This is a genomic window from Lentibacter sp. (assembly GCF_965658795.1).
Classification (GTDB): Bacteria; Pseudomonadota; Alphaproteobacteria; order Rhodobacterales; family Rhodobacteraceae; genus Lentibacter.
The window spans coordinates 1-89,764 of the sequence record NZ_CBFHTG010000011.1 but is presented as its reverse complement, the minus strand read 5'-3'; the positions used below and the strand labels follow the sequence as shown (position 1 = coordinate 89,764).

Annotated in this window: 86 protein-coding genes; 41 read left to right on the top strand and 45 right to left on the bottom strand. The window is 58.6% G+C overall.

Translation table 11 applies throughout. The features are described from left to right. The first annotated feature begins 332 nt into the window (after positions 1-332). Positions 333-1,250, top strand: a complete 918-nt coding sequence (locus ACTG3X_RS09700; RefSeq protein ID WP_439111062.1) for a DMT family transporter — start codon at positions 333-335, stop codon at positions 1,248-1,250. A 325-nt stretch (positions 1,251-1,575) separates the two neighbouring features. Here ACTG3X_RS09700 and ACTG3X_RS09695 read toward each other — a convergent pair whose 3' ends face one another. Next, complete coding sequence (locus ACTG3X_RS09695; RefSeq protein ID WP_439111061.1) at positions 1,576-2,463, bottom strand: lysophospholipid acyltransferase family protein; 888 nt, start codon at positions 2,461-2,463, stop codon at positions 1,576-1,578. A gap of 168 nt (positions 2,464-2,631) precedes the next feature. Between ACTG3X_RS09695 and ACTG3X_RS09690 the strand changes: the two genes are divergently transcribed. Then, positions 2,632-3,675 carry a succinylglutamate desuccinylase/aspartoacylase family protein gene (locus ACTG3X_RS09690; RefSeq protein ID WP_439111060.1) on the top strand — a complete coding sequence of 348 codons (1,044 nt, stop codon included), beginning with the start codon at positions 2,632-2,634 and terminating at the stop codon, positions 3,673-3,675. 4 nt (positions 3,676-3,679) lie between these two features. Here the strand turns inward: ACTG3X_RS09690 and ACTG3X_RS09685 are convergent, their stop codons facing one another. The 3 genes from ACTG3X_RS09685 to hslV form a co-directional block, all read right to left on the bottom strand. Further along, positions 3,680-5,302, bottom strand: coding sequence for a thiamine pyrophosphate-binding protein (locus ACTG3X_RS09685; RefSeq protein ID WP_439111059.1), 1,623 nt, complete (start codon positions 5,300-5,302; stop codon positions 3,680-3,682). 137 nt (positions 5,303-5,439) lie between these two features. Next, positions 5,440-6,750: an ATP-dependent protease ATPase subunit HslU gene (hslU, locus tag ACTG3X_RS09680; RefSeq protein ID WP_439111058.1), complete on the bottom strand. Its 1,311-nt coding sequence runs from the start codon at positions 6,748-6,750 to the stop codon at positions 5,440-5,442. A gap of 117 nt (positions 6,751-6,867) precedes the next feature. After that, on the bottom strand, positions 6,868-7,425 hold the full coding sequence (hslV, locus tag ACTG3X_RS09675) for an ATP-dependent protease subunit HslV (RefSeq protein ID WP_439111057.1): 558 nt from the start codon (positions 7,423-7,425) through the stop codon (positions 6,868-6,870). Positions 7,426-7,522: 97 nt separating this feature from the next. Between hslV and ACTG3X_RS09670 the strand changes: the two genes are divergently transcribed. Then, positions 7,523-8,416 carry a hypothetical protein gene (locus ACTG3X_RS09670; protein ID WP_439111056.1) on the top strand — a complete coding sequence of 298 codons (894 nt, stop codon included), beginning with the start codon at positions 7,523-7,525 and terminating at the stop codon, positions 8,414-8,416. Between the two features lie 56 nt (positions 8,417-8,472). Here ACTG3X_RS09670 and trxA read toward each other — a convergent pair whose 3' ends face one another. From trxA to regB, 8 genes are all read right to left on the bottom strand, one after another. Further along, positions 8,473-8,793: a thioredoxin gene (trxA, locus tag ACTG3X_RS09665; protein WP_439111055.1), complete on the bottom strand. Its 321-nt coding sequence runs from the start codon at positions 8,791-8,793 to the stop codon at positions 8,473-8,475. Between the two features lie 40 nt (positions 8,794-8,833). Continuing rightward, on the bottom strand, positions 8,834-12,220 hold the full coding sequence (gene addA / locus ACTG3X_RS09660; protein ID WP_439111054.1) for a double-strand break repair helicase AddA: 3,387 nt from the start codon (positions 12,218-12,220) through the stop codon (positions 8,834-8,836). Next, on the bottom strand, positions 12,217-15,183 hold the full coding sequence (gene addB / locus ACTG3X_RS09655; protein ID WP_439111053.1) for a double-strand break repair protein AddB: 2,967 nt from the start codon (positions 15,181-15,183) through the stop codon (positions 12,217-12,219). The genes addA and addB overlap by 4 nt, the downstream gene beginning before the upstream one ends. Next, positions 15,167-15,856 (bottom strand): nucleotidyltransferase family protein, encoded by a 690-nt coding sequence (locus tag ACTG3X_RS09650; RefSeq protein ID WP_439111052.1) that lies wholly within the window; start codon positions 15,854-15,856, stop codon positions 15,167-15,169. The genes addB and ACTG3X_RS09650 overlap by 17 nt, the downstream gene beginning before the upstream one ends. Continuing rightward, on the bottom strand, positions 15,832-16,851 hold the full coding sequence (locus tag ACTG3X_RS09645) for an aminoglycoside phosphotransferase family protein (protein ID WP_439111051.1): 1,020 nt from the start codon (positions 16,849-16,851) through the stop codon (positions 15,832-15,834). Before ACTG3X_RS09645 ends, ACTG3X_RS09650 begins: the two co-directional genes overlap by 25 nt. After that, on the bottom strand, positions 16,848-17,318 hold the full coding sequence (gene tsaE, locus ACTG3X_RS09640) for a tRNA (adenosine(37)-N6)-threonylcarbamoyltransferase complex ATPase subunit type 1 TsaE (protein WP_439111050.1): 471 nt from the start codon (positions 17,316-17,318) through the stop codon (positions 16,848-16,850). Before tsaE ends, ACTG3X_RS09645 begins: the two co-directional genes overlap by 4 nt. A gap of 42 nt (positions 17,319-17,360) precedes the next feature. After that, complete coding sequence (locus ACTG3X_RS09635) at positions 17,361-18,908, bottom strand: PAS-domain containing protein (protein ID WP_439111049.1); 1,548 nt, start codon at positions 18,906-18,908, stop codon at positions 17,361-17,363. 89 nt (positions 18,909-18,997) lie between these two features. Continuing rightward, a complete protein-coding gene (regB, locus tag ACTG3X_RS09630; protein WP_439111048.1) occupies positions 18,998-20,410 on the bottom strand; it encodes a sensor histidine kinase RegB in 1,413 nt (470 codons plus the stop codon). A 71-nt stretch (positions 20,411-20,481) separates the two neighbouring features. On the opposite strand from regB, the gene ACTG3X_RS09625 reads away from it, so the two are divergent. From ACTG3X_RS09625 to ACTG3X_RS09615, 3 genes are all read left to right on the top strand, one after another. Next, on the top strand, positions 20,482-21,114 hold the full coding sequence (locus tag ACTG3X_RS09625; protein WP_439111047.1) for an SCO family protein: 633 nt from the start codon (positions 20,482-20,484) through the stop codon (positions 21,112-21,114). Positions 21,115-21,185: 71 nt separating this feature from the next. Beyond that, positions 21,186-21,737: an ActR/PrrA/RegA family redox response regulator transcription factor gene (locus ACTG3X_RS09620; protein WP_439111046.1), complete on the top strand. Its 552-nt coding sequence runs from the start codon at positions 21,186-21,188 to the stop codon at positions 21,735-21,737. A gap of 1 nt (position 21,738) precedes the next feature. Next, positions 21,739-22,797 carry a glycosyltransferase 61 family protein gene (locus tag ACTG3X_RS09615; RefSeq protein ID WP_439111045.1) on the top strand — a complete coding sequence of 353 codons (1,059 nt, stop codon included), beginning with the start codon at positions 21,739-21,741 and terminating at the stop codon, positions 22,795-22,797. On the opposite strand, the gene ACTG3X_RS09610 is transcribed toward ACTG3X_RS09615, so the two are convergent. Both ACTG3X_RS09610 and ACTG3X_RS09605 read right to left on the bottom strand, forming a co-directional pair. Further along, the gene (locus tag ACTG3X_RS09610; RefSeq protein ID WP_439111044.1) at positions 22,775-23,230 is read right to left on the bottom strand and encodes a GNAT family N-acetyltransferase; all 456 of its coding nucleotides are present in this window, start codon (positions 23,228-23,230) and stop codon (positions 22,775-22,777) included. The two genes, ACTG3X_RS09615 and ACTG3X_RS09610, sit on opposite strands and share 23 nt — an antisense overlap. Further along, positions 23,230-23,838, bottom strand: coding sequence for an HD domain-containing protein (locus ACTG3X_RS09605; protein ID WP_439111043.1), 609 nt, complete (start codon positions 23,836-23,838; stop codon positions 23,230-23,232). Before ACTG3X_RS09605 ends, ACTG3X_RS09610 begins: the two co-directional genes overlap by 1 nt. Positions 23,839-23,992: 154 nt before the next feature. Here ACTG3X_RS09605 and ACTG3X_RS09600 point away from each other — a divergent pair, with 154 nt between their 5' ends. Both ACTG3X_RS09600 and ahcY read left to right on the top strand, forming a co-directional pair. Beyond that, entirely contained in the window at positions 23,993-24,313 is a 321-nt protein-coding gene (locus ACTG3X_RS09600) for a hypothetical protein (protein WP_439111042.1), read from the top strand. Between the two features lie 73 nt (positions 24,314-24,386). After that, positions 24,387-25,775 (top strand): adenosylhomocysteinase, encoded by a 1,389-nt coding sequence (gene ahcY / locus ACTG3X_RS09595; RefSeq protein WP_439111041.1) that lies wholly within the window; start codon positions 24,387-24,389, stop codon positions 25,773-25,775. Positions 25,776-25,852: 77 nt separating this feature from the next. Here ahcY and ACTG3X_RS09590 read toward each other — a convergent pair whose 3' ends face one another. Beyond that, on the bottom strand, positions 25,853-26,608 hold the full coding sequence (locus tag ACTG3X_RS09590; RefSeq protein WP_439111040.1) for a GNAT family N-acetyltransferase: 756 nt from the start codon (positions 26,606-26,608) through the stop codon (positions 25,853-25,855). A 262-nt stretch (positions 26,609-26,870) separates the two neighbouring features. Between ACTG3X_RS09590 and ACTG3X_RS09585 the strand changes: the two genes are divergently transcribed. After that, positions 26,871-27,212 carry a DUF2853 family protein gene (locus ACTG3X_RS09585; protein ID WP_439111039.1) on the top strand — a complete coding sequence of 114 codons (342 nt, stop codon included), beginning with the start codon at positions 26,871-26,873 and terminating at the stop codon, positions 27,210-27,212. Positions 27,213-27,448: 236 nt separating this feature from the next. Here ACTG3X_RS09585 and ACTG3X_RS09580 read toward each other — a convergent pair whose 3' ends face one another. The 4 genes from ACTG3X_RS09580 to tsaD are packed head-to-tail and all read right to left on the bottom strand — an operon-like array spanning position 27,449 to position 30,189. After that, positions 27,449-27,868 carry an EVE domain-containing protein gene (locus tag ACTG3X_RS09580; RefSeq protein ID WP_439111038.1) on the bottom strand — a complete coding sequence of 140 codons (420 nt, stop codon included), beginning with the start codon at positions 27,866-27,868 and terminating at the stop codon, positions 27,449-27,451. After that, positions 27,868-28,140, bottom strand: a complete 273-nt coding sequence (locus tag ACTG3X_RS09575; protein WP_439111037.1) for a YciI family protein — start codon at positions 28,138-28,140, stop codon at positions 27,868-27,870. The genes ACTG3X_RS09580 and ACTG3X_RS09575 overlap by 1 nt, the downstream gene beginning before the upstream one ends. Position 28,141: 1 nt before the next feature. Further along, on the bottom strand, positions 28,142-29,098 hold the full coding sequence (locus ACTG3X_RS09570; RefSeq protein WP_439111036.1) for an NAD(P)H-dependent glycerol-3-phosphate dehydrogenase: 957 nt from the start codon (positions 29,096-29,098) through the stop codon (positions 28,142-28,144). After that, positions 29,095-30,189: a tRNA (adenosine(37)-N6)-threonylcarbamoyltransferase complex transferase subunit TsaD gene (gene tsaD / locus ACTG3X_RS09565; protein WP_439111035.1), complete on the bottom strand. Its 1,095-nt coding sequence runs from the start codon at positions 30,187-30,189 to the stop codon at positions 29,095-29,097. The genes ACTG3X_RS09570 and tsaD overlap by 4 nt, the downstream gene beginning before the upstream one ends. 47 nt (positions 30,190-30,236) lie before the next feature. On the opposite strand from tsaD, the gene ACTG3X_RS09560 reads away from it, so the two are divergent. The 5 genes from ACTG3X_RS09560 (at position 30,237) to ACTG3X_RS09540 (ending at position 34,774) form a co-directional block, all read left to right on the top strand. Then, the gene (locus tag ACTG3X_RS09560) at positions 30,237-30,923 is read left to right on the top strand and encodes a uroporphyrinogen-III synthase (RefSeq protein ID WP_439111034.1); all 687 of its coding nucleotides are present in this window, start codon (positions 30,237-30,239) and stop codon (positions 30,921-30,923) included. 79 nt (positions 30,924-31,002) lie between these two features. Then, positions 31,003-32,220, top strand: a complete 1,218-nt coding sequence (locus ACTG3X_RS09555; RefSeq protein ID WP_439111033.1) for a hypothetical protein — start codon at positions 31,003-31,005, stop codon at positions 32,218-32,220. A 10-nt stretch (positions 32,221-32,230) separates the two neighbouring features. Beyond that, positions 32,231-33,694, top strand: a complete 1,464-nt coding sequence (locus ACTG3X_RS09550; RefSeq protein ID WP_439111032.1) for a heme biosynthesis protein HemY — start codon at positions 32,231-32,233, stop codon at positions 33,692-33,694. Positions 33,695-33,872: 178 nt separating this feature from the next. Further along, entirely contained in the window at positions 33,873-34,355 is a 483-nt protein-coding gene (smpB, locus tag ACTG3X_RS09545; RefSeq protein ID WP_439111031.1) for an SsrA-binding protein SmpB, read from the top strand. Positions 34,356-34,483: 128 nt separating this feature from the next. After that, entirely contained in the window at positions 34,484-34,774 is a 291-nt protein-coding gene (locus tag ACTG3X_RS09540) for a hypothetical protein (protein ID WP_439111030.1), read from the top strand. 58 nt (positions 34,775-34,832) lie between these two features. On the opposite strand, the gene ACTG3X_RS09535 is transcribed toward ACTG3X_RS09540, so the two are convergent. After that, positions 34,833-35,549, bottom strand: coding sequence for a hypothetical protein (locus ACTG3X_RS09535; protein WP_439111029.1), 717 nt, complete (start codon positions 35,547-35,549; stop codon positions 34,833-34,835). Between the two features lie 174 nt (positions 35,550-35,723). Here ACTG3X_RS09535 and sseA point away from each other — a divergent pair, with 174 nt between their 5' ends. Both sseA and ACTG3X_RS09525 read left to right on the top strand, forming a co-directional pair. Continuing rightward, on the top strand, positions 35,724-36,581 hold the full coding sequence (gene sseA, locus ACTG3X_RS09530; protein WP_439111028.1) for a 3-mercaptopyruvate sulfurtransferase: 858 nt from the start codon (positions 35,724-35,726) through the stop codon (positions 36,579-36,581). After that, positions 36,581-37,765: an aromatic amino acid transaminase gene (locus tag ACTG3X_RS09525; RefSeq protein ID WP_439111027.1), complete on the top strand. Its 1,185-nt coding sequence runs from the start codon at positions 36,581-36,583 to the stop codon at positions 37,763-37,765. Before sseA ends, ACTG3X_RS09525 begins: the two co-directional genes overlap by 1 nt. Before the next feature lie 104 nt (positions 37,766-37,869). Here ACTG3X_RS09525 and ACTG3X_RS09520 read toward each other — a convergent pair whose 3' ends face one another. The 4 genes from ACTG3X_RS09520 to ACTG3X_RS09505 all read right to left on the bottom strand — a co-directional run bounded on the left by ACTG3X_RS09520 (position 37,870) and on the right by ACTG3X_RS09505 (position 42,425). Further along, on the bottom strand, positions 37,870-38,643 hold the full coding sequence (locus tag ACTG3X_RS09520) for a 3'(2'),5'-bisphosphate nucleotidase CysQ (protein ID WP_439111026.1): 774 nt from the start codon (positions 38,641-38,643) through the stop codon (positions 37,870-37,872). Further along, positions 38,630-39,976, bottom strand: coding sequence for a TldD/PmbA family protein (locus ACTG3X_RS09515; protein ID WP_439111025.1), 1,347 nt, complete (start codon positions 39,974-39,976; stop codon positions 38,630-38,632). The genes ACTG3X_RS09520 and ACTG3X_RS09515 overlap by 14 nt, the downstream gene beginning before the upstream one ends. A gap of 31 nt (positions 39,977-40,007) precedes the next feature. After that, positions 40,008-40,724: a hypothetical protein gene (locus ACTG3X_RS09510; protein WP_439111024.1), complete on the bottom strand. Its 717-nt coding sequence runs from the start codon at positions 40,722-40,724 to the stop codon at positions 40,008-40,010. 171 nt (positions 40,725-40,895) lie between these two features. Continuing rightward, the gene (locus ACTG3X_RS09505; RefSeq protein WP_439111023.1) at positions 40,896-42,425 is read right to left on the bottom strand and encodes a DUF2125 domain-containing protein; all 1,530 of its coding nucleotides are present in this window, start codon (positions 42,423-42,425) and stop codon (positions 40,896-40,898) included. Between the two features lie 136 nt (positions 42,426-42,561). Here ACTG3X_RS09505 and ACTG3X_RS09500 point away from each other — a divergent pair, with 136 nt between their 5' ends. Together ACTG3X_RS09500 and ACTG3X_RS09495 are read left to right on the top strand one after the other, a co-directional pair. Beyond that, positions 42,562-43,314 (top strand): SDR family oxidoreductase, encoded by a 753-nt coding sequence (locus ACTG3X_RS09500; protein WP_439111022.1) that lies wholly within the window; start codon positions 42,562-42,564, stop codon positions 43,312-43,314. Further along, entirely contained in the window at positions 43,311-43,916 is a 606-nt protein-coding gene (locus tag ACTG3X_RS09495) for an enoyl-CoA hydratase/isomerase family protein (protein WP_439111021.1), read from the top strand. The genes ACTG3X_RS09500 and ACTG3X_RS09495 overlap by 4 nt, the downstream gene beginning before the upstream one ends. Here ACTG3X_RS09495 and ACTG3X_RS09490 read toward each other — a convergent pair. Continuing rightward, positions 43,900-44,265 (bottom strand): STAS/SEC14 domain-containing protein, encoded by a 366-nt coding sequence (locus ACTG3X_RS09490; protein WP_439111020.1) that lies wholly within the window; start codon positions 44,263-44,265, stop codon positions 43,900-43,902. The two genes, ACTG3X_RS09495 and ACTG3X_RS09490, sit on opposite strands and share 17 nt — an antisense overlap. Positions 44,266-44,432: 167 nt before the next feature. Between ACTG3X_RS09490 and ACTG3X_RS09485 the strand changes: the two genes are divergently transcribed. Together ACTG3X_RS09485 and ACTG3X_RS09480 are read left to right on the top strand one after the other, a co-directional pair. After that, positions 44,433-45,746 carry a mechanosensitive ion channel family protein gene (locus ACTG3X_RS09485; protein WP_439111019.1) on the top strand — a complete coding sequence of 438 codons (1,314 nt, stop codon included), beginning with the start codon at positions 44,433-44,435 and terminating at the stop codon, positions 45,744-45,746. Then, on the top strand, positions 45,743-46,873 hold the full coding sequence (locus ACTG3X_RS09480; protein ID WP_439111018.1) for a TIGR03862 family flavoprotein: 1,131 nt from the start codon (positions 45,743-45,745) through the stop codon (positions 46,871-46,873). Before ACTG3X_RS09485 ends, ACTG3X_RS09480 begins: the two co-directional genes overlap by 4 nt. Before the next feature lie 144 nt (positions 46,874-47,017). Here ACTG3X_RS09480 and polA read toward each other — a convergent pair whose 3' ends face one another. The 3 genes from polA to ACTG3X_RS09465 all read right to left on the bottom strand — a co-directional run bounded on the left by polA (position 47,018) and on the right by ACTG3X_RS09465 (position 51,794). Continuing rightward, a complete protein-coding gene (polA, locus tag ACTG3X_RS09475; protein WP_439111017.1) occupies positions 47,018-49,816 on the bottom strand; it encodes a DNA polymerase I in 2,799 nt (932 codons plus the stop codon). A gap of 159 nt (positions 49,817-49,975) precedes the next feature. After that, a complete protein-coding gene (locus ACTG3X_RS09470) occupies positions 49,976-50,149 on the bottom strand; it encodes a zinc-finger domain-containing protein (protein WP_439111016.1) in 174 nt (57 codons plus the stop codon). Between the two features lie 67 nt (positions 50,150-50,216). Then, a complete protein-coding gene (locus ACTG3X_RS09465; RefSeq protein ID WP_439111015.1) occupies positions 50,217-51,794 on the bottom strand; it encodes a DUF5928 domain-containing protein in 1,578 nt (525 codons plus the stop codon). Between the two features lie 139 nt (positions 51,795-51,933). On the opposite strand from ACTG3X_RS09465, the gene ACTG3X_RS09460 reads away from it, so the two are divergent. Beyond that, positions 51,934-52,752: a sulfotransferase family protein gene (locus ACTG3X_RS09460; RefSeq protein WP_439111014.1), complete on the top strand. Its 819-nt coding sequence runs from the start codon at positions 51,934-51,936 to the stop codon at positions 52,750-52,752. A gap of 71 nt (positions 52,753-52,823) precedes the next feature. Continuing rightward, entirely contained in the window at positions 52,824-54,182 is a 1,359-nt protein-coding gene (locus ACTG3X_RS09455; protein WP_439111013.1) for an MmgE/PrpD family protein, read from the top strand. Here the strand turns inward: ACTG3X_RS09455 and ACTG3X_RS09450 are convergent. The 3 genes from ACTG3X_RS09450 to ACTG3X_RS09440 all read right to left on the bottom strand — a co-directional run bounded on the left by ACTG3X_RS09450 (position 54,179) and on the right by ACTG3X_RS09440 (position 56,314). Then, complete coding sequence (locus ACTG3X_RS09450) at positions 54,179-55,168, bottom strand: adenosine kinase (protein WP_439111012.1); 990 nt, start codon at positions 55,166-55,168, stop codon at positions 54,179-54,181. The two genes, ACTG3X_RS09455 and ACTG3X_RS09450, sit on opposite strands and share 4 nt — an antisense overlap. After that, a complete protein-coding gene (gene nth, locus ACTG3X_RS09445) occupies positions 55,165-55,809 on the bottom strand; it encodes an endonuclease III (protein ID WP_439111011.1) in 645 nt (214 codons plus the stop codon). Before nth ends, ACTG3X_RS09450 begins: the two co-directional genes overlap by 4 nt. Before the next feature lie 70 nt (positions 55,810-55,879). After that, entirely contained in the window at positions 55,880-56,314 is a 435-nt protein-coding gene (locus tag ACTG3X_RS09440; protein WP_439111010.1) for a hypothetical protein, read from the bottom strand. 172 nt (positions 56,315-56,486) lie between these two features. Between ACTG3X_RS09440 and ACTG3X_RS09435 the strand changes: the two genes are divergently transcribed. From ACTG3X_RS09435 to ACTG3X_RS09425, 3 genes are all read left to right on the top strand, one after another. After that, on the top strand, positions 56,487-57,326 hold the full coding sequence (locus ACTG3X_RS09435) for a methylated-DNA--[protein]-cysteine S-methyltransferase (protein ID WP_439111009.1): 840 nt from the start codon (positions 56,487-56,489) through the stop codon (positions 57,324-57,326). A 115-nt stretch (positions 57,327-57,441) separates the two neighbouring features. After that, a complete protein-coding gene (locus ACTG3X_RS09430; RefSeq protein ID WP_439111008.1) occupies positions 57,442-58,101 on the top strand; it encodes an OmpA family protein in 660 nt (219 codons plus the stop codon). Positions 58,102-58,255: 154 nt separating this feature from the next. Then, positions 58,256-58,792 carry an NADPH-dependent FMN reductase gene (locus tag ACTG3X_RS09425; protein ID WP_439111007.1) on the top strand — a complete coding sequence of 179 codons (537 nt, stop codon included), beginning with the start codon at positions 58,256-58,258 and terminating at the stop codon, positions 58,790-58,792. 95 nt (positions 58,793-58,887) lie between these two features. On the opposite strand, the gene ACTG3X_RS09420 is transcribed toward ACTG3X_RS09425, so the two are convergent. Continuing rightward, positions 58,888-59,592: a winged helix-turn-helix domain-containing protein gene (locus tag ACTG3X_RS09420; protein ID WP_439111006.1), complete on the bottom strand. Its 705-nt coding sequence runs from the start codon at positions 59,590-59,592 to the stop codon at positions 58,888-58,890. Further along, positions 59,564-59,848 (bottom strand): hypothetical protein, encoded by a 285-nt coding sequence (locus ACTG3X_RS09415; protein ID WP_439111005.1) that lies wholly within the window; start codon positions 59,846-59,848, stop codon positions 59,564-59,566. Before ACTG3X_RS09415 ends, ACTG3X_RS09420 begins: the two co-directional genes overlap by 29 nt. A 172-nt stretch (positions 59,849-60,020) precedes the next feature. Here ACTG3X_RS09415 and ACTG3X_RS09410 point away from each other — a divergent pair, with 172 nt between their 5' ends. The 4 genes from ACTG3X_RS09410 (at position 60,021) to ACTG3X_RS09395 (ending at position 63,224) form a co-directional block, all read left to right on the top strand. Continuing rightward, positions 60,021-60,464: a hypothetical protein gene (locus tag ACTG3X_RS09410; protein ID WP_439111004.1), complete on the top strand. Its 444-nt coding sequence runs from the start codon at positions 60,021-60,023 to the stop codon at positions 60,462-60,464. A 48-nt stretch (positions 60,465-60,512) separates the two neighbouring features. After that, entirely contained in the window at positions 60,513-61,145 is a 633-nt protein-coding gene (locus tag ACTG3X_RS09405; protein ID WP_439111003.1) for a ribonuclease HII, read from the top strand. Between the two features lie 89 nt (positions 61,146-61,234). Continuing rightward, positions 61,235-62,341, top strand: coding sequence for a site-specific DNA-methyltransferase (locus tag ACTG3X_RS09400; protein ID WP_439111002.1), 1,107 nt, complete (start codon positions 61,235-61,237; stop codon positions 62,339-62,341). A 217-nt stretch (positions 62,342-62,558) separates the two neighbouring features. After that, complete coding sequence (locus ACTG3X_RS09395; protein ID WP_439111001.1) at positions 62,559-63,224, top strand: cupin domain-containing protein; 666 nt, start codon at positions 62,559-62,561, stop codon at positions 63,222-63,224. Here the strand turns inward: ACTG3X_RS09395 and ACTG3X_RS09390 are convergent. Then, a complete protein-coding gene (locus ACTG3X_RS09390; RefSeq protein WP_439111000.1) occupies positions 63,221-64,354 on the bottom strand; it encodes an alkane 1-monooxygenase in 1,134 nt (377 codons plus the stop codon). The two genes, ACTG3X_RS09395 and ACTG3X_RS09390, sit on opposite strands and share 4 nt — an antisense overlap. Before the next feature lie 31 nt (positions 64,355-64,385). Continuing rightward, positions 64,386-65,444 (bottom strand): A/G-specific adenine glycosylase, encoded by a 1,059-nt coding sequence (gene mutY, locus ACTG3X_RS09385; RefSeq protein ID WP_439110999.1) that lies wholly within the window; start codon positions 65,442-65,444, stop codon positions 64,386-64,388. 54 nt (positions 65,445-65,498) lie between these two features. Here mutY and ACTG3X_RS09380 point away from each other — a divergent pair, with 54 nt between their 5' ends. Genes ACTG3X_RS09380 through ACTG3X_RS09370 form a run of 3 tightly spaced genes read left to right on the top strand, consistent with a single transcriptional unit; the run spans position 65,499 to position 67,842 of the window. After that, positions 65,499-66,026, top strand: a complete 528-nt coding sequence (locus ACTG3X_RS09380; protein ID WP_439110998.1) for a DUF721 domain-containing protein — start codon at positions 65,499-65,501, stop codon at positions 66,024-66,026. A gap of 13 nt (positions 66,027-66,039) precedes the next feature. After that, a complete protein-coding gene (locus ACTG3X_RS09375; RefSeq protein WP_439110997.1) occupies positions 66,040-66,726 on the top strand; it encodes a DsbA family protein in 687 nt (228 codons plus the stop codon). A 3-nt stretch (positions 66,727-66,729) separates the two neighbouring features. Next, complete coding sequence (locus ACTG3X_RS09370) at positions 66,730-67,842, top strand: CaiB/BaiF CoA transferase family protein (protein ID WP_439110996.1); 1,113 nt, start codon at positions 66,730-66,732, stop codon at positions 67,840-67,842. A 20-nt stretch (positions 67,843-67,862) separates the two neighbouring features. On the opposite strand, the gene lpxK is transcribed toward ACTG3X_RS09370, so the two are convergent. Beyond that, positions 67,863-68,834 carry a tetraacyldisaccharide 4'-kinase gene (lpxK, locus tag ACTG3X_RS09365; protein WP_439110995.1) on the bottom strand — a complete coding sequence of 324 codons (972 nt, stop codon included), beginning with the start codon at positions 68,832-68,834 and terminating at the stop codon, positions 67,863-67,865. Next, entirely contained in the window at positions 68,834-70,039 is a 1,206-nt protein-coding gene (locus tag ACTG3X_RS09360; protein ID WP_439110994.1) for a 3-deoxy-D-manno-octulosonic acid transferase, read from the bottom strand. Before ACTG3X_RS09360 ends, lpxK begins: the two co-directional genes overlap by 1 nt. Positions 70,040-70,179: 140 nt before the next feature. Here ACTG3X_RS09360 and ACTG3X_RS09355 point away from each other — a divergent pair, with 140 nt between their 5' ends. Then, the gene (locus ACTG3X_RS09355; RefSeq protein ID WP_439110993.1) at positions 70,180-70,917 is read left to right on the top strand and encodes a glutamine amidotransferase; all 738 of its coding nucleotides are present in this window, start codon (positions 70,180-70,182) and stop codon (positions 70,915-70,917) included. A gap of 69 nt (positions 70,918-70,986) precedes the next feature. After that, positions 70,987-72,339 carry an aminotransferase class III-fold pyridoxal phosphate-dependent enzyme gene (locus ACTG3X_RS09350; protein ID WP_439110992.1) on the top strand — a complete coding sequence of 451 codons (1,353 nt, stop codon included), beginning with the start codon at positions 70,987-70,989 and terminating at the stop codon, positions 72,337-72,339. Positions 72,340-72,425: 86 nt separating this feature from the next. Here the strand turns inward: ACTG3X_RS09350 and ACTG3X_RS09345 are convergent, their stop codons facing one another. Genes ACTG3X_RS09345 through ACTG3X_RS09325 form a run of 5 tightly spaced genes read right to left on the bottom strand, consistent with a single transcriptional unit; the run spans position 72,426 to position 77,728 of the window. Next, positions 72,426-73,745, bottom strand: coding sequence for an NAD(P)/FAD-dependent oxidoreductase (locus ACTG3X_RS09345; RefSeq protein ID WP_439110991.1), 1,320 nt, complete (start codon positions 73,743-73,745; stop codon positions 72,426-72,428). Next, the gene (locus tag ACTG3X_RS09340; protein ID WP_439110990.1) at positions 73,745-74,566 is read right to left on the bottom strand and encodes an ABC transporter permease; all 822 of its coding nucleotides are present in this window, start codon (positions 74,564-74,566) and stop codon (positions 73,745-73,747) included. Before ACTG3X_RS09340 ends, ACTG3X_RS09345 begins: the two co-directional genes overlap by 1 nt. Next, positions 74,563-75,456 carry an ABC transporter permease subunit gene (locus ACTG3X_RS09335; protein ID WP_439110989.1) on the bottom strand — a complete coding sequence of 298 codons (894 nt, stop codon included), beginning with the start codon at positions 75,454-75,456 and terminating at the stop codon, positions 74,563-74,565. Before ACTG3X_RS09335 ends, ACTG3X_RS09340 begins: the two co-directional genes overlap by 4 nt. Positions 75,457-75,459: 3 nt before the next feature. Beyond that, positions 75,460-76,584, bottom strand: a complete 1,125-nt coding sequence (locus ACTG3X_RS09330) for an ABC transporter ATP-binding protein (protein ID WP_439110988.1) — start codon at positions 76,582-76,584, stop codon at positions 75,460-75,462. 58 nt (positions 76,585-76,642) lie between these two features. Then, the gene (locus ACTG3X_RS09325; protein ID WP_439110987.1) at positions 76,643-77,728 is read right to left on the bottom strand and encodes a polyamine ABC transporter substrate-binding protein; all 1,086 of its coding nucleotides are present in this window, start codon (positions 77,726-77,728) and stop codon (positions 76,643-76,645) included. Positions 77,729-77,865: 137 nt separating this feature from the next. Here ACTG3X_RS09325 and ACTG3X_RS09320 point away from each other — a divergent pair, with 137 nt between their 5' ends. After that, positions 77,866-78,579: a GntR family transcriptional regulator gene (locus ACTG3X_RS09320; protein ID WP_439110986.1), complete on the top strand. Its 714-nt coding sequence runs from the start codon at positions 77,866-77,868 to the stop codon at positions 78,577-78,579. A gap of 76 nt (positions 78,580-78,655) precedes the next feature. Beyond that, positions 78,656-80,050, top strand: a complete 1,395-nt coding sequence (locus ACTG3X_RS09315; protein ID WP_439110985.1) for an aspartate aminotransferase family protein — start codon at positions 78,656-78,658, stop codon at positions 80,048-80,050. Positions 80,051-80,426: 376 nt separating this feature from the next. Here ACTG3X_RS09315 and argE read toward each other — a convergent pair whose 3' ends face one another. Continuing rightward, on the bottom strand, positions 80,427-81,587 hold the full coding sequence (gene argE / locus ACTG3X_RS09310; RefSeq protein WP_439110984.1) for an acetylornithine deacetylase: 1,161 nt from the start codon (positions 81,585-81,587) through the stop codon (positions 80,427-80,429). Beyond that, positions 81,584-82,768 (bottom strand): M24 family metallopeptidase, encoded by a 1,185-nt coding sequence (locus tag ACTG3X_RS09305; protein ID WP_439110983.1) that lies wholly within the window; start codon positions 82,766-82,768, stop codon positions 81,584-81,586. The genes argE and ACTG3X_RS09305 overlap by 4 nt, the downstream gene beginning before the upstream one ends. A gap of 360 nt (positions 82,769-83,128) precedes the next feature. Here ACTG3X_RS09305 and ACTG3X_RS09300 point away from each other — a divergent pair, with 360 nt between their 5' ends. The 5 genes from ACTG3X_RS09300 (at position 83,129) to ACTG3X_RS09280 (ending at position 89,292) form a co-directional block, all read left to right on the top strand. Then, positions 83,129-84,229, top strand: a complete 1,101-nt coding sequence (locus ACTG3X_RS09300) for an ABC transporter ATP-binding protein (RefSeq protein WP_439110982.1) — start codon at positions 83,129-83,131, stop codon at positions 84,227-84,229. Between the two features lie 118 nt (positions 84,230-84,347). Then, the gene (locus ACTG3X_RS09295) at positions 84,348-85,451 is read left to right on the top strand and encodes an extracellular solute-binding protein (protein WP_439110981.1); all 1,104 of its coding nucleotides are present in this window, start codon (positions 84,348-84,350) and stop codon (positions 85,449-85,451) included. A 141-nt stretch (positions 85,452-85,592) separates the two neighbouring features. Further along, positions 85,593-87,293: an ABC transporter permease gene (locus ACTG3X_RS09290; RefSeq protein ID WP_439110980.1), complete on the top strand. Its 1,701-nt coding sequence runs from the start codon at positions 85,593-85,595 to the stop codon at positions 87,291-87,293. A 5-nt stretch (positions 87,294-87,298) separates the two neighbouring features. Further along, positions 87,299-88,510 carry an ABC transporter permease gene (locus ACTG3X_RS09285; RefSeq protein ID WP_439110979.1) on the top strand — a complete coding sequence of 404 codons (1,212 nt, stop codon included), beginning with the start codon at positions 87,299-87,301 and terminating at the stop codon, positions 88,508-88,510. After that, positions 88,510-89,292: an SDR family NAD(P)-dependent oxidoreductase gene (locus ACTG3X_RS09280; protein WP_439110978.1), complete on the top strand. Its 783-nt coding sequence runs from the start codon at positions 88,510-88,512 to the stop codon at positions 89,290-89,292. The genes ACTG3X_RS09285 and ACTG3X_RS09280 overlap by 1 nt, the downstream gene beginning before the upstream one ends. Here ACTG3X_RS09280 and ACTG3X_RS09275 read toward each other — a convergent pair. Beyond that, positions 89,273-89,455 (bottom strand): hypothetical protein, encoded by a 183-nt coding sequence (locus ACTG3X_RS09275; RefSeq protein WP_439110977.1) that lies wholly within the window; start codon positions 89,453-89,455, stop codon positions 89,273-89,275. The two genes, ACTG3X_RS09280 and ACTG3X_RS09275, sit on opposite strands and share 20 nt — an antisense overlap. Positions 89,456-89,764 lie beyond the last annotated feature (309 nt).

The window sequence follows — 89,764 nt, the reverse complement described above, 5'->3', positions numbered from 1 at the left end:
ATGCCCGCCAAGCCCCCCGAAACAGGGGGGTGAAACCCGTGCACCACGCGTGCACCCCCCGTGCACCGCCTGTTGGACAGAGATTTTAACAGAAAATTAGGTAACGGGGCGTTCGGTGGGGGGGATGGGTGTCTGGTGTCGGCCCAAAGCCGCCGCTGGCCGATGTGTTAAATGCTGCGCAGCAGCGTCACCAGACCGGCCATTCGCGCACCACGCAGCATTCTTGGTTAGGCAAACCGCGCTCAGCATTCTGCGCCAATGTCGCATATGAGTAATCCAAATTCCGGCTGAGAAGCTAACTTGCTTGGAGAGACCTCTTTGATTGGCCCGAAATGACATCTATCTCACCTTCCTCTTCCAATGCAGATGCTCACAAGTACGGCGTGCTCTTCGTCTTTGCGGCGGGGGTTCTTTGGTCAACGGTCGGTCTTGGCATTCGCCTGATCGAAGATGCCGTCGTGTGGCAAATTCTGCTCTATCGGTCGATCAGCATGTCGCTTTTTTTATACGTGCTCATTCGGGTGCGCTCCGGCGAAAGCCCCTTCGTTCAGATCCGCCGCGTCGGCGCACCGGCCATCATCGCGGGGCTTTCACTGGTTGCGGCCTATTCCGGGGGCATCTACGCGATCCAGAACACCTCGGTTGCGAATGCCATGCTGCTGTTTGCGACAGCGCCGTTCATGGCCGCGGTACTTGGTTGGATCGTTTTGCAAGAGCCTGTCCGTGGCGCAACTTGGGTGGCGATCGCGGTCGCAATTGGCGGAATCGCGATCATGGTCGCCGACAAGTCCGGAGGCGTCGCCCTCAAGGGCAGCCTTGCCGCGCTTGGATCGGCCTTCGGCTTCGCGGTCTTCACCGTGGCGCTGCGGTGGGGACGAACAGGTGAGATGCTGCCAGCGGTCTTCCTTTCGGGCCTCTTCGCGATCGCCATCACCTTGGCGATCTGCTTTGGCCTCGGGCTCTCCGTAGTTTTGAGCCCCAGCGATGGCGGCATCGCGATGGGCATGGGTGTGTTCCAGGTTGGCGCCGGTCTTATCCTCTACACGCTGGGATCGCGCAGCCTCCCCGCAGCAGAGCTCGCCTTGCTGTCTCTGGCCGAGGTCCTGCTCGGCCCACTATGGGTCTGGCTGTTTCTGGGAGAAACCACGACCGTAAATACCCTGATCGGCGGCGCAGTTCTGCTCGCGGCGATTGCAGGTAATGCGCTATCAGGCAAGCGAAGAAAACCACCGCCCATCATGGCACCTTAAATAGCACTTCCCGGCCCATAGCTGACCTTCGACCGGCCCGCAGAGAACGGCAGGTCTGAGCCCAGAGAGAACCTTCGATTAGGAACACCAAGCCGGTTAACAGCCGCGTAGCGGCCCGGCTATCGTCAGCCCCTCCCTTGGGCTGGCGATTTGGCAGATGCAGGCGCGCCATTCGTTCTGAGGATGTGCTTGGCGGGCATGAAGCGCCTTTCCAAAACCGTTAGGTCGCCACCCCAGGGGCTGACGTTCGCCTGCGTCGCGAACGGCCGCTTCGTCCGCTCAGCAGACCTCTGTACAAACTGCAGAGAATGTCCGGTTCCCGCCCTCACCCCCCAGTTCCACCTTTCCAGCGGTTGTGGATCCAGAACCATTGTTCGGGGTTTTCGCGGACGCGGGCTTCGAGCGAGGTGTTGAGGGCGCGGGTCATTGTTTCGGGGTCGGTGAGGGGGATGGCCGTGTCGAGGTAGGTTGTGAAGTGCTCTGCGTCGGCGCTGCGGATGCCGTAGACGGGCACCAGTGTTGCCTCGTAGCGCAGGGCCAGTTCGGCCATGGATGTGGCGGTGAGTGCCGGTTGGCCGAGGAAGGGCAGCGGGACGCCGTTGTTGACGCGCACGTCGATGAGCGCGGCGAGGGTGCCGCCTTCTTTCAGGTGGCGCAGCATCGCGCCGAGGCCCGGGCGGCCCCGCTCGAACAGGGGTGTGCCGATGGTGGAGATGTTGTTGAGGTAGAACTTGTGGATGAGCGTGTTGTTCATGCGGCGGTAGAGGCCGCCGACGTGAAAGCCCTCGTTTATGAGCGCGGCGCGGACGATGTCGTAGTTGCCGAAGTGGCCCGATATGACGATGGCGGGTTTGCCTGCTTTTTGCGCCTCTTGCAGTGCGGCGAGGCCCGGGCCTGTGAGCGGCGTTTCTTTTGCCATGCGGGTCAGGTCTTTTGGGGAGAAGAGCTCGCAGATGGTGCGGCCTGTGTGGCGGGTGACGCTGGTGACGAGGGCGTTGTGCTCTGCGCGCGGCATGTCGGGCCAGATCAGGTCGAGGTTTTGGTGAACGCGTTTGGTATAGCCCGCCAAGGGGGCGATGACGCGTGACATGATCCAAGCCATCAGGGCGCTGCGCTGGCGGAAGGGCAGCACGCGCAGAAGCGACACGAGTGTCACGAAGATCGCGTATTCGAGCCTGTCTTTGGCTGTGGCGGTTGGCTTGGGCGCTGGCATGAGGCTTCGCAACTTTGGGGGCTCGGGCAAGCCGATTACATTGTTTGCCCTTGTAGCAAGGGGGGTGCGGTATGCTCAAGCGCCTTTATGGGGCGCGATTGTGCGGAAGAAATTGACTTCGCGCGCAAACCTGCGACAGGGTTTGCTGCCAGAGATAAGGGGTGGGATATGACCAAGCGGCAGGCCTTTGAGATAGCGGGAGATGTGGTGCTTGCGGGCACGCGGCGGACGGTGAACATCCCTGTGAGCACCTTGTCGGACCACACGCCTGTGACGCTGTCGGCGCATGTGGTGCATGGCAAGAAGGACGGGCCTGTGGTGTTTGTCAGCGCGGGCATCCATGGCGACGAGGTGATCGGGGTCGAGATTGTGCGGCGGCTGTTGCGGGCGAAGAACCTTGCGAAGCTGAGCGGCACGCTGATTGTTGTGCCGATTGTGAACACCTTCGGCTTTCTCAACCACTCGCGCTATTTGCCTGACAGGCGCGATTTGAACCGCTGTTTCCCCGGCTCGCCGCACGGCTCGCTAGCGTCGCGGCTGGCGGATATTTTCATGACCGAGATTGTGGAGCGCTCGACGCTGGGGATTGATCTGCATTCGGCGGCTGTTCATCGGGTGAACCTGCCGCAGGTGCGTGTTTCGGCCAGCAACAGGGCCACGCTCGGGCTGGCCGAGGTGTTTGGTGCGCCGGTGATTTTGACCAGCGCGCTGCGCGAGGGCAGCCTGCGCCAAGAGGCCAAGAAGAAGGGTGTCGACGTGCTGCTGTACGAGGCGGGCGAGGGCATGCGCTTTGACGAGATGTCAGTGCGCGCGGGGCTTGCGGGGATATTGCGGGTGCTGAACTCGGTGGGCCTGTTGCCCTCAGCCGGGATTGCGAAGCCGAAGGCCAAATCGCTGCTCTGCTCTGACAGCCACTGGCTGCGCGCGCCTGCGGGGGGTTTGCTGCGAGCCTTCAAGGCCGAGGGCGATGTGGTGAGCGAGGGCGATGTTGTCGCGGCAATCTCTGATCCGTTCGGAGAGCGGGAGATAGAGGTGACGACAAAATACGGCGGGATTATTGTGGGCCGTGCTGTCATGCCTGTGGTGCATGAGGGCGACGCGCTCTTTCATATTGCTGACGTGAAATCAAACGACGTGGCCGAAGCGGCGGTGGATGATCTGAATACCCAGCTGGAAGAAGCGTCGCTGTTTGATGAAGACGAGATTATCTGACGCCTCAGATGCGCATGCGCGGCACATCGTGGGGGTCGAGCTTAAGCTCGATCAGCATGGGGCCTTTGCGACTTGGGATTGCGGCAAGGGCCACCTCCAGCTCGTATTCATTGCGCACCATGTACCCTTGCCCGCCAAGAGACGTGCCGATCTCGGCAAAAGAGGGCCAGTGGAACTCTGTCAGGGAAGGGTCCATCTTGCGGTCGATAAACTGGATATGTTCGGCGCCGTAGGCGCTGTCATTGGCGACAATCACGATCAGGTCGAGGCCAAGACGCACGGCTGTGTTAAACTCGTTGATGCCCCCCATCATGAAGCCACCATCGCCTGTGAAGAGCGCAACAGGCCTGTCTGGCGCGGCCACACCTGCGCCGATGGCTTCTTGCAGGCCAATGCCGATGGAGCCGAAGTTGGTTGTGGCGACAAAGCTCTCCGGCCCCTGCACAGAGACGCGCACCCAGACCTCTGTCATGAAGCGGCCCCCGTCTGTCACAAGGAGGCGGTCTTTGGGCAACGCATCTTCCAGACGCTCCAGCGCATGAATGTAATTGATACAGCCGTCGGCTGTCTTGTTGGGCGCGACAGGGTGCTCTGTGAGCTGTGTTGTGGCCAATCCAGCCGTGAAGCCGCTGGGCGGTATTTCGGCTTCATTGAGCCAATAGAGGATTGTCTCTGCTGTCAGGCCAGCATCTGCGACAAGGGCTGCATCAGGGTGAAGGCCTCCGCCAATGGCTGTGGGTGTCACATCAATCTGAATGATGCGTTTCTTTTTCATCAGCTTGCCTTGGTCTGTTGTGAAGTCGTGCAGGGACGCCCCAAAACAGATGATACAATCAGACTGGGCGATCAGCTCGTAGGCGGCAGGTGTGCTGAGCGTACCGAAAATATCTATGTTGTAAGGGTGATCTGCGAACAGGCCCTTTGCCTTGAGTGTTGTGGCAAGGGGCGCTTCGAGCCTGTCGGCCAGCCGTATGAGCTGTTCGCGCGCCTTGACCGCGCCCGCGCCTGCGAGGATGAGCGGCCGGCGGGCAGAGGCGATCATGCCGATGGCATTGTCGAGAATTTCGCCTTCGGCCACACCGCCCGGCGCGGTAAACACATCAAGCACACGGGGCGTGTGCGCCGCCGCTTGCCACATAAAGTCGGCGGGCATGTTGAGCACGATGGGCCGCCGCTCGACCTGTGCGCGGTAAAAGGCGCGGGCGACATCCATCGCCACGGTCTCGGGTGTGCGCATCTGCTCAAAGCCGCAGCCTGTGGCTTTGACCACCTCGCGCTGATCGGTGCTTTGCAAGTGGCGCGGGTTGGCCACGGGGGTATCACCCGCCAGCAAAACCATAGGGATGTGCCCGCGCGCGCCCTCGGTCAGGGCTGTCATGCAATTGGTGAGCGCGGGGCCATGGGTGACGGTGGCGACACCGACCTTGCCAGATACATGGGTGTAGGCCAGCGCCATGAGCACTGTGCTGCCTTCGTGGGCGGCGGGCACAAAGCGGCCCTCGCACTCGCGCACGAAGCTGTCGACCATGAACAGGTTGGCATCGCCCATGAGGCCAAACACCGTTTCGACGCCGTGGTCTTTGAGGGCGCGGGCGATGTTCTGGTAGACGTATGTTTGGGCTGACATGGGCTTGCTCTCCTGTGGCGCTGACAGGAAAGATAGCGCAGGCAAGCTGCGGGAAGTGCGCAATCTGAAGCATGAAAGCGCTCAGATATGCGCGTAAATCACGAAATATAGCCTAGGCTTGCGCGCATTTGCGCAGCTTAGAGCACATAGCCTGACAAATCAGACGACTTCATGAGCGCACCAAGGTGGGCCTCGACAAAGGCGGCATCGACTGTGACGCTATCACCTGCGCGGTCGGGCGCTGTGAAGCTCAGCTCTTCGAAGACGCGCTCAAGCACGGTGTAGAGGCGGCGCGCGCCGATATTCTCGACCGTTGAATTCACCTCGGCTGCGATCTTGGCGAGCGCTTTGATGCCGTCTGTCGTGAAGCTGACAGCCACCTCTTCTGTGGCCATGAGGGCGGTGTATTGCAGCGTCAGGGCGTTGTCTGTCTCGGTGAGGATGCGCACGAAGTCATTCTCTGTGAGCGCGTTCAGCTCGACGCGGATGGGCAGGCGGCCTTGCAGCTCTGGCAGAAGGTCGGACGGCTTGGCGATGTGGAATGCGCCCGAGGCGATGAAGAGGATATGGTCGGTCTTTACCGCGCCGTGCTTTGTGCTGACGGTTGTGCCCTCGATGAGCGGCAGCAGGTCGCGCTGCACGCCCTCGCGGGAGACATCACCGCCGCGCGTGTCTTGGCGGGTGGCGACTTTGTCGATTTCGTCAAGAAAGACGATGCCGTTTTGCTCCACACTTTCGAGCGCGGCTTTGGTGACCAGCTCGTCATCGAGCAGTTTGTCGGCTTCTTCGGAGATGAGCACCTCGTAACTTTCGGCGACTGTGAGGCTCTTGCGGGTGGTGCGCCCGCCCATGGCCTTGCCGAAAATATCGCCCAAGTTCATCATGCCCATCTGGCCGCCGGGCTGACCCGGGATGTCGAACATTCCGCCCATCGGGTTGGAGGTGTCGGCGACATCAAGCTCGATGATTGTGTCATCCAGCTCGCCTGATTTGAGCTTTTTGCGGAACATTTCGCGCGTGCCGTCGCGGGCATCTTCGCCAGCTATCGCGGTGATGACGCGCTCTTGTGCGGCGGTGTGGGCGCGGGCCTTTACGTCTTCGCGCATATGTTCGCGGGTTTGCAGGATTGCGGCATCGACAAGGTCGCGGATGATCTGCTCCACATCGCGGCCGACATAGCCGACCTCGGTGAACTTGGTTGCCTCGACCTTGATGAAGGGTGCGCGGGCGAGTTTGGCGAGGCGGCGGGAGATTTCGGTTTTGCCGACGCCTGTCGGGCCGATCATGAGGATGTTCTTCGGATAGACCTCATCGCGCAGGTCATCGGACAGCTGCTTGCGCCGCCAGCGGGAGCGCAGAGCGACGGCGACAGCGCGCTTGGCATCGGCCTGGCCAATGATGAAGCGGTCAAGTTCGGAGACAATTTCGCGGGGGGTGAGGTCTGTCATAATTCGGGTCTCGCTTTGATCAGGGTTTGCGCCGCCTTTGGCGTCGCGGTGGAGGGGGCGCTGCCCCCTCTGCCTTCGGCATTCACCCCCGGGATATTTGGGGCAAAAAGAAAGGGGTTAGCCTTTGATGGTTTCGACTGTGAGTTTGCCGTTGGTGTAGACGCAGATGTCGGCGGCGATGGCCATGGCGGCGCGGGCGATGTCTTCGGCGGATTTGTCTGTGTCCATCTGGGCGCGGGCAGCGGCGAGGGCGAAGTTGCCGCCAGAGCCGATGGCGGCGACGTTGTGTTCTGGCTCCAGCACATCGCCTGCGCCTGTGATGACGAAGAGTTCTTTGCCGTCTGATACCAGCAGCATGGCTTCGAGCTTTTGCAGGTATTTGTCGGTGCGCCAGTCTTTGGCGAGCTCTACGCAGGCGCGGATGAGTTGGCCAGGTGTGGCTTCAAGCTTGGCTTCTAACCGCTCAAGCAGTGTGAAAGCGTCAGCGGTGCTGCCTGCGAAGCCGACGAGCACATCGTGGCCGCCCGGAGAGATGCGGCGGACCTTGCGGGCCGTGCCTTTGATGACCGTTGGGCCGAGGCTGACCTGACCGTCGCCAGCGATGGTGACTTCGCCATCTTTCTTGACGGCGACGATTGTTGTTCCGTGCCAGCCGGGGAAATCTGAGTGTGCCATTTGGGCCTCCTTCGTCTTGGGGAATATATGGCGGCTGGTTGGCAGGAGCACAAGGTTTGGCTTGTTTGCAGCCCTCTGCGCGTCTAGCACTTCGGGTATGAGTGAGCTTGTGACCATTTTTCTTGAGCCTGAGATGAAGGCAAGTGCGGCCGCAGGGCAGCACAACTTTCTGGCCAAGGTAGAACGTGTGCTGCGCGGTGGCGGGCTGGATGTGCGCTTTGCTGATGAGGCAGAGCGTATGGCGCATGTGAGCGGGCGGGCGCTTGTGCATATGTGGCCGCCCATGACGGGCGATACGCTTGTGATGCGCAGGGTCTATGCCTACCCGTTCTGGGCGATTGAGGCGCGCGACAAGCGCTGGGAGTGGGCTGTGGCGCGCTCTGATTTTGAGCCTGAGAGCGTAGATGCGCAGAAGGCGGCCAGATTTGTTGCCAATTGGCGCAAGCGGATGTTTGGCGACGCTGTGGCGCGGCGCGAGGGCTTTGTCTATGTGCCGCTGCAAGGGCGGCTCGGTGAGCGGCGCTCGTTTCAGGCGGCGTCGCCGCTTGAGATGGTTGAGGCGGTTTTGGCGGCTGAGGCCAAGCGCGATGTGGTGATCGGGCTGCACCCCAAAGAGAGCTATGCCGCGCAGGATATTGAGGCGTTGGAGCAGATCGAAAAACGCTTTGCGCGTGTGACTGTCGTGATGGGGCAGATGGAGCGCTATTTGCCCGCTTGTGACTATGTGGTGAGCCAGAACTCTGCTGCGGCTTTCTTTGGCTACTTTTTTGGCAAGCCAGCGGCGCTTTTTGCGCAGATAGATTTTCACCATATCGCGGCGAATGTGCATGATTTGGGCGTTGAAGCGGCGCTGGGGCGCGTGGCGGATATGACCCCCGCTTTTGAGCGCTATCTGTGGTGGTTCTGGCAGGAACAAGCGATCAACGCGGGGCGGCCAGAGGCAGAAGCCCAGATAGCGGCACGCTTTCGCGCGCAGGGTTGGCTGACATAAAAAACCCCGCCGCAGTCGGGTGACAGGGCGGGGCTTTCTTTGAGGATCAGCTCGGTTTAGAGCGCGTCTTCGATCCAGCTCTGGAGCTGGGCCTTGGGGCGCGCGCCTGAGAGGTTTGACACCGGCTCACCGCCTTTGAAGACGAAAAGCGCGGGGATGCCACGCACGCCCATTGCGGCGGCTGAATTGGGGTTTGAGTCAACATCGACTTTGACGATTTTGACTTTGCCTTCCATCTCGGCTGACAGCTCTTCGAGGGCCGGGCCGATCTGTTTGCAAGGGCCGCACCATTCGGCCCAGAAATCTACCACAACGGGGATATCGGAATTTTTGACTTCGGCGTCGAATGTGTCGTCGGTGACAGCAACTGTGGCCATGGGGTTTCTCCTAACGGGGTTGGGTTGGCTTGGGGCGAACCTAGGTAGCCGGGGGCGTGTCGTCAAGATAGCCAGTGGCCTGATAGGCGCTCATCACAAGATCATGAGGCAGTGTCATCAGTTTGGGCGTTTTTGACCAAAGGATGGCTGTTTGGATGGTATGATCCGGATAGATCAGCGCCAGCGCCTCGGCATATGCGCCCATTTGGCGCAACACGCCAACGGGTGTTTCTTCTGCGCTGGCAGGCACCACAGCGTTTGTTTTGAAGTCGATTGCGAGCACCTCACTGTCGCTCACGATGAGGCGGTCAACGATGCCGTGCAGGCGCTTGCCCAATGTGGCGCTGGGCGCGCTGAGTGCCACTTCTGTCAGAGCGGTTTCAGCGAAGATATGCGCCAGCGCAGGTTCGGCCAGAACGGCGCGGGCCTCGGCAAAGGCGGTGGCGTTTTCTTCGGGCGCATCAAAGCCTGCAAGAAGCGTTTGCACGAGCGCTGTGTGGTCACTTGCGGGCGCGTTGGGCAGGTGCTCAAGCAGCAGGTGAACCTTGGTTCCGTAGCGCTTGGCGGTGGTCTCGTCCTGGCCTGTCTCGCCAGCGAGCGCCTTGGCCCCCGGTAGCTTGGAGGCAGAGGCGCTTTGGGGCTGGGGCGCACCAGCGGGGGCGCGTTGGGCGAAGTGAGGCTCAAGTGCGATACTGTCTTCGGGCGTTTGGGGCACAGACGCATTGCGCAGCGCTGACCAGTCGCCTGTTTCAAGCCGCTGGATAAGCTGGCCTGCGGCGATGTGGCCTTCGAAAGGCAGTGTTTTGGCGGCCTCGGTGATGCTGTGATACCAGCTCTTGCCGTTCTTGACCTCGCCTGCTGCAGCCACGATGAGCCATTTCTCGGCGCGTGTCATGGAGACATAGAGCAGGCGCTCACGCTCGGCTTGCTGGGCCTCTGTCTTCATGTCGACGGCCTCTTGCAGCTCGGGCGGTGTGTCTTCCTTGCTGTGTTTGTAATAAGCGGTTTCGCCTGACGAGACGATCTGGCCCTTGAAATCATTCTTGCGGTCGGCTGTATCAGGCATGATGACGATGGGTGCTTCGAGGCCTTTGGAGCCATGCACTGTCATCACGCGGATGCGCTGGCCGCCTGCCTCTGTCTGGCGTTTGATTTCGGGGTCGTCGCTTTCGAGCCAGCTGAGAAAGCCTGTGAGTGAGGGCACGGCGCTGCGCTCGTAGTTGAGCGCTTGGGCAAGGAAAGCATCAACGGCATCTTCGGCCTCGTAGCCGAGGCGCGCGAGGATGTTCTGGCGGCCCTTGTGGCGGGTGAGCAGCCGCTCGATCAGATCATAGGGGCGCAAAAAGTCGGTTACGCGGCGCATGTCGTTGAGGATGGCCAATGTCTCAGGATGTGTCTCTGTTTCTGCGCGAAGAGCCTCCCAGAGGTAGCCTTTGCGCGAGGACGCCAGTGTGAACAGATCCTGCTCTGACCAGCCAAAGAGCGGTGAGCGCAGGGCGGCGGCAAGCGAGAGGTCATCTTCCTGCGTGGCGAGAAACTTGAGCAGCGCTGTGATATCTTTCACGGCGATCTGTTCGCCAATGCGCAGCCTGTCGGCCCCTGCCACTTTGAGGCCCGCTTCCTTGCAGGCGCGGATGATCTCGTGAAAGAGCGCCGAGCGGCGCTGAAGCAGGATGAGAAAGTCGCCCTCATGCACGGGGCGGCCTTGCCATTCGCCTTCTTTGGCCTCGGTGGGGATGAGGGTTTTGCTGTCGATCATCTCTTTGATGCTGGCCGCGATCTGGGCGGACAAGATCGAGACAGGGTCATCCGGTGTAAGGATGTCGAGCGGCTCGTACCACGGTAGGTCTTCCGACTTTGCGGCCTTTTCGACCAGTGGCCAGATATCCACGCGGCCAGGCATTGTCTTGTGAAAGGCGATGTGGCGCGCATCTTCTTCAAAGCCTGCATCGCCGCGCTGGTCAAACACGGCATCAACGGTGTTGAGCACCGCAGGGGCAGAGCGGAAGGAATAGGCAAGGTTGCGCGGGTGCAGCGGCTCGTCGTGCAGGGCGAGCTTGTCCTGGAAGACGTTTTGCATGCGGCTGAATTCGGCGGCGTCAGCGCCCTGAAACGAGTAGATCGACTGCTTTTTGTCGCCCACCACAAAGATGGTGCGCGGCTTGTCGCCCTGCGCGCCTTGGCCCGAGGTGATCTCGCGGGCGAGCTCTTCGATCACGGCCCATTGCTCGGGTGAGGTGTCTTGGGCTTCGTCCACAAGGATGTGGTCGATCCCGCCATCGAGGCGGTAGAGCACCCATTCGGCCACCTGCGGATTGGTGAGAAGCGCTTTGGTTTTGAGGATGAGGTCGTCAAAATCAAGCCAGCCGCGCGCCTGTTTGGCGGCGTCGTAGCGCGCGAGAAATGCGCGGGCGAAGGCGTGGAGCGCGAGGGTGCTTTCCACCGCACCGAGGGCAATGCGGCGTGCGCGGGCGGCCTCGATACGTAGGATGAAGGCTTCTATCTGGGTTGCGAGGTGGTCGAGTGCTTTGCGCGTATCATTGGTCGCGTAGTCATTGAGTTTGGCACGGAAAGGCTCTTTTGCGCTGCTGCCCGTGAGAAAGACAGATTCAAGAAGCGACAGAGACGAGAGGCTTGGCCCTGTAAATTTGGCAAGCTTGGCGTGGGTCTTTATATCGTTTTTGGAGCCAGCGGCGAGGGCTGTGAGGATGGCTGAAACCAAGTCGCTTTCATTGCCAAGGAACACGTCTGACACCAGAGTATCAAGGGTGAGGCTTGCGGGAATATTGACGCTGGCGCAAAGCTCTTCTCGTGTCAGCTCTTTGGCAAATTTGGCCTTGTTAGAGACGATACTGGCGGTGAATTTCTCAAAATCATTCCCACCGAGGTGAGCGATAATATCGAGCATCACCTGCGCGTCTTCCGAGGATGACAGGTCATCGGCCACTTGCTCGCGCAGCTGGGCTGAGGTGCGGTCGTCCAGCTCGGTGAACTGGGGTGTCACGCCCGCCTCAAGGGGGAAGCGGCGCAGGAGCGAGGCGCAGAACGAGTGGATTGTCTGGATGCGCAGGCCACCCGGTGTTTCGATCGCTTTGGCAAAGAGGCGGCGGGCGTTTTTATAGTAGCCCGCATCAGCCGCTTTGGCGGCGCCAAGCTCGGCCAGCTCTGCCTGTAGCTCGGCGTCGGGCTTCATGGCCCATGTGCCCAAGCGCTTGAGCAGGCGGTTTTGCATCTCCGAGGCCGCGGCCTTGGTGTAGGTGAGGCAGAGGATATTCTGCGGATCGACCTCCTCCAGCAAGAGCCGCGCGACACGGTCTGTCAGAACACGGGTTTTGCCCGAGCCAGCGTTGGCCGAAAGCCAGGTCGAGGTTTCGGGGCGGGCTGCATCGATCTGGGCGATGGTGGCGTCGTTTGGGATCGCGGTCATGCCAGCACCTCTTTCTCCGGGGTGTCTGCGCTGCTCCACTCGCCGTAGCGGGCGAGGTGGTCATAGTCGCCTTCAAACTCTTCGCTCTGAATGGCGCGGCGCGAGGGGTAGCCTTTGTCGGGGTCCATAAAGGCCCCGATCAGCTCTTTGAACTCGGCGAGGATGGTGCCGGTGTCGTATTCCTTGGGGTCGAACACAGCTTCGCCAGCGTTTGTGCCAAGGCCGATGTAGGCCAGCTTGCCGACGCTTTCAGCGGGAATATCCTTGAACGCGCCTTCAACGGCCATAAGGGCCGAGAGCGGGAGCTGTTTGTCAAAGTGTTTGCGCACGTTCACGCTGGGGGGTGCCCCTGTCTTGTAATCATAGATTGCCAGTGTGCCATCTTCGAGGCGGTCAAACCTGTCGCCTTTGCCTGTGAGCGTGAAGCCGATGTCTTGCAACTCAAGCGCACCTTCTGCCTCGGCGCGTAGAAATGCGCCGTTGGCGGCACGCGCGGCCTCTTCGGCCAGAAAACCGTCGATCACCTTTTCAAAGCGGGCCAGCCAGATGAGCCGCGCGGCAGGCCAAGGCACGTCGCGCGCGAGGATATCGCGGGCAAGCTGGCTGAGCGTGGCGCGGGTGCGCAAGCCGGGGTCAGCTTTGGCGGCTTTGACAAACTCTTCCATCACCGTGTGCAGCGTGATCCCGCGCAACAGCGCATCGGGCATTTTTTGCAGCGGGTTGAGCGGCTGAAGTTTGAGCACGTGGCGCGCGTAGATGGCGTAGGGGTCGCGAATGAGGGTCTGGATTTTGGTGATCGAAAGCTTCCGAGGACGCGTTGCGACGGGGGGCACAGGCGCGGGGCGTTTGGCGAGGGGCACATCTGCCGCAGGCGCGTCGATCTGTTTGGCAAAGGCGAGCCATTTGGTGGCGCGGGCGCGCATGTCTTCAAGCGCTTTTTCGCCGCGCTTTTGGGGCAGACCAGAGAGCAGGTTGGTGAGGCGGATCACCCAGCGGGAGGGGACTGTCTCGGCATCATCAGACTTGTGGGCGCGGGTGAGCCAGACCTCTTTGGCGGCAATAGCTTGTTGGAAGTCATGCGCCGAAAGGCCGATGCGCCGCTCGGGCAGCAAGAGCCCCACTTCGGCGCGCATTTTGCGGTTGAGCCACGGGTCGGGCGCGGGGGCTTCGGGCCAGCTGCCTTCATTGAGACCTGCGAGAATGAGAAGGTCGATGCCTTGCACACGGGCTTCGAGCGTCCCCCAGATCAGCACGCCGGAATGGGCGGCCTCGCCGCGCCGCACTTCTTTGGAAGAGAGGGCGGAGTCGATCAGATTGGCGTAGTCATAATGGCTCATGTCGCCGCCTGATGCGGCGCAGGCGGTCAGCTCGCGGATGAGCTTTTGGGCTTCTTCGCCATCGTCTTTTTGCCAGAGCGGTGTCTCGGCCTCGGCAGGGCCAAGGGCGAGCGCCTCGGCTGTGGCGATGTGGGTCTGGAGCAGGTCGGCAAACGGGTGCTCGCCCTCAAGCCCCTCGGCAAAGAAGGCAGAGGCGACCCATGCAGCCCAGTCGCGCGCGGCCTCGTCTTTGTGGGCGGTTGACCATGCCAGAAGCGTGTCGGCGTCGGGCATGGGGACGCCCTTGCGGCGGATGTACAGCTCAAGCTCGCGGGTGTAGCGCAGGTGTGTGCCGCGCTCTTGCAGCGCGTTACAGAGCGGGTGCTTGAGCAGTGTGATGAGCGCCTCGGCGGTCAGGGCGCGGGGGCTTATCACATCGAGCACATGGCGCAGAAAGCGGCCCACGGGCGAGAGGTGTAGCGGCTCGCCAGCGCTGTCATCAGGGGTGATACCCCAGCGGGCCAATGCGGCCGTGACCTGCCGCGAGAGGCCACGGTCAGGTGTGATGAGCGCGGCTTGGATGCCGTCTTCTGTGGCTTGGCGCAGGCGCAGGGCGATGGCGAGCGCCTCTTCGCGCTGGGCGCTGGCTTCGAGCAGGGTGATGCCGCTTGTGGCTTCGGCGGCGATGAGCGCGGCCTCGGGGCCTTCGCTGATCCATTGGTCGGTGACGGGCGCGGGGCGCAGCGCGAGCGAGACCAAGCTGTTGCGCGCCTCGGAGGGTGCCTTGCCTGCGGGCCAGCGCTGCACGTCTTGGGGGGCTTGCTTGAGCGCTGAGAGCAGCGCGTGAAAGCGGTATTGCGGGTGGTCTTCTGACATGGCGCCGTCTGAGAGCTTTGGCCATGCACCTTGTGCGAAGGCAAAGTCATAGCCGGGCAGGACAATGGCCCCTTGCGGCAGCTTTGAGACCGCGCGCATGAGCGCCCCTGTGAGGCCACGGGAGCCTGTGGAGCCAGCGATAATGATCGGATCTTTGGGCGGCAGGGCGCCCCAGCGAGCCATGAGTGCCTCGGTGATCAGGCGGCTGCGGGCGGCAGTGGTGAGGCCTGCGCGGCTGGCGGCGTAGCCATGCACGATGTTGAGGAACGTCTGCGTGCGCTGCCAGTGGCCGGATTGGTCGCTCACATCAAGCTGCGCAATGGCTTCGGGGGGGACGCCCTCTTCGTGCATTTCGCCCATGAGAGCTGTCAGGCTTTCGGCCAGATCAAACGCGGCTTCGCGGGGCGCGATGGCGGTCTGGCCGCTGCTTTTGGTTTCATTCTCGATGAGCGAGCGGATGATAACCGCAAGCTCCAGCTTGGTTTGGAGCGCTGGCTCTGCGGCGGGGAGAGTGCTGAGCGGATCGAGTGCTGCGAGATCGGAGATAAGCGAGATGCGCGGCAAAAGGAGCGCGCCGCCTTCATCAAACAGCTCGCTCACGCGGCGGGCCATGCGGCGGGTGTTGAGCACGAGTTGCACCCGCGCGAGGGCTTCGGGGGGCTGGCCTGCGTAGGCTGTGCGCAGCGCCTCAACCAGCGCGCGGGGGAAGTCGGCCCCGAGGGGCGTACCAAAGACTTGGGGTGTATCAGTGCCGTTAAAGAGCGGTGTCATCGAGCATCCTTTCGGCGCGGGTGATGCCTTCGGGGGAGCCAACGTCACACCACTGGCCCGTGTAGGGCAGGCCGTAGATACGGCCTGTGGCGAGCAGCTTGTCCCAGACAAGATTGAGCGAAAAGGCGCGCTCGGGGATCTCTTCTGTCAGCTCGGGTTTTATGATCTGCGCGCCAGAGTAGACGAGGCCAGCGCCGCGCGTGATCTGGCCGTTGGGGGCCAGGATGAAATCACCCTGACCTGTGTGGCCAAGCGCGTTTGCGTGGGGGATGAGCAGGAGAAGCGCATCCATATCATCGGGGTTCCAAGCGGCGCTGAGCATCTTGAGCGGGTTGGGCCCGTGCCACAGCGCATCGGAGTTGAGCGTAAAGCTCGGGCCGCTGCCCAGAGCGCTGCGCGCGTTGCGCAAGCCGCCGCCTGTTTCCAGAATATCGGGTGTTTCTGTGAGGGTGGTCACGCCGCTGCCTGCAAGGTGGGCTTCAAGCACATGGGGCAGGTAGTGAAGGTTCACGACAGTGTTAAGGCCAAGCGGCGCGGCAAGCTCTAGCGTGTGGTCAATCAGGGGCTTGCCAGCGACTTTGACCATGGGTTTGGGCTGGTGCGCGGTGAGCGCGCCCATACGTGTGCCAAAACCAGCGGCAAAAATCATCAGAGCGTTGGGACTGTTCCGCATTTATCTTTCAATTCTGTGAGGAGCGCGCTGGAGGGCGCGGGCAAATCGGCAAGGAGCTGGGCGCGCACAGGGGCCAGAACGGGGTGGGCCAGATCTCGCAGCAGGTAGCCCCAGACACGCGGGATGAAATCCACGTAGTGGGGTTTGTTGGCGTGCAGCGACAGGCGGCCAAATACACCCAGAATACGCAGGTTGCGCTGGGCACCGAGGAGAGCATAGGCGGCTGTAAAACTCTCGGCCTCATGGCCGCTTTGCGCGATGTAATAGGCCAGCATCTCTTGCTCGACCTCAATAGGCACATCGCGGCGGGCGTCTTGCAACAGCGAGACAAGATCATAGGCGGGGTGGCCCAACATGGCATCTTGAAAATCAAGCAGGCCCACGCGGGCAGCGCCTCTGCGCCCGGGGAGCCAGAGCAGGTTTTCGGCGTGATAATCGCGCTGGATGAGCACTGTGGGAGCCGGGATATGCTCGGCCAGAAGCGCTTGAAAGGCGCTGTGGAAGGCGGCGGACTGGCGATCCAGCGCGCCTGTGTTTTGAGCGCCATACCAGCGGTAGGCGAGCGCGGCCATGTCGGCCATGACGGGCGCATCATAGGGTGCAAGCTGTGGTGGTGTGTGCTGGTGAAGCGCCAGCAACACATCGGTTGCGGCGGTATAAAGATCTGCCTCAAGCGCGGGGGTTTTCACCACCACGCGCGCAAAGAGATCATCGCCGAGATCTTCTAGGAGTAGAAAGCCGTTTGCCTCATCGGCCGCAAGGATGCGCGGGGCCGAGAGGCCAAGGCTTGTGAGATAGTCTGCGATGGCCACGAAGGGGCGCACATCCTCTCCCTTTTCGGGGGGCGCGTCCATCAGCACGGCGGGGGTTCCGTCGGCTGCGGTGAGGCGCTCGTAGCGGCGGTTTGAGGCATCGCCTGCCAGTGGCGCACGGGCGGCGCTGCCCCAGCCAGAAGCAGAGAGAAAGGCGGTAGACAGATCAAGGCGCTGGGTCATGCGAATGCGAGCTCATTGAGAAAAGACCAGCGCGCGGGGCCGGTCATATGCAGGGTTCTTTCGCCTTCCTCTGGTGTGAGGTCAAGGCGGAGGGTGAGGGCGGAAGCCGGGCGCAGGCTGCCGAGGCGGTCGGGCCACTCGATTAGGCAGATGGCCTCTTCAAATGCGTCGGTGAGGCCCAGCTCTTCCAGCTCGGAGGTATCCGTGAGGCGGTAAAGGTCAGCATGCCAGAGCTCGACAGCGCCTGCATCATAGGTTTGTACCAAGGTGAAGGTGGGTGAGGGCACATCCTCGGGCAGGGGCAGGCGCGACAGGATAAGCGCGCGCGCAAGGTGGGTTTTGCCTGCGCCGATACCGCCTTCAAGCAGGATAATATCGCCCGCGGCCAGCTCTGCACCGAGGGCCTCGGCGAAGCGTGTGGTGGCGCTTGCGCTGCCAAGCGTGATGGTTTTGTCTAGTTGCGCCATGCCTGCAAAGATGACCCGTGCGCCGCGGCGCTGCAAGCGGTTTTAGAGGGCTGAAAGCGATGGGGCCTGACCGGCTTTGGCTGGCGTATCCAGTATGGAGGTGCGCAGCGAAATGATGGTTGCGTTGCCATCATGGATGCGCAGCTCATAGGGCAGCTCTGTGCCATCAGCCAATGTGAAGCTGCCTTGCTGCTCGCCCGCGTTGCGCAGGCGCGCTGACAGGGTGTTGCGCACGGTTCCGGGGGCGAGCTTTTCTTTCCAGAGCTGGGTGACCGAAGCGAGAGAGTGGCTGGAAGCGGGCGTGCCTGCGGGCAAGCCGAGAAATTCGGTAAAGGCTTCATTCCAGAGCGAGATCGTGCCGTCTTGCTCAAAGCAAACCACAGCGTCGCCCAAAGCTTGAAGCGCTGTTTCGCGCAGCTCGACCTGCCCTTTGAAGCGCTGGGTGAGCGACATTTCAACGCTGATATCTTCGATCAGAATAGCGATGGCCCCGTCAGGATGGGGGCGGCCAGCGATGCGGTAGGTGAGGCCATTGGGCAGGCGCCATGTCTCTTGATAGCGGCCGTTTGACGACTGGACGACAAGATCGGCGATCTGGCGACGCCAAGACGAATAATCTTTTGGCTCGGGCATAATTCTGTTGTCGCGCAGGCGATCAAAGAAGTTTTGCAGATTGGGCTGGCCTGACAGGAAGTGCGCAGGCAGCGATGTGAGGTCAACCAGAGCGGGGTTGAAGAGTACGAGCCGCCTGTTGCGATCAAAGATCGCGAGGCCAGTGGACAGCTGGGCAAATGTCTTGGCCAGGGTCTGAACAAATTTGCGCTGGGTGGTTTCGGCGGTGATGAGACCGTTCACATTTACGGCGCAATGCAAAAAAGCACCTGCCCCGAACTCAACGCTGGTGATGTCAAACCAGTGCACCTCGTCTTGTGCAAAACCGGTGGTGATCGAGGTGCGCGCCTGCTCTCCTCCGAGTGATTTGTGGATATCAAACTCAAAAACATCAGCGTCTTCGCCCTCGGCTTGCTTGCGCGCTTTCTGGAGTGTGCGGAAGGCCTTGTTTGTCCAGAAGATCTCGCCATTGCGCGTGGCCCATGTGGGGTGCACGAGTTTGTTTATTGAATCCTCGCGCATCGCAATGTTGCCGCGTTGAACAAATGTCATGTGGCGGTCAGCGGGTGTTGCGGGGGCGTCTTCGACGATTGAAAGGGTTACGTCTGTGCCCTTGTAGTCGAGCTGAACTTTGGCGCTGTCGTCAGGAAAGCGGGCAACAAAGCGTTCGACCTGGTCGCCATCGTCTGGTGCTTTCAGGGTTGTGGGGAGGCCTGAAAACCGCGGGGCCAATGCCTCGTGCGCTTTGGACCAATCAAGCTTGGCCAAGCTGCTGACGCCTACAATTTCAAGAGCTGAGGGGTTGGCGCCGGTGCATGTCTCGCCCTCAAAGCGCATCCACGGGTTCTCAAGGTGCTGGTTGGTTCGACGGGGGGTGGCGCGTGAGCTTGTTGAAAAGACCGCGAGCAGCGCAAACACCACGATGGCAGTGCCCAAGCCCGCCGCCAGAATAACCAAGAGAGTTGATTGATCTAACATGGCGGTCTTTTCCTGTGTGTTGCGACACTGCTCCTCGGGGCAGTTTGGCTTAATTTGAGTTAATTAAAGGTTAAGTCTTAACAAATCCTTTAAAGCTTGAAGAGTTCGTTTTCTCCCAGTGGTGTGCGGCCCGTGCTCGTATCAACGGCTATATCTGCAAGGCTCCAGCGCACAATCACAAGAGCCCCCGAACGCTGGGGGCCGCTTGGCGCGCTGCGTGAGGCGTCGGGGCCGTTGGCGAAGTTTAGCTCGGCACCTGTGCGCTCGAGCAAAGTCTTGGCAATGAAGAGGCCCAGCCCCATGCCTTCATATGCGGTTTGGCGCGCGCGGGTCTGTGAATTGCTGCGCCTGCGCATGAAAGGGTCGCCTATTCTGCCGATCATGCTGGGAGGGTAGCCGCCACCGTCATCTTGAATGCGGATGGTGATGCTGTCGCCGCTCCAGAGGGTTTCGACCCAGACGTTCGCACGCGAAAAATCAACGGCGTTTTGAACAAGGTTGCGCAAGCCGTGGATGATCTCGGGTTTTCGGTAGATTTCGGGCTGGAATGTGCCGTCGCTGCTGTCTTCGGAGAAGTGGAGCATCTTGCCGCGGTCGGCGTGAGGGCTGGCGGCCTCTTGCACCACGGCCGTGACGGGCGCTTGGCGCATGTAGAGATCATCTTTGCCAGCGCGGCCCATAGAGCGGAGGATATCGCGGCAGCGGTCGGCCTGTGTTGCAATCAGCTCGATATCTTCGCGCAGCTCGCTGCCTTCGGGAAACTCGTCGATCAGCTCGGAGCTGGTGAGTTTGATCGTGGCCAGCGGCGTGCCCAGCTCGTGGGCGGCAGCGGCGATGACCCCGCCAAGGTCTGTCAGCTTTTGCTCTCGTGACAAGGCCAGTTGCGCTGCTTGAAAGGCCTCTGACATGGCGTTGGCGTCTTGTGCGATGCGGCGCACGTAGACGCCGAGGAACACAACGGCGATGACAACGGCAGCCCATGTGCCAAAGACAAAGATTTCTGGAATGCGCAGGACGAGCCCCTCACTGGTGCGCAGTGGGTAGTAATGTTGCGTGAGGATCGTTGCGATCATGAGTGTGATGAGGCCAAGCACAATGGTGCTGCGACTTGAGAGCACAGCCGCAGAAACAGCCACGGGGCCAACAATCAGGATGGAAAACGGGTTGTTGAGCCCGCCTGCAAGATAAAGCAGAGCGCCGAGCTGCAAAAGATCAAACAAAACCATAAAAAAGTTTTCCTGCTCGGAGAGGCGGCGGTTTTGTGGAAAAACGAACATGGAAATCAGGTTGGCGAGCACCGATGCGCCAACCACGAGGTAGAACAGGCCCACCTCCAAACGCAGGTTATAATAGCGTTCCGCAACAAAAAGCGCTGTGAGCTGGCCAAAGACAGCGGCCCACCGCAGCCAGATAATCGTGCGCAGGCGGATGTAGTTGCCGCGACGCAACCCTTCGGGAAGCTGGCTGTCGGAGCGGGAATGAGACGTATTGTCTGGTTGCATGTGCTGTTTTGGAGCCTAAATGATACATTGAAGCATAAGCATGCTGAGAAAGCTGCGGGAAAGGAAGACCTATGTCACGTAATTTGGCGATTGGCGCTGTTGTTGTTGCCGGGGCGGTTATTGTTGGCACTTTGGCGGCCACGCAATTTACCGGCGGCGCGAGCGACGCCCTGGCAGAGTGCCGTGTTGGCAATGTTGCGGGCGGTTCTGCCTCGATTGGTGGGCCGTTCGAGCTTGTTGATGAAACGGGCGCGACTGTGACGGACAAAGACGTGATCACCAAGCCAACGCTGGTCTACTTTGGTTATACTTTTTGCCCAGATGTTTGCCCGCTCGACACCGCCCGCAACGGCGAGGCGGCTGTGATACTGGAAGAGCGCGGGCTTGATGTGGGCACTGTGTTTATCTCGATTGATCCCGAGCGCGACACGCCAGCCTCTTTGGCCGAGTTTACCGATGTGATGCACCCCGAGATGATCGGGCTGACGGGCACAGAAGAACAGGTGAAAGCCGCGAGCATGGCCTACCGCACCTATTTCAAAAAGCAGGAGCCAGAGGAGGGCGACGAGGAGTTTTATCTCGTTGACCACTCGACCTTCACTTACCTTATGACTCCAGAGCAGGGCTTTCTCGACTTTTTCAAGCGTGAGGAAACACCCCAGCAAATGGCTGACCGGGTACAGTGCTTTATCAACGCGCTTTGAGCCGCGCCGTTTGACGGGCGGCTGGGGGCAAGCTAAGACTTATAACATGCGCAAATGGGGAGTGTCGTCAGGTGTCCGAAGAGTCTCTTGATATTGGGGAAGACAAGTCCCTCTTGCTCGTCGATGATGACGAGCCGTTTTTACGCCGTCTGGCCAAAGCTATGGAAAAACGCGGATTTGAAGTGGAAACAGCTGGTTCTGTTGCTGCTGGCAAGGCGATTGCCACGGCCCGCCCGCCCGCTTACGCGGTGTGCGACTTGCGGCTTGAAGATGGTAACGGGCTTGATGTGGTTGAAGTCATTCGGGAGAAACGCCCCGACAGCCGTGTTGTGGTGCTGACAGGTTACGGTGCGATTGCCACGGCTGTGGCCGCAGTCAAAATCGGGGCGACAGATTATCTTTCCAAGCCTGCGGATGCCAAAGACATCACCAATGCGCTACTGGCCAATGGCAGCGAGCTGCCACCGCCCCCGGAAAACCCGATGAGCGCTGACCGTGTGCGCTGGGAGCATATCCAGCGGGTTTATGAGCTGTGTGACCGCAATGTCAGCGAGACAGCGCGGAGGCTGAACATGCACCGCCGCACGCTCCAGCGTATTCTGGCAAAGCGCAGCCCGAAGTGACGTGACGCGCGATGCGACAGAGCCACCCAGCCCCAAGGGGGGCTGGTCGCAGACAGCGCTAGAGTTTGCGCATGTGCGTATCGTTCCGCCACAAGACATTGACGGGCGGATTATCACCACAGCTGTTTTTGATGCGGATGGTCAGGATGTGCCCTCTGCGGCCACCTGGCGGCGCGACGAGCGCATCACCCACCCCCCAGCTTACCCCGAATTTGCAGAGGCCACGCTGGCAGGAAAGTGGCTTTGGGGCGGCGTGCTTTACCACCATTTCGGGCATTTCCAGATGCAGAGCATTGCGCGGCTCTGGGCCATGACGCGCTATCGTGACGAGATCGAGGGCATTGTTTTTGTGACGCGTGCCCAGCTCGCGCTTCAGGATTTTGAGCGCGAGTATCTGCGGCTCTTGGTTGGTGATGTGCCTGTGAAGGTGGTGAGCGACACCACCGATGTGGAGGCGCTTGTGATCCCCGGTCAGGGGTTTGGCTTGGGGGAGATTGCCCAGGGCACACGGATTTTCCGCCGATATATTGCGGCGAACTTTGCCAAGGATATTGCGCCGGAGGGGCCAGACGACCTGTTTATTTCGCGTGCCTTCCAGCCGCTTGAGAAGGGTGGCTTTGTGGGCGAAGAGCTGTTGGACGCCCGAATGGAAGAGGCGGGATACAGTGTTTTCTGGCCAGAAAAGCACAGCCTGCGCGAGCAGATCGCCCGCTATAAGGCCGCCAAGCGGATTGTGGCGCTGGATGGCTCGGCGCTCCATCTTTTTGCGATGGTGGGCACAAAAGCGCAGAGCGTCGCGATGATCTTGCGGCGCGAGCGCGTGGCGAGCCGCTCTTTGCGGCGGCATTTGGCGAGCTTTACCAAGGCCAAGCCGCTGGTGATCAACGCACTGTCAGACGCGGCCGAGGTGACAGTCGGCAAGAAGCGCGATGTGAGCGAGCTGGATTTTGAGGTCATTGGACGTTTGCTGAAGCGGCATGGTTTCCTCAGGCGCAGCGAAGACTGGGGGCCGCTCTCTGAGGCGGAGCTAGCCCTGATCAGCGAAGATTATACCGCATAAAGACGCGTTCGGCCGTGGATTTGTAAGGCTCGAACCCGCGCGACTGATAGTAGGCGCGACCCCCTTCATTCTGAAACAGGATGGTTGCGTTGATCCAGCTATATCCAAGCGCCTGAGCTGCCTTGCGGGTCTCTTCAAAGAGGGCTGAGCCGATGCCAAGCTGGGCTTTGCCTTTGAGTGTGAAGGTGGCGATGTCGCAGGCCTCGGGTGGCAAGGTTGCGCGCGCTCCGATGGCTTGAAAGCCAAGGGCGTTGCCTGATCTGTCTTCTGCCATGAGAAAGGCATTTTGGGCTGGATTAGAGCCTATGCAGCCGTCCATTTCCGCACGGGTGAGCGGCGTTGTGAGGGCGGTGGTGCCGCCCTCCTTTATGATTGTGTTGAGCAGATCGGCCAGCTGGCGGGCATCGGCCAAAGTGGCGTGGCGTAGATGCATCAGCCGATTTCTGCCAAGAGGGCGTTGTGGCGGGCTGTGAACTCTTCGCGCACTTCGACTGGCGGGCGCAGCGAGATGCTGAGGTCTTTGAGCAAGGCAGGATCGGGCGCGCCAAAGAACTTGTTAGCCTCTTCAGCGGAGAAGCCGGCGATCTGTGTGGCTTCGAGCCAAGCTGACAGGCTGTCAGCTTTTTTGATCTGCTTTTTGATCTGTACGGGTGTTTTGGCCGGCAGGCCGAAGCGGATATGAATGGCGGCGGTGAGGCGCTCATCAAGCTCTTCATAGCCCGGGCCAATGGCGTTTTTCACGGGCGAGATCATATCGCCGATCACATATTCGGGGGCGTCGTGCAAAAGGGCGGCAAGACGCCATTTCGGATCTGCTTTTGGCACGATGCGGGCAAAGAGAGCCTCAACGAGCAGGGAGTGCTCGGCGACGGAGTAAGCAAAATCGCCCAGAGTCTGCCCGTTCCAGCGCGCGACAAAGGCGAGGCCGTGGGCGATATCTTCGATTTCGATATCCATCGGGGTTGGATCAAGCAGGTCGAGCCTGCGGCCAGAAAGCATACGCTGCCAAGCGCGGGCTTGTTTTGGAGATGATTTTGCCATTTTTCGATGCCTGTGTGTGACTGCGCCCTTTTCTTGCCACATTTAACTCATATTGTAAGGGTGTGGATCGGGAAAATCTGACCACTGGATCAGGGAACTGACCACAAGGGCCAATTAATAGGCCTAGTATTGAGAGCAAATCGAGGAGCTTGGCATGATCGAGCGAATTAACACCAAGCGCATGTTTGCGCTTTTGTTGGGTATGGCGGCCATTTTGACATCGCTGCCAGCCTATGCGGACAGCTGCGCATCACGTGATGTGATGGTGGAGCGGCTAAAGAGCAACTTTCAGGAAGAGCTTGCCGGGGGTGGCCTGCACGGTGCATCGGCTGTTGTGGAGGTCTGGGCTTCGGCGGAGACAGGCACATTTACTGTGATCAGCACAGACACGGCTGGTGAAGCCTGTATTCTTGCCACGGGAACAGACTGGCAGGGGCCACTTGCACTGACCAAAGTGTCAGGCCGCACGGGCTGACTGGCGGGCAAGATTGCGCAGAAAATCATAAGCTGATAGGTGCAAGCCAAATCAGCTTAATACAGGTATCCCCATGTCATCAGACTATATTGTAAAAGACATCGCGCTTGCGGACTTTGGTCGCAAAGAGCTTGATATTGCCGAAACAGAAATGCCGGGCCTGATGGCGCTGCGGAAAGAATATGGCGAAGCGCAGCCGCTCAAAGGCGCGCGCATTGTCGGCTCTCTCCACATGACCATCCAGACCGCTGTTTTGATTGAAACGCTTGTTGAGCTGGGTGCAGATGTGCGCTGGGCTTCCTGCAACATTTTCTCCACGCAGGACCACGCGGCGGCGGCGATTGCGGCGGGCGGCACGCCTGTCTTCGCGATCAAGGGCCAGTCGCTGGAAGAGCATTGGGACTATCTCGACAAATCCTTCATGTTCCCAGAGGGGCCGAACCTGATCCTCGATGATGGGGGCGATGCGACGCTCTATATCTTGCTTGGCGCGCGCGCCGAAGCGGGGGAAGACGTTATTGCTGTGCCACAGTCTGAAGAAGAGGTCGCCATCAAGGCGCAGATCAAGAAGCGCCTCGAAGCATCTCCCGGCTGGTTCACCAAAATGCGCGACCAGATCGTTGGTGTTTCCGAAGAGACGACCACGGGTGTGCACCGTCTCTATGAACTGTTCAAAAACGGCCAGCTGCCGTTCCCTGCGATCAATGTGAACGACTCTGTCACCAAGTCGAAGTTCGACAACAAATACGGCTGTAAAGAGAGCCTCGTAGACGGCATCCGCCGCGCCACGGATACGATGATGGCGGGTAAAGTTGCCGTTGTGATGGGGTATGGCGATGTGGGCAAAGGCTCTGCCGCGTCGCTGGCTGGTGCTGGTGCGCGCGTGATCGTGACCGAAGTTGATCCGATCTGCGCGTTGCAAGCGGCGATGGACGGGTTTCAGGTCACAACACTGGAAGATGTTGTCGCAACGGCCGATATCTTCATCACCACGACAGGCAACAAAGACGTGATCCGTATCGAGCACATGCGCGAGATGAAGGACATGGCGATTGTTGGCAACATTGGTCACTTTGACAACGAAATTCAGGTGGCTTCACTGAAGAACCACAAGTGGACGAACATCAAAGAACAGGTCGATATGATCGAGATGCCAAACGGCAACCGTTTGATCCTCTTGTCGGAAGGCCGCTTGCTGAACCTCGGCAACGCGACGGGCCACCCCTCGTTTGTGATGTCTGCATCGTTCACCAATCAGGTTTTGGCGCAGATCGAGCTGTGGACCAAGAGCGACGAGTATCAGCCCGGTGTCTTCATTTTGCCAAAGCATCTGGACGAAAAAGTGGCGCGCCTGCACCTTGACCGTATTGGCGTAAAACTCACGAAGATGGACCCCGAGCAAGCGGCCTATATCGGCGTGTCGCCTGAAGGCCCCTTCAAGCCTGAGCACTACCGCTACTAAACGTAAGCGCTTTCAAAATAGAAAAGCCCCGCAAAGCGCTTTGCTCTGCGGGGCTTTTTCATGCTTTTTTGAGGGTGTTAGCGGTGCTTTGCAAAAAGCGTCCAGCCCTCATCTTTGGGGTCGTGACCTTGAAGCATGTAGCCTGCTTTGGTGAGCACAGCGGCAGATGCGCCATTGTCGCGGTGAACGCGGGCTATGAGCTTGGTGATCCCGATGTTGTCGTTGAAGCAACGTTTGGTGAAGAGCTTCACAATATCAGAGCCAATGCCTTTGCCCCAATGTGTGCGACCGAGCCAATAGCTGATCTCGGCTGTTGCTGGGTTGAGCGGATCGATGTCAAACAAGAGCCGCACTTGCCCCACGGGCTTTGCATTGCGCAGCACTGCAAAAACCTGATGGTGGTTGCTTGCGTTTGACAGCTCGATGAGGGCTGCGGCGGCCTCGGGCGTGAGCGGGTCGGGGTAGGCTTCGGGCATAAAGGCCCAGACCTCAGGATCGTCGAGCATGTCTACGTAAGTGGAGAGGTCATGCTCTGTCCAGGCGCGGAGGCGGTACTGCGGGTGGAGCGCATTGACCTGCGGCATGAGGGCCACGGCGCTGCGTTTGCTGCGCTCGTTTTTGCGGAAGGTTGGTGAAAAGTCATCTTCGGCCAGAGCCGATATCCAGCCGATCTGCACAGGATCATAGGCAAGAGAAATGTTATTGGCGCGGCAAAAGGCCAGCTCTTGATCAGACATAACACCTTCGCTGCGGGGGCGGGTCAGGTTGAGCTCTTCGCCACAGGGCATGGTCACGCGCGCAGCTGGTGTTATGGGATATGTCTTCTTTGTCATGTCAGGCCCTGAGTGATTGAATCAAATGAGTCGCATGTAGTGACTGGGATATGGGAAGCCGCTGTGAGCGGTTCAAGATGTGCTATGACGCTTATTAGAAAGCCTTTCCGCCCAATGAGTTGTTATGGGTGTGTTCTCACTGATGACGTGTTTGGCCAAATTTTCCCTTTGTCTGGGGGCTAAGTGACAGTAGGCTCCTCACAGCGCCGGAGCGTTATTTTACATGCGGCGGCGACGTGAAAATACTGGGAGTACGAGGACTATGGGTAAAAGAGATGATCTGATCGCGCAGTATGCGGATGATCTGAAGAACAAATGTGGCATGACACCAGATATGGATCTTTTGACAAAAGTGACCATTGGATGCGGGCCTGCTATCTACAATGCAGATGCGTCAACGGTTGCTGGGTCGCAGCCAAGCGAGCTTGAAACCGTGAAGGAAAATTTCCTCAAGAAAAAGCTCGGCCTTGCAGACAGCCCGCAGCTTATGGAAGGCATCAACGCTGTTCTGGAAGTCTATGGCAAATCAGAGCGCAACAAGTATCGCGCCGTTGTCTACTACATGCTGACAAAGCATTTTGGCAAAGAAGCCGTTTACGGCTGAGCCTGAGCAAATTCTTGAAAGCGCCCGCCCCGAGAGGCGGGCGTTTTCTATTTGAGCTATCTTTTAAACAGTTGGCATTAGGCAGCTGGCCTGTCTTGGGCTAGGTTGAACTTGCCCGAGTCAGTATGGCCGGACCCAGATTAGAATTCGCGTGTGGTGGTTAGGGAGCACGTGGGGAGAAAGAGGGTTCAGCCAGATTCTGTCAGGTGTGAACCCTCTTTTTATTTTGCCACTCGTTACGCTTCGGTTTTGCCCATCGCGCAGATGAGCTTCCACTCGGCGTCTGTCACAGGCTGCACAGAGAGCCGCGGGCTTTTGACCAGCGGCATATCGGCCAGCTGCGGCTCTGCCTTGATCATCGCCAGCGTGACGGGCTGCGCAAAGGGGCGGAGAGCTTTGATATCCACACACTCCCAACGCGGATCATCTGTCTTGCTGTCGGGGTGGGCCTCGGCGATTATCTCGACAATTCCGACCACCGCCTTTTCAGACTGGCTGTGGTAAAAGAAGCCAAGGTCGCCCAAGCGCATGTCGCGCATGAAATTGCGGGCTTGGTAGTTGCGCACGCCATCCCATTCTTCGCCCATTGCGCCCTTTGCCACCTGGTCGGCCCAGCCCCATGTGTCGGGCTCTGATTTGAAGAGCCAGTGGCGCATCAGCCGATGACCTTTTTCCAAGGTTGGATGCGCACGTCTGAAAAGAGGCCCGCCTTGGCGTAGGGGTCGTTTGCCGCCCAGCTCTCGGCGGCGGCTGCATCTTCCACATCAAGGATGAGAAGCGAGCCAGCCATTTCGCCAGCTGTGTCGAGCAATGGTCCTGCCATGGCCACAACGCCCGTGTCAGCGATATAGGCGAGGTGCGCATCACGGTTTTCTTTGCGTGTTTCCAGTGCGCCTGTTTTGTCTGTGCAGATAAGAGCGAGAAGCATGTTATTCTTCCTTGAGTGGACGTGAGAGGAGGGCTTGTAGCGCCTCTGTGACGCTGTAGGTGCCGCTGCTAAGTGCGGCAACGGCGGAACAGATTGGCATGTCTATCTCAAGCTCTTTGGCCCAAGCGACAACGGCGTTGGCGGTGGCCACGCCTTCAACGGTGATGCTGCTGTCAAACGCCTCTTGCCGCCCGAGGGCAAGGCCGAAGCGGTAGTTGCGTGACAGCTCGGATGTGCAGGTAAGTGCGAGGTCGCCAAAGCCTGAGAGGCCTGTCAGCGTTTCTGGTAGGGCACCACGGCGCAGGGCAAGGCGCTGCATCTCGGCAAAGCCACGGGTCATCAGAGCGGCGCGGGCGCTGTCGCCCATGCCTTCGCCGATGCAAGCGCCACAAGCGATGGCGATCACGTTTTTCAGCGCACCACCAAGCTCGGCACCTGTTGTGTCGCTCGTGCGGTAGATCCGCAGGTTGGGTGTGGTCAGCGCTTCTTGTAGCGCTTTGCCAAGCGCGGGATCATCGCAGGCCAATGTGAGCGCTGTGGGCAGGCCATGGGCAATATCGGCGGCGAAGCTGGGGCCCGTTAGCAGCGCGGGCTGCGCCTCTGGCAGAATGGTGCGGATGGTCTCCACAGGCCCGAGATGTGTGCTGAGGTCGAGCCCTTTGCAGGCGGCGATAAGCGTGCGTTTGGCGAGTGTTGTGCTGTTCTCTGCCAGAAAGCGGCGCAGCTGTTGCATGGGCACGGCAAGCAGGATGGGGCCGTCTGCGGGAATGTCGGACAGCGCGCCAATAACGGTGGCGCTGTCAGGCAACTGTGCCCCCGGCAAGCGGCGCGTGTTTTCGCGTGCGGCCTGCATCGCCTCAGCGCTTTGGCGCGCCCAGAGCGTGACGGGCTGGCCAGTGCGGGCCAGCGAAATGGCCAGTGATGTGCCAAAAGCGCCAGCGCCCAGAACCGTGATCATGCTTTTGCTCCTTTTTTGCCCGAGCCGAGCAGAGACGGGCTGGTTGTATCGAGCGGCCAACGCGGGCGCGCGGCGAGCGAAAACCCGTCTTGTTGCCCTGCTTCGAAAAGCTCTAGCCCAGCGTAGGCGATCATTGCGGCGTTGTCTGTGCAAAGCGCGAGCGGCGGGGCAAGGCAGGCTGCGCCAAATTCGGCTGCGACTGTCTCCAAGCTTGCGCGAATACTCTTGTTTGCCGCCACGCCACCCGCGACGGCAAGCACGGGCTTTGCGGGCTGCGCCTCCATGTAGAGCGCCATTGCGCGGCGGGATTTTTCGGCCAGAACGTCGGCCACTGCCGCCTGAAACCCTGCGCAAAGATCAGCGCGGTCTTGCAGGGTGATGCCAGCCTTCTCGGCCACAAGCGCATCGCGGGCGCGCAAGAGAGCTGTCTTGAGACCAGAGAAAGACATATCGCAGCCCGCACGGTCGAGCAGCGGGCGCGGCAAACGAAAGCACTTTGCGTCGCCTTTCAGCGCTTCGGCCTCAACGCTGGGGCCGCCGGGCTGCGGCAGACCCAGGAGGCGGGCTGTTTTGTCAAAGGCCTCGCCGGGGGCGTCGTCGATTGTACCGCCGAGGCGGGTGAAGTCTTGAGGCCCGCGCACGAGCAAAAACTGGCAGTGCCCGCCAGAAACCAGCAGCATCAGGTAGGGATATACCGCTGCATCGGTGAGGCGCGGGGTGAGCGCGTGGCCAGCGAGGTGGTTGACCCCGATCAGCGGTTTGCCAGAGCCTGCCGAAAGCCCCTTGGCCAGCGCAACACCTGACATGACGCCCCCAATGAGGCCCGGGCCGGCTGTCACGGCGATAGCGTCTACCTCGGCAAGAGACAGCCCCGCCTCGGCCAGCGCTTGGGCAACACAGCCATCAAGCCGCTCGGCGTGGGCGCGTGCAGCTATCTCTGGCACAACACCGCCAAAGTCGGCGTGCAGGCTTGTTTGCCCCTCGACAACAGACGAGAGCACCTCGGCTGCGCCAGATGTGCCACGCACAACGGCGGCGGCGGTATCATCGCAGCTGCTTTCTATGCCAAGAAGGGTGAGCGGTCTGGTCATGGGCGTTTTCATTGCAAGGGTGCTTTGGCGCAGGTAACACCTTAGGTATGACGAAAACAAGTTTGCCTCTCATTCTTCTCACACGTCCGCGCGCGGCGGCAGAGCGATTTGCCGCCACGTTACAGGCAGCGCGGCCTGAGATTGAGGTTTTGATCAGCCCGATCATGGAGATTAGCTACAGTAAACCCGCAACTTTGCCTGTGGCGGACGTGCTTGTGTTTACATCGGTGCACGGTGTGGCGGGCTATATGGCAGCGGGTGGTGTGGCGGCAGAGGCCTATTGTGTGGGGCCAGCCACGGCAGAGGCTGCGCGAGTGGCGGGGTGCTCTGTAATAGCCGTTGAAAAAGATGCGACGACACTGGGCCCGTTGCTTGCGGGTGAAACACGCCGCGTGCTTCATCCGCGTGGGGCGCATGTGGCCGCCGACCTGACACAGGTGGCCTCCGATCTGGAGAGTGTGGTGGTCTATGATCAGCCGCTTGTCGGGCTGAGTGATATAGCTAAGGTGGCTCTGGGCACTGAGCGGCACGTGATTGTGCCGCTGTTTTCGCCGCGCAGCGCGGCGGCTTTTGCTGGCGAGGCTGAGGGTGCAAAGGCGCTTTCGGCGGTGTTTATCAGCGCGGCAGCGCAGGCCGCGGCAAGAGATATGCCGTGCGAGGCAAGCCTTGTGGCGCTTACGCCTGATGCGGCAGGAATGACTGAAGCAACCCTGCGGCTCATTGACAGGGTATGATAGCTTGAGGCTTGGGCAAGGGGCGTCTAAGCTTCAGACGCTACAGTAAAATTGTAAAGATTCGGGAGGGCCGTGCGCCGTGGCACGCAAGACGAACAAAGCCAAGAAACAAGCCGAAGCGGCAACGCCCGAGACCGAAGACATCGCTGTTGTGGCCGAAGCGCTGGATGTGACAGAGGATGCGCCCGAGGTTGATGTGGCGGAAACCGAGGGCGAAGGCGACGCGCCGAGCACACCAGATGAAGAGCCGGTTGAGGACACAGTTGAGCCAGAGGCGGCTGAAATGGTGGACACCGCGCCAGCCGAAGAGCCCGCTCCCGCGCGCAAAGGCGGATTTATGCCGACAGTTCTTGGCGGCGTTGTCGCCGCCGGTATCGGGTTTGGCACGGCGCTTTACCTGCTGCCAAATTTGCCTGCCAGCTTGCTGCCCGATCAGGGCGAAGACATGAGCGCTGTTCTCGCTGAAAAGCTTGAGGCCCAGAGCGCCGAGATTGAAGCTTTGAAAGCCCAGCTCACGGCTGCTGGCGATAAGACTGCGCTTGAAACCGCGCTGTCAGATGTTGCACGCCAAGTGGCTGATGTGGCGTCAGATGTTGCTACGCTGAAGGACGCGCAGGGCGATATCAGTGACTTTGAAACACGGTTGAGCACTTTGGAAAAAGCACCGCTGGCCAGTGCTTCGCCTGCCGCCGTTGAGGCGTATCAGCGTGAGATGGCGCAGCTTCAGGAGGCGCTGGCAGCACAGCGCGCTGATGTTGAGGCGATGGCTGCGGAAGCCGAAGAAAAACGGGCTTCTGCCGAGATGACGGCACAAGAGGCTTTGCAGCGCTCGGCTGTGAGCCAGATTTTGACATCGCTTGAAACGGGCTCAAGCTTTGGTGACGCTGTCGCCAGTTTGCAAGCTACGGGCGCGGAGGTGCCTGAGGCGCTGGTGGCTCAGGCGGGGGGCGTGCCCTCGGTAGCGCAGCTGACAGCTGATTTCCCCGAAGCGGCGCGGGAGGCTTTGGCGGCCGCACGCACCAGCGATACCGAGAGCGGTGGCGGCTTTGGTGCGTTTCTCAAAACACAGCTTGGCGCGCGCTCGCTTGAGCCGCGTGAAGGCAGCGACCCTGACGCTGTTTTGTCGCGGATGGAAGCCGCGGCGCGCGATGGGCGCTTGGGCGATGTGATGGCCGAGGCGGAAGCTTTGCCAGAGGCGGCACAGGCCCCGCTGCAAGACTGGCTTGACGCGGCCAAGGCACGGCAGGCAGCGGTTGATGCGGCCAACGTGCTGAGCCAGCAAATCAATACGAAATAAGGGTGAAGACATGCTTTGGTCACTGATAAAGATTGTTCTGTTTTTTGCCCTGATCGCGGCAGCCAGCTTTGGCGCGCTGGAGCTTCTCGCCCTTGAAGGCGGGATGCGGATAGCGATAGCGGGGCAGGAGTTTAGCCTCTCGCCCTTGCAAGTGGTTATTGCGCTGGTTCTGCTTGTGATCGCGGTGTGGATCGGCCTGAAAATACTTGGGTTTCTGGCGGCGACCTTTCGCTTTCTCAATGGTGATGAGACAGCTATTTCAAGGTACTTTGACCGCAACAGAGAGCGTAAGGGCTTTCAGGCTTTGGCCGATGGCATGCTGGCTTTGGCGTCGGGCGAAGGGCGGTTGGCTATGGCCAAGGCCGCGCGGGCTGACCGCTACCTTGACCGCCCTGATCTGACCAACCTGCTCACGGCTCAAGCGGCTGAAATGGCGGGTGACAAGCGCAAGGCCGAGGAGGCCTACAAGCGCCTTTTGACCGAAGATCGCACCCGCTTTGTCGGGGTGCGCGGCATCATGAAACAGCGGCTTGCAGCGGGCGAAACAGACAAGGCGCTGGCGCTGGCCAAAACGGCGTTTGCGCTGAAGCCAGCCCATGAAGAAACTCAGGATGTCTTGCTCAAACTGCAAGCGCAGGATGCTGATTGGAAAGGCGCACGCGAGACGCTGAACGCCAAGCTGAAACACGGCGCTTTGCCACGCGATGTGCACAAACGCCGCGATGCTGTTTTGGCGCTGAGCGAGGCCAAGGGTGTGCTGGCGGAAGACGGCGGCATTGATGCGCAAGAGCGCGCCATTGAGGCCAACAAGCTGTCGCCTGATCTTATTCCTGCGGCTGTTATGGCGGCGCGCAGCTACATTGAAAAAGGCAAGCCGCGTTACGCGACGCGCGTTATTTCCAAGGCTTGGGCGGCGCGCCCGCACCCTGACCTTGCGGGGGTATTTGCCGAGATCGTTCCGGAAGAAATGCCTGAAAAACGGATCAAGCGGTTCCGGGCTTTGACCAAGCTGAACCCCAATGACCCAGAGACAAAAATGCTGCTCGCAGAGCTGAATATTGCGGCTGAAGACTTCCCTGAAGCGCGGCGCGCTTTGGGAGACCTGGTCGAGACCCAAGCCGATGCGCGGGCGCTGACGATTATGGCGGCGGTCGAGCGTGGCGAGGGGGCCAGTGACACGGTTGTGAAAGGCTGGTTGGCGCGGGCTTTGAGCGCGCCGCGCGGGCCTCAGTGGGTCTGTGAGAATTGCCAGCATATCCACACCGAATGGACGCCGACCTGTGACAACTGCGGGGCTCTCGACACGCTGGAGTGGAAGCGCCCGCCACAGAGCGAAGTGCAGGCGCTTTCAAGTGCGGCGATGCTGCCTCTGATTGTGGGTGCGGTAGAGGATAAAAGCGAGCCAATTGACCCCGAGATTGACGAAGCCGAGATTGTCGATGTTACGGCAGAGAACGGTGCGGTTAACAGCTGATTTTGGGGGGGTGATATGTGTGCACACCGCGTGCACCATGCGTGCACCGCCCAAAGCAGGCTTGGCAGCAGGTTAACCTTTAAAAACAGTTGTTCAGGGTTTTGTAACCGCGCGCGCAATTCGGGCGCAGTCGACGAGCGCTCTCGACTTTTGGAGTGCGCGTGATTATCTGGCTGACATGGCACAAGGTAACACAAAATCAGACCCGAACTATAAGGTGATCGCCGAGAACCGGCGCGCGCGCTATGATTATGCGATCGAGGATGATCTTGAGTGCGGGATCATGCTTGAGGGGTCTGAAGTGAAGTCGCTCCGCGACGGTGGCTCCAACATTGCTGAAAGCTACGCGGCTGTTGAAGACGGTGAGCTCTGGCTCGTGAACAGCTATATCGCACCTTACAAGCAGGCGCGGCAATTCAAGCATGAAGAGCGCCGCCGCCGCAAACTTTTGGTGAGCCGCAAGGAGCTGAGCAACCTTTGGAATGCGACCAGCCGCAAGGGTATGACCCTCGTGCCGCTGGTGATGTATTTCAACCATCGTGGCATGGTGAAGCTCAAAATCGGGATCGCCAAGGGCAAGAAGAACCACGACAAGCGCGCCTCGGATGCCAAGCGCGACTGGGGCCGCCAGAAGCAACGCCTTTTGCGCCACGGCGACTGATCTCTGCTTGAGGGGGAATAACCCCGCCTTATTTCCCGTTCTGTACAGAAGCAAAGCTGCAATACTGCTGCCTGACTGGCGCAAGGACTGCTTGTGCTGGCAAAAACAGATCTCTGGGAGGGATTGCTATGGAACTTCTTATTGGCCTCATTTCAGGTGCTGTTGGCGGCAATGCTGCTGGCGGCATTCTCAAGAACCTTAACCAAGGCACGCTGATCAACTCGATTGCCGGTATTGTTGGCGGCGGGCTTGGCGGCACGATCCTTGGTATGATTGGTGCGCCTGATATGGCGGGTGTGGCTGGCGAAGCGGCTGGCCTTGATCTGGGTGCTATTCTTGGCCAAGTGGCGGGCGGCGGCGTTGGTGGCGGTGTTGTGCTGGCCATCGTGGGTGCTGTGCGCAACATGATGAACAAGTAAGCGCTCAGGCCTGTCTGAGGCAGATGGGGCCGTGTGCTTACCCAAGCGCGCGGCCTCTTTACGGAACAGACAGGATAAAATGCGTCAGGGTCGCATCCAGCGCGTAGAACGACCAGTGCAGGCCATAGGCCAGCAAAAACCCGTTTTTGAGCCTAAGGTAGATATAGGGGACGACGAGTCCAAAAAGGCAGGCTGCCGCAGTGAACCGCGCTACGTAGAGCGGTGTGAAGCCGTCAAGGTAGAGGGTGAGATGGTAGCCACCAAAGACCAATGCGGCGGCAAGTGTGATGGAGCCGAAGGCGAAGCCTTGCTTGGCAGCTGTCAAAATAAGCGAGGCCACCATCACTTGCTGAAAGAGAATATCCGTTGACTTGGGAAGGTAATACCACGCCGAGGCGAACATAAAGTCAGGCGGGTTTGGGGGCGCAACCTCGGCGGTGACTTCAGGCAAGCTTGGCAATACGAGCGTAACATAGCTTCCTAGAGCAAGCAGCAGGCCCGCAAGCGCGAATGCGTTATAGGCGGTGAAGGCATGTGAGAGCCTTTCCTGCAGAACGCCTCGAAAGGCCAAAACCGAAGCCACTGTCCAGAGCAGATAATAGGCCGCAAAAAAGAAGGGGGCTTCGTCATAGCCGTTGTTCAGAGACATCGCGCTGACGAGATAGTAATAGCCGTAGCTTGAGGCGGCCCACAGCCCCAACATCCCTAAAAGCGCAAAGCCGAGGTGTTTGACAGGCGGGGCGCCTGTTGTTTGGAAGAGGGTCGCAAGCTTCAAGTTGCTATCCTGCTTGGCGCTGGGGCTGGGCTGAGACTAGAGCTGTTGGCGCGGGAAGTGTAGCTGTGAAGTGCAGGCAGGCGAGGCTGCGGCGAAATTCCACGAAGGCCAACCCAGACTTGCCCCTTTGGCCCCTGCGCGCTAGAGATTTGGGGAAGCATGATGGGGGCTATGATGGCGCAGGATGATCCGAAGACGCTGGTGAGCACCGAGTGGCTTGCCGCTCATTTGAAAAACCCTGACTTGAGGGTCTTGGACGCGACATGGGTTTTGCCCGGTGTCGAGCTTGACCCCGTTGCAGGCTATAACGCGGCGCACATCCCGGGCGCGCGCTTTTTTGACATTGATGAAATCAGCGATCACCGCTCCGAGCTGCCCCATATGGTGCCGCCTGTAGAGAAGTTTATGAGCCGTTTGCGCGCGATGGGCGTGGGCGACGGGCACCAGATTGTTGTCTATGACCAAGTGGGCGTGAACTCGGCACCGCGGGTCTGGTGGCTGTTCAAGCTTATGGGGCAGGAGAACGTGGCTGTTCTTGACGGCGGCTTGCCCAAGTGGGTGGCCGAGGGGCGCAAGACCGAAGATTTGCCCCCGATCGTGCGCGACCGCCACATGACTGTGCGGGTGCAGAACCACCTCGTGAAAGATGTGACGCAAGTGTCGTCTGCCAGCAAGCTTGGAGATTACGAGATCATTGATGCGCGCTCGCGTGGCCGCTTTGAGGGCAAAGACCCCGAGCCACGCGCCGGCCTGCGCGGGGGGCATATCCCCAATTCGAAGAACGTGCCGTTTGGCGAGCTTTTGACCGAGGGTAAAACGCTCAAGTCGCCAGCAGAGTTGCGCGCTGTGTTTGAGGCGGCGGGTGTTGACCTTGCCAAGCCAGCGATCACCACCTGCGGATCAGGGATCACAGCGGCGATTTTGGCGCTGGCTTTGGAGCGGATCGGCAAGAGCGACTACGCAGTATATGACGGCTCATGGGCCGAATGGGGCGCGTTTGCAACGCTGCCAGTTTCAACAGGAGAAGCCTGATGTTTTCCAACCTCAAGACCCAACCCGTCGATAAAATCATGCAAGTGATGGGCAAGTACCGCGCCGATCCGCGGCCCAACAAGATTGATCTTGGTGTGGGTGTCTACAAGAACGCCGAGGGCGTGACGCCTGTGATGCGCGCTATCAAGGCGGCGGAGCACAAGCTCTGGGAAACGCAGGACACCAAAGCCTATGTCGGGCTTGTGGGCGACCCTGCTTACAGCGATGCGATGATCAAGCTGGTGCTGGGTGATGCGGTTGCACGGGAGAACATTGGCGCGGCGGCCACGCCCGGGGGCACGGGCGCCTGCCGTCAGGCCTTTGAGATGATCAAGATGGCAACGCCTGAGGCGCGTGTTTTTGTGAGCAACCCGACATGGCCCAACCACATCAGCATTCTGGATTATGTGGGCCTTGAGTGTGTGCAGTACCGTTACTTTGATGCCGAAACACGCGGCGTTGATTTTGACGGGATGCTGGCAGACCTTGAGGGCTTGCGCGCGGGTGATGTTGTGCTGCTGCATGGCTGCTGCCACAACCCGACGGGTGCAAACCTGACGCTGGAGCAATTCCAGCAGGTGATTGACGTGATGAACGCCAAGGGCGCGGTGCCGATGGTGGATATTGCTTACCAAGGTTTTGGTGACGGGCTGGAAGAAGACGCGGCCGCGACACGGCTTGTGGCCTCAAGCGTGCCTGAGTGCCTGATTGCGGCGAGCTGCTCGAAGAACTTCGGTATCTACCGGGAGCGCACAGGGCTTTTGATGTGCGTGTCTCAGGACGCCAGCAAGACTGCGCTGACGCAAGAGAACCTCGCGTTTCTCAACCGTCAGAACTATTCTTTCCCGCCAGATCACGGCGCGCGGCTGGTCACGATGATTTTGACCGACGATGCGCTGAGAGCCGACTGGATGGCCGAGCTGGAAGAGGTCCGCCTCGGGATGCTGGGGCTGCGCACACAGCTGGCGGGCGAGCTGGCGCGGCTGACGAACTCCGACCGCTTCGGTTTTTTGGCGGAGCACCGCGGGATGTTTTCTTTGCTGGGCACAGGGCCTGATATGGTGGAGCGGATGCGCGAGACCAATGCGATCTACATGATCCCTGACAGCCGTATGAACATTGCTGGTTTGAACAGTGAGACAGTGCCTTTGCTAGCCAAGGCGATTGTGGACGCGGGGATCTGATCGGGGATCGAATTTCGCTTTGCGAAATCCGACCAGCTGGGGGGCTCTGCCCCCCAGACCCCCCGGGATATTTTGAGCAAGAGAAAGATATGAGTGACGCGCTGTCAGGCCAGTGCGCTCAGAAGCTTTGCGTGCATTTCAGGGCTGGCGGCAAGGACGCCTTGTGAGGCCGGGTCTGCCTTGTTGAAGGTGAGCGGTGCGCCGTGGCGGTCGGACACTTTTGCGCCCGCTTCCGACAGGAGGAGCGCGCCTGCGGCGATGTCCCATTCCCATGAGCGGCGCAGTGTGATCATGGCATCAAAGCGGCCTTCGGCGACGAGGGCGAGGCGGTAGGCCAGTGAGGGGCGATGCGCACGCTTGAGCTGTGGTGCGCCTGTTTTCCAGTTTTTGGCTTCAAACACCGGCTTTGTGGCGAGGACTTCGAGGCTGTCATACTCAGTGTTTGACGAGATGCGCAGTGGCGCGCCATTGAGTGTTGCGCCTTGGCCCTTTGCGGCGGCGTAGAGCTTTTGGCGCAGCGGTAGATAGACCACGGCGGCGACGGGGGCGCCATCTTCGACAATGGCGTAGCTGTGTGCCCAGGTTGTGGAGCCTTCGATGAAGCTGCGGGTGCCGTCTATCGGATCAACGATAAAGGCGCGTTTTTTGGTGAGGCGGGCCGCGGTGTCTTCTGTTTCCTCAGACAGCCAGCCGTAGTCAGGGCGCGCTGTGCGCAACGTGTCTTCCAGGTAGGCGTTGACGGCGAGGTCGGCCTCGGTGACGGGGCCTGCGCCTTCGTCTTTGTCCCATTTTTTGAGGCTGTCCATGGCAAAGCCTGTGGCGATTTCGCCAGAGGTTTGCGCCGCCTTGATGAGAAGCTCGAGATCAGGATCCTGCAAGGGTCAGACCTTCGACAAGGAGAGAGGGCACGATACGGGAGAGGTGCGCGCGACCGTCATTGGCGGGCACAAGGGTGCGCAGCATATCGCGCAGGTTGCCTGCGATGGTCACTTCGTTGACCGCGTGGATGATCTCGCCGTTTTCGACCCAGAACCCTGAGGCACCGCGGGAATAATCGCCTGTGTTGGGGTTGATTGTGGAGCCGATAAGCGAGGTCACAAGGAAGCCTGTGCCCATGTCGCGCAGAAGCTCTGCGTGGCTTTGGCTGCCTTGTGTCAGGGCAATGTTCCAGACTGTTGGCGAGGGGGCGCTGCCTGTGCCGCGCGCGGCGCTGGCTGTGCTTTGCAGGCCAAGCTTGCGCGCATTGGCGAGGTCGAGTGTCCAGCCCTCGAGCACGCCATCTTTCACGATATGGCGCGGCTGTGTTGGCAGGCCCTCGGCATCAAACGGGCGCGAGGCCGTGGTGCGGGGGCGGTGGGGGTCTTCGACGATAGACAGCGCTGAGGGAAGCACTTGCTCGCCCAAAGCATCGCGCAGCCATGAGGAGCCACGAGCGATCATCGCGCCGTTGACGGCGGCGAGCAGGTGGCCAACGAGGGTGCTGGAAATGCGCTCGTCAAAGATGACGGGGTAGCTGCCTGTCTTGGGCTTGCGGGGGTTGAGGCGCTCAACCGCGCGGGCAGCGGCCAATGTGCCGATCTCTTCGGCGCTGCGCAGATCGGACTGGAAGATGCGGCCATCTCCATCATAATCACGCTCCATTCCGAGGCCTGTGCCTGCGATGGCGACGCATGACAGCGAGCGGGACGAGCGCATGTAGCCGCCTGAAAACCCTGTGCTGGTGGCCAGATGCACGGCTGTTTGGGAATAGGACGCATTGGCCGACTGGACCTGACTGATGCCAGCATTGGCGCGGGCGGCGGCCTCGGCGCGGCGGGCATCATCTTGCAGGGTTTCGGGGCTTGGCTCGGGAGTGGGGTCATAGAGCTCAAAGGCGTCTATATCCCAGTTTTGCGCCAGTTGGTCGGGGCTGGCGAGGCCGATGTAGGGGTCTTCGGGGGCTTCATGGGCCATGGCGACAGCGCGCTCGGCCACTTGCAAAAGCGCCTCGGGGCGTGTGTCGGACGAGGAGACCATGGCCTGGCGCTGGCCCACCATGACACGCAAGCCAAGGTCGGTGCCTTCGGCGCGCTCGGCCTGCTCCAGCGTGCCTTCGCGCATATCAACCGAGACGGAGCGGCCCTCAAGGGTGATGACATCGGCGCTGTCTGCGCCTGCTTTGAGGGCAGCGGCGAGGGCGGATTGGGCGAGTGTTTCAAGCGTGTTTTTCATGAGACTGTTGTGAGCCATAAGCGGGGCGCGATCAAGTCACGACTGCGCCAAGCCAGGCCGCATCAAGCGCATCGAGCTTGGCTGTGCAAACAGGCTTCTGGCTTTGCCAGTAGCGACCTGAGGGCACAAAGTAGCCGAGTGCAGTTTCGCGGGTTTTGATTTCATCGAATTGGGCCTTGTTAGAGCCTATTTCGATTTTGCGGGGGCGGGCCAGCTCCTGCGCGGTGACAGATGGGAAGACCAGCCTGCTTTCACCTGTTGAGGCGCGCAGGCAGGTGCAGCCCTGGTTGGCGGCGTGAAGCATGAGGCGGGCTGATTTGGCTTCAAGGTTGCGCAGGGTGATGTCTTTGCGCAACGGGTCGGCTGTGCCTTGGCCGTAGAAATGCGTGTTGGAGCCGCTGGGGTAGACCATGTCACAGCCGGCAAAGACCATCGCTGCAGGCGTAAGGGCTGCAAGCGCCCAGTAGCCTGTGGTGAAGGCCATGGTGCCACCTGCATAGAGGATGCCGCCGAAGCTGTTGTTGGCGGGGACATAGTCGGCTGATGTGATGCGCTTTTGGCCTGTGCGCAGGGCTTGAGGCCCGCGCTCGGCGGGGAAGTCATCGGGGGCGATGTGATAGTCCCAATCATCGCGGACTTGCCATGCGTTGTTGATGGCGACGATGGCGGAAAACTGTGACTTGGGCCAGCTTTGCGCGGCCAGAACTGATGGCGCGCTGCCGAGGATGAGAACGGGTTTTGCTGTCATGGTGGCCTCTTTGACCCTAAGCCCTACGCGGCTAATTCATAAGAGATACGCTCGTGAGGCGGAGTTGGGTCAAATTTTACGGGCTGTTGGGGGCTTTGCTCCAGTGTTGAGCAAAAGCAAAGGGCGCAGCTGGCTTGCCGCGCCCTTTAAAGATTGGCGACCGGTGTTGGCCTAGCGCAGGCGCTGGCCGTTGGCAAAAACCTGGCCCTGCTCGTTGACTTCGATCTTGGAGTTGAGCGTGTCTGCGCCTTCGCCAGCCACGGCGAAGAGGCCCATCATCATGCGTGCGCCCATGGCTTGCTCCTCGGCCACAAGGCCCATGGCGACGAGCTTGTCGATGAGGCCGTTGCCGCCAACAAGCTGGAGATCAACCGCGCCTGTGGGTTTGGGCATCCCGTTGAATGTGGCCATGTCTGAGTTGTCAAATGTGAAGGCACCGCCGCCTGTCAGCTCGGCCCCTGCGAGGCTGAGCTTGAGCGTGTTGATGTCGAGTGCGTTGAGCTCGCCGGGCTTTTGCGCGCCTGTTTCAACCGAGGCCATGCTTTGGGAGTCCATCACGTCAAAGAGCAATGTGGCCTTGCCTGAAACGTCGATATGCAGTGTGGCCGGGTCGCGTGGAAGCTGGGCGGTTGGATCAATCAAGGCCCAGAGGCCCTCTGATGTGGTGAAATCGCTCAGCTCAAGGGACAAAGCGAAGTCTTGCGGCGTGTCTGAAGCGCTGACAGGAGCGGTCAGGCCAAAGGCGCTTTTGGCGGCGTTGATCTCGATGGGAAACGGGAGCTGGGGCACTGTCATGTTTGATGTCAGGCCTGATGCCTCGCCACCATATGAGAGGCCATCTGCGCTCATCGCGACCTTGAACATACCACTCTCGGACGATGACTGGCCCTTGGTTGTGACGCCCCGTTCGGTTGTCTCAAAGGATGAGGTGCCGCCAGCGTAGGTGAAGTTTGCCAACATATTGAAGCCCGCTTCGAACATGGAGGCCATATTGTTTACATCAAAATTGCCATCTGTCGGGTAGCTGCCTGTGCCGTCAAAGGCGAGGTTGTTGAGCAGACCAGCCATTTTGAAGCTTGTCTGGCTGTTCGATCCATCGGGAGCTTCTATTGCGACAGTGTAGCTGAGGGCCTCGGCTGTCATGTTTTGGGCGATGTTGCGCAGGGTGCCTTCTGTCGAGAGGCTTGTGCCTGCGAGGCCCGTCATTGTGAACGCGATTGTGCCCAGATCAACTGGCTTGCCCTCAACGACAAGGTCGCGCAAGCCAAGGTCAAGTGTGGTGGCGCTGTAGGTATATGTCATTTCCGAGGGGGTGCCTGAGGCGATCAGGGAGAAATCTGTTGTGTTGTAGTCAATCACGCCAGTCGCTTCGGATGTTGCGCCATCGACATAGTCAAACGCGATGGGCAGCTCTGCGGGCAGGGCTATCTCAACTGTGCCGTTGGACAGGTTGGTGAAGGCGATTTGGGGCAGTGACGCCTCGAGCCTTTCGTCATCATCCGGCAGCGCCATTGCGAGCCTGATGTCGGAGACTGTGAGCGTGTCGCCAGACGTGGCCTCGACACCTTGAACAGAATAGCCAAAGCCCTGCATGTAGGCTTTCCAATCCATCCAGACATCTTGGGCTGTGACATCGGCGAGCGAGCTGGTTGCAGACAGGGCGAGAGCAGTGCTGCCAAGCAGCAGGCGGCGGAGGAACATGGCGAAACCTTTCGAAGAAATCATTGAAGCGACCGTTGGGTCTAATGTCGTTTGTTGTTTGAAAAGGATCAAGGGCCGATCCTGCTGGACGATAGCATAGCAGGCGGCTACCAATATTGTGAAACAGGAGGATGATATGAGCGATGTAACTGGCAAGACTGTGCTTATCACGGGCGCGAGCCGTGGGATTGGCGAAGCAACGGCGCGGTTGTTTGCGCGTGAGGGTGCAAATGTGGTGCTGACGGCCCGCTCGGAAGCCGCGATTGACGAGATAGCGCTGGATATTGGCGAAAATGCAATGGCGATAGCCTGTGATGTGGCGCGCTATGGTGACATGCGCGATGCTGTGGAGCACGCCGTGGGCCGCTTTGGCGGGATCGACATTCTGATCGGCAACGCTGGCGTAATCGAGCCTGTGGCGATGATTGCCGAGAGTGACCCTGACGCCTGGGGGGATGCCATCGATATCAACCTCAAGGGCGTTTACCATGGGATGCGCGCCGTGATGCCACGGATGATGGCGCAGGGGCATGGCACGATTATTACCATCTCTTCTGGTGCGGCACACAATGCGCTTGAAGGCTGGAGCCACTACTGCGCCTCAAAGGCGGGTGCAGCCATGATGACAAAGGCGGCTCATGTGGAAGGCGCGGCCAAGGGGCTGCGCATTATGGGGCTTTCCCCCGGCACGGTGGCGACGCAAATGCAGCGCGAGATCAAGGCCAGCGGTGTGAACCCTGTGAGCGAGATGAACTGGGAAGACCATATTCCAGCCGAGTGGCCTGCGCGCGCTCTGCTCTGGATGTGCGGGCCTCAGGCGGATGCGCATCTGGGCCAAGAGCTTGCTTTGCGTGATGAGGGGCTGCGCCGCGCGGTGGGGCTGATATGATTGGGCTGACAAAAGACGGTGATCTCTGGGTTGTGTCACTAAACCGCCCTGAAAAGGCCAATTCGCTCACCGCAGCTATGCTGGAAGAGCTGTGCGAAATTGTTGAAGGGGCAGCCGCAGCACGCGTGCTTGTGCTGACGGGCGAGGGCAAAGTCTTTTCCGCAGGTGCAGACCTTGATGAGGCGCGTGCAGGGCTGGCGACCTCGCCGCTCTGGGAGCGGCTTTCAAGCGCGGTGGCGGGCTTTGAGGGGCTGAGCATTGCCGCGCTCAACGGAACTTTGGCGGGTGGCGCGATGGGTATGGCGCTGGCCTGTGACATACGCATCGCTGTGCCGACGGCGAAATTTTTCTACCCTGTGATGAAGCTCGGGTTCTTGCCCCAGCCGTCCGATCCTGCGCGGATGCGCGCCCTCATCGGGCCGTCGCGGGCGAAGCTTGTTTTGATGGGGGGCCAAAAGATATTGGCCGATGAGGCGCTCTCCTTTGGCCTCATCGACCGCATTGTTGCCCCCGAAGCGCTCATGGATCAGGCGCGCGACATTGCGGCTGATGTGTTGGCGGCCAAGCCAGAGATCATTTCAGGTATCAAGCAGATGATCTGACCCACTCTTTGGCCTCGTCCAGCGCGGCGAGGTCAAACATGCGCAGCTTCGTCGCCATGAAATAGCCTGCTGCTTTGGCCAAGGGGCTGATCCAGCCGATGTCAGAAACAACGGCAACGCGGCTGATGTGTTTGACATGTGCAAAGTCAAACTTGAGACCAGGCAAAATGATCGACGGATCAAAGCCTGAAAAACTCTCGATGACCTCGATGAAGTTGATCGCGCCATGCTTGCTGATAAAAGCCTCAATCGGGGCTATAGCGCTGTCGTAGTCTTCTTTTGTTATTTTGCCCGAGACTGTGATCATTGCAGTCTTGGTGCTGTCATCTTCGCTGTAAATGAGGGGCATGTGAAACCCTCCTTTCTACACTGAGTATAAGCATGATGCGCAGCCGCCGCTTTGCGCGAGCGTAAATCCGCTTGGTACAGGTTTACTCTGGTGTTGCTTGCTCAGTTGTAAAGCTTGCCCGAAAGGGGCATTAGGCTAAGACGTATACGAGTTTTGGGGGCGTAAACATGGACGGCCAAGCACAGATTATCACGACGGCGCTGGGGTATCTCAACCAGGGGTGGGCCTTGGCGCAAGGCTGGCTTTTGAGCCCTGCGGCTTGGTCGCAATTTGCTTTGCTGGTCATGGCCTATGTCTTGGCGGTTTTGGTGGCGCGTATCTTGCGGCCCAAGCTCGCGGCCTTGCTGACGCCAGAAGCTGCGCAGCAAAACATGCTTGCCAATGCGCGGCGCTGGCTCTTGGTGTTTATCCCGCTGATGCTGCCGCTTTTTGCTTATGCCTTTACCGCCATGGGCGAGAGCGTGGTGCGCTCACTCTTTGACTCGGGCGCGGTGATTGCCTTTGGCAAACGCGTGTTTCTCTTTCTGGCGGCGCGTATCTTGGTACAAGAAATTCTGCGCGACCCGTTTCTCAAGCTGTTGGGGCGCTATGTGCTTATCCCCGTTATGGCGCTCTATGCTGTTGGCTTGCTCGAGCTTGTAAGCACACAGCTCACCGAAACCGTGATCAGCCTTGGCAATATCAGCTTCTCGCTCATGTCGATTGTGCGGGGCCTCATCGCGGGCTCTATCCTGTTCTGGCTCGGGCGCTGGTCAAACGACCAGTCGAGCGCCTTTATCGAAAAGCAGCAAGAGATGCGCCCCGCCACCCGCACCCTTGCGGCCAAGACAGCCGAGCTGATGATCTTTGGTGTGGCGTTCCTCTTGCTTATGAACATCATGGGGATCTCGCTCACCTCGCTCGCGGTTCTTGGTGGTGCGATTGGCGTGGGCCTTGGCTTTGGCCTCCAGAAGATCGCATCGAACTTTATTTCTGGTGTGATCCTGCTTGTTGAAGGTCAGGCAACCGTTGGAGATTATGTCGAGCTTGATGGCGGTGAGGCGGGCAAGATTGTGCGCATGACAGCGCGCGCGGCGATCCTTGAGACCTTTGATGGCCGCTGGATCGTGGTGCCCAATGAAGACTTTATCACCACACGGGTGGTCAACTATTCTGACTCTGGCAGCGCCAACCGCTATGAAGCGCCGTTTTCTGTGAGCTATGATACCGATATCAACCTTGTGCCCGCCATTGTCGAGGCGGCTGTAGCCACACATGCAAAGGTGCTGAGCGAGCCTTTCCCGCCTGATTGCGAGCTGCGCGGGTTTGGCGACAGCGGTGTAGATTTTGCTGTCGAGTTCTGGGTCAACGGGCTGGATGATGGCGAGAACAAATTCACCTCTGATGTGCTGTTTCTCATCTGGAACGCCCTCAAGGACAACGGCATCACCATCCCTTATCCACACCGTGTTGTGGAACTGCACGACAAGCGCGGCACATGAAGCGCGGGCTTGTCATAGGGGCAGGGCCTGCGGGGCTCATGGCCGCAGAAGAGATGGCGCGCGCAGGTCTGTCTGTGACAGTGGCCGAGGCCAAGCCCAGCGTGGCGCGCAAGTTCCTCATGGCGGGTAAGTCGGGCCTGAACATCACCAAAGACGAGCCGTTTGAGGCCTTTGTGGCGGCCTACGAGCAGCCTGCATTGCAGCCTATGCTTGAGGCCTTCGGGCCGAAAGATGTGGTCGCGTGGGCGCAGGAGCTGGAGCAAGAGGTGTTTACCGGCAGCTCCGGGCGGGTCTTTCCCAAAGCCATGAAAGCCTCGCCCTTGCTGCGCGCGTGGCTTGCGCGGCTTGAGGTGCTGGGTGTGGCTCTCAAAACGCGCCACCGCTGGCTCGGGGGCCATAGCTTTGCCACGCCAGAGGGTCAGGTTGAGCTTGCCGCTGATGTGACAGTGCTGGCCATGGGCGGGTCAAGCTGGGCGCGCCTCGGGTCTGATGGTGCTTGGGCCGGGCAGATGCCTGATCTCGTCGCGCCGTTTCAGCCTGCGAATATGGGATTTGCCGTGGAATGGTCAGCACATATGGAGCCCTTCTTTGGCGCACCTCTCAAACAGGTCGAGCTGCGCGCAGGGGGCGTAAAGCACCGTGGGGAATGTGTTGTCTCCCGTCGGGGTATCGAGGGCAGCGGGGTCTATGCGCTGTCAAAGATCATGCGCGACGGCGCGGCGCTCTGGCTTGACCTGATGCCGGATGTTGCGCTCGACGAGGTTGAGGCGCGGCTCAAAAAAGCAGGCAAGCAGAGCCTGCCCAATGCGCTCAAGCGCCTCAAGCTTGATCCTGTAAAACGTGCGCTTTTCTTCGAGTTCGGCAGGAATAGAGACACATCTATCGCCCAAACAGTGAAGAACCTGCCAGTTCTGCACGCAGGGCCGCGCCCTATGGATGAAGCCATCTCTACGGCAGGTGGCCTGCGTTTTGAGGCGCTCACCGAAGGTCTCATGATCAAGACCCAGCCCAATACTTTTGCGGCCGGTGAAATGCTGGATTGGGAAGCGCCGACAGGTGGCTACCTTATCACCGCCTGCCTCGCCACAGGCAAATGGGCAGGCCATCATGCGGCACAATCTGCCTAGTCTTTCTTTTTGCTAAAAATATCCAAACGAGCCCGCGCAATAGGTGCGCCCCATTCTTCATGGCGATTGCTTTGCAAACTGCGGGGGGTCTGGGGGGCTGGCCCCCCAGCTGGTCGGATTTCGCGCAGCGAAATTCGAGGCCCGTTAGTGCGCTTCGGCCCAGTTTGCGCCTTGGCCAGCCTCAACGACAAGCTTCACATCAATCTTCACAGCAGGCTCTGCCGCGCCTTCCATGATGTGGCGCGCGCGCGCTATGGTTTCGTCTACAGCGGCGTTCTCGACCTCAAACAACAGTTCATCATGCACTTGCAAAAGCATTTTGGCCGGTAGCCCCGCAATTGCGGTGGGCATGCGCACCATGGCACGGCGGAGGATGTCGGCGGCTGTGCCCTGGATGGGTGCGTTGATGGCGGCGCGTTTGGCAAAGCCTGCGCGCGGGCCTTTTGCGGCAATCTCTGGGGTGTGGATTTTGCGGCCAAAAAGCGTCTCTACATACCCGTGTTCTTTTGCAAACTCGGTGGTCTCGTCCATATAGGCGCGGATGCCGGGGAAGCGCTCGAAGTAGCGGTCAATGAAACCCTGCGCTTCGCCACGCGGGATGCGCAGATTTCGTGCGAGGCCGAAGCCCGAGATGCCATAGATCACACCGAAGTTGATCGCCTTGGCGCGGCGGCGAATGTCGGGGGTCATCTCATCCAGCGGCACATCAAATATTTCCGATGCTGTCATGGCGTGAATGTCATGGCCGTCTTTGAAGGCCTGTTTGAGCGTGTCGATGCCTGCAATATGGGCCAGAATGCGCAGCTCGATCTGGGAGTAGTCAAGCGCGATGAGCGTTTTGCCCTCTTCGGCAACAAAAGCTTCGCGGATGCGGCGGCCTTCTTCGGAGCGGATCGGGATATTTTGCAGGTTCGGATCGGCGGAAGCGAGGCGGCCTGTGGTTGCGCCTGTTTGGACATAGGAGGTGTGCACGCGGCCTGTTTCGGGGTTGATGTGGTCCTGAAGCGCGTCTGTGTAGGTGCTTTTGAGCTTTGAAAGCTGCCGCCAGTCCAGCACGCGGGCGGGAAGTTCGTGTTCTGTGGCCAGCTCTTCGAGCACCTCGGCGCCTGTCGCGTAAGCGCCAGTCTTGCCACGCTTGCCGCCTTCTATGCCCATTTCGTCAAACAGGATTTCGCCAAGTTGCTTGGGGCTGCCGACGTTGAAGCTGCGGCCAGCGAGCTCGTGGATCTCGGCCTCAAGCCCTGCCATTTTCTGGGCAAAGGCGTTGGACATACGGCTCAGCGTGTCACGGTCTACCTTGATGCCGTGCATTTCCATTTCGGCGAGCACGGGCACAAGGGGGCGCTCGAGGCGTTCATAGACCGAGGTCACGTTTTTCACGTGGAGCTTGGGCTTGAAGAGCTGCCAGAGCCGCAGGGTGATATCGGCGTCTTCAGCGGCGTATTTGACGGCGTCATCAATGCCGACACGGTCAAATGTGATGGCTGATTTGCCTGTCCCGAGGAGTGATTTGATGGAGATAGGGTTGTGGCCCAAGTAGCGCTCGGACAGCGCATCCATGCCGTGATTGTGCTCGCCCGCATGGAGCGCGTAGGACATGAGCATGGTGTCATCGATCGGTGACACATCAAGCCCGTAGCGCTTGAGCATCTTGGCGTCATATTTCATGTTCTGCCCGATCTTCATGACCGAGGGGTCTGCGAGCAGAGGTTTGAGCAAAGACAGGCACTGATCCAGCCCAAGTTGGCCTTCGGTCAGCTCGTTTGTGCCAAAGAGCTGGCCTTCTTCGCCCTCTTTGTGCGCCAGTGGAATGTAGCAGGCGTGGCCCGCTTCAACACAGAGCGAGATGCCGACAAGGTCGGCGCGCATTTCGTCCAGGCCTGTCGTTTCGGTATCAACGGCGACATAGCCCCGTGCGCGGGCCTTCGCGATCCATTTTTCCAGCTCGTCGGCTGTGCTGACTTTCTCGTAGTTGGCTTCGCCAAAGGCTGGCGCGTCGGCCGTGCCATCGGGGGTGGCGGGGGCGTCAGCTTCGATAATCTCGGGGGCTTCGGCACCGAGCTGGTCTGCGATGCGTTTGGAGAGCGTGCGGAACTCCATTTCGGCCAGAAAGCCGAGCAGCGTGTCGGCATCGGGGTCTTTGACTTCCAGATCATCCAGGCCAAAGTCGAGCGGCGTTTCGCAATCCAGCTGCACGAGGCGCTTGGACAGCTCGATCTGGGCGCGGTGCTCGATCAGGGTTTCGCGGCGCTTGGGTTGCTTGATCTCTCCTGCGCGGTCGAGAAGGCTTTCCAGATCACCATATTCGTTGATGAGCAGTGCAGCTGTTTTGATACCGATGCCCGGCGCGCCGGGGACGTTATCGACGGAGTCGCCCGCGAGCGCCTGCACATCAACAACGCGCTCTGGGTAGACACCGAACTTTTCGTGTACGCCTTCGCGGTCGATCCGGCGGTTTTTCATGGCGTCGAGCATTTCAACGCCGCCGCCGACAAGCTGCATGAGGTCTTTATCTGACGAGATAATCGTCACGCGGCCACCTGCCTCGCGGGCCTGTACGGCCAGCGTGGCGATCATGTCGTCGGCCTCGTAGCCCTCAAGCTCTTTGCAGGCGATGTTGAACGCCTCGGTTGCGCGACGTGTGAGCGGCATTTGCGGGCGCAGGTCTTCGGGCATCGCATCGCGGTTGGCTTTGTAAAGGTCATACATATCGTTGCGGAAGGTGTGTGAGCCTTTGTCAAAGATCACGGCGACATGTGTGGGCGCGTCAGGGCCTGTGTTGCCCTCGACATAGCGGTGGAGCATGTTGCAGAAGCCTGCGACCGCGCCAATGGGCAGGCCATCGGACTTGCGCGTGAGCGGGGGCAGCGCGTGATAGGCGCGAAAGATAAAGGCAGAGCCATCAATCAGGTGCAGGTGGCAGCCTTTGCCAAAATTTGTCATCGCGCGTCTCCCCATAGGTGTGGGCTATGGTTTGCCACGTTGCGCGCGCCGCTTAAAGGGGGAAGTCTGATGCAGACAGCCGAATACGCATGTGTCTGCTGGGGCGTCAAACAAAAAGGCCGCCCGTAGGCGACCCGTTTCTTGCGCAAAGCTTTGTGCTTAGACTTTGCCTTCAAAGTCTTTGTGGACAAACTTGGCGTCGCAGTAGGGACATTCGACCCAACCGAGCTCACCCGGGATCTGAAGCCAGACACGTGGGTGCCCACCTGTGCCGCCATCGCAGGCGAAGCGGTAGCTGTCGACGATTTTTGTCTCGGGAGCCTGGGTTGTCATCGGTGAAGTCCTTCGGGCAATTTGGTGCCGCAATATAAGACGATGCGGTGCTGGGGGGCAAGCCTGATCAGTCGGCGAAGAGATAGTCGATATTGGCGATCTCGAAGGCTTTTTCCGGGTGGGCTGCCAGAAACTGGGCCAGCGCGGCGGCGTTTACATCTATGCTCTCGGTTTCGCGGATACGGTAGTGGCTGTCAAAATTGGCGTCGCGCAGCTCGTCGCTTTCGTGAACCATGTCTGCACGGATGGTGGGCAGGAGGCGCTCAAGTGTTTCTTTGGGTGTTTTCTCGCCCGCGAGGCCCACGCGCTTGGCGTGGCCTGTGAGGTATTCGTCTGAAAAGCGGCATTCGATTTCGAGCAGCCGTGTTTTGGAGCGGTCGGCGCAGAAGTCATTGAGCAGGTCGATATTGCTTGGGTCAATGCACACGACAAGCTGGTCTGTCTCGTAATAGTCAAACAGCATCCGAACAAGCGCGCGGCGGTGGCGGTGGCGCTTGCCCATGGTGGACTGGATGCCGCCAAGGTCGGGCAGGGCCGTACCATCTTCGTTGAAGAGATATTCGATGCAGGGGATATTTGTCATCTTGCGGATACGCTCGACCAGCCGCTTGGCGACGTGCCACTTTTTGCACACCACAATAAGCAGCTCGCGCTCGCGGCCAAGGGAGCCTTCGTTCTCCCAGAACCTGAGGCCAAAGCGGCGGCCCACGCGGCCACGCCCCGTGAGAAACTTGAAGAGCGATGCACCTTCGTTGGATATTTTGAAATCCCAGCCGCGGGTGGCGTAGAGCAGACCAAGACGGCGCTTGAGCTCTTTGGCCTCGGGGCTGATCTTGCGGGCGAAGATGTAGTCTTGGCTGAGCAAGAGATCGTAGTGGTCGTTGTAGAATGTGACGGGCAGGCCATAGTCTGTGAACATGAGGAAGGTCAGCGTGCGGGTGCGGATCTCTTCTTCGGGGACAAGGTGGCGCACAAGGGTCTGGAAGAAGGTTTCATCGGGAATCCATGTTGTGCGAAAAAAGCGCATGACGTCTCTACGCTTTTTGGTGAACTCGATGATCCATTCGACCGTACGGCGGCGCAGGCACCACCACTGGCTGCCGATCTGGATTTGCAGATCGTCGGGAACCTTGCGGGTGAGCCCAAGTTTGCGCTGGAGGTTGAAGGCGGCATAGAAGCGGCGCTTCTGGGTGCGCTCGTTGAAGAAGTGGCGGTAAATAAGCCGCTCTTCTTTCATGCCTGTTTTGATCCAGTCACTCTCAAAATAGTCAAAGCTCTCGATATAATCGACATCGGCACGATCAAGGAATTCGTGCGCATATTCGGCAGATTTGATGGCCATACAGTCGCCCGACAGCATGTAGAAATGCGTGGCGCGGGGGAAGGCCTCGACAGCGGCTTCTACGGCGTGGAGCGTGGCTTGAACCAGTGACCACTCTCCCCACCCGCATTTGATCCGCTTGCGGGCAAACGTGACATTTGGGTTGCCTTCGAGGGCTGCGCGAATCTCGTCAAAATGTGCGGGATTGGCGCGTGCATCAAAATGGATCGACATATAGTCGCCCACCGCCGTCAGGCGCTCAGCTTGTTTGATGATGGCTTCAGGGTCTTTGTGGCAAAGTAATATGAACGCGATTTTCGCCATTATGGAAACATTTGCCTCTGGTTACATGTACTGTTTACTTGATAAAGGTGAAGCGCAGTTGAATAAACACGAATTATTTGCTTTTTTGTGATTAAAAATAACGAGTATCGCCGCAAGGTGCGGTTTTAGGAGGCAAAGTATGGGTTTTCCCGGAACATGGATGACCGAGAGCGAAAGTGTGGTTTACCGAGTTGTGCCGAAATGTGCGTGCTCGACCATCGGGCAGATTATGTACTATTCCGACCATGGCGCTTTTTTTGATGGCGATATCCATGACGCGACAGACGGGCTCCACAAGTGGGCTCGCGAAGACAGCCAGCCGCTGATCAATGCCAATGTGAAGACGCATAATTCCTATGCGTTCACGTGTGTGCGCAACCCATATACGCGAATTCTCTCAAGCTTTTTTGACAAGATTTGCGGTATCCAGCGCAATGGCCGCCGCTATCGTGGCAACCTTGTGCCGCTTCTGATCCAGAAATACGGAATCGAAGTGGGAGGTGAGGACGGCAAGGAAGAGTTTGACCAGATCAAGAGCTTCCGCCGCTTTCTTTTGTTTGCGCGCGACACCATTCGCTGGCGCCGCCCGATGGACCCTGACATCCATTGGAGCGCTATGTCGGGCCATGTGAGCACGTTTATCGCCAATGGCGGGCGCTATGATAAAATCTTCTGGACCGAACAGTTCAACGACGGGATGCAAGACGTCCTAAGCGCGATTGAGACGCCCCATAAGGTCGACCTGAAGACAATTCCTCGTTTTAACGAGAGTGAGGGCCACGGGCCAAAGCGGCTGCACAACGTTGAAGACTATTTTGACGATCTGTCGATGCATCTGGTCTACGAAATCTTCAAGCGTGACTTTGAGCTGTTCAAGTATGACTTCAACGACCCGTCCAACAAAATGCCGATTGGCGAGATTGATCTGGACGAGGTTCACGCCAAGCTTGGCGACTGACCACATATTTTAGGGCTTCTCAAAACGGTTTGCTCTGTCACTCTCTCGCTCAAAAGGCGGGAGAGTTTTTTATGGCGCAACGGTTTGAAGAGTTTGCAGCAGGGCTGAGCTATGAGGATGTGCCCGAAGCGATGCGCGCTTTGCTACGGGTGAGCTTTGTAGACACCATGGGCGTTGCGGCCATTGGTGCCACCACCGAGATGTCACAGATAGCGCGCAAAAGCACTCTGCGCTTGTTTGGCGCTGGCAGTGCAGGGGCTGCGCGGATGTTGATGGACGGACGCGAGGTAAGCCCGGTGGGCGCGGCTATGGCAGGTGGGTTTACCGTGGATAGCGTTGATGCTCATGACGGGACGACGCCGAACAAAGGCCATGTTGGCAGTGCGGTGTTTCCTGCGCTTTTGGCGGTTGCCGATGCGATGCGTGCGGAGGGGCGGGCCATCACCGGGGCGGAATTTATGCTTTGGCTTGCGATTGGCTACGAAATCAGCACGCGCGCAGGCAAGGCGCAGCACGCGACCTGCCCTGATTATCACACGTCGGGGAGCTGGACGGCTGTGGGCGTGGCGGTGGCTGTTGCGCGGATGCTTGGCGCAAGCGGGGAGCAGATGCGCCATGCGGCCGGCATTGGCGAGTATCATGGCCCGCGCAGCCAGATGATGCGTTGTATCGACTTTCCCACGATGGTGCGCGACGGGGTCGGCTGGGGCGCTCCGACCGGCGTGACAGCGGCGTACCTTGCGCTGGACGGCTTTACGGGCGCGCCTGCACTGACGTGTGAAAGTGAGGACGCGGCGCCGTTTTGGGCTGGATTAGGCTCTGACTGGATGGCGCTGGCAGACACGCATTACAAGAAATACCCTTGCTGCCGCTGGGCGCACCCCTCGATGGATGCGGCGGTGGCGCTTATGGAAGAGAACGGCTTGCACCACAGCGATGTGGCGCGCGTGGAGATACGCACGTTTCACTACGCGACGCGGCTGGCTGGGCACAGGCCCAAGAGCATGGATGAACTGGCCTATTCCATCGCCTTTCCGGTTGCGACGATGATTGTGCGTGGCGGATTTGGCGCGGCTGAGATGGACGCTGCGGTGCTGGATGATGCGGATATCATCCGCATCAGTGAAGCAACCGAGCTGATTGATGATGACGAAATGACAGCGCGCTCGGTGGCCAAGCGCTGGGCGGCTGTGACGCTAGAGACGAAAGATGGCAGACGCTTTGCAGCAGAGCCACGCTCGGCGCGAGGCGATGTTGACGCGCCTTTGAGTGCAGAGGAAATGAGCGGCAAATATCATATGTTTGCCGACCCTGTATTGGGCCGAGCGCGGGCAGAGGAGATCAAAGCGCTGGGTGCGCGCTTTGATACGCTGGATGCAAAAGGCTTTGCGGAGCTGCTCGACTTGGTGTTGGCCGCGCCGCAGGCTTAGAGAAGGCCGTGCTTGGCGAAGAGCGCTTGCATGTCTTCTTGCGGGCGTGGGCCAACATGGCTGATCACCTCGGCGGCGCAGACATTGCCCATGGCGCCACATGTCGCCATGTCGCGGCCTGACACGAGGCCAAAGAGGAAGCCCGCAGCGAACTGATCGCCTGCGCCTGTAGCATCAACCGGGACAACTTTTGTCACGGGAATGTCGGTGCGCTTGCCTTCATGGACGATGCTCACGCCATCGCCCGAGCGGGTGCAAACAACAAGAGGGCACACGGCAGCAACGCGTGCCAGATCGGCTTCGAGATCATTGTCCTGATAGAGCGAGCGGATCTCGGCTTCGTTGCCGATAACAAAGTCTAGCTCGTTTTCGATGAGGTTTACAAAGTCGGCGCGGTGGCGCTCGACACAGAAGGGGTCAGAAATGGCGATACCTGCTTTGCCGCCAGCGGCGCGGCAGGCGCGGGCTGTGCGGATGAAGGCGTCTTTGCCTTTGTCTTTGTCAAAGAGGTAGCCTTCGAGAAACACAACTTCAGCACCAGCGGCAACAGATTCATCGACATCATCGGGGCCAAGCTCGGCAGAGATGCCGAGGTAGGTGTTCATGGAGCGCTCGCCATCGGGTGAAACAAAGATCATTGAGCGTGATGTGGGCAGCTCACCACCCGCAGCAGGAGCATTTACGAAATCAATGCCCTCTTTTGTCATGGCATCTGCATAAAAGTGGCCCAGCTCATCATCGCGTACACGGCCGATGAAGCCAGTGGCAAGGCCAAGGCTGCCGATGCCCGCGATGGTATTGGCGACAGAGCCGCCCGGCGTTTGAACGCGCGCGCCCATGGCGGCAAAAAGCGCTTCGGAGCGCTCTGTTTCGACCAGCTGCATGATGCCTTTTTCGATACCCATTTTCTCGAGGAAGCTGTCATCTGCTTGCGCGATGACATCTACAACGGCGTTGCCGATGCCGACGACTTGGTACTTTTTCATAGGTTCTTGTCCTCAAATTCACAGAGATCACGGATGATGCAGGTTTTGCACATGGGTTTGCGCGCTTTGCAGTGGTAGCGGCCATGCAGGATCAGCCAGTGGTGGGCGTGCAGCTGGAAATCAGCGGGCACATGGTCTTCGATGGCGCGCTCGACGGCGTCCACATCTTTGCCCACGCAGATGCCAGAGCGGTTGCCGACGCGGAAAATATGCGTGTCAACGGCCTGTGCGGGCTGGCGCCACCACATGTTGAGCACGACATTGGCCGTCTTGCGGCCTACGCCCGGCAGCGAAATAAGCGCTGCGCGAGAGTTGGGCACTTCGCCGCCATACTCTTCAACCAGAATGCGGGAGAGCTTGATGACGTTCTTGGCCTTGTTGCGGAAGAGGCCGATTGTCTTGATGTGTTCGATGAGGCCTTCCTCGCCGAGTTCGAGCATTTTCTCGGGCGTATCGGCGATCTTGAAAAGCGCGCGTGTGGCTTTGTTCACGCCAACATCCGTGGCCTGCGCCGAAAGCGCAACGGCAACGACAAGGGTGTAGACATTCACGTGTTCCAGCTCGCCCTCAGGCTCGGGGGATGCCTCGTGAAAGCGGGTAAAGATCTGTCGTATAGTGTGATAATCGAGTTGCTTGGCCATGGGCAAAGTCTATGCCTGCGATGGGCCGAGAGGGCAAGAGGCGGGTGGTGGCCCGCCCCTTGCGAGAGGGTCAGAAAGACCAGACGATTGTGTCGTCAGCGGCCATTGCGGCGGCCATGGCCGGGGGCTTGGCCACTGTGACACCGTCCATCAGAACGGACGCATCTGCGCCTTTGCCAGGAAGGTAGATTGCGCAGACCTCAACTTTGGCGCCTTTTCCCATTGCGGCCTTGAGCAGGGCTTGGGGGCTTGCGCCCATGGGGGGCTGTGGGGCTGTGGCTGCTTCGGGGGCATCGGCAAGCGCCATATCGCCCGCTGGGCCGCACAACAGAATTTGTGCGCTGTGGCCCTGACCAATGGCTTGGTTGGTGAGCACCATCGACATCAGCTGTGTCTGGGCGTTTTCAGATGTTACGATTGTGACGAGCTTGTCGGGGCCATCGCTGGCAAAGGCAGGCACGGCAAGTGCTGCGGCCAAAAGGGCGGGGGCAAGAAACTTTTTCATAGAACTCTCCAGTATGAGTGACAGGGCGCGCTTCCTGGCAAAAACATATGCGAAAAATGCTATATTAAAACGCGCTATTGTGACGCGCTCCTTTTGTAGGCGGATTTGCGCAGGAAACGGGTCGCTCACGTGGGCAGAGGCGGCTAGGGTGATTGCCAAGAGGAGAGCCTGAATGACCACGCAAACGCCTGAAGGGCACTACCACTACCAGTTGATGCGCCGCGCTTTGGAGGCGATTGATGCGGCTGAGGAGCCGCTTTCGCTTGAGGCGCTGGCGCACGAGATGAATATGAGTGCGGCGCATTTTCAGCGGGTGTTTTCAGCTTGGGTGGGTGTTTCGCCCAAACGCTACCAGCAGTATTTGCAGCTGGGCGAAGCCAAGCGCCTGCTGTCAGAGCGCTTCACAACGCTCCAGACAGCGCAATCGGTCGGGCTGTCTGGGGGCGGGCGGCTGCACGACCTTTTCTTGCGTTGGGAGGCGATGAGCCCCGGAGAATTTGCGCGTAAGGGTGCTGGGCTGACTGTGAGATATGGCTGGTTTGACACGCCGTTTGGCGACACGCTGGTCATGGGCACGGAACGCGGCATTTGCGGCATGGGCTTTGCCGAAGAGATGGGCCGAGCGCCCTGCTTTGACGACCTTGCGCAGCGCTGGCCTCAAGCAGCGTTTCTGGAGGATCCGAGTGCTTTGCACGGCTGGCTGCAAGCAGGGATCAGCCAGAAGGGCGAGACGGCGCTTCATCTGATGGGTGCGCCTTTCCAGATCAAGGTTTGGGAGGCTTTGTTGGCTGTGCCCTCGGGTCATGTGACCACATATGGCGAGATTGCAGGCGCGATTGGCAGCCCCAAAGCCGTGCGCGCGGTTGGCACAGCGGTGGGGCGCAACCCGGTAAGCTGGTTTATTCCGTGCCACCGTGCCCTGCGCAAATCGGGTGCGCTGGGGGGCTATCACTGGGGTTTGCCTGTGAAACGGGCTTTGCTTGCATGGGAGGCCGCACGCGAAGAGGCGTGAGCACATGGGCGAATTGCTGCCGATCACGCGGGTGTGCCTTCTTTGTTGCAGCGCGTAAGGGATATATACTGATCTTAAGCCACATGATTGGTGGCAGGAAAAAAACGAGGCAGATATGACCCCTATTTCAAAATTTGTCAGCCTAGGTGCTGTCAGTTCATTTGTATTTCTGGCCGGATGTACCGACCCGGGTATGATCAGCCAGAATGATCCGAACCGTCAGGCCAAGCAAGGTGCGCTCATCGGTGCTGCGGCGGGTGCTGTTATTGGCGGGCTTACGCAGGACGATGGCAAAAAGGGTGCATTCCGTGGCGCTATCGTTGGCGCGGGTCTGGGTGGTCTGACGGGCGCAGCGCTTGACCATCAGGAGCGCGACTTGCGCAACCGCTTGGGCGCAGATGCCAAAATCGTCAACACGGGTGAGCGCCTGATTGTGACAATGCCGCAGGATATTCTGTTTGCAACAGATAGCGCGAGCCTGCGCCCCGACCTGACAAGCGATATTCGTTCGGTGGCGAGCAGCTTGAACTCTTACGCAGATTCAACGGTGCAGGTTGTTGGGCACACAGACAACACGGGCGATGCGGGCTACAACCAAAGCCTGAGTTTGCGCCGCGCGCAGGCGGTAACGGCTATTTTGGCAAGCGAGGGTGTAAACACCTTCCGCATGCAGGCCGTGGGCCGTGGCGAGGATGCGCCTTTGGCGACCAACCTCACACCTGAAGGCCGCCAGCTGAACCGCCGTGTAGAGATTGTGATTACGCCAAGCGCGTAAACGTCAGACAGATTATCAAAGACGCCTCGCCCAACATCGGGCGGGGCTTTTTTGTGCCAGTTGGCACGGTTGCACAGGCGCTGTGCGTTTCTGACAATTGCCGTGGCGCAACGGGCGGCTTAGATGACGAGAGACTGTAAAACAGGAGGCCAGCATGGCACAGGTAAAGCTACTCGGACTGTCAGGCGCTTTGCGCAAAGATTCTACAAACACGCTGCTTCTGAAAGAAGCGGCCCGCCTGATGGGTGATGCCGAGCTGACACTCGCAGACCTCAATCTGCCGCTGTATGATGGCGACCTTGAAGCTGCCGAGGGCGTGCCAGCCTCTGTAAAAACACTGGCAGAGCAAATTGCGGCTGCTGATGCTGTCATCATCTCGACACCAGAATATAACCGTGGTCTTCCGGGTGTTATGAAGAACGCACTAGACTGGGTGAGCCGCGTTGAAGGCGCGCCTTGGGCCGGCAAGCCTGTTGCGCTTATGTCTGCCGCGGCGGGTCGCTCAGGTGGCGACCGTGGTCTTGTTATGTTGCACACATGCATGACACCTTTTGCACCCAAGATCGTGGGTGGCCCTGAAGTGACGGTTGCGGCGAACTACAACGAGTTTGACGAAAACGGGCAGCTGAAGGGCGAGCTGTATGTGAAGAACCTGACAACTCTGATGGCAACGCTACGCGCTGCTATTTGATAGGTCGCATTTTCGCGCGGCGACAACCAAAACAGATGGGGGAGCTGCGCTCCCCCATTCTCCTATAAGGTATTCTGACCAGACTAGGCCGGGGGTTAGAGCACCTGAATAACGCTTTTGTCTATGCTGAGGATGTACCCACGGCGGGCGATATTCTTGATAAGAAGTTCGGACACAAGCTGGTTTCCCAAGGTGTCACGCAAGCGCTTGATGCGTGTCGCGCCTGCCGCTTCGTCGCAATCCGAGGCAAGGCGGCCTGAAATCACAGCCTCTAGCTCGGCTCCGTTGAGAACGTCATTGTCCATGCGTGCTTCTGCGAGGACAGAGAGAGTTTCCATTGCAGCGCTCGTGAGTTTGAAGCCCATGTTGTTCAGATAGACGGTGTTTTCTTCTCTGCTGATCAGCAGCGAATTGACCTGAATGCCAGAGCGTTCGATTGCTGCCATGCGGCGGCTGAAGGCGGCGAGGCTCAGGAGGAAGACAAATGCGGCGATGAGCATGGCTGTTGCAAAGATGAGCAACACCAAGATCACCATACGATAGCTTGTGAGCGTGTCGGCAAAGGCAGTGCCTGACTGGGCAAGAATTTCCAGCAACTTAACATCAGCCTGACTGCTCAGATTGTCATTTTCGATAAAGATCTGCTCAACGCGCGCGTTAAAGGCGCCAGCATCGGGAAGGGTGAGAAAGAGCACCACGGCGGCCACAAGCAAGATAACCACGATTGCCGCTATCCCTAGATAGACTGTGCGCGTGGGTGTGCTCATTGTATCAGAAGCGGAGATAGAAGGGTCCTGCACTCTCTTTCCTCTCGTTTAGGCCCGAGGCGTCAAACACCGAGACAATATTGAGCAATACCCAGCCACTGCTGGCAAGGCGCGGAGCCAGTTCTGCGCGCGCGGAGGCTGTGGTGCAAGCGCCTGTGATGCGCGTGACGCCGTAGTGCAGCTTGAGCGGATTGTCTTGTTTTGCCTTATAGTCGGCAAAGCAATCAGCGGCATGCAGAGGAGTCGACAGAAGCGCCAAGGCTGCAAATGTGAGTATGAGTTTTTTCATGAGACCAACCTGCGCGCTTTGGCCTTGATATTCAATATCCAAAGGCTTTTGGGGCTCTGATATCGGATAGCCGGGCACTGTTATTGCCTGTCTGGCAGGATGTTCCGAATTTGGATCTATCGCTGGTTTGCACAGGATGTGTGAGCCGCCAGAAACCAAAGGAGACACTCTCATGTCACATAAATTTATTGCAGCAATTGCCGCAACAGCTGTCGCGATATCCATGATGGGCGCAAACCCCAGCTTTGCGGGCAACCGTGACCGAGACAAAGCGCTGTTGGGGCTGGCGGGTATTGTGATGCTTGGTGTTGCTATTTCGGAGGCGTCAAAGAATGACCGCCGCTATGCCCACCAGCCACAGCGCGCACAGCCTGTTAAGCCACGCCCATTGCCGCAGAACCTGCGCAAGAAGATGCTGCCGCGCGAATGCTTGCGCACGGTGAACACCCGTGGCCAGAGCACGCGCTTTTTGGGGCGCGGGTGTTTGCAGAATAAGTATCGCTGGGTGGGCCAGTTGCCGCGTGCTTGCTCTGTTAAGCTTTGGACAAACCGTGGCCAGCGCTTTGGCTACGCACCGGCGTGTCTGCGCCAGCATGGCTACCGCTTGAACGGGTGATTCAACTTGGCACTTGATCGGGGCTTGTTATCTCTGTCATCTGGCAGAATGACAGGCCCTAATTTTTCTTTCGAGCGTGCCGCAAAGGCACGCGGATTTGCCCGCATCGCAGGCGTAGACGAAGTGGGCCGTGGCCCGCTGGCAGGGCCGGTGATGGCTTGTGCCGTTGTGCTGGATATGGAGCGTTTTCCCGAGGGGCTCAACGACAGCAAAAAACTCACCGCAAAGCGGCGCGCTGTTTTGGCGGAGGCTATAGAAGCCTGTGCCGAGGTGAGTGTGGCGAGTGCGAGCGTTGAGGAGATAGACGAACTCAATATTCTGCGCGCCAGTCACTTGGCGATGGAGCGCGCGATTGCGGGGCTCAAAACACCGCCAGACCATTGTTTGATTGATGGAAACCTGATCCCGAAGGGTCTGAAGCTGTCGGCTGAGGCGATTGTGAAGGGAGATGCGCGCTCTTTGAGCATTTCGGCGGCCTCAATTGTGGCAAAAATTAGGCGAGATCACCTGATGTCGACACTGGCGCAACACTACCCGGGCTATGGCTGGGAAAGTAACGCGGGATATCCATCAAAAAGTCACAGGTTGGCGCTCCAAAATATTGGGGTAACCCCACACCATAGACGTTCGTTCAAACCGGTACACAATATCTTGTATCAACAAAAAAATGTAAGTGACTGATTCAAAAAAGAAATTGACCAAGAATCATCAATGACTCATCTTAGACCTCAATAAGCGAGTGCAAAAAGCACCGGATTTTGAGGCAGAAAATGAAGATAAAAACACAGAAGGCGAGCGCCATGTCGCTGCCGCTGAACACTATTCTTGACGGTGATTGCATTGAGCGCATGAACGCGCTCCCTGCTGAGAGTATTGATCTGATCTTTGCGGATCCGCCCTACAACTTGCAGCTCAAAGGTGACCTTCACCGCCCTGACAACAGCAAGGTTGATGCGGTTGATGACCACTGGGACCAGTTTGACAGCTTTAAAGCCTATGACAAATTTACACGTGAATGGCTTAAGGCGGCACGCCGCCTTTTGAAGCCAAACGGGGCTATCTGGGTGATCGGCTCCTATCACAACGTTTTCCGCATGGGTGCCGAGCTTCAAAACCAAGGTTTCTGGATTTTGAATGACGTGGTGTGGCGCAAGTCAAACCCGATGCCGAACTTCCGCGGCAAGCGCTTTACCAATGCACATGAAACAATGATCTGGGCGAGCAAGGAAGAGGGGGGCAAGTACACCTTCAATTATGAAGCCTTGAAAGCGCTGAACGAAGGTATCCAGATGCGCTCCGACTGGGTTATTCCGATCTGCAACGGCGGCGAGCGCCTGAAAGACGAGAATGGTGACAAAGCACACCCGACACAGAAGCCTGAAGCGCTTTTGCACCGTGTGATGGTTGGATCAACCAACGTAGGCGATGTGGTTCTCGACCCGTTCTTTGGCACGGGCACGACAGGCGCCGTTGCCAAGATGCTTGGCCGTGAATTTATCGGGATCGAGCGTGAAGCGGCATATCGCAAGGTGGCTGAAAAGCGTATCGCCAATGTGCGTAAGTTTGACAAAGAGGCGCTCGAAGTAAGCGTGAGCAAGCGCTCGGAGCCACGTGTGCCGTTTGGTCAGCTTGTTGAACGCGGCATGCTGCGCCCGGGCGAGGAGCTCTACAGCCTCAACGGCCGCCACAAAGCCAAAGTCCGTGCCGATGGCACCTTGATTGGCGACGATATCAAAGGATCTATCCACCAAGTGGGGGCGCATCTTGAAGGCGCGCCAAGCTGCAACGGCTGGACCTATTGGTCTATCAAACGGGACGGCAAGCAAGTTCCGATTGAGCTGTTCCGCCAGCAGATCCGCGCAGAGATGCGCAACTAAAAGTCACAGGAAAAGCACGCCCTGAAAGGCTGGCCTTGTGCCAGCCAACGGGTGAGCTTTATCTACCACCGAACACCGCCGGTGCCTGTGGCCTGACTCCACGGCATCATACCTGAGCCCCGTCCTCCTCCAGAGGCGGGGCTTTTTTTATGCGGTTGTGCTTCTCATTGGCGGGCGCAATGACTAGCTTGCTGACAAGCGACAACAGGAGATGAACATGCGGATCAATGCAGATTTTGCCCAGCGGGCTGTTGTCCGGCCTGAGGATTATAACTGGGTGGCTTCACCAGCCTCCGGGGTCGAGCGAATGATGCTTGACCGTGTTGGTGAGGAGGTGGCGCGGGCCACCACGATTGTACGCTTTGCGCCCAACTCACAATTTGAGCCACATGACCATGGTGGCGGTGAGGAGTTTCTTGTTTTGGACGGGGTCTTCTCTGACGAAACCGGCGACTACCCCGCAGGGACATATGTGCGCAATCCTATCGGGACGCGCCACACGCCGCACACAAAAGAGGGCTGCACCATTTTGGTGAAGCTGCATCAGTTTGACCAAGACGACCAAGAGCAATTCGCCATCGATACGCGCAATGTGCCGTTTCGGGCCGGTGCGGTGGAGGGGCTGTCTGTTTTGCCGCTGCACTCTTGTGCGAGCGAAAACGTGGCGCTGGTGCGCTGGGCGCCAGGCACAGAGTTTAGCCAACATGCACATTGGGGCGGTGAAGAGATATTTGTGATTGAGGGCACGTTTCAGGACGAGCACGGCAGCTACCCTGCGGGCAGCTGGATCAGAAGCCCACATCTTTCACGGCATACGCCTTTTTCAGATGAGGGCTGTTTGATCTATGTGAAGACGGGCCATTTGCCCCAAGATGCCGCCTAGCGCGGCATCGGGTTGATGGCCTTGTTATAGGGCTTCCACTCGGTGATTTCGGGGTAATACATCTCGCGCCAGCGGCGCACGCGGGGGTTCATGTATTTGCGCCAGATCGGTGGCACCATCGCCGCCATTGTCATGAGAGGATAGCCATATGGCAGCTGGGGCGCTTGCGCTGTGTCGTAGGTTTGCAAAAGCGGGAAGCGGCGGTCAGGTTTGTAGTGATGATCGGAGTGGCGCTGTAGGTTGATCAGCAGCCAGTTTGAGGCTTTGTGCGCAGCGTTCCAGCTGTGGTGCGGCATGACGTGTTCGTATTTGCCATCGCCCAAGTGCTTGCGGGTGAGGCCGTAGTGCTCGACATAGTTCACCAGTTCAAGCTGCCAGACGGCAATGAAGGCCTGCCAGAGAAAGAGCGCGATACCGACCCAGCCACCCAGGCCGAGCGCGAGCAGCAGCATGGCCCCCTGCAAGGCCCAATAGCGAAAGAAAGGGTTGGACAGGTCACTCCAAGGGAGGTCTTTGCGGGCGAGCATGTCTTTTTCTGCTTGAAAGGCCGAGCGCAGCCCCTCGCGCAACACGCGAGGAAAGTAGCGGTGAAAGCCCTCATTGTAGCGGGCTGTTACGGCGTCGCGCGGGGTGCCAACATAGCGGTGATGCACCAGCAAGTGCTCGGTACGGAAGTGAGAGTAGAGCACCATCGACAGAAGAATATCGCCAAGCCAGCGCTCGGTACGGTTTTTCTGATGCATTAACTCGTGGCTGTAGTTGATGCCCACTGTTCCTGTAATGACGCCAACGCCAAAGAAGAGCAGGATGCTCTCCAGCGCACCGAGGTGTTCGGCGCGGGGCACATACCAGATGAGCCCGAAAAGTGTGAGGAATTGTAAGGGGGCCCAAAGCTGGGTGATCAGGGCATAGGCTTTGAGGTGCTCATCGCCGATGTTGGGATCGGCGTTTTCAAGGTTGAGGCCAAGGACAGCATCAAGACCTGAAAAGAGATACCATGTGGCCAGCGGCAAAAGCAGAACTGTCCAGCCGCCATTGACCGCGCCAATCCATGCCAGCGGAATAAGCGTGAGTGAAAGCCAGAACGGCAAAGCGCGGCTGAGGCTTTTGATTTGTTGAGCGTTGAGCATGGGAGCGACCTCTCACTGGATACTGGCAAAACTATTCTGGTGTATTGTCGAACGCGCCTTGCGCAAGGTCAAATGCCTTTCGCATGACTGTGGGTAAGGCCTTGGGCGTAAAGCTATGCTTGGGCACAAACTCAAGCCCGTCCACTTGCGTGTCGGCGGGCAGATGCGCAAAATGTACATCAAGGCGGAGGTGGAAGTGGGTAAATGTATGTAAAGCCTCGGCGCCCAGTGGCTGCCAGTCGGCCTCAAGCGGGGGCTGCGCGATACGCTCGTCGCCCCAGGCAGCGCCGGGCCAGCCGAGCATTCCGCCAAGTAGGCCTTTGTCGGGGCGGCGCTCCATGAGCCAAGCGCCGTCCGCGCGGCGACCGATGTAGGCGATACCAACGCGCGTGGGTTTGGCGGGCTTGGGCCGTTTCTTGGGGAGCGATTCGGCCACACCTTCAGCACGTGCAACGCAAGGGTCGCGCCACGGGCAAATGCCGCAGGCAGGAGAGCGGGGGGTGCAAACTGTGGCTCCAAGATCCATCACGGCTTGCGCATAGTCGCCAGCGCGCGCCTCGGGCGTAAGGCTGGAGGCAAGGCTGCGCAGCGTTTCCTTGCTATCGGGCAGTGGCTCTTGGACCGCAAACAGCCGCGACATGACGCGCTCGACATTGCCGTCTAGCACCGTTTCGGGCAGGTCATAGGCAATAGAGCTGATCGCAGCAGAGGTATACGGGCCAATTCCGGGTAGCTTTTGGAGGCCATCGCGTGTTGTTGGAAAGCCGCCAAGGGCGGTGACTTCACGCGCACATTTGAGCAGGTTGCGGGCGCGGGCGTAGTAGCCAAGGCCGGCCCATTCGGCCATCACATCTTCGTCGCGGGCATTTGCGAGGGCCTCAACCGTTGGCCAGAGCAGCATGAAGCGGGTGAAATAGGCTTTCACGGCGGCCACTGTTGTCTGCTGGAGCATGATCTCTGAGAGCCAGACAGCGTAGGGGTCTGGCAGAATGCCGCGTGCCCTATCGGCAGGGCTGGTGCGCCATGGCAAGCTGCGCGCATGGCTGTCATACCAGTCAAGCAGATCTGAAGCTGCAGCTGTGTCACGCATTGTTTATACCCTGTTTACCAATCGCTCTGTGCAATGAGCGCATGCAGGGGTAACATGGCGTCGATGAATAAAGATGCAAGTCAAACCAAACGTGGCCGTGGCTTTAAACGGGCTGCCAACCTGATGGGAGAGCGTATTAACGCGGTGTCCCAGCAGCGGGGCTTTGCCGTGTCGCGGCTTTTGACCCACTGGGAGGAGATTGCCGGCGCTGAAACAGCTGCAATCAGTCGACCTGTTGAGGTGAGCTATGGAAAAGGCGGCTTTGGCGCGACGCTCTGTTTGCTGACAACGGGTGCCAATGCTCCCGTTTTGGAGATGCAAAAAACAAAGCTGCGCGAAAAAGTTAACGCGGTTTATGGCTACAATGCCATTTCGAGCATTCGCATCACCCAGACCCATGCGAGGGGGTTTGCGGAAGGGCAGGTTGACTTTGTTCACCGCAAGGCAGCGGCTGCCCCCAAGGTGGCGGACCCCTCTGTTGTGCAAGATGTACAGGCCCGCGCCGCAGCCGTGGCTGATGACAGTTTGAGACAAGCCCTTGAAGCACTGGGCCAAAACGTTCTAACCAAACACAAACGCTAGAAGAGAGACACTTATGAACCGCAACATTCTTATCATTGCACTGGTGGCCATTGTTGGCCTCGGGGGTGCTTTTTTTGCCTTTGGTGGCAAATCATCGGAAACAACGGAAGTGTCCATGACATCTGAGGCCGCGGCAAGCACCGTAGCTGACGACGCTGACGCACCCGCTTTGCCTGCGATTGCCGAGATGACTTTGGGCAACCCTGATGCGCCCGTGAAGGTCACAGAGTATGCGTCCTATACGTGCTCGCACTGCGGTACGTTTCACAACGAGGGCTTCAAAGAACTGAAGGCCAATTACATAGACACGGGCAAAGTACATTTCACCTATCGCGAGGTCTATTTTGACCGGGCAGCGCTCTGGGCGTCTATGGTTGCGCGTTGTGGTGGAGAAGAGAAGTTCTTCGGTATTTCCGATCTGATTTACAAAGGTCAACGTGAGTGGATGGGCAGCGGCGACCCCGTACAAATGGCTGATGGCTTGCGCAAGATCGCGCGCGTGGCGGGTCTTTCTTCAGAGACGATTGATGTGTGCCTTGCCGACCAAGGCAAAGCGCAGGCGCTGGCCGAATGGTTCCAGGCCAATGCTGATGCCGATGGTATCGAGTCAACGCCGTCGTTCATCATTGGGGATGATCGGGTGATCGGAAACAATTACGCGAAACTACGCGAAGTGATCGAAGCACAGCTCGGGAACTAAGACATGAGCGCACCCCTTGAAGGCTTGAAAGTTATTGAACTGGCGCGGATTCTGGCTGGCCCTTGGGCTGGCCAGACGCTGGCTGATCTTGGGGCTGAGGTCATCAAGGTCGAGGCGCCACAGGGTGATGACACACGCCAATGGGGGCCACCTTTTGTTGAACGGGAGGGCGATACGTCGGCCTCTTATTTCCACGCTTGCAACCGTGGCAAGGCCAGTGTCACAGTGGACTTTCGCACGCCTGAGGGCCAAGCGCAGGTGCGCGAGCTGGTCAAGGATGCTGATATCCTGATCGAGAATTTCAAGCTGGGTGGTTTGGCCAAATACGGTCTTGATTATGCCAGTCTCGCCGAGCTGAACCCAAAGCTGATCTACTGTTCTATCACAGGGTTCGGGCAGACAGGCCCCTACGCGCACCGCGCGGGGTATGACTACATTATTCAGGGAATGTCGGGTCTTATGTCGATTACGGGTGAGCCTGACGGGCAGCCGCAGCGCGCGGGTGTTGCGATCACCGATGTGTTCACGGGTGTCTATTCGGTGGCGGGTATCCTTGCGGCGCTTTATCAGCGCGAGCGCACGGGGCGCGGCCAGCATCTGGACATGGCGCTTCTGGATGTGGCCGTGTCTGTGACCGCCAACCAAGGGCTGAACTATCTCACCACAGGAACACCGCCCGGTCGGACGGGCAACTACCACCCCAATTTGACGCCCTATCAGGTTTTTGATTGTGCCGATGGGCATATCATCATCGCGACTGGCAATGATGGTCAGTATCAGCGGCTTTGTGACCTGCTTGGCTTGGGATGGATGAAAGACCACGCGGACTACTTGACCAATGCTGACCGTGTGGCAAACAGACCTGCGATGATTGCTCTGCTCATGGGTGAAACGGCAAAGTGGACCAAGGCAGAGCTGCTTGCAGGCTGTGAAGAGCAAGGCATTCCGGCGGGGCCGATCAACGATATGGCCGAAGTCTTTGCAGACCCGCATGTCAAAGCGCGTGGTATGCAGGTTGAGCTCGATGGCGTGCCCGGTGTGCGCGGTCCCTTTGTGTTCAGCGATGCAGAGCTATCTCTGAAGAGGGCTTCTCCGAAGCTTGGCGAAGACACCTAGAGCTGTCTTGTTTGGGCGGGTTAGCTGCCGAGGGTTTTAAGGAGCGCGCTGAGCTTTTCGGGTGCTTCAAACTGCAAGCGCACTGGTAGTGTGAGCACCTCTTGGCGGAACGCTTGAGGCAGGCGCACCGCATCTTTTTCTGTCGTGACAAGGCGCGCGTTGTGGCGTTTGGCATCTGCCAGCAGGCGGGCCATAAGTGCTTGTGTCAGCGGCTGGTGGTCAGCCAGTGCTTCGGCATGGATGATCTCGGCTCCGAGGGTTTTGAGCGTGGCAAAAAACTTCTCCGGGTGGCCTATTCCTGCGAAGGCAAGCACACGTGTATCAGCCCAGTCCATACCCATTTGCAATGGTGTGAGTGTCGCTTGCAGGCGCGCGACATCTGTAGATGTGGAAAAGCTGCTTTGCTCTGCTTCAGTACCTATGGTGATGAGCGCATCGGCACGGGCAAGGCCTGTTGAGGCCGGTTCGCGCAGTGGGCCAGCTGGGATACAACGCCCGTTTCCAAATCCGCGTTTTGCATCCACCACGACGAGCGAAAGGTCTTTGTGAACAGATGGATCTTGAAAGCCATCGTCAAAGAGAATGACACTCGCTCCGATTTTCTCGGCCATCTGTGCACCTGCCAAGCGGTTCTTGGACACTACGACACTGCAAAATGCAGCAAGCAGAAGCGGTTCATCGCCTGTATCAGCAGCGGCGTGGCTGCGCGGATCGACTTGTACGGGGCCTTCAAGCGCCCCGCCATAGCCACGAGAGACAACAACGGGTGTGTGCCCTAATGCGAGAAACTCCTGGACCAGATGGATTGTTGTGGGGGTTTTGCCTGTCCCGCCAGCATTAATATTGCCCACACAGACCACGGGTACAGAGAGCTTTACGGGATGCCCTTTTGCCAGCCTGTGCGCTGTGCCCTTGGCATAGAGTGACCCTAAAGGCGCGAGAAGCGTGCTTTGCCAAGAGCGGGGGCGGAACCAAAAACCTGGCGTGTGCATCAGCTTTCCTCCAAGTGGTCGAGCGCGTCGTGCACAAGAGAGGTGACACGATCAGTGACATCTGCACCCTCGGTTGCGATCTCCCATGCAACCATTGCCATTTGGGCGGCGCGGTCGGGCGCGGAGAGCTGGCTCACGGCAGCTGTAAGGGTGTCCAGATCACGCACGATCCGCGCGCCACCCGCAGAGGCAAAGCGGGAATAGGCCAAAAGATGTTTGCCCACATTTGGGCCATAGAGAATGGCCGAGCCAAGATTGGCCGCGGCGTAGGGGTTGTGCCCGCCAAAGCCTGACACGAGCGAAGCGCCCATGAACGTGACAGGTGATACCCGTAGCCAGAGCCCCATTTCGAACGGATCTTCTGCCAGCAGAACCTGAGCTGTTTCATCGGCCAGACCTGACATGTCGGGCCAGACGCTGTAGCGGAGCCTGTGCTCATCGAGGGCTTGTTTGAAAGCGTCACATTCGTCTTCGTCATCTGGTACAAGAATGAGCAGGAGGCGATGGGCGGCGCGGCTGGCTTTGAGGTGTGCGGGGAGGATAACGGCGAGCTCCTCGGCGCGTGTGCAGGCAGCAAGCCACGTCGGCCGCGAGCTGATGGCGCGGGACAAGTCATTGAGGTCAGCTTCGTTGTGCGGCAAGGACGGGACGCCTTGCTGCATGCGCCCTGCAACGAAGATATCATCGCTCTCTATACCCATCTTGCGCAGCGCTGCTTCGGCCTCACTGTCGCGGGCGAGAAACGTAGAAAACAGCTTGAGCGCGCGGCGTTGTGACAAGCCTTCACCACGCCAGACAGTGGTCTGAAAGCTCTCTGCGTTTGCATCCAGCAGAAATATGGGAACACCGCGTTTGGCGGTCTCGGAGATAAGCGGAGGCATGAGCGCACCACCTGCCCAAAGGCAAAGGCGTGGCGCCCAATCGGCAAAGAAAGCGGCTATGCTTTGTGTGCTGCGTTCGATGGTGCTCCACCCCAGCGTCGGCTCAAGCCCTTCGGGGCGGGAGATGCTGCCATCGGTTGTGATGAGGCAGGTGACGCCAGGACGCTCGATCGCGATGCTGCGGCGAAGCTGGAGGAAGGCGGGTATGTGCTCTGGTTCTGTGGCATGGCACCAAAGATCGACAAGCCGCGCAGCTGGCCTTGCCTGGCTTGAGGTCTTTTTTGTCGACTGTCGCGAGAGCAGCCCTGTGAGCAAAGGTTTCATGAAGAGCGTGTCCACCGCGTGGTGGATATGGGGCGCTTGGCCATGGGAAACCCTTTCATGTGATGCGCTCGATCCAACCTAGGGGATTGCATTTTCAGGTCAAGGCGATGCAAGTGAGCTTTAGCAAAAGGATATGGCCCATGAAACCCTTTCTGATTTTGCAGCTGCGCCCTGAAGCTGATGCGGCTGACAACGAGTTTGCTGCGATTTGCGCCAAAGGCGGGCTTGCGCCCGAGGCTGTAAAGCGGGTGAGACTTGATTGTGAGGATCTGCCCACTGGTTTTGACCTGAGCGATTATGCAGGTGTGATCGTTGGTGGCGGGCCGGGCTGTGTTAGTGACAGCCCAGCCGAAAAGAGCGCGATTGAAGCCAAGATCGAGCGTGATGTCTTGGCTTTGATGCCCGAGATCACCGCGCGCGACTTTCCCTTTATGGGGTGTTGTTACGGGATCGGTGTTTTGAGCCACCATTTGGCCAAAAACGTAAGCAAAGCGCGGTTTGGTGAGCCTGTCGGCACGGCAGACTGCCGCTTAACAGAGGCTGGGAAAGCCGACCCGCTCTGCCAGGGCTTGGCACCGCAATTTGAGGCGTTTGTGGGCCACAAGGAAGCTTTGCAAAGCCTGCCGGAGGGCTGTGTGCATCTGGTGGAAGCGCCAAGCTGCCCCTTTCAGATGATTCGTTACAAAGAGAATGTTTATGCCACTCAGTTTCACCCTGAGGCCGATGCGGTAGAGTTTGAGGCGCGGATCAGGATATACAAACACAAAGGCTATTTCGCACCCGAAGAAGCGGAAAAACTGATCGAGATGTGCCACGCGGCAGACGTGACAGAGCCAGAGCGTATTTTGCGCGCCTTTGTGGAGCGTTACACAGTGTAATCGCGCTGGACAGAATCGGGCGGCGTGCTAGATTTGATCAAATTCCTGCACAGCCCGATGGAGAGCGCGATGAAAGACGATAACTTCCTCAAGGAGAACAACGCACGCCATATGTGGCACCCGATGGGCGCGCCGGGCGATAGCCTTGAGCACCCCCCGACAATTATCAAATCGGCTAACGGGGTGACAATAACCGATCTGGACGGAGCACAAGTTGTCGATGCTGTGGGCGGGCTGTGGTGTGTGAACCTTGGCTATTCCAACAACGTTGTGAAAGACGCGATTGCCAAGCAGCTCTACGAGCTGCCCTATTACTCGGCCTTTGCAGGCACGAGCAACCCGACCGCGATTGAAGCGTCTTACGCTGTGCGCGAGTTCTTCAAGGAAGACGGCATGGGCCGGGTGTTTTTTACTTCGGGGGGGTCTGACTCGGTCGAGACCTGCTTGCGACTTTCGCGGCAGTATCACCGTATCAAGGGAGAGCCGACGCGCACCAAGTTCCTCAGCCTCAAAAAGGGCTATCACGGCACGCACTTTGGGGGTGCCAGTGTGAATGGAAACAACCGCTTCCGCATTGCCTATGAGCCGCTATTGCCGGGCTGTTTTCACCTGCCGAGCCCCTATACGTACCGCAATCCGTTTAACGAAACCGACCCTGCGGTTCTTGCGCAGCTGATTGCACAGGCGATGGAGGATGAGATCAACTTCCAAGGTGCAAATACGATTGCAGCCTTTATCATGGAGCCCATCCAAGGCGCTGGTGGTGTTATCGTGCCGCATGAAACTCTGATGCCGCTGTTGCGCGAGATCTGTACGCGGCACGGAATTCTGATGATTGCTGATGAGGTGATCACAGGTTTCGGGCGCACGGGACACTGGAGCGGTGCGCGGCACTGGGGCGTGAAGCCTGATATGATGTGTACCGCAAAAGGGATTACCTCGGGGTATTTTCCTGTGGGGGCCGCCCTCATGAGCGAGGCGGTTGCGGATGTGTTTGAAAAAGACACCAAAGGCGAGGCGGGCATTTTCCACGGCTATACCTATTCGGCGCATCCTGTTGGCGCGGCAGCCGTGACGGCGACTTTGAGCGAAACACTGCGTCTGGACACAAAGACCAACGCCGCAGCTCGCGGAACACAGCTTTACGAAGGTGCGCTGAAGCTGGCCGAGAAATACGACATTATCGGCGATGTGCGCGGGGGCCATGGCCTTATGACGGGTATCGAGATTGTCTCGGACAAAGCTGCAAAAACACCGATGGATATGCCAACGATGAAGCGTATTCACAAGGCGGCTTATGACGCGGGTGCTATGGTGCGTTTGGGGGCAAACAATATCCTTATGTCGCCGCCCCTGACGATTTCGGAGGTCGAAATTGACAGGGTACTAAGCGCGCTTGATGTGGGCTTCGGCTCTGTCTGAGGTGTGGCGCCGCGCCTTTGGCGCGACGCTCAGCTGGGGGACTTTGTCCCCCAGACCCCCTAGGATATTTGGGGCAAAAAGAAAGACTAAAGATCTGTGAGGGCTGCACCCGCATAGGCGCCAAACATCAGGGCGCGGCGGGCGCGGCCGAGCGGGAAGCGCTTGGGTGCTTTTTGCATGAGTTCGGGTATTTCCAGGGTGTTGGTGCCAAGGATCTGATCGGCCAGAAGCGCGCCTGTATAGCTGCCCATGGCGACGCCGTTGCCGTGATAGGCAAAGCCGGCATAGGCCCCTGGCATGTTCGGGATTGGCCCTGCGAAAGGTGTGAGACTGGCTGATAGGCAGACCATGCCTGACCAGTAGTGAGGTGTTTCAACTTGGGCCCAAGCGGGGAACATAGCCTCAAAATGGGCGCGGATCTGGCGGCGGTTGCGCATCTCTGATGTGTTTGACGACATGAGACCGCCGCGCATCCCGAAGAGGAAGCGGCGGTTTGGCATAAGGCGGAAGTAGTGCAGGAGCGTTCGGCTGTCATATGCCGCTTGATCAGAGCTCCAGCCCGTTGCGATTTCGGCTTCTGTTAACGTGCGCGTGACGATGACCGAGGACTGTGCGGGCAGATAGCGCGCGGCCATCCATGGAGGAACATCTTCGGAAGTGTAGCCATTGGTGGCAATGATGAGCTGTTCCGCTTTGAGCGTGCCGTGAGGCGTGGCGAGGGTATACCTTGCTGTGCGCGAGGTTTTTGAAACGGGGCTTTGACCGAAGACTTGAACGCCCGCCTCTTCGGCGGCCTGCAATAGGCCAGCCAGATATTTGCGCGGGTTGAGGCCAAAACCTATAGGCGTGGTGAGGGCGCTGTGAAAAGGCCCCACCATACCGAGTGCAGGCAGCTCTGCCTTGCTATGAACTATTGGGGTGACGCCGTAGTTTTCTTCGATGGCGCGGGCGTCTGCTTCAAAGGTGATGCTTGCCTTGTGAGCCAGTTGTGTTTCGCCCTGGCTATGAACCTCGGCTTCTATTTCGTATCGGGACAGCGTCTGTGCGACATGGTGGACAGCGGCGGCTTCGGCATTGCGATAAGTCAGGCGGGCTGGTTTGCCGTGTTGCCGGTCTATCCAGCTATCGCTGGCTTTTGATCCGCCAAGACAGCAAAAGCCGCCATTGCGGCCCGATGCGCCCCAGCCGGGAAAGCCCGCTTCGAGCACCACAACGGATAGGCCTTTTTGTGCAAGGGCCAAGGCCGCGGAGAGCCCTGTGAACCCGGCTCCGACGATGGCCACATCAGCTTGAGTGGCTCCCACAAGAGGGGCCCTTCTCAAGGCTGCATCTGACACTGTTTCGCTCCAGTAGCAGCCCGTAATGCGGGCGTCTGAATAGGCGTGATCTGGAAAGATACGCCGCACTAGTCAGCAGCCCGTTCGGCGGCCCTCTCTTCACGTTTCTGGCGCACAGATGCGCGTTTGGACATGAGTGAGGCTGTGATCACACCGACTGTCACAATGCTGATCATGATCGTGGAGAGCGCGTTAATTTCCGGGGAAACGCCAAGGCGCACGGCTGAGAAGATCTTGATCGGCAGGGTCGTGGCCGAGGGGCCAGCTGTGAAGGACGCAATGACGAGATCATCAAGCGATAGGGTGAAGGCAAGGAGCCAGCCCGAAATCACCGCAGGCGCGATGATTGGCAGTGTGACAAGGCGAAAGGCTTCAAAAGGGGAGCAGCCAAGGTCAAGGGCGGCCTCTTCGAGCGATCGGTCAAAGCTGACCAAGCGGGAGGAGACGACGACCGACACGTAGCACATTGAAAATGTCGTGTGTGCCAGAACGATGGTGAGCACCCCACGGTCAAGGCCGATGCCGATGAAGAGCAAAAGCAGCGACAGTCCGGTGATCACTTCGGGCATAACAAGTGGCGCGTAGATCATGCCCGAAAAGAGCGTGCGCCCTCGGAACCGCCCTCCACGCACGAGCACATAGGCAGCCATTGTGCCCAGAATGGACGCGATTGTGGAGCTGATGACGGCGACTTCAATCGTGACCCAAGCCGCATCAAGGAAGGCCTGGTTTTGGAAGAGCTCACCATACCATTTGGTTGAAAACCCCGCCCAAACGGTTACCAGCTTTGACTCGTTGAAGCTGTATATCACCAGAATAAGCATCGGCAGGTAGAGGAAGAGAAAGCCGATGGTGAGTGAGGTGGCGTTGAACCATGTGAAACGTCTCATTGGCCTTCCGCCTCCCGTTGTTTTTGCTCGTTGCGCTGGAACAGCACAATCGGGATGATCAGGATGATCAGAAGGATGACGGCCACGGCCGAGGCAACGGGCCAGTCGCGGTTGGAGAAGAACTCTTCAAACAGGATCTTGCCGATCATCAGAGTCTGAGACCCGCCAAGCAGCGAGGGAATTACAAATTCGCCCAGTGCCGGAATGAACACAAGGAAGCAGCCAGCGATGATGCCTTGCTTGCTGAGCGGAATGGTCACGAGCCAGAAGGCGGTGAGGCGCGAGCACCCCAAGTCTTCGGCAGCTTCAAGCAGAGAAGCGTCGAGCTTTTCCAAAGCTGCATAAATGGGGAGGATCATGAAGGGCAGGTAGGTGTATACAATTCCGATATAAACGGCTGTGTTTGTGTTCAGAATGATGAGAGGCTCCGAGATGAGGCCTGTCCAGAGAAGGAATTGGTTGAGGAAGCCTTCATTGGAGAGGATACCCATCCACGCATAAACGCGAATGAGAAAGGACGTCCAGAAGGGTAGGATCACCAGCATCATCAGGGTTGGGCGCCACTCGTCGGGTGCTTGCGCCATTGCGTAGGCGATAGGATAGCCGACCAGCAGGGCGAACACGGTTGAGAGCGCAGCGATCTGAAGTGAGCTCAGGTAGGCTTTCCAGTAGAGATCATCTGTCGTGAGGAAGACGAAGTTTTCGAAATCAAGCTCAGTGAAGAAGCTACGCAAGCCTTGCCAGCCTGATGTGATATCAAGCGTTGGGGTATAAGGCGGGATGGCCAGTGCTGTGTCTGACAGGCTGATCTTGAAGACAATGACAAACGGCACAAGAAATAGCACCAAGAGCCAGACATATGGCACTGCGATGAGCGTGAAGCGGCGCATAGCTCAGCCCTCCAGCACGATAGCAGCTGTGTCTGTCCACGACAGCCAGACCGTGTCTTCCCATGTGAAGCTACGGCGCTCAAGCCTTCTTGTGTTGGCTGTCTGGGCCTTGATCATGTGGCCGCCTTCTATCTCGACATGGTAGGTCGACAGGTTGCCTAAATATGCAATGTCGATGATCTTGCCTTTGATCGCGTTGGTTACCTTTGCGGGCTTTTGCGCCGTGATGGCAACCTTCTCGGGGCGGATTGCCAAAGCACATTTGGCACTGTTGCCAAGGTCACTTGTGGTTTCGGCGTGCAGCGGCGGTTTGCCTTCTGCATAGACAATCTTGTAGCCGCCGTCGGTACGCGTGGCATGCCCATGAAGAATGTTCACATCGCCGATAAAGTCGGCAACATAGACCGAGTTCGGCCGTTCGTAGATATCGGCTGGCGTCGCGACCTGAATAATTTGGCCTTCGTCCATAACTGCAACGCGAGAAGCAACTGTCATGGCTTCCTCTTGGTCGTGGGTTACGATGACAAAAGTTGTGCCTGTTTTTTCCTGAATATCCATGAGTTCGAACTGCGTGTCCTGGCGCAGCTTTTTGTCGAGTGCGCCGAGCGGCTCATCAAGCAGCAGGAGCTTGGGCGCTTTGGCGAGCGAGCGGGCAAGGGCTACGCGCTGGCGTTGACCCCCTGAAATCTGGTGGGGTTTGCGCTTGGCAAACTTGGTGAGCCGCGTGAGGCGCAGCATCTCTTCGACGCGGGCGTCGATCTCGGGCTTGGGCTTGCCTTCGCGCTTGAGGCCAAAGGCAATATTTTCGGCAACAGACAGGTGAGGGAAGAGCGCATAGGACTGGAACATCATGTTTACAGCGCGCTTGTTGGGCGGGACGCCAGCCATGTCTTGACCAGCGATCAGGATCTGGCCTTCAGTGGGCGTTTCAAAGCCGCCCAGCATGCGCATCATTGTGGTTTTGCCGCAGCCTGATGGGCCAAGCAGCGCGAAGAACTCTTTGGCATAGATGTCTTGGGTGAGATCATCGATTGCAACGAAGTCTCCAAAACGTTTCGTGACGTTTTTAAACTGGATGAGTGGCTTTTCGTCTGCGTCAAGCCATGGTGCAAAAACTGTTTGAGCCATTGAGCCCCCCGAGGTGTAAAAAGCCCGCAAACTTGAGTTTGCGGGCCGTTGATCAGACTTAGGTGCCTGATTTGATTTTTGTCCAGAGGCGCGTCACAACACGCTGAACTTTTGCTTCATATGGGCTTGTTGTGAAGAGGTTGTCTAGGGTCGCAGCATCTGGATAGATCGCTGTGTCGCCGATCACATCTTCCACAAGAAACTCTTGCGAGGCTTTGTTGCCGTTGGCGTAATAAACATAGTTTGAAGCGTCTGCCATGTTCTGCGCATCCATGATGAAGTTCAGGAATGTGTGCGCAGCTTCTGGGTTTGGCGCGTCAACAGGGATAGCCATTTGGTCAAACCACATCTGTGCACCTTCTTTTGGAGCATGATATGCGATTTCTACGCCATTCTCTGCTTCTGCCGCGCGGTCGCGGGCTTGGAGAATGTCACCAGACCAACCGACAGCAACGCAGATGTCGCCATTGGCGAGCGCATTGATGTACTCTGAGCTGTGAAACTTCTGAATGTGGTCGCGCACAGGCATATAAACGCCTTCAGCCTTTGCAATGACATCGGGGTCTTGGCTGTTAGGGTCTTCGCCAAGGAACTTCAGTGCCGCAGGGATCATCTCTGCAGGTGCATCAAGGAAGTGGACGCCACATTCGGCGAGCTTTTCCATATTTGCAGGGTCAAATACGAGCGACCAGCTGTCGATGGGGGCGTCTGCGCCAAGGATTTCTTGAACTTTACCCACGTTTACGCCGATGCCTGTTGTGCCCCACATGTAGTTGATGGAGTAGGCGTTATCGGGGTCGTATTGTTCTGTACGCTTGCTGACCACATCCCATAGGTTGGCGTGGTTTGGCAGCTTGGACAAGTCGAGCTTCTGGAAGGCGCCAGCTGTGATTTGGCGTTGAAGGAACGTGCCTGTTGGCACAACCACGTCATAGCCGGATCCGCCCGCAAGCATCTTTGTTTCGAGCACTTCGTTTGAGTCAAACACATCGTAGATGAGCTTGATGCCGGTTTCTTCTTCAAATTTTGCAAGCAGCGCTTCATCGATATAGTCGGACCAGTTGTAGACCCGAACTTCGTCAGCTGAGGCCATGCCTGCGACGAGTGCGAGTGATGCGGTTGCGGTCAATAGATAGGTTTTCATATTTTTGGTTACTCCCTGAATAAGAGGTCATTCCCCTTGACGAAATATTTGATCAAGTTTTGAGTGTCTTGGCAACATTTCAATTAAGATGCCTGCACGAAGCTGAAGAAATTGCAAGAGATTCGAAAGGACGACCCATGACGCAAGACACCGCTAAATCGGCTAGATTGGTGAGCTTTGCCGCCTACCCTGACGCTTCTGAAACGGTGCTTCCTGCACATGAGAAGGTCTATCGTGAGATGCGCGATTTACTTTTGTTCGGCGAGCTTGCTCCTGGCCAGGCTGTAACCATTCAGGGGATTTGTGACGAGCTTGGCGCAGGGATGACGCCCGTGCGCGAAGCGATCCGCCGGCTCACAGCAGAAGGGGCCTTAGAGTTTCTGGGTAATCGTCGTGTTGCTGTTCCCTCATTGACAGTGGGCCATGTAAATGAGCTGATTTTCGCGCGCCAGGCGATTGAACCACAGCTTGTTGTGCGCGCAACAGAGCGTGCCAATGACAGTGCGATTGAGGAGCTCACCAACATTGATAGCGCGTTGGACGTGGCCATTGAGCGAGGTGATGTGCGCACCTATCTAGAACAGAACTATCGCTTTCATGCGCGCCTCTACTCAATGGCCGAAGCGCCTATTCTTTCAGCACTGGCAGATGGGCTTTGGCTAAGATTTGGGCCATCTTTGCGCGTGGTCTGTGGGCGTGTCGGCACACAGAACCTTCCCGACCAACACCACGAGGCGCTCGATGCAATGCGTGCCGGAGACGCGCAGCGCGCGGCAAAGGCTATGCGGGAAGATGTGATTCAGGGTATGGAGCAGGTGCGCCGCGCCCTGACGGAAGACACAAGAGATTGACAGGAAATAATTTGATCATATTCTGGGAAAGATGATTTAGACCGCGTGGATTAATCTGCGCAGCGGAGAGTTTCACATGACACAGATTACCAACCACATGCCGACCGAAGAGTTGCAGCGCCTTGATGCCGCGCATCACATGCACCCGTTTACCACCAATGATGACCTCGCCAAGAAGGGCGCCCGGGTGATTACACGGGCTAAGGGCGTGACATTGACGGACAGCGAGGGCAACGAGATCCTCGATGCTATGGCGGGTTTGTGGTGTGTAAACATTGGCTATGGGCGTGAAGAGCTGGCTGAGGTTGCGGCGCGTCAGATGCGCGAACTTCCCTATTACAATACCTTCTTTCAAACGACCCATGTTCCGGCGATTGCGCTGGCAGAGCGGCTTGCGCAGCTTGCGCCTTATGACCTCAATCACGTCTTCTTTGCGGGCTCCGGCTCGGAAGCGAATGACACCAATATTCGCATCGTGCGGACCTATTGGCACGAGAAGGGTCAGCCCGAGAAAAAAGTGATTATTTCACGCATCAATGCCTACCACGGATCCTCTGTTGCCTCATCGGCTTTGGGGGGGATGTCAGGTATGCATGCGCAGAGCGGGATGATCCCTGACATTCACCATATCGACCAGCCGAACTGGTGGTCCGAGGGGGGCGATATGAGCCCCGAGGACTTTGGTGTTGAGCGGGCTCAGCAGCTTGAAAAAGCGATCCTTGAGCTGGGTGAAGACAAGGTCGCGGCCTTTATTGCTGAGCCGATCCAGGGGGCCGGGGGCGTGATCGTGCCGCCAAGCACCTATTGGCCCGAGATCCAGCGGATCTGTGACAAGTATGAAATCTTGCTGATTGCCGATGAGGTGATCTGTGGATTTGGCCGTACGGGCAATTGGTTCGGCAGCCAGACTATGGGCATCAAGCCTGATATTATCACGGTGGCAAAAGGGCTTAGCTCGGGCTATGCGCCGATTGCGGCGAGCATTGTGAACGATGATGTCGCGGCTGTTCTGGGGCAGTGTGAGTTCAACCACGGCTACACCTATTCGGGCCACCCTGTGGCGGCTGCGGTGGCTTTGGAGAACCTGCGTATTCTTGAAGAAGAGGGCATTGTGAGCCACGCCGCAACCGAGCTTGCGCCTTATCTGAAAGAAAAGTTCGAGAGCCTTGGTGACCATCCTATGGTGGGCGAAGTTAAGATTGTCGGCATGATGGGCTCGCTTGCTTTGACGCCTGACAAAGTCACGCGTGCGAAGTTTGCAGCGGATGTTGGGACCGTTGGTTTTATGGTGCGGGAGCGCTGTTTTGCCAACAATCTGATCATGCGCCATGTAGGGGATCGTATGGTGATTTCGCCGCCCTTGATCATCACCAAAGACGAGATCGACACGCTCATCGCGCGCGCCAGAAAAGCGCTTGATGAGGGCTATGAAAACGTCAAAGCGGCGGGCTTGTTCAAGGCCCAGAGCTGAGGCTTTTCCGGCCTGCGCCGACCCCAGACTGCTGGAGAAACCTGGGGGCTGGCCCCCCAGACCGCAGGATAAGCTGGGGGGCCAGCCCCCCAGACCCCCCGGGATATTTGGAGCAAAAAGAAAGAGCTTTTGCGAGCTGCGTTCCGGGGCGTTAACGGTTTTGGGCGGGTGAAAATCAGGGGGGTGATATGTGTGCACCCCCCGTGCACCATGCGTGCACCGCCTGATGCCCTGTGTTGTTAACCCAAAATTAGTCAATGCACCGCGCGGTGGGGTGGCAGCTTTAGCTGGCTGCCCGCCGCGCGCGGCCCAACAGACGCGTTTGCATCTTTGATGCAAACCAGCTTCGGCGGGAGCGCCCCGCTTTGGAGTGCTGTTAGGCTGTGAGTTTTTTGCTGAGGCCTGCGAGCATATTGAGGCAGGCTTGCAGCTGGTCGGGGGCGATGAATTCGTCTGGCTTATGTGCCTGTTCGATGCTGCCCGGCCCGCAGACCACAGCCGACATCCCGAGCTGCTGGAACAGCCCCGCCTCGGTGCCGAAGGCCACCACATCGACACCGTTGCCGCCCGTGAGCGCCGAACAGAGGTCGCGCGCTTCGTTGTCTTCCATCGGGGTGAGGCCTGTGACCTCGCCCATGACCTCGACCTCGATGTCGGCGGCGGGGTGAACCGCGCGCATGGCGGGGAGCAAAACGTCATTTGTGTAGGCATTGAGCGCTGTGTGCACGAATTTGTAATCACTGTCCTGAACGGGGCGAAACTCCCAATCAACTTCGGCTTTGCCAACGATCACATTATGCGCAACGCCGCCCGCGATGCGGCCGATGTTGACGGTTGTATAGGGCGGCTCAAAGCGGCTGCCCGCGGGCGCGCGCGCCATCAGGTCGCCGCGCAGCTCCATGAGCTTGCTGACGTAGCGCACCGCATATTCGGCGGCGTTTACGCCACGGTCGGGGGCGCTGCCGTGGCCCTCAAGGCCCGTGAAGCGGGTGGTGTATTCGCAGCAGCCCTTGTGGCCCTCGATGATGCGCATTTCGGTGGGTTCACCGATGATGGCAATCGCGGGTTTCAGCCCTTGGGCCTGAAGCTCGGCCACAAGCGCCTGCGCGCCGATGCAGCCTGTCTCTTCATCATGGGTGAAGGCGAAGTGGACGGGGCGTGTCAGCTCGAGCTTGGCGTAGTCTTCGGCCATGGCCAGAGTTGCGGCGATAAAGCCCTTCATGTCACAGGTGCCACGGCCAAACAGCAGCCCGTCGCGGTCTGTGAGTGTGAAGGGGTCTGACGTCCAGTCCTGATCGGCCACGGGGACCACATCGGAGTGGCCCGAGAGCACGATGCCGCCGTCACCCTCGGGGCCGAGGGTTGCGAAGAGGTTGGCCTTGGCCCCGCAGGGCGAGATAAACGTGTTCACCCGCGCGCCAAGCTGGCCCAAGTGATCGGCCATAAAGCTGATCATGGCCAAGTTGCCATCGGTGGAGATGGTTGGAAACGCGATGAGCGTTTCCAGTATTTCGACGGTACGGGCGAGGGTGCTCATGGTTTGACAAACATCTGGCGGGGACGGTCGCACAGCGCTTCGGCCGGGCCTTCGTCTTTGATGAGAATTGTCTCGGTGATTTCCATGCCCCAAGTGTCCATCCAGAGACCTGGCATGAAGTGGAATGTCATCCCTGGCTCCAGCAAGGTTTCATCTTCGGCGCGCAAGGAGATGGTGCGCTCGCCCCAATCGGGCGGGTAGCTCAGGCCGATGGGGTAGCCGCAGCGCGCGCCCCGTTCGATGCCTGCTTTTTCCAAGGGTGCTGCGAGGGCATTGGCGATATCGCAGGCGCGGTTGCCGGCGCGGGCTTTTTCCAAGCCGGCCTCAAGCCCTTCGACAAGCGCGGCCTCGGCGCGCTTGAGGAAATCGGATGGTTCGCCCAAGAAGATCGTGCGGCAGAAAGGCGCGTGGTAGCGGCGGTAGCAGCCTGAAATTTCAAAGAAAGTTGCTTCGCCTTTGGCAAAGGGGCGCCCATCCCATGTGAGGTGGGGCGCGGCGGCATCGGAGCCTGAGGGCAAAAGCGGCACGATGGCGGCATAGTCGCCCCAGTGGCCATCGGCGCCGCGGATCGCGTCGCGCTGCACTTCGGCGACGATCTCGTTTTTGGGGACGCCGACTTCGACGCGCTCAAGGAGGCCATCAACGATCTTTTCGGAGATCTTGGCGGCGCGGCGCATGAAGACCAGCTCTTCGGAAGATTTCACGGTGCGCTGCCAGTTGACCAGCGCTGTGGCGTCAAGAAACTGTGCGTTGGGCAGCTCTGTGAGCAGGGTTTGGAAGGCTTTGGCAGAGAAGTAGTAATTGTCCATTTCGACACCGATGCGGACATCGCTTTTGCCGATGGCTTTGATGCGCTCGGCGAGGTCTTGCATGGGGTGGCGCTCGGTGGATTGGACGTAGTTGTCGGCATAGCCGTGGACGTGGCTGTCCTCCATATAAACTGTGCGGACTGCGCCGTTTGCATCCTGGCGGCGGCCCCACCAGTGCGGGGCGTCATCATGTGTGATGATCACGCCTTGGTGGACGTAGAAAGACCAGCCGTCATAGCCTGTGAGCCACGCCATATTGGAGGGGTCTTGCACGTAGAGCAGGTCAATGCCTGCCACTTCCATGGCGGCGCGGGTTTTGGCGAGGCGGGTGGTGTACTCGGCCTCGGAAAAGGGGGTTCTGTCGTAATGCATGTGGCTGGCTCAGTCTGTTTGGGGTTTAGCTCAATCAGCCGCAAAACGGGCGAATTGGTCTAGCGGCCAAAACGCCTTGATTGGGCGGTTTGCGACATTTCATAGTCTGGGGGCGGTGCGATTCTTGAGCTGTTCACGCGTGAAGTTTGCTGCGCTGGCGAAACAATCTTAGCCAAATGCTGTATTGCAGAAAATAAACTGACGCAAAAATAGTCATTTTGTGCGTTTTGTGACTAAATCTGGATTTTACTTGGGTCATAAAAAAATAGTTGGGAAGACTGTTGCATGACCCCTTCCACCTGAGGTTAGATGTGCAGCAATAAGTGGCTTAAGCCATAAGCAAACGACGGGGAGCCTATTTTGGCCAACACGCATAATGAAGATGCGTTCGTAGCGTTCGAACGTGTGCAGAAAAGTTACGATGGCGAGACGCTTGTCGTAAAAGACCTTAACCTCACATTGCCCAAGGGCGAGTTTCTGACAATGCTTGGGCCGTCAGGGTCGGGCAAGACAACTTGCCTCATGATGCTGGCAGGTTTTGAGACAGCCACACACGGCGAGATCAAGATTGATGGTGTGAGTATCAACAACATTCCGCCGCACAAGCGCGGTATTGGCATGGTGTTCCAGAATTACGCTCTGTTCCCGCATATGACGATTGCCGAGAACCTCGCGTTTCCTCTTGAGGTCCGCAAGATCGGCAAGTCTGATCGTGAAGCCAAGGTGAAGCGTGCTTTGGATATGGTCGAGATGGGCAGCTTTGGTGGCCGTCGTCCTGCGCAGCTTTCGGGCGGTCAGCAGCAGCGTGTTGCTCTGGCGCGGGCGCTTGTGTTTGAGCCCGAGCTTGTGCTTATGGACGAACCTCTCGGCGCGCTCGACAAGCAGCTGCGGGAGAAAATGCAATTCGAGATCACCCACCTTGCGCATGAGCTGGGGATCACCACGGTTTATGTGACCCACGACCAGACAGAAGCGCTGACGATGTCAGACCGCGTGGCTGTGTTTGATGATGGCCGCATTCAGCAGATCGCGCCGCCAGACGAGCTTTACGAGCACCCGCAAAACAGCTTTGTTGCGCAGTTCATTGGCGAGAACAACACGCTGGAAGGCACTGTCAAAAAGATCAGTGGCAAGACCTGTGTTGTCCAGCTGGACAACGGCGAAGAGATTGATGCGATGCCTGTCAACGTGAGCAAGGTTGGCGACCGCACGACTGTTTCGATCCGCCCCGAGCGTGTTGAGTTTGACAAGACGCGCCTGCACGCCGATGCGCACACGCTCAAGGCCGAAGTGCTGGAATTCATCTATATGGGTGACATCTTCCGCACGCGCCTTCGGGTTGCGGGCAACGACGATTTCATCATCAAGTCACGCAACGCGCCTGACCAGGTACGCTTGCAGCCGGGACAGCAGATCGAGATTGGCTGGCTACCGGAAGATTGCCGCGCGCTCGACGCGTAAGGCAGTGTGAGAATATCGCGTGGTCCGCTCAGGCGGGGCGCGTTGATTGAATGTGTTTTGGCTCAATGCCCAGAAGGCCACTTCACAAAATCTAAAAGGGCAACAACGGGAGAATACAATGAAATTCACCAAAACTCTTCTTGCAACAACGGCGCTTACAATGGTGTCCGGCGTTGCCAACGCTGAAGACATGGCGAAAGAAATGACCATCGTTTCATGGGGCGGTGCTTACACCGACTCGCAAATGAACGCCTACCACAAGCCTTACATGGAAAAGACTGGCGTCAACATCATCAGTGATGACAGCTCAGCCGAAGCCGTAGCCAAGCTGCGCGCCATGAACGAAGCCAACAACATCACATGGGATGTGGTTGACGTTGTTGCATCAGACGCCATGCGCCTGTGCGACGAAGGCCTCGCGATGGAAATCGATTTCGACAACATGCTCGCGCCAGCACCTGATGGAACATCTGCAACAGAAGACTTCGGCGACCTGCTGGTGTCTGACTGCTTTATCCCGCAGATCGTTTATTCAACAACATTCGGCTACCGCACAGACATGGTTGGCGACACGCCTCCCTCAAGTGTTTGCGATGTCTTTGACCTTGCAACATACCCTGGCAAGCGCGCGCTTCAGAAGCGCCCGATTGATAACATGGAATGGGCTCTCTACTGCGACGGCGTTGCAAAGGACGATCTCTATGACGTTCTCGGCACAGACGAAGGCGTAGAAAAAGCGCTCGCGAAGCTCGACACCATCAAAGACCAAGTTGTCTGGTGGACAGCCGGCGCCGAAACACCACAGCTTCTCGCCGATGGCGAAGTTGTGATGGGCTCAACCTTCAATGGCCGTCTCTTCTCGGCGATTGCCGAGCAAGGCCAGCCTATCGCTATGCTCTGGGACATGCAGTCATTTGACCTTGACGGTTGGATCATTCCTGCGGGTCTTTCACCCGAGCGTCAGGCACGTGCTCTGGACTACGTCTTCTTTGCGACAGATACACAGCGTCTTGCAGACCAAGCGAAATACATTTCGTACGGCCCTGCGCGCAAATCGTCTGCACCTCTCGTAGGCCAGCACGCGTCTCTGGGTATCGACATGGCGCCACACATGCCAACAGACCCTGCCAACGCGTCAAACGTTCACCTCTATGACTATGGCTGGTGGGCAGACAACCGTGACGATCTCGATGCGAAATTCCAAGCTTGGCTTGCGAAATAATCGCTGACTTTTGGGGAGGCTCCTTCGGGGCCTCCCCATTCTTCGCGTTTTGCATGAAATCCGACAGCGGATTTCATTCATGACGCCAGAGGCGACAAGACCTCACCGCGCACCAACGACCGACAGAAAACGGGGACGAACATGAGCCAAGCAACATCAAACGGGCCAGTTTTGGCAGCGGACGGAACGCCGCTGAAGAAAAGCCTGGCGCGCGCCCTAAGGGTCGAGAAAACGCGGGCGCTCATGCTGATTGCGCCGCTGCTTATCTTTGTTCTGATCTCCTTTATCATTCCGATTGTTTCGATGTTGTTCCGCTCGGTGGACAACCGCATCGTTGATAACACGATCCCATACACGGTTTCAGAGCTGGCCAAGTGGACGCCCGAGGGCGACGCGCTGCCGCCTGAGACAACGTTTGAGGCGCTCTATTATGATATGTTTATTGCGCAAGAGGCCAAGCAGCACACGCGCCTTGGCTCGCGCTTTAACTATGAAGAAAGCGGCTTCTCCTCGCTGTTCCGCAAATCGGGCCGTGCGCTCGACGACTTGGGCAAAGACTACCTGAAAGAGCTCAAAGTGCTTGATAAGCGCTGGGGCGATGCGGATGTCTGGTATGACCTTATGTCAGGTGGCGACACAGCGGCGCGCGATATGGCGTTTGCCGAGGGTGTTGTGGGCCGTATCGAGCGGCTTGAATCTCTCTCGCTCGAGGCTTCGGACGGGTTTGCCCCTTCAGCCGAGATCGCGGCGCTGATGCCAAAGACGGCCGAGGCTTACACGGCTTTTGCAAACTTTACATGGCTTGTGGACGAAGCAGGCCGCCGCCCCGGCGAAGAGCCGTATTCGGCAGAAGAGCTGGCGACAGACAAACCTTGGGAATCTGTCTACCCTGCTTTGATTCAGGATTTGCAGACAGCTGATTTTGCGGCCTACACCGGCCCGCACGCTGACATGCTTCAGGCGCTGGCGGCCAACAAGAGCACCTTTGAGGCGCCTGCCTTTAGTGCTGTGTTTGCCGACATCGACGAAGACTGGGCTGATGCCGAGACATGGCAGATTATGAAGGCCCACTCGGTGACATACACCAACGGCTATTTTCTCAATGCCGTTGACATGAAGCGCACGCCTGACGGCGCGCAGATGCAAGACGAAGACAAGCGCGTGCTGCTCAAGCTCTTCGGGCGGACCATGTGGATGAGCCTTGTGATTACATCCATGTGTATCTTGCTCGGCTATCCTGTGGCGTGGATCTTGGCAAACCTGCCAGCGCGCTCGGCCAACCTTTTGATGATCCTGGTGCTGCTGCCGTTCTGGACCTCGCTTCTGGTGCGGACATCGGCCTGGAAAGTGATGTTGCAACAGCAGGGTGTCATCAACGATGTTTTGGTCTGGCTCGGCTTTCTGGCTGATGACGACAGGCTCATCATTATCAACAACGCGACCGGCACGATTATTGCGATGACGCATATCTTGCTGCCGTTCATGATTTTGCCGATGTACTCGGTGATGCAGACAATCCAGCCGACCTATCTGCGCGCGGCGAAGAGCCTTGGCGCGACGAACTGGACGGCGTTTTGGCGGGTCTATTTCCCCCAGTCTATTCCGGGCATCGGGGCGGGCTCGATCCTCGTGTTTATTCTGGCGATCGGGTACTACATCACGCCAGAGATCGTGGGTGGTAACAAAGGTGTCTTCATCTCCAACCGCATCGCGTATCACATTTCGACATCGCTTAACTGGGGGCTTGCCGCTGCACTTGGCTCGATCCTTCTGGGAGCGGTTCTCATTCTCTACTGGGCCTACGACAAGATCGTTGGCATCGACAACGTGAAGTTGGGATAAAGACAATGGCTGCACTCACTCCGATTTCGCGCAAACCTTTCTGGCTTGTTGCACTTATCACTGGCGGATTTGGCGCCTTCTTCGGGCTCTTCATCGGCACGGCTAACGGTTCGGGGCCCATGGGCATCGTGATCGGCGCGGCGCTGATGGTTGCTCTGGCTTGGGCCTATATCTATCTGCTCAGAAACGAGCAGATCGGCCGCGGCATCACCTTTGCTGCGGGGGGGATCGCGGGCTTTGCTGCGGCAGGGATTCCGACAGCTGTGATTGGCGCTATTCTGGGCGCTTTGGGCGGCTGGCTGATCTATTGGGCTTATGAAGGGCGCTACCGCTCCTATATCGCGCCTTATCTGACGTGGTATCAGGTGCTGTGGCACTTCGGGTTCCGTGCCATCTGCGGGATCATCTTTATCTTCCTGATCACACCTATTCTGGTGGTTCTGCCGCTCAGCTTTAACGCCGAGAACTTCTTTACCTTCACTCCCGAGATGCTGCGGTTTGACCCTGAGGGGTATTCGCTCAAGCACTACCGCGACTTCTTCAATGACAACGAATGGCAGCGCAGCTTTAAGAACTCGCTGATCATCGCGCCGATTGCGACGCTGATTTCGGTGAGCCTTGGCACGCTTGCGGCCATCGGCCTGAGCCAGAGCCATGTGCCCGGTCGCCGCGCGATTATGGCGGTCATGATTTCTCCGATGATCGTTCCCCTGATCATTTCGGCAACGGGTATGTTCTTCTTCTACAGCCAGATTGGCAACTGGATGGAAGGCACGCTGGGCATGGACAAGAACCTTGTGGGCTACATCAAGGTGATCCTTGCGCATGCTGTTCTGGGGATCCCCTTCGTGATCATCACGGTGACGGCCACGCTTGTGGGCTTTGACCGCTCGCTGACCCGCGCTGCGGCGAATATGGGGGCCGACCCTGTGACCACCTTCTTCCGCGTGCAGATGCCGCTGATCCTTCCCGGTGTTATTTCGGGTGGCCTGTTTGCCTTTATCACCTCGTTTGATGAGGTGGTTGTGGTGCTCTTTGTCGGCTCGGCGAGCCAGAAGACGCTGCCTTGGCAGATGTTTACGGGCCTGCGTGAGCAAATCAGCCCGACGATCCTTGCGGTTGCGACGATCCTTGTGGTGATCTCGATTGCGTTGCTGACAACGCTTGAGCTTTTGCGCCGCCGCTCCGAGCGCCTGCGCGGTATGTCACCCGGCTGATGCAAATCAGCGGCAGCATTGCTGTTGTCACGGGGGCGGCCAAAGGCATTGGCGCGGCTCTTGTAAGCGCACTGAAAGAAAAAGGGGCGGCCCATGTGGCCGCCTTTGACCTGTCTGATGCTGTGCACAGCGTGGGAGCCGACAGCAGTTATATCTGCGACGTGACCGATGCGGCGGCCCTCTGCGCCGCTATCGAAGCGGTTGAGGCCAAGGCGGGGCCGATCGGGCTTTTCTGCTCCAATGCAGGCCTCCTCGGGCCACTGGTATTTGACAATGCTGCGGGTGCGACCGCCCTTGAGTGGCAACGCGCGTGGGATGTGAACGTGATGGCGCATGTGCATGCGGCGAATGTTCTCGTGCCGCTGATGCGCGCGCGGGGCGGTGGGCATTTCCTTCAGACGGCCTCGGCCGCGGGGCTTTTGAGCCAGATTGGCAACGCCGCATATTCCACGACGAAACACGCGGCCATCGGCTTTGCCGAAAACCTTGCAATCAGCCATCGCGATGAGGGCATTCGCGTGTCGGTGTTGTGCCCCCAAGGGGTGGACACCGATATGATACGCGGGGCGGAGGGGCACCCTGCGGCTCTTGACGGTGTGTTGTCTGCCCAAGAGGTTGCCGAGGCGGCGCTTGCGGGCGTCGAGGCCGAGCGCTTCCTGATCTTGCCGCACCCTAAGGTGGCGGAGTATCTGCGCGCCAAGGTCGCGGACTACGACCGCTGGATTGGTGGCATGGCCAAGCTGCAACGCGCTTATCGGCCGGCTACTCCAGAAGAGAGCTGAGCACAGGCGGTGGCGGGGCAAAGGCGCTTGCGGCATCGACAGGCCCGAAGCGTGCGAGGCCAAGCGCGAGCGCCACGGCGGACAATGACAGGCACAGAACAAGCCCGACCACGGCCCGTTTGCCGCGCCTCTGAGGCGGTGAGATACGGGCGTCTTGGGACATGACCTCTCCTGAATCGGGACTGTTTCAGGAGAAAGCTTGGCAAATAACTTTGACCAAAACATGAAGAGACTGTGATTTTGGGAGAGGTCTGCTTGTGGGGGTAGGCCCTTTGCCGCCTACGCTGCTCTTTTTACAATGCCGCACGAGGTGGAGCGCTCTTATAAGGTGGCCTTTAGACCCAGAGCGGTGTGGACTTTTGAGGATCGAATTGCGCTTGCGCGCAATCCGACCAATGCGAGAGGGGCTTTGCCCCTCTCGCGCTCTCCCCAGGATATTTTGAGCAAAAAGAAAGCCCGGGAAGAGCGCGGT

Bases quoted from the DNA above. Each gene is read 5' to 3' on its own strand.
- ACTG3X_RS09700 (WP_439111062.1), top strand. From the start codon at position 333: ATGACATCTATCTCACCTTCCTCTTCCAATGCAGATGCTCACAAGTAC.
- ACTG3X_RS09695 (WP_439111061.1), bottom strand. From the start codon at position 2,463: ATGCCAGCGCCCAAGCCAACCGCCACAGCCAAAGACAGGCTCGAATAC.
- ACTG3X_RS09690 (WP_439111060.1), top strand. From the start codon at position 2,632: ATGACCAAGCGGCAGGCCTTTGAGATAGCGGGAGATGTGGTGCTTGCG.
- ACTG3X_RS09685 (WP_439111059.1), bottom strand. From the start codon at position 5,302: ATGTCAGCCCAAACATACGTCTACCAGAACATCGCCCGCGCCCTCAAA.
- hslU (WP_439111058.1), bottom strand. From the start codon at position 6,750: ATGACAGACCTCACCCCCCGCGAAATTGTCTCCGAACTTGACCGCTTC.
- hslV (WP_439111057.1), bottom strand. From the start codon at position 7,425: ATGGCACACTCAGATTTCCCCGGCTGGCACGGAACAACAATCGTCGCC.
- ACTG3X_RS09670 (WP_439111056.1), top strand. From the start codon at position 7,523: ATGAGTGAGCTTGTGACCATTTTTCTTGAGCCTGAGATGAAGGCAAGT.
- trxA (WP_439111055.1), bottom strand. From the start codon at position 8,793: ATGGCCACAGTTGCTGTCACCGACGACACATTCGACGCCGAAGTCAAA.
- addA (WP_439111054.1), bottom strand. From the start codon at position 12,220: ATGACCGCGATCCCAAACGACGCCACCATCGCCCAGATCGATGCAGCC.
- addB (WP_439111053.1), bottom strand. From the start codon at position 15,183: ATGACACCGCTCTTTAACGGCACTGATACACCCCAAGTCTTTGGTACG.
- ACTG3X_RS09650 (WP_439111052.1), bottom strand. From the start codon at position 15,856: ATGCGGAACAGTCCCAACGCTCTGATGATTTTTGCCGCTGGTTTTGGC.
- ACTG3X_RS09645 (WP_439111051.1), bottom strand. From the start codon at position 16,851: ATGACCCAGCGCCTTGATCTGTCTACCGCCTTTCTCTCTGCTTCTGGC.
- tsaE (WP_439111050.1), bottom strand. From the start codon at position 17,318: ATGGCGCAACTAGACAAAACCATCACGCTTGGCAGCGCAAGCGCCACC.
- ACTG3X_RS09635 (WP_439111049.1), bottom strand. From the start codon at position 18,908: ATGTTAGATCAATCAACTCTCTTGGTTATTCTGGCGGCGGGCTTGGGC.
- regB (WP_439111048.1), bottom strand. From the start codon at position 20,410: ATGCAACCAGACAATACGTCTCATTCCCGCTCCGACAGCCAGCTTCCC.
- ACTG3X_RS09625 (WP_439111047.1), top strand. From the start codon at position 20,482: ATGTCACGTAATTTGGCGATTGGCGCTGTTGTTGTTGCCGGGGCGGTT.
- ACTG3X_RS09610 (WP_439111044.1), bottom strand. From the start codon at position 23,230: ATGCATCTACGCCACGCCACTTTGGCCGATGCCCGCCAGCTGGCCGAT.
- ACTG3X_RS09605 (WP_439111043.1), bottom strand. From the start codon at position 23,838: ATGGCAAAATCATCTCCAAAACAAGCCCGCGCTTGGCAGCGTATGCTT.
- ACTG3X_RS09600 (WP_439111042.1), top strand. From the start codon at position 23,993: ATGATCGAGCGAATTAACACCAAGCGCATGTTTGCGCTTTTGTTGGGT.
- ahcY (WP_439111041.1), top strand. From the start codon at position 24,387: ATGTCATCAGACTATATTGTAAAAGACATCGCGCTTGCGGACTTTGGT.
- ACTG3X_RS09590 (WP_439111040.1), bottom strand. From the start codon at position 26,608: ATGACAAAGAAGACATATCCCATAACACCAGCTGCGCGCGTGACCATG.
- ACTG3X_RS09585 (WP_439111039.1), top strand. From the start codon at position 26,871: ATGGGTAAAAGAGATGATCTGATCGCGCAGTATGCGGATGATCTGAAG.
- ACTG3X_RS09580 (WP_439111038.1), bottom strand. From the start codon at position 27,868: ATGCGCCACTGGCTCTTCAAATCAGAGCCCGACACATGGGGCTGGGCC.
- ACTG3X_RS09575 (WP_439111037.1), bottom strand. From the start codon at position 28,140: ATGCTTCTCGCTCTTATCTGCACAGACAAAACAGGCGCACTGGAAACA.
- ACTG3X_RS09570 (WP_439111036.1), bottom strand. From the start codon at position 29,098: ATGATCACGGTTCTGGGCGCTGGCGCTTTTGGCACATCACTGGCCATT.
- tsaD (WP_439111035.1), bottom strand. From the start codon at position 30,189: ATGACCAGACCGCTCACCCTTCTTGGCATAGAAAGCAGCTGCGATGAT.
- ACTG3X_RS09560 (WP_439111034.1), top strand. From the start codon at position 30,237: ATGACGAAAACAAGTTTGCCTCTCATTCTTCTCACACGTCCGCGCGCG.
- ACTG3X_RS09550 (WP_439111032.1), top strand. From the start codon at position 32,231: ATGCTTTGGTCACTGATAAAGATTGTTCTGTTTTTTGCCCTGATCGCG.
- smpB (WP_439111031.1), top strand. From the start codon at position 33,873: ATGGCACAAGGTAACACAAAATCAGACCCGAACTATAAGGTGATCGCC.
- ACTG3X_RS09540 (WP_439111030.1), top strand. From the start codon at position 34,484: ATGGAACTTCTTATTGGCCTCATTTCAGGTGCTGTTGGCGGCAATGCT.
- sseA (WP_439111028.1), top strand. From the start codon at position 35,724: ATGGCGCAGGATGATCCGAAGACGCTGGTGAGCACCGAGTGGCTTGCC.
- ACTG3X_RS09525 (WP_439111027.1), top strand. From the start codon at position 36,581: ATGTTTTCCAACCTCAAGACCCAACCCGTCGATAAAATCATGCAAGTG.
- ACTG3X_RS09515 (WP_439111025.1), bottom strand. From the start codon at position 39,976: ATGAAAAACACGCTTGAAACACTCGCCCAATCCGCCCTCGCCGCTGCC.
- ACTG3X_RS09510 (WP_439111024.1), bottom strand. From the start codon at position 40,724: ATGACAGCAAAACCCGTTCTCATCCTCGGCAGCGCGCCATCAGTTCTG.
- ACTG3X_RS09505 (WP_439111023.1), bottom strand. From the start codon at position 42,425: ATGTTCCTCCGCCGCCTGCTGCTTGGCAGCACTGCTCTCGCCCTGTCT.
- ACTG3X_RS09500 (WP_439111022.1), top strand. From the start codon at position 42,562: ATGAGCGATGTAACTGGCAAGACTGTGCTTATCACGGGCGCGAGCCGT.
- ACTG3X_RS09495 (WP_439111021.1), top strand. From the start codon at position 43,311: ATGATTGGGCTGACAAAAGACGGTGATCTCTGGGTTGTGTCACTAAAC.
- ACTG3X_RS09490 (WP_439111020.1), bottom strand. From the start codon at position 44,265: ATGCCCCTCATTTACAGCGAAGATGACAGCACCAAGACTGCAATGATC.
- ACTG3X_RS09485 (WP_439111019.1), top strand. From the start codon at position 44,433: ATGGACGGCCAAGCACAGATTATCACGACGGCGCTGGGGTATCTCAAC.
- ACTG3X_RS09480 (WP_439111018.1), top strand. From the start codon at position 45,743: ATGAAGCGCGGGCTTGTCATAGGGGCAGGGCCTGCGGGGCTCATGGCC.
- polA (WP_439111017.1), bottom strand. From the start codon at position 49,816: ATGACAAATTTTGGCAAAGGCTGCCACCTGCACCTGATTGATGGCTCT.
- ACTG3X_RS09470 (WP_439111016.1), bottom strand. From the start codon at position 50,149: ATGACAACCCAGGCTCCCGAGACAAAAATCGTCGACAGCTACCGCTTC.
- ACTG3X_RS09465 (WP_439111015.1), bottom strand. From the start codon at position 51,794: ATGGCGAAAATCGCGTTCATATTACTTTGCCACAAAGACCCTGAAGCC.
- ACTG3X_RS09460 (WP_439111014.1), top strand. From the start codon at position 51,934: ATGGGTTTTCCCGGAACATGGATGACCGAGAGCGAAAGTGTGGTTTAC.
- ACTG3X_RS09455 (WP_439111013.1), top strand. From the start codon at position 52,824: ATGGCGCAACGGTTTGAAGAGTTTGCAGCAGGGCTGAGCTATGAGGAT.
- ACTG3X_RS09450 (WP_439111012.1), bottom strand. From the start codon at position 55,168: ATGAAAAAGTACCAAGTCGTCGGCATCGGCAACGCCGTTGTAGATGTC.
- nth (WP_439111011.1), bottom strand. From the start codon at position 55,809: ATGGCCAAGCAACTCGATTATCACACTATACGACAGATCTTTACCCGC.
- ACTG3X_RS09440 (WP_439111010.1), bottom strand. From the start codon at position 56,314: ATGAAAAAGTTTCTTGCCCCCGCCCTTTTGGCCGCAGCACTTGCCGTG.
- ACTG3X_RS09435 (WP_439111009.1), top strand. From the start codon at position 56,487: ATGACCACGCAAACGCCTGAAGGGCACTACCACTACCAGTTGATGCGC.
- ACTG3X_RS09430 (WP_439111008.1), top strand. From the start codon at position 57,442: ATGACCCCTATTTCAAAATTTGTCAGCCTAGGTGCTGTCAGTTCATTT.
- ACTG3X_RS09425 (WP_439111007.1), top strand. From the start codon at position 58,256: ATGGCACAGGTAAAGCTACTCGGACTGTCAGGCGCTTTGCGCAAAGAT.
- ACTG3X_RS09415 (WP_439111005.1), bottom strand. From the start codon at position 59,848: ATGAAAAAACTCATACTCACATTTGCAGCCTTGGCGCTTCTGTCGACT.
- ACTG3X_RS09410 (WP_439111004.1), top strand. From the start codon at position 60,021: ATGTCACATAAATTTATTGCAGCAATTGCCGCAACAGCTGTCGCGATA.
- ACTG3X_RS09405 (WP_439111003.1), top strand. From the start codon at position 60,513: ATGACAGGCCCTAATTTTTCTTTCGAGCGTGCCGCAAAGGCACGCGGA.
- ACTG3X_RS09400 (WP_439111002.1), top strand. From the start codon at position 61,235: ATGAAGATAAAAACACAGAAGGCGAGCGCCATGTCGCTGCCGCTGAAC.
- ACTG3X_RS09395 (WP_439111001.1), top strand. From the start codon at position 62,559: ATGCGGATCAATGCAGATTTTGCCCAGCGGGCTGTTGTCCGGCCTGAG.
- ACTG3X_RS09390 (WP_439111000.1), bottom strand. From the start codon at position 64,354: ATGCTCAACGCTCAACAAATCAAAAGCCTCAGCCGCGCTTTGCCGTTC.
- mutY (WP_439110999.1), bottom strand. From the start codon at position 65,444: ATGCGTGACACAGCTGCAGCTTCAGATCTGCTTGACTGGTATGACAGC.
- ACTG3X_RS09380 (WP_439110998.1), top strand. From the start codon at position 65,499: ATGGCGTCGATGAATAAAGATGCAAGTCAAACCAAACGTGGCCGTGGC.
- ACTG3X_RS09375 (WP_439110997.1), top strand. From the start codon at position 66,040: ATGAACCGCAACATTCTTATCATTGCACTGGTGGCCATTGTTGGCCTC.
- ACTG3X_RS09370 (WP_439110996.1), top strand. From the start codon at position 66,730: ATGAGCGCACCCCTTGAAGGCTTGAAAGTTATTGAACTGGCGCGGATT.
- lpxK (WP_439110995.1), bottom strand. From the start codon at position 68,834: ATGCACACGCCAGGTTTTTGGTTCCGCCCCCGCTCTTGGCAAAGCACG.
- ACTG3X_RS09360 (WP_439110994.1), bottom strand. From the start codon at position 70,039: ATGAAACCTTTGCTCACAGGGCTGCTCTCGCGACAGTCGACAAAAAAG.
- ACTG3X_RS09355 (WP_439110993.1), top strand. From the start codon at position 70,180: ATGAAACCCTTTCTGATTTTGCAGCTGCGCCCTGAAGCTGATGCGGCT.
- ACTG3X_RS09350 (WP_439110992.1), top strand. From the start codon at position 70,987: ATGAAAGACGATAACTTCCTCAAGGAGAACAACGCACGCCATATGTGG.
- ACTG3X_RS09340 (WP_439110990.1), bottom strand. From the start codon at position 74,566: ATGAGACGTTTCACATGGTTCAACGCCACCTCACTCACCATCGGCTTT.
- ACTG3X_RS09335 (WP_439110989.1), bottom strand. From the start codon at position 75,456: ATGCGCCGCTTCACGCTCATCGCAGTGCCATATGTCTGGCTCTTGGTG.
- ACTG3X_RS09330 (WP_439110988.1), bottom strand. From the start codon at position 76,584: ATGGCTCAAACAGTTTTTGCACCATGGCTTGACGCAGACGAAAAGCCA.
- ACTG3X_RS09325 (WP_439110987.1), bottom strand. From the start codon at position 77,728: ATGAAAACCTATCTATTGACCGCAACCGCATCACTCGCACTCGTCGCA.
- ACTG3X_RS09320 (WP_439110986.1), top strand. From the start codon at position 77,866: ATGACGCAAGACACCGCTAAATCGGCTAGATTGGTGAGCTTTGCCGCC.
- ACTG3X_RS09315 (WP_439110985.1), top strand. From the start codon at position 78,656: ATGACACAGATTACCAACCACATGCCGACCGAAGAGTTGCAGCGCCTT.
- argE (WP_439110984.1), bottom strand. From the start codon at position 81,587: ATGAGCACCCTCGCCCGTACCGTCGAAATACTGGAAACGCTCATCGCG.
- ACTG3X_RS09305 (WP_439110983.1), bottom strand. From the start codon at position 82,768: ATGCATTACGACAGAACCCCCTTTTCCGAGGCCGAGTACACCACCCGC.
- ACTG3X_RS09295 (WP_439110981.1), top strand. From the start codon at position 84,348: ATGAAATTCACCAAAACTCTTCTTGCAACAACGGCGCTTACAATGGTG.
- ACTG3X_RS09290 (WP_439110980.1), top strand. From the start codon at position 85,593: ATGAGCCAAGCAACATCAAACGGGCCAGTTTTGGCAGCGGACGGAACG.
- ACTG3X_RS09285 (WP_439110979.1), top strand. From the start codon at position 87,299: ATGGCTGCACTCACTCCGATTTCGCGCAAACCTTTCTGGCTTGTTGCA.
- ACTG3X_RS09280 (WP_439110978.1), top strand. From the start codon at position 88,510: ATGCAAATCAGCGGCAGCATTGCTGTTGTCACGGGGGCGGCCAAAGGC.
- ACTG3X_RS09275 (WP_439110977.1), bottom strand. From the start codon at position 89,455: ATGTCCCAAGACGCCCGTATCTCACCGCCTCAGAGGCGCGGCAAACGG.